This is a genomic window from Nonomuraea sp. B10E15 (genome assembly GCF_039871615.1).
Lineage (GTDB): Bacteria > Actinomycetota > Actinomycetes > Streptosporangiales > Streptosporangiaceae > Nonomuraea.
This window is the reverse complement of the sequence record NZ_JBDPMB010000031.1, coordinates 1-97,751: the sequence shown is the minus strand read 5'-3', so window position 1 is coordinate 97,751 and position 97,751 is coordinate 1. Positions and strand designations below refer to the sequence as shown.

Annotated in this window: 89 protein-coding genes, 2 pseudogenes and 1 riboswitch; of the genes and pseudogenes, 46 read left to right on the top strand and 45 right to left on the bottom strand. The window is 71.8% G+C overall.

The genetic code is table 11. The features are described 5' to 3' along the window. Together ABGB14_RS45620 and ABGB14_RS45615 are read left to right on the top strand one after the other, a co-directional pair. Positions 1–203, top strand: a pseudogene (locus ABGB14_RS45620) (hypothetical protein); the annotation flags it as partial. Between the two features lie 124 nt (positions 204–327). Further along, positions 328–1,080 (top strand): hypothetical protein, encoded by a 753-nt coding sequence (locus ABGB14_RS45615; RefSeq protein WP_347650143.1) that lies wholly within the window; start codon positions 328–330, stop codon positions 1,078–1,080. Between the two features lie 12 nt (positions 1,081–1,092). Here the strand turns inward: ABGB14_RS45615 and ABGB14_RS45610 are convergent, their stop codons facing one another. Further along, positions 1,093–3,246, bottom strand: a complete 2,154-nt coding sequence (locus ABGB14_RS45610) for an alpha-glucuronidase (RefSeq protein ID WP_347650142.1) — start codon at positions 3,244–3,246, stop codon at positions 1,093–1,095. A gap of 225 nt (positions 3,247–3,471) precedes the next feature. Here ABGB14_RS45610 and ABGB14_RS45605 point away from each other — a divergent pair, with 225 nt between their 5' ends. The 4 genes from ABGB14_RS45605 (at position 3,472) to ABGB14_RS45590 (ending at position 9,725) form a co-directional block, all read left to right on the top strand. Further along, the gene (locus ABGB14_RS45605; protein ID WP_347650141.1) at positions 3,472–6,249 is read left to right on the top strand and encodes a TIM barrel protein; all 2,778 of its coding nucleotides are present in this window, start codon (positions 3,472–3,474) and stop codon (positions 6,247–6,249) included. A gap of 128 nt (positions 6,250–6,377) precedes the next feature. Then, positions 6,378–7,223: a shikimate dehydrogenase gene (locus ABGB14_RS45600; protein WP_347650140.1), complete on the top strand. Its 846-nt coding sequence runs from the start codon at positions 6,378–6,380 to the stop codon at positions 7,221–7,223. A 12-nt stretch (positions 7,224–7,235) separates the two neighbouring features. After that, a complete protein-coding gene (locus ABGB14_RS45595; RefSeq protein ID WP_347650139.1) occupies positions 7,236–9,065 on the top strand; it encodes a TIM barrel protein in 1,830 nt (609 codons plus the stop codon). A 9-nt stretch (positions 9,066–9,074) separates the two neighbouring features. Further along, positions 9,075–9,725 (top strand): TetR/AcrR family transcriptional regulator, encoded by a 651-nt coding sequence (locus ABGB14_RS45590; RefSeq protein ID WP_347650138.1) that lies wholly within the window; start codon positions 9,075–9,077, stop codon positions 9,723–9,725. A 91-nt stretch (positions 9,726–9,816) separates the two neighbouring features. On the opposite strand, the gene ABGB14_RS45585 is transcribed toward ABGB14_RS45590, so the two are convergent. The 7 genes from ABGB14_RS45585 to ABGB14_RS45555 all read right to left on the bottom strand — a co-directional run bounded on the left by ABGB14_RS45585 (position 9,817) and on the right by ABGB14_RS45555 (position 19,891). Further along, positions 9,817–11,883, bottom strand: coding sequence for a PQQ-binding-like beta-propeller repeat protein (locus ABGB14_RS45585; RefSeq protein ID WP_347650137.1), 2,067 nt, complete (start codon positions 11,881–11,883; stop codon positions 9,817–9,819). A 225-nt stretch (positions 11,884–12,108) separates the two neighbouring features. Continuing rightward, positions 12,109–12,810 (bottom strand): ABC transporter ATP-binding protein, encoded by a 702-nt coding sequence (locus ABGB14_RS45580; RefSeq protein WP_347650136.1) that lies wholly within the window; start codon positions 12,808–12,810, stop codon positions 12,109–12,111. Next, positions 12,807–14,612, bottom strand: a complete 1,806-nt coding sequence (locus ABGB14_RS45575; RefSeq protein ID WP_347650135.1) for a branched-chain amino acid ABC transporter ATP-binding protein/permease — start codon at positions 14,610–14,612, stop codon at positions 12,807–12,809. Before ABGB14_RS45575 ends, ABGB14_RS45580 begins: the two co-directional genes overlap by 4 nt. Then, positions 14,609–15,478: a branched-chain amino acid ABC transporter permease gene (locus ABGB14_RS45570; RefSeq protein ID WP_347650134.1), complete on the bottom strand. Its 870-nt coding sequence runs from the start codon at positions 15,476–15,478 to the stop codon at positions 14,609–14,611. Before ABGB14_RS45570 ends, ABGB14_RS45575 begins: the two co-directional genes overlap by 4 nt. Before the next feature lies 1 nt (position 15,479). Next, positions 15,480–16,622 carry an ABC transporter substrate-binding protein gene (locus ABGB14_RS45565; protein ID WP_347650133.1) on the bottom strand — a complete coding sequence of 381 codons (1,143 nt, stop codon included), beginning with the start codon at positions 16,620–16,622 and terminating at the stop codon, positions 15,480–15,482. Between the two features lie 108 nt (positions 16,623–16,730). After that, on the bottom strand, positions 16,731–18,446 hold the full coding sequence (locus tag ABGB14_RS45560) for a thiamine pyrophosphate-binding protein (RefSeq protein WP_347650132.1): 1,716 nt from the start codon (positions 18,444–18,446) through the stop codon (positions 16,731–16,733). Continuing rightward, a complete protein-coding gene (locus ABGB14_RS45555) occupies positions 18,443–19,891 on the bottom strand; it encodes an aldehyde dehydrogenase family protein (protein ID WP_347650131.1) in 1,449 nt (482 codons plus the stop codon). The genes ABGB14_RS45560 and ABGB14_RS45555 overlap by 4 nt, the downstream gene beginning before the upstream one ends. Before the next feature lie 250 nt (positions 19,892–20,141). Here ABGB14_RS45555 and ABGB14_RS45550 point away from each other — a divergent pair, with 250 nt between their 5' ends. The 4 genes from ABGB14_RS45550 (at position 20,142) to ABGB14_RS45535 (ending at position 23,938) form a co-directional block, all read left to right on the top strand. Continuing rightward, complete coding sequence (locus ABGB14_RS45550; protein ID WP_347650130.1) at positions 20,142–20,873, top strand: IclR family transcriptional regulator; 732 nt, start codon at positions 20,142–20,144, stop codon at positions 20,871–20,873. A gap of 14 nt (positions 20,874–20,887) precedes the next feature. Then, positions 20,888–22,045 carry a CoA transferase gene (locus ABGB14_RS45545; protein WP_347650129.1) on the top strand — a complete coding sequence of 386 codons (1,158 nt, stop codon included), beginning with the start codon at positions 20,888–20,890 and terminating at the stop codon, positions 22,043–22,045. After that, on the top strand, positions 22,042–22,833 hold the full coding sequence (locus ABGB14_RS45540; RefSeq protein ID WP_347650128.1) for a citryl-CoA lyase: 792 nt from the start codon (positions 22,042–22,044) through the stop codon (positions 22,831–22,833). The genes ABGB14_RS45545 and ABGB14_RS45540 overlap by 4 nt, the downstream gene beginning before the upstream one ends. A 163-nt stretch (positions 22,834–22,996) precedes the next feature. After that, positions 22,997–23,938, top strand: coding sequence for a ThuA domain-containing protein (locus ABGB14_RS45535; RefSeq protein ID WP_347650127.1), 942 nt, complete (start codon positions 22,997–22,999; stop codon positions 23,936–23,938). 37 nt (positions 23,939–23,975) lie between these two features. Here the strand turns inward: ABGB14_RS45535 and ABGB14_RS45530 are convergent, their stop codons facing one another. Then, on the bottom strand, positions 23,976–24,476 hold the full coding sequence (locus ABGB14_RS45530; protein WP_347650126.1) for a luciferase family protein: 501 nt from the start codon (positions 24,474–24,476) through the stop codon (positions 23,976–23,978). A 61-nt stretch (positions 24,477–24,537) separates the two neighbouring features. Further along, a complete protein-coding gene (locus tag ABGB14_RS45525; RefSeq protein ID WP_347650125.1) occupies positions 24,538–25,110 on the bottom strand; it encodes a TetR family transcriptional regulator in 573 nt (190 codons plus the stop codon). Between the two features lie 105 nt (positions 25,111–25,215). Here ABGB14_RS45525 and ABGB14_RS45520 point away from each other — a divergent pair, with 105 nt between their 5' ends. After that, a complete protein-coding gene (locus ABGB14_RS45520) occupies positions 25,216–25,353 on the top strand; it encodes a hypothetical protein (protein WP_347650124.1) in 138 nt (45 codons plus the stop codon). Between the two features lie 136 nt (positions 25,354–25,489). Further along, complete coding sequence (locus ABGB14_RS45515) at positions 25,490–26,758, top strand: pectate lyase (protein ID WP_347650123.1); 1,269 nt, start codon at positions 25,490–25,492, stop codon at positions 26,756–26,758. Positions 26,759–26,873: 115 nt separating this feature from the next. On the opposite strand, the gene ABGB14_RS45510 is transcribed toward ABGB14_RS45515, so the two are convergent. Together ABGB14_RS45510 and ABGB14_RS45505 are read right to left on the bottom strand one after the other, a co-directional pair. Further along, on the bottom strand, positions 26,874–27,902 hold the full coding sequence (locus tag ABGB14_RS45510; protein ID WP_347650122.1) for a cobalamin B12-binding domain-containing protein: 1,029 nt from the start codon (positions 27,900–27,902) through the stop codon (positions 26,874–26,876). Beyond that, the gene (locus ABGB14_RS45505) at positions 27,899–29,209 is read right to left on the bottom strand and encodes a PP2C family protein-serine/threonine phosphatase (protein WP_347650121.1); all 1,311 of its coding nucleotides are present in this window, start codon (positions 29,207–29,209) and stop codon (positions 27,899–27,901) included. Before ABGB14_RS45505 ends, ABGB14_RS45510 begins: the two co-directional genes overlap by 4 nt. A 27-nt stretch (positions 29,210–29,236) precedes the next feature. Between ABGB14_RS45505 and ABGB14_RS45500 the strand changes: the two genes are divergently transcribed. Together ABGB14_RS45500 and ABGB14_RS45495 are read left to right on the top strand one after the other, a co-directional pair. Further along, complete coding sequence (locus tag ABGB14_RS45500) at positions 29,237–29,455, top strand: hypothetical protein (protein WP_347650120.1); 219 nt, start codon at positions 29,237–29,239, stop codon at positions 29,453–29,455. Between the two features lie 44 nt (positions 29,456–29,499). Then, complete coding sequence (locus tag ABGB14_RS45495; RefSeq protein ID WP_347650119.1) at positions 29,500–30,165, top strand: helix-turn-helix domain-containing protein; 666 nt, start codon at positions 29,500–29,502, stop codon at positions 30,163–30,165. Positions 30,166–30,240: 75 nt separating this feature from the next. Here the strand turns inward: ABGB14_RS45495 and ABGB14_RS45490 are convergent, their stop codons facing one another. The 14 genes from ABGB14_RS45490 to ABGB14_RS45425 all read right to left on the bottom strand — a co-directional run bounded on the left by ABGB14_RS45490 (position 30,241) and on the right by ABGB14_RS45425 (position 48,169). Next, positions 30,241–31,680, bottom strand: coding sequence for an FGGY-family carbohydrate kinase (locus tag ABGB14_RS45490; protein ID WP_347650118.1), 1,440 nt, complete (start codon positions 31,678–31,680; stop codon positions 30,241–30,243). Next, complete coding sequence (locus tag ABGB14_RS45485; protein WP_347650117.1) at positions 31,680–32,657, bottom strand: substrate-binding domain-containing protein; 978 nt, start codon at positions 32,655–32,657, stop codon at positions 31,680–31,682. The genes ABGB14_RS45490 and ABGB14_RS45485 overlap by 1 nt, the downstream gene beginning before the upstream one ends. Further along, the gene (locus ABGB14_RS45480; protein WP_347650116.1) at positions 32,654–33,712 is read right to left on the bottom strand and encodes an ABC transporter permease; all 1,059 of its coding nucleotides are present in this window, start codon (positions 33,710–33,712) and stop codon (positions 32,654–32,656) included. Before ABGB14_RS45480 ends, ABGB14_RS45485 begins: the two co-directional genes overlap by 4 nt. Beyond that, the gene (locus tag ABGB14_RS45475) at positions 33,709–35,217 is read right to left on the bottom strand and encodes a sugar ABC transporter ATP-binding protein (RefSeq protein ID WP_347650115.1); all 1,509 of its coding nucleotides are present in this window, start codon (positions 35,215–35,217) and stop codon (positions 33,709–33,711) included. The genes ABGB14_RS45480 and ABGB14_RS45475 overlap by 4 nt, the downstream gene beginning before the upstream one ends. After that, positions 35,214–37,616 (bottom strand): glycoside hydrolase family 172 protein, encoded by a 2,403-nt coding sequence (locus tag ABGB14_RS45470; RefSeq protein ID WP_347650114.1) that lies wholly within the window; start codon positions 37,614–37,616, stop codon positions 35,214–35,216. The genes ABGB14_RS45475 and ABGB14_RS45470 overlap by 4 nt, the downstream gene beginning before the upstream one ends. After that, the gene (locus ABGB14_RS45465; protein ID WP_347650113.1) at positions 37,606–39,021 is read right to left on the bottom strand and encodes an L-fucose/L-arabinose isomerase family protein; all 1,416 of its coding nucleotides are present in this window, start codon (positions 39,019–39,021) and stop codon (positions 37,606–37,608) included. Before ABGB14_RS45465 ends, ABGB14_RS45470 begins: the two co-directional genes overlap by 11 nt. Before the next feature lie 192 nt (positions 39,022–39,213). Continuing rightward, a complete protein-coding gene (locus ABGB14_RS45460; protein WP_347650112.1) occupies positions 39,214–40,215 on the bottom strand; it encodes a LacI family DNA-binding transcriptional regulator in 1,002 nt (333 codons plus the stop codon). A gap of 71 nt (positions 40,216–40,286) precedes the next feature. Continuing rightward, positions 40,287–41,366 (bottom strand): glycoside hydrolase family 172 protein, encoded by a 1,080-nt coding sequence (locus ABGB14_RS45455; protein WP_347650111.1) that lies wholly within the window; start codon positions 41,364–41,366, stop codon positions 40,287–40,289. Between the two features lie 13 nt (positions 41,367–41,379). Continuing rightward, positions 41,380–42,177 (bottom strand): carbohydrate ABC transporter permease, encoded by a 798-nt coding sequence (locus ABGB14_RS45450; RefSeq protein ID WP_347650110.1) that lies wholly within the window; start codon positions 42,175–42,177, stop codon positions 41,380–41,382. Next, the gene (locus ABGB14_RS45445; RefSeq protein WP_347650109.1) at positions 42,167–43,117 is read right to left on the bottom strand and encodes a sugar ABC transporter permease; all 951 of its coding nucleotides are present in this window, start codon (positions 43,115–43,117) and stop codon (positions 42,167–42,169) included. Before ABGB14_RS45445 ends, ABGB14_RS45450 begins: the two co-directional genes overlap by 11 nt. A gap of 64 nt (positions 43,118–43,181) precedes the next feature. Next, positions 43,182–44,531 carry a sugar ABC transporter substrate-binding protein gene (locus ABGB14_RS45440; protein ID WP_347650108.1) on the bottom strand — a complete coding sequence of 450 codons (1,350 nt, stop codon included), beginning with the start codon at positions 44,529–44,531 and terminating at the stop codon, positions 43,182–43,184. Between the two features lie 302 nt (positions 44,532–44,833). Beyond that, the gene (locus tag ABGB14_RS45435; RefSeq protein ID WP_347650107.1) at positions 44,834–45,703 is read right to left on the bottom strand and encodes a hydroxymethylglutaryl-CoA lyase; all 870 of its coding nucleotides are present in this window, start codon (positions 45,701–45,703) and stop codon (positions 44,834–44,836) included. A gap of 71 nt (positions 45,704–45,774) precedes the next feature. Next, positions 45,775–46,995 (bottom strand): CaiB/BaiF CoA-transferase family protein, encoded by a 1,221-nt coding sequence (locus ABGB14_RS45430; RefSeq protein WP_347650106.1) that lies wholly within the window; start codon positions 46,993–46,995, stop codon positions 45,775–45,777. A gap of 184 nt (positions 46,996–47,179) precedes the next feature. Beyond that, complete coding sequence (locus tag ABGB14_RS45425; protein ID WP_347650105.1) at positions 47,180–48,169, bottom strand: LacI family DNA-binding transcriptional regulator; 990 nt, start codon at positions 48,167–48,169, stop codon at positions 47,180–47,182. 284 nt (positions 48,170–48,453) lie between these two features. On the opposite strand from ABGB14_RS45425, the gene ABGB14_RS45420 reads away from it, so the two are divergent. Further along, entirely contained in the window at positions 48,454–50,121 is a 1,668-nt protein-coding gene (locus tag ABGB14_RS45420) for a hypothetical protein (protein WP_347650104.1), read from the top strand. Between the two features lie 19 nt (positions 50,122–50,140). Here ABGB14_RS45420 and ABGB14_RS45415 read toward each other — a convergent pair whose 3' ends face one another. Continuing rightward, a complete protein-coding gene (locus ABGB14_RS45415; protein ID WP_347650103.1) occupies positions 50,141–51,160 on the bottom strand; it encodes an aminotransferase class V-fold PLP-dependent enzyme in 1,020 nt (339 codons plus the stop codon). Positions 51,161–51,277: 117 nt separating this feature from the next. On the opposite strand from ABGB14_RS45415, the gene ABGB14_RS45410 reads away from it, so the two are divergent. The 8 genes from ABGB14_RS45410 to ABGB14_RS45375 all read left to right on the top strand — a co-directional run bounded on the left by ABGB14_RS45410 (position 51,278) and on the right by ABGB14_RS45375 (position 59,334). Continuing rightward, the gene (locus tag ABGB14_RS45410; RefSeq protein WP_347650102.1) at positions 51,278–52,012 is read left to right on the top strand and encodes a GntR family transcriptional regulator; all 735 of its coding nucleotides are present in this window, start codon (positions 51,278–51,280) and stop codon (positions 52,010–52,012) included. A 128-nt stretch (positions 52,013–52,140) separates the two neighbouring features. Beyond that, a complete protein-coding gene (solA, locus tag ABGB14_RS45405; protein ID WP_347650101.1) occupies positions 52,141–53,271 on the top strand; it encodes an N-methyl-L-tryptophan oxidase in 1,131 nt (376 codons plus the stop codon). Continuing rightward, the gene (locus ABGB14_RS45400) at positions 53,268–54,320 is read left to right on the top strand and encodes an ABC transporter substrate-binding protein (RefSeq protein ID WP_347650100.1); all 1,053 of its coding nucleotides are present in this window, start codon (positions 53,268–53,270) and stop codon (positions 54,318–54,320) included. Before solA ends, ABGB14_RS45400 begins: the two co-directional genes overlap by 4 nt. Next, a complete protein-coding gene (locus ABGB14_RS45395; RefSeq protein WP_347650099.1) occupies positions 54,317–55,360 on the top strand; it encodes an ABC transporter substrate-binding protein in 1,044 nt (347 codons plus the stop codon). Before ABGB14_RS45400 ends, ABGB14_RS45395 begins: the two co-directional genes overlap by 4 nt. Beyond that, positions 55,357–56,481: an ABC transporter ATP-binding protein gene (locus tag ABGB14_RS45390; protein WP_347650098.1), complete on the top strand. Its 1,125-nt coding sequence runs from the start codon at positions 55,357–55,359 to the stop codon at positions 56,479–56,481. The genes ABGB14_RS45395 and ABGB14_RS45390 overlap by 4 nt, the downstream gene beginning before the upstream one ends. Next, positions 56,478–57,377: an ABC transporter permease gene (locus ABGB14_RS45385; protein ID WP_347650097.1), complete on the top strand. Its 900-nt coding sequence runs from the start codon at positions 56,478–56,480 to the stop codon at positions 57,375–57,377. The genes ABGB14_RS45390 and ABGB14_RS45385 overlap by 4 nt, the downstream gene beginning before the upstream one ends. Further along, positions 57,374–58,180, top strand: a complete 807-nt coding sequence (locus tag ABGB14_RS45380) for an ABC transporter permease (RefSeq protein WP_347650096.1) — start codon at positions 57,374–57,376, stop codon at positions 58,178–58,180. The genes ABGB14_RS45385 and ABGB14_RS45380 overlap by 4 nt, the downstream gene beginning before the upstream one ends. Positions 58,181–58,191: 11 nt before the next feature. Then, entirely contained in the window at positions 58,192–59,334 is a 1,143-nt protein-coding gene (locus ABGB14_RS45375) for an FAD-binding oxidoreductase (protein WP_347650095.1), read from the top strand. A 105-nt stretch (positions 59,335–59,439) separates the two neighbouring features. Here ABGB14_RS45375 and ABGB14_RS45370 read toward each other — a convergent pair whose 3' ends face one another. After that, positions 59,440–60,324 carry an alpha/beta hydrolase gene (locus ABGB14_RS45370; protein WP_347650094.1) on the bottom strand — a complete coding sequence of 295 codons (885 nt, stop codon included), beginning with the start codon at positions 60,322–60,324 and terminating at the stop codon, positions 59,440–59,442. A gap of 392 nt (positions 60,325–60,716) precedes the next feature. On the opposite strand from ABGB14_RS45370, the gene ABGB14_RS45365 reads away from it, so the two are divergent. The 10 genes from ABGB14_RS45365 to ABGB14_RS45320 all read left to right on the top strand — a co-directional run bounded on the left by ABGB14_RS45365 (position 60,717) and on the right by ABGB14_RS45320 (position 72,004). Next, positions 60,717–61,475 (top strand): FadR/GntR family transcriptional regulator, encoded by a 759-nt coding sequence (locus ABGB14_RS45365; RefSeq protein WP_347650093.1) that lies wholly within the window; start codon positions 60,717–60,719, stop codon positions 61,473–61,475. Next, positions 61,472–62,935, top strand: coding sequence for an aldehyde dehydrogenase (locus ABGB14_RS45360; RefSeq protein ID WP_347650092.1), 1,464 nt, complete (start codon positions 61,472–61,474; stop codon positions 62,933–62,935). The genes ABGB14_RS45365 and ABGB14_RS45360 overlap by 4 nt, the downstream gene beginning before the upstream one ends. 54 nt (positions 62,936–62,989) lie before the next feature. Further along, positions 62,990–64,321, top strand: a complete 1,332-nt coding sequence (locus ABGB14_RS45355) for an MFS transporter (protein ID WP_347650091.1) — start codon at positions 62,990–62,992, stop codon at positions 64,319–64,321. A 34-nt stretch (positions 64,322–64,355) separates the two neighbouring features. Then, complete coding sequence (gene tcuA / locus ABGB14_RS45350; protein ID WP_347650090.1) at positions 64,356–65,849, top strand: FAD-dependent tricarballylate dehydrogenase TcuA; 1,494 nt, start codon at positions 64,356–64,358, stop codon at positions 65,847–65,849. Next, positions 65,846–66,721 (top strand): isocitrate lyase/PEP mutase family protein, encoded by an 876-nt coding sequence (locus ABGB14_RS45345; RefSeq protein ID WP_347650089.1) that lies wholly within the window; start codon positions 65,846–65,848, stop codon positions 66,719–66,721. The genes tcuA and ABGB14_RS45345 overlap by 4 nt, the downstream gene beginning before the upstream one ends. After that, complete coding sequence (locus ABGB14_RS45340) at positions 66,718–67,584, top strand: NAD(P)-dependent oxidoreductase (RefSeq protein WP_347650088.1); 867 nt, start codon at positions 66,718–66,720, stop codon at positions 67,582–67,584. The genes ABGB14_RS45345 and ABGB14_RS45340 overlap by 4 nt, the downstream gene beginning before the upstream one ends. Before the next feature lie 10 nt (positions 67,585–67,594). Beyond that, positions 67,595–68,395, top strand: coding sequence for an N-acyl homoserine lactonase family protein (locus ABGB14_RS45335; protein WP_347650087.1), 801 nt, complete (start codon positions 67,595–67,597; stop codon positions 68,393–68,395). A gap of 18 nt (positions 68,396–68,413) precedes the next feature. Next, complete coding sequence (locus tag ABGB14_RS45330) at positions 68,414–69,313, top strand: NAD(P)-dependent oxidoreductase (protein ID WP_347650086.1); 900 nt, start codon at positions 68,414–68,416, stop codon at positions 69,311–69,313. Further along, a complete protein-coding gene (locus ABGB14_RS45325) occupies positions 69,306–70,388 on the top strand; it encodes a PrpF domain-containing protein (protein ID WP_347650085.1) in 1,083 nt (360 codons plus the stop codon). The genes ABGB14_RS45330 and ABGB14_RS45325 overlap by 8 nt, the downstream gene beginning before the upstream one ends. Positions 70,389–70,465: 77 nt before the next feature. Further along, positions 70,466–72,004, top strand: coding sequence for an AMP-binding protein (locus ABGB14_RS45320; protein ID WP_347650084.1), 1,539 nt, complete (start codon positions 70,466–70,468; stop codon positions 72,002–72,004). Between the two features lie 120 nt (positions 72,005–72,124). On the opposite strand, the gene ABGB14_RS45315 is transcribed toward ABGB14_RS45320, so the two are convergent. The 4 genes from ABGB14_RS45315 to ABGB14_RS45300 are packed head-to-tail and all read right to left on the bottom strand — an operon-like array spanning position 72,125 to position 75,143. After that, positions 72,125–72,547 carry a DUF4440 domain-containing protein gene (locus ABGB14_RS45315; RefSeq protein WP_347650083.1) on the bottom strand — a complete coding sequence of 141 codons (423 nt, stop codon included), beginning with the start codon at positions 72,545–72,547 and terminating at the stop codon, positions 72,125–72,127. A gap of 15 nt (positions 72,548–72,562) precedes the next feature. Beyond that, a complete protein-coding gene (locus ABGB14_RS45310) occupies positions 72,563–73,825 on the bottom strand; it encodes a HAMP domain-containing sensor histidine kinase (protein WP_347650082.1) in 1,263 nt (420 codons plus the stop codon). After that, the gene (gene cseB, locus ABGB14_RS45305) at positions 73,822–74,529 is read right to left on the bottom strand and encodes a two-component system response regulator CseB (RefSeq protein ID WP_347650081.1); all 708 of its coding nucleotides are present in this window, start codon (positions 74,527–74,529) and stop codon (positions 73,822–73,824) included. Before cseB ends, ABGB14_RS45310 begins: the two co-directional genes overlap by 4 nt. Before the next feature lie 29 nt (positions 74,530–74,558). Continuing rightward, complete coding sequence (locus tag ABGB14_RS45300) at positions 74,559–75,143, bottom strand: hypothetical protein (protein ID WP_347650080.1); 585 nt, start codon at positions 75,141–75,143, stop codon at positions 74,559–74,561. A gap of 298 nt (positions 75,144–75,441) precedes the next feature. On the opposite strand from ABGB14_RS45300, the gene ABGB14_RS45295 reads away from it, so the two are divergent. Further along, entirely contained in the window at positions 75,442–76,692 is a 1,251-nt protein-coding gene (locus tag ABGB14_RS45295; protein ID WP_347650079.1) for a DUF418 domain-containing protein, read from the top strand. A 60-nt stretch (positions 76,693–76,752) separates the two neighbouring features. Here ABGB14_RS45295 and ABGB14_RS45290 read toward each other — a convergent pair whose 3' ends face one another. Together ABGB14_RS45290 and ABGB14_RS45285 are read right to left on the bottom strand one after the other, a co-directional pair. Beyond that, positions 76,753–77,979 (bottom strand): MFS transporter, encoded by a 1,227-nt coding sequence (locus ABGB14_RS45290; protein ID WP_347650078.1) that lies wholly within the window; start codon positions 77,977–77,979, stop codon positions 76,753–76,755. Between the two features lie 220 nt (positions 77,980–78,199). After that, entirely contained in the window at positions 78,200–79,279 is a 1,080-nt protein-coding gene (locus tag ABGB14_RS45285) for a serine hydrolase domain-containing protein (protein ID WP_347650077.1), read from the bottom strand. 143 nt (positions 79,280–79,422) lie between these two features. Between ABGB14_RS45285 and ABGB14_RS45280 the strand changes: the two genes are divergently transcribed. Then, positions 79,423–79,887: a helix-turn-helix transcriptional regulator gene (locus tag ABGB14_RS45280; protein WP_347650076.1), complete on the top strand. Its 465-nt coding sequence runs from the start codon at positions 79,423–79,425 to the stop codon at positions 79,885–79,887. A gap of 9 nt (positions 79,888–79,896) precedes the next feature. Here the strand turns inward: ABGB14_RS45280 and ABGB14_RS45275 are convergent, their stop codons facing one another. Beyond that, entirely contained in the window at positions 79,897–80,223 is a 327-nt protein-coding gene (locus ABGB14_RS45275) for an AzlD domain-containing protein (protein ID WP_347650075.1), read from the bottom strand. After that, positions 80,216–80,983 carry an AzlC family ABC transporter permease gene (locus ABGB14_RS45270; RefSeq protein ID WP_347650074.1) on the bottom strand — a complete coding sequence of 256 codons (768 nt, stop codon included), beginning with the start codon at positions 80,981–80,983 and terminating at the stop codon, positions 80,216–80,218. Before ABGB14_RS45270 ends, ABGB14_RS45275 begins: the two co-directional genes overlap by 8 nt. An 80-nt stretch (positions 80,984–81,063) precedes the next feature. On the opposite strand from ABGB14_RS45270, the gene ABGB14_RS45265 reads away from it, so the two are divergent. After that, positions 81,064–81,504 carry an Lrp/AsnC family transcriptional regulator gene (locus ABGB14_RS45265; RefSeq protein WP_347650073.1) on the top strand — a complete coding sequence of 147 codons (441 nt, stop codon included), beginning with the start codon at positions 81,064–81,066 and terminating at the stop codon, positions 81,502–81,504. A gap of 6 nt (positions 81,505–81,510) precedes the next feature. Here the strand turns inward: ABGB14_RS45265 and ABGB14_RS45260 are convergent, their stop codons facing one another. After that, a complete protein-coding gene (locus tag ABGB14_RS45260) occupies positions 81,511–82,113 on the bottom strand; it encodes a response regulator transcription factor (RefSeq protein ID WP_347650144.1) in 603 nt (200 codons plus the stop codon). Continuing rightward, positions 82,113–83,336: a histidine kinase gene (locus ABGB14_RS45255; protein WP_347650072.1), complete on the bottom strand. Its 1,224-nt coding sequence runs from the start codon at positions 83,334–83,336 to the stop codon at positions 82,113–82,115. Before ABGB14_RS45255 ends, ABGB14_RS45260 begins: the two co-directional genes overlap by 1 nt. A gap of 172 nt (positions 83,337–83,508) precedes the next feature. Here ABGB14_RS45255 and ABGB14_RS45250 point away from each other — a divergent pair, with 172 nt between their 5' ends. The 4 genes from ABGB14_RS45250 to ABGB14_RS45235 all read left to right on the top strand — a co-directional run bounded on the left by ABGB14_RS45250 (position 83,509) and on the right by ABGB14_RS45235 (position 87,145). Continuing rightward, the gene (locus tag ABGB14_RS45250; protein WP_347650071.1) at positions 83,509–84,144 is read left to right on the top strand and encodes a hypothetical protein; all 636 of its coding nucleotides are present in this window, start codon (positions 83,509–83,511) and stop codon (positions 84,142–84,144) included. A 143-nt stretch (positions 84,145–84,287) separates the two neighbouring features. Beyond that, on the top strand, positions 84,288–84,743 hold the full coding sequence (locus ABGB14_RS45245; protein WP_347650070.1) for a hypothetical protein: 456 nt from the start codon (positions 84,288–84,290) through the stop codon (positions 84,741–84,743). Between the two features lie 124 nt (positions 84,744–84,867). Beyond that, a complete protein-coding gene (locus ABGB14_RS45240; protein WP_347650069.1) occupies positions 84,868–86,283 on the top strand; it encodes an amino acid permease in 1,416 nt (471 codons plus the stop codon). A gap of 121 nt (positions 86,284–86,404) precedes the next feature. After that, the gene (locus tag ABGB14_RS45235) at positions 86,405–87,145 is read left to right on the top strand and encodes an isocitrate lyase/phosphoenolpyruvate mutase family protein (RefSeq protein WP_347650068.1); all 741 of its coding nucleotides are present in this window, start codon (positions 86,405–86,407) and stop codon (positions 87,143–87,145) included. 54 nt (positions 87,146–87,199) lie between these two features. On the opposite strand, the gene ABGB14_RS45230 is transcribed toward ABGB14_RS45235, so the two are convergent. Together ABGB14_RS45230 and ABGB14_RS45225 are read right to left on the bottom strand one after the other, a co-directional pair. Beyond that, complete coding sequence (locus tag ABGB14_RS45230) at positions 87,200–87,922, bottom strand: GH25 family lysozyme (protein WP_347650067.1); 723 nt, start codon at positions 87,920–87,922, stop codon at positions 87,200–87,202. Positions 87,923–87,935: 13 nt separating this feature from the next. After that, a riboswitch (cyclic di-AMP (ydaO/yuaA leader) is annotated at positions 87,936–88,079 on the bottom strand. Positions 88,080–88,347: 268 nt separating this feature from the next. Next, complete coding sequence (locus ABGB14_RS45225; protein WP_347650066.1) at positions 88,348–89,091, bottom strand: SDR family oxidoreductase; 744 nt, start codon at positions 89,089–89,091, stop codon at positions 88,348–88,350. Between the two features lie 58 nt (positions 89,092–89,149). Here ABGB14_RS45225 and ABGB14_RS45220 point away from each other — a divergent pair, with 58 nt between their 5' ends. Next, positions 89,150–89,623 carry an Rrf2 family transcriptional regulator gene (locus tag ABGB14_RS45220; protein WP_347650065.1) on the top strand — a complete coding sequence of 158 codons (474 nt, stop codon included), beginning with the start codon at positions 89,150–89,152 and terminating at the stop codon, positions 89,621–89,623. A 102-nt stretch (positions 89,624–89,725) separates the two neighbouring features. On the opposite strand, the gene ABGB14_RS45215 is transcribed toward ABGB14_RS45220, so the two are convergent. Further along, positions 89,726–90,568: an alpha/beta hydrolase gene (locus ABGB14_RS45215; protein ID WP_347650064.1), complete on the bottom strand. Its 843-nt coding sequence runs from the start codon at positions 90,566–90,568 to the stop codon at positions 89,726–89,728. Between the two features lie 83 nt (positions 90,569–90,651). On the opposite strand from ABGB14_RS45215, the gene ABGB14_RS45210 reads away from it, so the two are divergent. Beyond that, positions 90,652–91,386: a TetR/AcrR family transcriptional regulator C-terminal domain-containing protein gene (locus ABGB14_RS45210; protein WP_347650063.1), complete on the top strand. Its 735-nt coding sequence runs from the start codon at positions 90,652–90,654 to the stop codon at positions 91,384–91,386. Positions 91,387–91,460: 74 nt separating this feature from the next. On the opposite strand, the gene ABGB14_RS45205 is transcribed toward ABGB14_RS45210, so the two are convergent. Together ABGB14_RS45205 and ABGB14_RS45200 are read right to left on the bottom strand one after the other, a co-directional pair. Beyond that, on the bottom strand, positions 91,461–91,943 hold the full coding sequence (locus tag ABGB14_RS45205; protein ID WP_347650062.1) for a nitroreductase family deazaflavin-dependent oxidoreductase: 483 nt from the start codon (positions 91,941–91,943) through the stop codon (positions 91,461–91,463). A gap of 55 nt (positions 91,944–91,998) precedes the next feature. Next, a complete protein-coding gene (locus tag ABGB14_RS45200) occupies positions 91,999–92,598 on the bottom strand; it encodes a TetR/AcrR family transcriptional regulator (RefSeq protein WP_347650061.1) in 600 nt (199 codons plus the stop codon). Between the two features lie 65 nt (positions 92,599–92,663). On the opposite strand from ABGB14_RS45200, the gene ABGB14_RS45195 reads away from it, so the two are divergent. Beyond that, entirely contained in the window at positions 92,664–93,137 is a 474-nt protein-coding gene (locus tag ABGB14_RS45195) for a GNAT family N-acetyltransferase (RefSeq protein WP_347650060.1), read from the top strand. A 228-nt stretch (positions 93,138–93,365) separates the two neighbouring features. Here ABGB14_RS45195 and ABGB14_RS45190 read toward each other — a convergent pair whose 3' ends face one another. Beyond that, entirely contained in the window at positions 93,366–94,361 is a 996-nt protein-coding gene (locus tag ABGB14_RS45190) for a glycoside hydrolase family 11 protein (protein ID WP_347650059.1), read from the bottom strand. 410 nt (positions 94,362–94,771) lie between these two features. Here ABGB14_RS45190 and ABGB14_RS45185 point away from each other — a divergent pair, with 410 nt between their 5' ends. Then, on the top strand, positions 94,772–95,290 hold the full coding sequence (locus tag ABGB14_RS45185; RefSeq protein WP_347650058.1) for a DUF2690 domain-containing protein: 519 nt from the start codon (positions 94,772–94,774) through the stop codon (positions 95,288–95,290). A gap of 97 nt (positions 95,291–95,387) precedes the next feature. On the opposite strand, the gene ABGB14_RS45180 is transcribed toward ABGB14_RS45185, so the two are convergent. Then, positions 95,388–95,810, bottom strand: a complete 423-nt coding sequence (locus ABGB14_RS45180) for a VOC family protein (RefSeq protein WP_347650057.1) — start codon at positions 95,808–95,810, stop codon at positions 95,388–95,390. A 116-nt stretch (positions 95,811–95,926) separates the two neighbouring features. Between ABGB14_RS45180 and ABGB14_RS45175 the strand changes: the two genes are divergently transcribed. Both ABGB14_RS45175 and ABGB14_RS45170 read left to right on the top strand, forming a co-directional pair. Beyond that, entirely contained in the window at positions 95,927–96,922 is a 996-nt protein-coding gene (locus tag ABGB14_RS45175; protein WP_347650056.1) for a WYL domain-containing protein, read from the top strand. A 186-nt stretch (positions 96,923–97,108) separates the two neighbouring features. Then, a pseudogene (locus tag ABGB14_RS45170) lies at positions 97,109–97,751 on the top strand (DNA-directed RNA polymerase subunit beta); the annotation flags it as partial.

Genomic DNA, 97,751 nt, shown 5'->3' with positions numbered 1-97,751 from the left:
CCGCCCAGGGGCTGGGCATCCTGCTCGGCGGCCTCCTCGTCGAAGCGGCCGGACCGGAGCACGGCCTGGCGATCGCCGGCGCCGCCGGGCTGGTCGCGGGAGTGCCGGTGCTGCTGGCCTGGAACAGGGCCACCAAGGCGTCCCCCGGTCCACGTGATCACGATGCTCGCGTCGCTCCGGGGCCGAGGCAGCAGCCTCGTTGAGGCATCGCCGATCTACGCGCGTGCTCGTCGGATGCCCGTCGGCACGTGCTGGACGCATCACATGGCTCAATCGCCGGTCAACGCATCGCGAAAGCTCTGGAATCGTGATGTATACGATGCTGCTGTGGAATCCACGCGGAACGATCGTGACTCGGCCCCGTCTGCCTCATTCTCCATCGCAGGTGAGAGGGCTGTTCCCGGCAGGGAGCAAGGGCGGTTCGGCACGGGGCCGCTCTCGCGCGTCGCCGCGCTGGTCTACACCCTGCTGGTCGTCGAGCTGCTGTTCCTGGTCACCGCCGCGCCAGGGCTGGCGGCGCTCGTCCTGCTCGACCGCGACGCGAGCAACATCCCGCTGGCCGCGCTGTGCGCGCTGCCCGCCGGGCCGGCGCTGTCGGCCGCCCTCTACGCGCTGCGCCACCGCAGGTCCGACCTGACGGACCTGCGTCCCGCGGCGGCGTTCTGGCGCGGTTACCGGGGCAACGTCGCCGGGGTCATGAAGATCTGGGCGCCGTGGCTGGCGGGGCTGGCCGTCGTGGGGACGAACCTGGCGAACTTCGCCGCCGCGGGCGTCCCCGGCTGGTGGGCGGTGCTGCTCGTCGCCGTCGCCGTGGCGGCGGCGCTCTGGGCCGCCGCCGCGCTGGTCATCACCTCGCTGTTCGCGTTCCGGGCGGCCGACGTCGCCCGGCTGGCGTCGTACGCGCTCGTGCGGTTCCCCGGCGTCACCGTGAGCAACCTCTGCCTCCTCGTGGTGGCGGCCGGGCTCACGCTGGTCGCCACCGAGGCGGCGGTGACCCTCCTGGCCGTCGTCTTCGCGGCGGCGCTGCTGCGCAACAGCCGCCCGATGATCGACGAGATCAGGGAGAGGTTCACCGCCTGAGGCGCCGGCGCGTCACGGGATGCGCCGGCCCCGGGCGTCTGGCACCCCCGACTTGCGGAAGAAGTAGGCGTTGACCTGGTCGCGCCACTCCTCCGCGCAGCGGAGCTGCTCGCCGAGCAGCTCCGTCACCCGCGCGTGCAGCGCCGCGTCCCCCGGCTCCGCCCGCTCCCACAGCCGCCGGCTCCCGGCCACCTCCTCGACCCCGGCGAAATGGGTGTCGTAGATGTGCTGGATGACCGTGGTGCCGTCGTGCAGCACATGCCCGTACGGGACGTGGTGGAAGAACAGCAGCAGCTCGTCGGGGCAGGTGCCGGGCGACTCGTAGACGTCGGACCACGGCTGCGGATACTGGCCGGTGAACCCGGTGCCGGACGCGCGGGTGCGGTCGACCCCGACGCCGTCGCGGTCGGCGAAGTGGTACGTGCCCCACGGCGTGTACTCGTAGCCGTCCACGTCAGGGCCGTAGTGGTGCCCGGGACGGACCATGAACCCGACGCCCAGCGGCGCCGTGTAACGCTCGTAGGTGCGCCACGAGCCGTCCATCATCGCGTGCAGCGTGCGCCGCAGCGGACCGGGGTCGCCGCCCTGCGCCGGCGCGAACGTGAGGTCGATCCACTCGTCGAGGAGGGCGTCGGGCTCCAGCCGCGGGTCCCAGGCCAGGCGGCCGAAGGCGTACAGGTTGGCCTGCGCGAGCGGATGGCCCGTCCAGTAGAAGTCGTCGCCGACGTTGGAGACCGCGACCAGGCCGCCGCCGCCGCCCGACGCCCCGACCGCCACGTCCGCCACGCTGCGCCCGGCCCTGTCCCCGGCGGCGTCCCCGGCGGCGTCCCCGTCCTCGCCTGGGCCCCACGGCCTGAACCCGAGCACCTCCTTCCACATCGGCGCCAGGTAGCACACGTGCCGCTGCTGGCCGGTGTACTCCTGCGTCACCTGCAACTCCACCGCCAGCCGGGTGGACGGCATGGCCGCGATCACCGGCGACACCGGCTCGCGCGTCTGGAAGTCCATCGGGCCGTGCTTCACCTGCAGGATCGCGTTGTCCCTGAACCGCCCGTCGAGCGGCGCGAAATGATCGTGGGCGGCGCGGGCGCGATCGGTCGACCGGTCGCGCCAGTCCTGCCGGTGGTTGTAGACGAAGGCCCGCCAGTGCACGACCCCGCCGAACGGGGCCAGGGCGTCGGCGAGCACGTTCGCGCCGTCGGCGTGGCTGCGCCCGTACGCGAACGGCCCGGGCTGGCCTTCGGAGTCGGCCTTGACCACGTACCCGCCGAAGTCGGGGATGGCGGCGTACACGTGCTCGGTGGTGCGCGCCCACCACTCCCGCACCCGCTCGTCGAGCGGGTCGGCGGTGGGCAGCCCGCCGAGCCTCATCGGCGAGGCGAAGGTGACCGACAGGTGCACCCGGATCCCGTACGGGCGCACCTCGTCGGCGATGGCGGCCACGTCGCCGAGCCGGTCGGTCAGGAGGTGGGCCTCCGTGGCGTGCACGTTGACGTTGTTCACCGTGATGGCGTTCACGCCGGTCGCGGCCAGCAGCCGCGCGTAGGCCCGTACCCTGGCCAGGTCGCCGCGGGGGCCGCCGTCCCGCCAGAAGATCGACCCGCCGGAATAGCCGCGCTCGACCTGGCCCATCACCGGATGCACGTCGACGTTGTCCCAGTGGTCGAGCATGCGCCGGCGCGCCGCGGGCCGGTGCGGCTCTGCGGGGCGCTCGCCCGCGAACGCCTCCTCGCCCAGCCTGACCACGTGGAACAGCCCGTAGAGCAGGCCGGCCGGATCGCCGGCCAGCACCACGGTGACGCCGTCGCGGCGGGCGAGCAGGTAGCCCTCCTCGCCGATGGCGGACCCGCCCTGCCCAGCCAGGACTTCCCGCGCGGCTGCGAGCGCGCGGGCCACTGAGGGGCCCACTGAGGGGCCCACTGAGGGGCCCGCGGAGGTGACGGCCGGGGGAGCCGCGCTTGAGAGCGCGAGCACGAGGTCGGGGGAGCCCGCCGCGTCCTGCTCCAGGGAGCCGCCGTGCCGGGCGCAGGCGTGCCCGACCTCCGCGCGTACGGTGCCGGTGAGGAGCCCGTCGCCGAGCACGAGGACGCGGCGCGCGCCGACCGCGCGGAACGCGCCGGGGGGAAGCCACGCGGGATGGACGTCCGCCAGTTCGGGAATGCTCACGTGTTCCTCTGTCCGCTCAACGATGGGCTGATCCGTCCGCGAATCTACCGAAAACAGATCACCCGGCGCCGCCGGGACGTCGCCCTCGACACGCGGGAGGCCGAGCGAGGTCCCCGCCTGACCGGCGGATCCCGCGGCGCCGCCTCTTCCTTCGATGAGCGTCAAGGCATATAAGTAAGTATCTAGTTCGTTCGTTGATCGATGCGCCAGGAAGGTGAGAAGCCCATGCTCGCCACCGGCCAAGGCATGCCGCGCCCTCTCGGCCGCCGCTCCGCGAGCCCTTCACCGGCGCTCGCGACGGTCTGTCTCTCCGGCACCATCGAGGACAAGCTCGCGGCCGCCTCCGCGGCGGGCTTCAGCGGGATCGAGATCTGTGAGGGCGACCTCATCGTGTCGAACTGGTCGCCGGGCCGGATCCGGCAGGAGTGCGCCGACCTCGGCCTGACGATCCATCTCTACCAGCCGTTCCATGACTTCGAGGCAGCACCGCCCGCGACTTTCGAGGCGAATCTGCGGCGGGCGGAGCGGAAGTTCGACGTGCTGGAGCAACTCGGCGCCACCACGATGGCGATCTGCTCGACGACGTCCATGGCGGCCATCGACGACGACGACCGCGCCGCGCAGCAGCTCCACACGCTGGCGGGCAGGGCCGCCCGGCGTGGCCTGCGTATCGCCTACGAGGGCCTGGCGTGGGGCCGGTTCGTGAACACCGTCGACCACGCCTGGCAGATCGTCCGGCGAGCCGACCATCCCGCGCTCGGCTTATGCCTGGACAGTTTCCACGTGTTCGCCCGCGGTGAGGACCCCGCCACGATCCGGGCCGTGCCCGGGTCGAAGGTGTTCCACCTGCAGCTCGCCGACGCACCGCGGCTGAACATGGACGTGCTGGAGTGGAGTGAGCACCACCGTTTGTTCCCCGGGCAGGGCGCTTTCGATCTGGCCGGCTTCGTCGGCCATGTCCTGGCCACCGGATACGACGGCCCGCTCTCGGTCGAGGTGTCCAACGACGTCTGCCGGCAGGCGGATCCCCGGCACGTCGCCGTCGACGCGATGCGCTCGCTGCTCTCGCTGGAGGAGACGGTCGGAACGGCCGGCCCGGCGGCGGTTCGTGAGCGCGTTCGGCTGGCCGATCTGCCGCCGGCTCCGCACCTCGGCGGTCACGTGTTCACCGAACTCGCCGTGGATGAGGTCTCCGGCCCTGTCCTCGCGCGGGCGCTCACCGCGCTCGGATTCACCCATACCGGCCAGCATCGCTCCAAGCCGGTCCAGCTGTGGTCGCAGGGCACGATCCGGCTTCTGCTGAACTTCGCCCCGCAGCGGACGGTGCCGCCGGGCACTGCGGCCATCTGCGCGCTGGCCGTGGAGAGCGCCGACCCGGCCGGTTCGGTCCGGCGCGCTGAGCGGCTGCTTGCGCCCGTGCTGCCCCGCGTCCGCCGGAGGGAGGAGGCCGATCTCGACTCCGTGGCGGCCCCCGGCGGAACGGCCGTCTTCTTCTGCCGCACCGGCGGCGACGACAACTGGCTCGACGATTTCGCCCCCACCGGCCGCGTGGACCGCGGCGACGGTCTGTTGACCGGGACGGACCATGTCTCGCTCACCGAGTCGGTCGATGACTTCGACCAGACCGCGCTCTTCTATAGCGCTGTGCTCGGCCTCCAGGCGACGCAGACCACCACGCTGCCCGCGCCGTTCGGGCTGATGCACAGCCGGGCCGCGACCGACCCGGAGCAGCGCGTCCGGATCGGTCTCAACACCGCGCCGCTACGGCGGGGCGACTGGTCGCCGGCGGTGCCGGACCCGCAGCACATCGCCTTCGGCACCGACGACGCGATCGCCGGCGCGCAGGCGTTGCGGGCACTCGGCGCGCCGCTGCTGAGGATCCCCGACAACTACTACGACGACCTCGACGCCCGCCTGGCGCTGCCACCACGACTTCTTGCGGCGATGAGGCGGCATTCCCTGCTCTACGACCGCGATCAGCACGGCGAATACCTGCACTTCTACACCGAGATGCTCGGCGCGCGAATCTTCTTCGAAGTGGTGCAGCGCGTCGGTGGGTATTCCGGCTACGGCGCTCCGAACAACGCGGCGGTGCGCATGGCCGCCCACCGCAGGCGGCGGCTGACCAGTCTGAGGGAGCCGTCCGCCCCCGCCGGCGGTGACCACGCGCACGACTATTCGCTGGCGCATCTGACGGCGCTGAGCCTGTCTCCGCCCGACCTGGTGAGCGCCGCCGCTGACGCAGGCTATCGGTACGTGGGCCTGCGCATGACCAGGGTCACTCCGCACGAGCCGCACCATCCCCTCGCCACCGACCCGGCCCTGATGAGGGCGACCAAGGTCCGTCTCGCGGCCACGGGGGTCGAGGTGCTCGACATCGAGCTCGCCCGGATCCCGCCCGAGGCCGACCCCGCGGACTTGCTGCGCTTCCTGGAAGCCGGCGCCGAGCTCGGTGCCCGCCACGTCATCTGCCAGCTCCCGGACCCGGACTTCGCCCGCAAAGCCGACCGGTTCGCACGACTGTGCGAACTGGCCAGGCCGCTCGGCCTCACCATCGATCTCGAATTCCCGTCCTGGACCCAGACCGGCGACCTCACGCAGGCCGTACGCGTCCTGCGTGAGACCCGCCGGCCCAACGCGGGCATCCTGATCGACCTGATTCACTTCGCACGCTCCGGCTCCAGCGTGGCCGAGCTGCGTGATCTGCCATCCGAGTGGTTCCGTTTCGCCCACGTCTGCGATGCCCCGGCCGAGGCGCCGGACACCCAGGAGGAGGTCGTCCATGCCGCGCGCTTCGAGCGCCTGTTCCCCGGCGAGGGCGGCCTCGACGTGCACGGCATCCTCGGCGCCCTGCCGCCCGGGATCCCGTACGCCCTGGAGATCCCCCGGGCCACCCTCGTGGCCCAGGTGGGCGCCAAGGAGCATGCCCGCCTGGCGATCACCGCGGCGCGCCGTCACCTCGACGTGGCCGCCCGGCGGACGGGCCCCACAGAGGCGGCATAGACGATCAGCAAATATGGCAACGTAACTCACTAGTACGTACATTAGTGCTGCCGGGTTTGAGTCCTGGCTGTCTACGGGCCCGCGCCGGCGCTCACGCGTCTGTCGCACCTGCTGGAAAGGGAGACGTGATGGATTCGTTCCTGGTGGGGTTGATCGGCTCGGGCATCGGCCCCTCCTTGAGCCCGCCGCTGCACGAGCAGGAGGCCGTGCACCACGGTTTGCACTACGTCTACCGGCTGCTCGACATCGATCGCGTGGGTGGTGACCTGGGCGAGCTGGTCCGCACGGCGCGGCGGTTCGGCTACGACGGGCTCAACGTCACCCACCCCTGCAAGCAGGCCGTCATCCCGTTCCTGGATGAGCTGTCGCCGGACGCCCGCATGCTCGGCGCGGTCAACACCGTGGTGTTCGACGGCGATCGGGCCATCGGCCACAACACCGACTGGACGGGCTTCGCCGAGTCGTTCGCCCGCGGCCTGCCCGACGCGCCGACCAGCCGGATCGTGCAGCTCGGTGCCGGGGGAGCGGGGGCCGCGGTGGCGCACGCCATGCTCACCATGGGAGCCGACCGGATCACCGTCGTCGACGCCGACGTGGCGCGGGCTCGCGCCCTCGCTGGTGAGCTGGCCGCCCGGTATGGCGCCGGGCGCGCCCGCTTCGCGGCCCAGGCCGAGCTGCCGGAGCAGCTGGCGCGGGCGGAGGGACTGGTGCACGCGACCCCGACCGGCATGGCCCGCCATCCGGGCCTGCCGCTGCCTGCCGAGTTGCTCCACCCCCGGCTGTGGGTGGCCGACATCGTCTACCGGCCGCTGGAGACCGAGTTGCTCAAGCAGGCCAGGGCGCTCGGCTGCCGCACGCTGGACGGCGGCGGCATGGTCGTCTTCCAGGCCGTGCACGCGTTCAGGCTGTTCACCGGCAGGGAGCCGGACGCCGAGCGGATGCTCGCCCACCTGACCGACCTGATCGCCGTCTGAAGAGGAGAAAGCATGCGCAAGTCCATCGCCACCGTGTCCGTGAGCGGCACGCTGGCCGAGAAGCTGGAGGCCATCGCAGCCGCCGGGTTCGACGGGGTGGAGATCTTCGAGAATGACCTGCTGGCCAGTCCCCTGCCGCCGGAGGAGGTGCGGGCCAGGGCCGCCGACCTCGGCCTCGGCATCGACCTCTACCAGCCCTTCCGCGACTTCGAGGCGGTGGACGCCGGCACGCTGGCGCGCAACCTGCGCCGGGCCGAGCACAAGTTCCGGGTGATGGAGCGGCTCGGCGCGGACCTGCTGCTGGTCTGCTCGAACGTCTCGCCCGACGCGATCGCCGGGGACGAACAGGCGGCCGAGCAGCTCCGGCTGCTGGCCGAGCGGGCCGCCGGCCACGGCATCCGCATCGCCTACGAGGCGCTGGCCTGGGGCCGGCATGTCAGCGAGTACCTGCACGCCTGGCGCGTCGCGCGGTTGGCCGACCATCCCGGCCTTGGCGTGTGCCTGGACAGCTTCCACATCCTCTCGCGCGGTTCCGACCCCATCGGCATCGAGGCCATCCCCGGCGACAAGATCTTCTTCCTGCAGCTCGCCGATGCACCCCCGCCCGCCATGGACGTGCTGCAATGGAGCCGCCACTACCGCTGCTTCCCCGGGCAGGGCACCTTCGACCTGACCGGGCTGGTGGCCAGCGTGCTGCGCGCGGGCTACACCGGGCCGCTGTCGCTGGAGGTGTTCAACGACGTCTTCCGCCAGGCGTCGGCGGAGCGCACCGCGCTGGACGGCATGCGCTCGCTGATCGCCCTGGAGCAGAGCCTGCGCGGCGAGACGCATCCGGCCGCCCCCACGGGGTTCGCCTTCGCCGAGCTGTCCGGCACAGGGCCGGTGGGCAGGCTGCTGGGCGTGCTCGGCTTCGCGCGCACGGGCACGCACCCCACCAAGCCGGTCGAGCTGTGGGAGCAGGGTGGCGCGCGGCTGCTGCTCAGCGCCGCCACCACCGCCGCCACCACCACCACCACCGCCGCCACCACCGCCGCCGCCACCACCACCGCCACCACCACCGCCGCCGCCGCCACCACCACCGCCGCCACCGCCGCCACCGGCCCCGCGCTCATCGCCATCGGCCTCGACAGCCCCGATCCGGCCGGCGCGGCCGAGCACGCCGAGTCGCTGCTCTCGCCGGTGCTGCCCCGCGAGCGCGCCCCCGAGGAGGCCAAGCTGGAAGCGGTGGCCGCGCCGGACGGCACCGAGATCTTCTTCTGCGACCAGGCCTGGCTCGCCGACTTCGCCCCGGCCGGGGCGGTGCCGGGCCCGGTCACCGGCATCGACCACGTCGCGCTCGCCCAGCCGTGGCACCACTTCGACGAGGCACAGTCGTTCTACCGCAGCGTGCTGGGCCTGCGCCCGCAGGAGAGCCTGGAGGTGCCCGACCCGTACGGGATGTTGCGCAGCAAGGCCATGTCGGGGCCCGGCGGCGCCGTGCGCATGGTGATGAACATCGCCCAGGTGGGGGCCGACCACCTCCCGCGGCAACACGTCGCGCTGGCCTGCGACGACGTCGTGGCCGTCGCCCGGAGGCTGAGGAGCGAGCATCCCGGCCTGCTCCTGCCCATCCCGGGCAACTACTACGACGACCTGGAGGCGCGCCACGAGGCCGATCCCGAGCTGCGCCGCCTCGGCGTGCTGTACGACCGGGACGAGCACGGCGGCGAGTTCCTGCACCTGTACACCGTCACGGTGGGGCGGGTCTTCTTCGAGCTCGTGCAGCGCGCCGGCGGCTACCAGGGCTACGGCGCCGCCAACGCCCCCATCCGGCTCGCCATGCAACATGCGGCAGGTCACTAGGATGGGCTGGTGACCTCTCAGCCCGCCGCCCCCGAACGCCAGCGGGACCCTGACCGCACCAAGGCGGAGATCCTCGTGGTCGCGCAGCAGGAGTTCGCCCGCCACGGCTACGCGGGGGCGCGGGTCGATGAGATCGCCGCCCGCATGCGGACCACCAAGCGCATGATCTATTACTACTTCGGCAGCAAGGAACGGCTCTACATCGCCGTCCTGGAGAAGGCCTACGCCGAGGTGCGCGAGATGGAGCGGGCCATCGAGGTGGAGCACCTGGCTCCGCTGGAGGCCATCCGCACGCTGGCCGAGCTGACCTTCGACCACCACGACCTGCACCGCGAATTCATCAAGCTGGTGACGATCGAGAACATCCACCAGGCCGAGCACATCCGCAAGTCACCGGCGCTGGCCGGCCTGGGCACGCCCGTGCTCGACCTCATCGAGACGATTCTCGACGCGGGCACGGTGAGCGGCGACTTCGTCACCGACGCCGACGCCATCGACGTGCACATGCTGATCAGCTCGTTCTGCTTCTTCCGGGTGGCCAACCAGCACACCTTCGGAGCGCTGTTCGGGCGCGACATGACCGCGCCCGAACACCGTGGCCGGCTGCGGCGGATGGTGGGGGACGCGGTCGTGGCCTATCTGCGCGGCGCGGGCGCCTGATCCCGGCCGGCGGGCCCTGGCTCGTGATCGCCGGCCGTGACCCGCCGGTGCCCGCACGTTTCCCCGCTCCTGAGCCCCGACGTCGCGCCGATCAGCCCGTGACCTCGACCTTCCCGGTCGGGCGCGGGCTGTGGCAGTCGTTGAAGAAATACTCCCCCGGTTTCGTGAAGGTGTATTGGAACGACTCGCCCGGCCTGAGCCGTACATCGAACAGTCCCTCGAAGAACTGGGTGGCCCCGTGCACGTGCACGTTGTCCGGCGGGTTGACGAACGTCACCGTGGTCCCCGCCGGCACCCGCAGGTGGGTGGGCGCCATGGCGTTCACGGCCGTGGACTCGACCGCGCCCACCTGCCCGCCGGCGTAGACGCGGGCGAGCACGACCGTGTCGTTCACGACGGACCCGTCCACCGGCCCGCCTGAGACCGGCCGGCGCACCACGGGCGGGGGCGGCGCGGTGGCAGGGGACACCCGTCCGCCGAGCTTGAAAGCCCACAGGTGGTCGCCGCGCGGAGCGGAGTTGCCGTAGGGGATGCCCGTGCCGCCGGCGTAGACGGCGACGTACTGCTCGCCGTCCACCTCGTACGCGATGGGGCTGCTGCTGATGGCCGCGCCGGTCTGCCAGCGCCACAGCTCGCGGCCGTCGCGGGCGTCCAGGCAGAGCAGGTTGCCGTCGGGCTGGCCGATGAACAGCAGATCGGAGGCGGTGGTGAGGATGCCGTTGCCGTGCGCCAGCGAGTAGGGCAGGTTCTTCTTCCAGCGCACCCGGTTGGTGGAGGGGTCCACCGCCACGACGCCGCCGGTCATGTACTCGCCCGGCGGGCGCAGCCCGTTGGAGGACTCGGTGAGGGAGTGGGCGGCGGCCACGTACCCGAAGCCGGTGTAGACGAGCCCGGTGCTGTGGCTGTAGGACTGGTGGCTCCAGTCGGCGCCGCCGCCGTGGCCGGGGATGGTGAGGATCGGCTCGTCCCAGTGCGGCGTGTACAGCGCGCCGATGGTGTAGTTCGGCACCGCTCGGTGCGGGAGACCGGGCAGTTGCGTGCCCAGCGGCTGCCACACCGGCTTCAGCTCCGTCCAGCCGCCCTGGCGTGGGAAGGGCTGCGTCGGCCACGTCTTCTGCCGCGGCTCCTGCGGCACGGGCAACTCGTCGATGCCGAGAGGGGCGGAGCCGTCGGCCCGGTCGAGGATGTAGTACATGCCGGTCTTGCTGCCGTACACGACGAGCTTGCGCATCCGGCCGCGCACGCGGGCGTCCACCAGCACCGGCGCCATGACGTTGTCCATGTCCCAGATGTCGTGGTGGACGGACTGGAAGTGCCAGCGGTGGGCGCCGGTCTTCAGATCCATGGCCACGATCGAGTTGGCGAACAGGTTCTGCCCGCCGCGCTCGGAGCCGTCCTGCGACGACCTGCTGCCCCTGGCGTTGCCGAACGTCCAGTAGACCAGGCCGAGCTCGGCGTCGATCGCGCAGTGCATCCACGGTGTCGCGCCGCCGGCCTGCCAGGAGTCGCCCTCCCAGGTGCCGCCGCCGACCTCGCCTGGAGCCGCGGTGCCCCAGAAGTGCCAGACCAGGTCGCCGGTCCCGGCGTCGAAGGCGAGGGCCGCGCCGCGAGGCCCGTCGTTGGTGCCGCAGTAGAGCATGCCGTCGTGGTAGGTGACGGCCACCTTCTCCAGGTTGCCGTAGCCGTTGTGCTGCCGTTCCCAGAGAACCCGGCCGGTGCGCTGGTCGAGGGCGATCAGCCAGTTGCCGTTGGCGCAGGTGTACACCTTGCCGGCGCCGACCGCGACGCCACGGCGGGTGACCGCGCCGCGCGTCTGCTCGTACTTCCATATCGTCGCCCCGGTACGGCCGTCCACCGCGACGACGTTGCCCAGCGCCGATTCGATGTAGAGAACGCCGTCCACGGCCACCGTGGAGCTCTGGCTGTTGCCGGATGCCAGGCCGCCCTCGATGTTGTTCACCCACGCGGCGCGCAGCCGTCTGATGGTGCCACGGTGAAGGTCGCGCAGCCGGCTGTGGTTCTGATTGGCCAGGTTTCCGCCGATCTTCGGGAAATCCCGATCGGAGCGCTTGGTGGCTGCCGATGCCGGGGCCTGCCCGGCTCCCGCAAGGGCGACGGCGGCAACGGCGCCCGCGAGTAACTCTCTGCGACGAACCATGAGCATCCCCTAACGTTCCATTCTGTGGACTCTTGTATCCGTGTGATGCATAGATCGCGACACATTGCTCGTCAACGGACCATTTGAACCGTCTAGCGGACCTCGATTCTCGCGTGTCATGACGGTTTCAGCCCCGCCGGGCATCAGACGAGTCACGGACTCACCCCCGGGCGACCGTCAGGAGAAGAACTCCCCGTGCCGCGGGCGGCGAGCCGGAGCGGGCCGTCACAGGCCGAGATAGATGCGCCGGACCTGGGGGTCGTTTCTCAGCTCGGCGGAGGTGCCCGTTGCGGCGATCACGCCGTTCTCCATGACCAGGCAGGTGGTGGTGACATCGAAGGTGAGCTTGGCGTTCTGCTCGACGAGCAGGATGGCCAGGCCGTCGGCGTTGAGCCGCTTGAGCACGCCGGCGATCTCGGCGACGAGAATCGGCGACAACCCCATCGAGGGCTCGTCCAGGAGCATCACCTGGGGCCGGCACATCAGCGCCCGGCCCACCGCCAGCATCTGCTGCTGCCCGCCGGACAGCGCGCCCGCCAGCCGGTGGCGCATCTCGCCCAGCACCGGGAACAGCTCGTACACCTCGTCGACAGGGGTGCGTTTCCAGCTCTTGGTGTACGCGCCGAGCAGGAGGTTCTTCTCCACCGTGAGGCCTGGGAAGACGTGCCTGCCCTCGGGGACGTATCCGATGCCGTGCCTGACCAGCGTGTGCGCGGGCGCGCGCAGCAGGTCGTGGTCGCCGAAGCGGATGGCCCTGGCCTGACGCGGCGCCAGCCCCATGACGGCCTTGAGCGTGGAGGACTTGCCCGCGCCGTTGGCGCCGATGATGCCCAGCGACTGGCCGGCTTCGAGGGTGAAGGAGACCTCGTGGGTGGCGCGGACACCGCCGTAGTGCACTGACAGTTCCTCGACGGTGAGCGTGGTCATCGGGTCGCCTCCTCCACCGCGGCCTCCGCGGTCTCCTCGGTCGGTGCAGCCATCGAGTCACCGAGGTAGGCGGCCACCACGTCCGGGTGCACGGCCACCTCGGCGGGCGGCCCATCGGCGATGACCTTGCCGCTGGACAGCACCGTGACCTGGTCGCACAGGGACATGACCAGCCCCATGTGGTGCTCGATGATGATCACGGTGACGCCCGAGTCCCTGATGGAGCGCACGATCTCGGCGAGCTGCCGCACCTCCTCGCCGTTCAGCCCGGCGGCGGGCTCGTCGAGCAGGAGCAGGGTGGGGGACATGGCCATGGCGCGGGCCAGTTCGATGCGGCGCTGGATCCCGTACGGCAGTGAGCGCGGCTCGGCGTCGGCGACCTCGGTGAGCCCGAAGCGTTCGATGAGCTCCTCCGCCCTGCGGCGCAGCGTCCGTTCCTGGCCCAGCACCTTCCACGGCAGGATCGGGTAGCGCCAGATCCAGAAGGCGCGGGTGCGGTCAAGGGCGAGCAGCAGGTTCTCGCGCACGCTGAGATCCTCGAACAGGCGCAGGTTCTGGAACGTGCGCGCCACGCCGCGCTGCGAGAGCCGGTAAGGCGCCAGCCCCGTCACCCCGCGGCCGCGCAACTCCACCGACCCCTGCGTGGCCGTGTAGAAGCCACTGATCACATTGAACAGCGTCGTCTTGCCCGAGCCGTTCGGGCCGACGATTCCGCGGATCTGACCGGTGGGAACGGTGAGGGACACCGCATCGAGGGCGACCAGTCCCTTGAACCGCATCGTCACCTCCCGGACCTCCAGCGCGGCCTGCCCGTCGACGACGGACGCGGCGTCGTAGGGCAGGAACGGGCCCAGCTGAGCCCGCGAGGCGCCGGTGCGCCGGCGCACCAGGTGCCTGATCTGGCCGGGCAGGCCCGCCAGGCCCTTGGGAGCGAAGACCACCACGAGCACGACCACCAGGCCGTAGCCGAGCTGGGCGTAGCCGGAGGCGTCCAACAGGGCCTCTCTGATCAGGGAAAGCCCGATCGCGCCGACGACGCAGCCCAGGATGCTGCTCCGGCCGCCGATGATGACCATGGCGAGCAGCAGGAACATGTTGGCGATGTTGAAGGACTCGGGGGCGACGAAGCGGATGAGCCCGGCGTACAGGATGCCGGCCACGCCTCCGTACAGGCCGGACAGCACGAACGCGGTCATGCGCAGCAGCGGGATCTCCGCGCCCAGCGAGCCTGCGGCCAGGTCGTCGTCGCGCATCGCGCGCAGCCGGCGGCCCAGCGGCGAGCGGGTGACCAGCAGCGCGAAGGCCAGCGCGACCGCGAAGACGATCACCTCGACGTAGTAGAACAGGTAGCCGCTGGACAGGTCGATGCCGAACATGGGCGGCACCGGGATGTCGCTGATGCCCTCGGCGCGGCCCGCGATCGTGGAGTTGGTGACCCAGTTGGTGAAGGCCAGCGCGAGGCCGAGGGTGACGATGCCCAGGTAGTGCGACTGCATGCGCAGCGCCGGGATGCCGGTCAGCACGCCGAACACCACCGCGGTCAGCAGCGCCAGCACGGCCGCCGTCCAGAAGCCGAGCCCGGCCTCGGTGGTCAGGATGGCCACCGTGTAGGCGCCGACGCCGAAGAAGGCGACCTGGGCCAGATTGATCTGCCCGGCCACGCCCATCGTCAGGCCGAGCCCGATGGCCAGGATCGCGAAGATGATCGCGACGTCGGCGACGTGGATGGCGTAGCCGCCCAGGCCGTAGGGCAGCAGCCAGGCCGCGACCGCGGCGATGGCGATGAGCACCAGACGTTTCATGCGCGGTTCACCGTTGCCTCTCCGAAGATGCCGGTGGGGCGGATCATCACGATCACCGCGAACACCAGGAAGGTCACGAGTTCGGAGTACTCCTGGAAGTTGCCGGCGGCGAAGGCGTCGAGCAGGCCGAAGGCCAGGCCGCCGACGATCGCGCCCGGCATGCTGCCGAACCCGCCGAGCATGGCCGCGGCGAAGCCCTTGATGCCGAGCGTGCCGCCCATGGTCGGGTTGACGTACAGCAGGGGCCCGATGAGGCTGCCGGCCAGCGCGGCCAGGCCGGCGCCGATCCCGAAGGCCAGGGCGTTGCTGCGGCCGACGTGGATGCCGCACGCGGTGGCGGCCTGGTGGTCCATGGCGGCTGCCTGCATGGCCGCGCCGCGCTTGGTGCGCTGCAGGAACAGCGCCAGCAGCCCGGTCGCGGCGGCGGCGACGGCGATGACGAGCAGGCTGTAGGCGGGGATGCGGATGCCGCCCAGGTCGATCGGCCCCGTCGCGACCGGCGACGGCACGGCGTGCCCGGTCGCGCCCCAGACGAGCACCGCGCCCGCCTCCAGGACGGCGCCGAAGCCGATCGTGCCGATCAGCATCAGCGTGAAGTCCTTGTTCTCCAGCGGCCGCAGGAAGCGCTCGATCACCAAGCCGATCAGGCCGGTGACCGCGATCGCCACCACGACGGCCACGGCGAACGGCAGCTTGCTGGCCATGTAGAAGGTGGAGGCGGCGTACGCGCCGATCATCACGACGCTGCCGTGGGCGAAGTTGACCAGGCCCATGGTGCGGTAGACGATCGAGAAGCCCATCGCCACCAGCGCGTACACCGCCCCGAAGGTGATCCCGCCGATCAGGGTCTGAAGGAAGACCTGCACGTCAGCTCGCGGCCTCGGGCACGACCTTGCCGTCCTTGACCAGGCCGATCTTGGTCTCGTGGATGCCGACGCCGTTGGCGTCGTAGTTGTAGGTGCCGAGCAGCCCGGCGCGCTTGGCGCCGCGGATGGCGTCGGCCAGTTTCTGGCCGCCCTCGCCGCCCGTCTGCTTGAGGGCCTCGACGAGGATGGACGCGCCGTCGTAGGCCTTGGCCACGTGCATGCGGGCGTCCTCATGGTAGACGGACTTGTACTTGGCGGCGAACTCCTCGATCTGCGGGCTGGCCTCGTTGCTCAGGTAGGGGGAGCTGACGATGGTGCCTTCGGCGTTCTCCGAGCCGGCCGTGGTCGCGTACACGTCGGTGCCCACGGGGGCGCCGCCGGCGAAGACCGCCTTGATGCCGAGCTCGCGGGCCTGTTTGGCGATCAGCCCTGACTGGACCTCCTCGGCGCCGATGAACAGCACCTCCGGGTCCTGCTCGCGGATCTTGGCGAGGTTGGAGTTGAAGTCCTTCTGGTCGGGGGTGACGACCTCGTCGGCCAGCGGGGTGACGTTCCTGCTCTTGAGCGAGGCCAGGAACGCGTCATGCTCGCCGGCCCCGTACGCGCCGTTGTTGCTGATCAGCGCGATCTCCTTCATGCCCTTGTCGTCCACCAGGTGCTTGGCCAGCGTCTCGTCGAAGGTGACGCTGGTCGGCGCGTTGAGGAACAGGAACGGGCTGCCCAGCTCGGCGAGCTTGGGCGACTGGCCCGAGGTGATGTTGGGGATCTTGGCGTCCTTCAGGATGGGCGCCATGGCCAGGGTCACCGCGCTCTCGGTGGTGCCGAGCATGGCGATGTAGCCTTCGGCGGCGATCTTTCTGGCCACGTTCGTGCCCACGGTCGGGTCGCCCTGGCTGTCGAACAGGTCGAGCTGAATCTGCCGTCCGTTGACGCCCCCTGCCTTGTTGGCCTCGTCGATGGCGAGTTTGACGCCCTTGTGCTCCCACTGGCCGAGCGAGCTGAGCTGGCCGCTCTGCGCGTTGACGTTGGCGATCTTGATCGGGCCGGTGGCCGTGGCTGCGGTGTCGGCTTGCTGGCCGGGCGGGGCACAGGCGGCGACGGTGATCAGGGCCGCTGCTGCGATGGAGAATCTCGTGAAACGCACGGTTCACCTCGTCGGGGGGTAGGTGAGTCTCAATTCACGGACTAGTACGTTCGTTATAAGTGACAGGAACGGTTGAGGGAATCTCGAACTTACAACGGTTTCAGCCCTTCAGTCGGTGAAGAGACCCTGGTATATGTCCGTGATGTTCCAGTGGCCGGGCGTCGGAACCGGCTCGTTCACCATCGGCACATCGATCACGGCGGGTCGTCGGTTCGTGATGGCCTCGTGTAGCGCTGTGCCGAGATCGTCGGGCGTGGCCACCGTATGCCCGTCGGCCCCGCAGGCTCGGGCGAGTGCGGCGAAACCGGGGCTGTAGGGCCGCCCGGCGGGATCGACGAAGTCGCAGCCGTGGCTGCGGCCGAAGTGCGCCGACTGCAGGTCGGAGATCGTGCCGTGGGAGCGGTTGTTCATCACTACGAAGATCACCGGAGTGCCCTGCTCGACCGCCAGCGGCAGCGAGGGGAGCTGTGCGCTCATGCCGCCGTCGCCGACCAGCGCCACCACGACGGCCTCAGGCCGGGCCAGCTGCACGCCCACGGCGGCGGCCGGGCCGAAGCCCATGGTGGAGGCGCCGCCCGGGGTGATGAAGCGGCCCTCGGCGGGCAGCTCGTAGCACCGCGCCACGCCGTTCTTGTTCCAGCCCACGTCGGTGACCAGGAACGCGTCCGGCGGCAACGCGTCCCGCAGGTCCTTCAGGATGCGCTCGGGCCGCAGCGGGAAGTCCGCGCTCCCGCCGCGTTCCCGGCTGGCCGAGAACAGCTCCGATCGAGCCTGCTGGATCTGCTTGCGAAGCTCGGGCCTCGAACGTGCGGCGTGAGACGTGGCGGCATCGGCGATCGCCTCGACCGCGAGCCGGACGTCGGCGACCGCGCCGATGGCGGCGGGGTAGTTGCGGCCGATCTCGGCCGGGTCGATGTCGATCTGGATGAGCGTGCTGCCGGAGAGGTCCCATGTGAAGCGGGGATCCCAAGAGCTGGCGTCGGTCTCGGCGAAGCGGGTGGCGAGCGCCAGCACCACGTCCGCCTCGCGGGCGTAGGCGTTGGTGAGCTCCAGTCCCCAGAAGCCGGGCATACCGAGGAGCAGCGGGTGCGCGTCGGGCACGGTCCCCTTGGCCATGAGCGAGTGGACGATGGGAAGGTCCAAGTGCTCGGCCAGCCGGATCAGGGCCTCGGGCCTGTCGCGCAGCCCGCCGCCCACGTAGATCAGCGGCCGCTCCGCCGCGGCCAAGCGCGCGGCGATCAGCTCGGCCGTGTCCTGCGGCAGCCCGGGCCGCGCCGCGCGGCTGATCGGCGGATACGGTGCGGCGGGACGGGACAAGACGTCCATCGGCACGTTCACCAGCACGGCGCCCGGACGTCCCGCCGTGGCCGTCCAGAAGGCGCGCTCGACGAAGCGGCCGAGGTCCTGGGCCCGGTGCACGTTCCAGGCCCGCTTGACGAACGGCCGGAACACGCTCGCCTGGTCGGCGTCGGCGTGCAGGTTGATCTCCTGGTGGGGATGCCGGCCCTGGTAGTAGGACGGGATGTCGCCGGAGATCACCACCATCGGCACCGAGTCCAGCGCGGCCGTCATGACGCCGGTGGCCGCGTTGGTCAGGCCGGGCCCGACGTGGACCAGCAGGACTCCCGGCTTGCCGGAGGCCCGGGCGTAGCCGTCGGCGGCGTGCGCGGCGGCCTGCTCGTGGCGGCCGATGACGAAGCGGATGCGGCTGTCGGCCAGCGCGTCCAGAACGGCGATGTTCGTGTGGCCGCACGTGCCGAAGACGTACTCGACGCCGAGCTCCTCGAGTTGGGCGACGAGGGCGTGAGCGGCTGTGGTGGTCAACGGTCTCCCCAGATGGTCAGGCCTTTGAGCATGAGCGTCTTGGTCACGGTGAAGTCTTCGATCATCCAGCGCGGCGACTCGCGGCCGATGCCGGAGTCCTTCACCCCGCCGAACGGGACGTGGTCGAGCCGGAAGTTGGAGGAGCCGTTGACGACCAGGCCGCCGACCTCCAGCTCGCGCCAGGCGGTGATGACGCGGCGGACGTCGTGGGTGAACAGCCCGGCCTGCAACCCGTACGCGCTGCGGTTGCACGCCTCGATCACAGCGTCGAAGTCGTTGTAGGGCAGCACGGCGACCAGGGCGCCGAACACCTCCTCGCGAACCACCCGGGCCTCGGCGGGCGGTGCGACGACGACGGTCGGCGCCATCACGGCGCCGTCGCGCGTGCCGCCGGCCGTCACCCTGGCGCCCTGACCGGCGGCCTCAGCGGTCCAGCGGACCACCCGCTCGGCCGCGTCGTCGTCCACCATGGAGCCGACGTCGGTCGCCGGATCCAGGGGATCGCCCACGACCAGGCCTTTGACCTGCGCGGTCAGCTCCTGCGAGAACTCCTCGAAGCGGCTGTGGTGCACGTACACGCGCTGGACGGAGATGCAGCTCTGCCCGGAGTTGCTGTAGCCGGTCCGCGCGCAGGCGGACGCCGCCTCCGCGATGTCGGCGTCCTCGCAGACGATGGTGGCGGCGTTGCCGCCGAGTTCCAGCATCACCCGTTTCGGCCCGGCGGCGTGGGCGACGGCGTGGCCGGCCGTGACGCTGCCCGTGAAGCTCACGACGGCGATCTCCGGCGCGGCGCACAGCCGCGCGCCCAGCTCCCCGCCCCCGTGCAGGACCTGCACCGCCTCCACCGGCATGCCGGCCTCCAGCATCAGCTCGACCAGGGCGGTCGAAACCGCGGGGGCCTGCGGCGGCGGCTTGACGATCGTGGTGTTGCCGGCCGCGAAGGAGGCTGCGAGCTTGTGCGCGAGCAGGTTCGCGGGCGCGTTGAACGGCGTGATCGCCAGCACCGGGCCCGCGGGCGCCCGCTGGGTGATCGCGGTGTTGCCCACCCCGCGGCCCCAGCCCGCCACGGGCAGCACCTCGCCGCCGATCATCCTCGCCTCAGCCGCGGCGACGGACAGGGTGTCCGCGACACGCACGATTTCACCACGCCCGTCCTTGAGGGGTTTGCCCAGCTCCAACGCCAGCAGCCCTGCGAGGCGGTCCCCCTGCGCCGTGACCGCGGCCGCGGCGCGTTCCAGGACGCCGGCCCGGGTGGCGGGCGCCAGCCGCGCGACACGTCCGGCCGCTTGCCGCGCGTAGGCCAGGGCCGCGTCGACGTCGCCGGGTGGGGTGGTTCGTGCCCGGCTCACGACCTCCCGCAGGTAGGGGCCGACGCGGTCGGCGTGCTCTCCGCTGGTCAACCACTCCCCGGCGACTAAGCACCTGGCTTCGTTGATGGTGTTCATGGTCGACGACTCCCATCGATCCGCGCAGTGGTTCTCAAACTCCGCAGTGTGGATTGCCTCACGGTATGAGCATGCCGAAGGTTCTGGCAAGGGGGTCGGGTAATCCACTTGATGGTTCTTATGGACCGCTATGCGGACTGGGTGTTAGCGTACGGACCACATGAGAAGGTGAGCGGCAGATTCGCCTTCAACTCACAAGTGAGGATCCGTGCCTTCATCCATTCCTGCGGAGCCCGGGGAGAGCGGGGGCGTGCGCAGCGTCCAGCGCGCGTTCGACATCCTCTCCCTGCTCACCGAGGATCGCCGGACGCTGACGATCCGCGAGGTCGTCGACGAGACCGGACTGGCCAAGACCACGGCTCTGCGGCTGTTGCAGACGCTTGAGCACATGGGCCTGCTGTGGGCCACGCCCAAGGGCTACACGGCCGGGCCGGCGCTGTGGCGCTGGGCCCACCTGGCCCGATCGGCGTGGGAACTGCCGCCTGAGACCGTCCAGCTCATGCGTGAGCTGGGCATCCGGCATCGCGAGACCGTCAACCTCTACGTGCTGCGCGACACGCACCGCATCTGCATCGCCCAGCAGGAGAGCCCGCAGCCGCTGCGCCACGTGGTGCGGGTCGGCGACGAGCTGCCCCTGTGGGCGGGGGCCTCCTCCAAGATCCTGCTGAAGGACGCCTCGGAGCGGCTGCTCCAGCGGGTGGCCCGCTCCTCTCCCGACGGCGCGGCACACCTGGCCACGTTGCGGAGCTGGATCGACGAGGCGGCACACGCGGGGTACGCGGTGAGCCACGGCGAGCGCGAGCCCGGCCTGTCGGCGGTCGCGGTCCCGGTCACGGGCGGTTCGCGAGCGACCGTGGCGGCGCTGACGCTCAGCGGCCCCACCGTCCGCTTCACCGAAGAGCGTGTCGGGATATTCGCCGCAGATCTGCGCGAGGCCGCGAAGCGCATGTCGGAGCGCGGGTTCGACCATCCACTGACCTGACCTATGGAGCGTGAATGCAGCAGTTGCCACTGGACGGCGTCAAGGTCGTGGACCTGACCAACGTACTGGCCGGGCCGTACTGCAGTTACCAGCTGATGCTGTTCGGCGCGGAAGTGGTCAAGGTGGAGCTGCCCGGCGCAGGGGACCTCGCCCGGCGGCTCGGACCCGACCCGGAGCTCAATCGGGAGCAGATGGGGGCCTCCTTCCTCGCCCAGAACGCCGGCAAGAGGTCGGTCGAGCTCGACCTCAAGAGCCCGGCAGGGCGGGCCGCCTTCGAGTCGCTGGTGGCCGGGGCCGACGTCCTGCTGGAGAACTTCCGCGCCGACGTGCTGGCGAGGCTCGGCTACGGCTGGGACCGCCTGCGCGAACTCAACCATGGCCTGGTCTACTGCGCGATCTCCGGCTTCGGCCAGAGCGGACCGATGAGCGGGGCGCCCGCCTACGACCAGATCATCCAGGGGCTGTCCGGCATGATGAGCGTCACCGGCACGCCCGACACCGCGCCACTGCGGGTGGGTTTCCCCATCTGCGACACCATCGGCGGGCTGATGGCCGCGCTGGCGGTGTCCGCCGCGCTGGCCGGGCGCCACCGCACAGGGCAGGGCTGCTTCCTGGACCTGTCGATGCTGGAGGCGTCGATCTCGGCTATGGGCTGGACGGTGTCGAACTACCTCATCAGCGGCGTGGAGCCGGAGCCGATGGGCGACCAGAACGCCACCGCCGCCCCCTCGGGCACGTTCGAGACCGCCGACGGGCCGCTCAACATCGCCGCCAACCAGCAGCCTCAGTTCGAGACGCTGTGCCGGCTCGTCGGGCGGCCCGACCTGCCCGCCGATCCGCGCTTCGCCGAGCGGGAAGCGCGCAAGACCCACCGGCGGGAGCTCAACCGGGAGCTCAACCAGGCGCTACGGGCCAAGACCGCACTGGAATGGGAGGAGATCCTTTCCCGCGAGGGCGTGCCCGCCGCCCGAATCCTCACCGTCCCCCAAGCGCTCACACTCGACCAGGTGCGTCACCGGGGCTTTCTGACAGAGGTGCCGTTCGCCGGAGCGGACGAGCGGCGGGTCACGGTGACGGGGAACGGTGTCGTCGTCGACGGCGTCGCCCTGCGCCCGCGCGGGCCGGCCCCGCTGCTGGGCGAGCACAACGACGAGTTCGGGGCCGGGTCATGAGCGAGCCGGCCAGGACCGGGGAGGCCGCCCCCGCGGCAGGCCGCGCCCCCGAGACCGCGGTGGCCGACTGGTGGGCGACAGCGGTGTCGCGGATCGAGCCCGACGTCATCGAGCTGCGCGGGCGGCCGGTCCAGGATCTCATCGGGCGGATCGGCTTCGTCGAGATGATCTGGCTCATGCTCCGCGGCGAGCGCCCCGACCCGCGCAGGGCGGCGCTGCTGGAGGCGGCCCTGGTCTCCTCGGTCGACCACGGGCCGCACGCGCCGTCCATCGCCGTCGCCCGGATGGCCGTGACATGCGGGGTGGGGCTCAACAATGCCGTTGCCACAGGCGTCAACCTGCTCGGCGACGTGCACGGCGGCGCGGGCGAGCAGTGCGTGGCCTTGCTCGAGGAGGTGGTCGCCGACGGCGACGTGGCCGCCGTGGTCGCCCGCCGGCGCTCGCGGGACAAATACCTGCCGGGGTTCGGCCATCGTTTCCACACGCGCGATCCACGCCGGGATCCGCTCCTGGACCTGGTGTCCGAGGCCGTCACGGCTGGAGTGGTGCCGGGCGCACACCTGCGAGCCGCGATCGAGGTCGAGCGGCTGATCGCACCGGTGCCGATGAACATCGACGGCGCGACCGCCGTGGTCTACGCCGAACTGGGCTTCCCCGCGCCGCTGGCGCGCGGGCTCTTCGTGCTCAGCAGATCTGTCGGCATCCTGGCGCACGCCTGGGAGGAAGCCGGGCAGGGACGGCGCAACAAGGGGCCGATGCCGCCGTCCGTGCTGCCTACCTGGCTCTGAGCGTGGGAAGGGGAGACCCGCTGCGGTGGATCTCCCTTCCCGCGGTCCCGGCGCGCCTTGCCGGGTGTGCGCAAGAGCTTGTTCCCGCGAAGATCCGTGGTTACGCTCAAGCTCCCCCAGTGGACCTATCGATCCGCCTGGTGGATCGAAATGCGAGGTGTCCATGCGCAGCCGACTCTCCATCGCCACCGCCGCCGCAGCGGCGGCCGTCCTGCTCACCGCCACCGCCCCCAGCTCCGCCGCCTCTCCCGAAGGGGCGCGCAACCTCGGTGATCCCGACTACGGGGTCTGCCGGGGCACCGACCCCCGCTGCTATCACGACTGGGGCAACTTCGACCCCTCCGAGGGTTACAGGCTGCTCGTCTACAGCCGCACCGCCGGCCCGCGTCACGCCCACCTCGGCACCCCGCTCGCCCCTGGCATGAACCCGCCGCTCAACGACGACAACGTCGCCGTCAAGGCGATGGTCGAGCTGGGCCGGGAGAACGGCTTCACCGTCGACCACACCGAGGACGTCGCCCAGCTCGCCTCGGCCGGGCGGCTCCTGAACTACAACGCGGTGATGTTCCTCAGCACCACCCGCGACGCCCTCGACGACGCCGCCCAGACCGCGCTGCGCCAGTACGTCCGCGCGGGCGGCGGCTTCATCGGCGTGCACAACGCCTTCGGCACCGAGTACAACTGGCCCTGGTACGAGGGCCTGCTCGGCAACGCCAACTTCTACGACCACAGCGCCAACCAGCCTGGCACCGTGGTCACCGTGAACCGCCGCGACGCCTCCACCCAGGGGCTACCCCGCACCTGGGCCTTCTCCGACGAGTGGTACAACCTCGTCCCCGCGCCCACTCACGTCCGGGTGCTGGCCGAAGTGGACGAGAACACGCTGGCCCGCGGGGTACGCGGCAACCTCGGGCACCCCGGCCACGGCAGGCATCATCCCGTGAGCTGGTGTCAGTACTACGACGGCGGCAAGGCCTGGCTGACCACCCTCGGGCATGACGTCAAGGCGTGGACCGATGAGCCCATGGAGGGCGACCGGTATTTCGTCCAGCACCTGCTGGGAGGTGTCAAGTCCGTCCTCGGCATGGCTCCGTTCTGCCGCTGAGATCGGCGATCGGAACGCACGTCCCCTTCGCCTCCGGTCAGAGGATGTGGCCGGAGGCGAAGGCGTGGCTGCGGCGCACCAGCTCCCACACCGTCTCCAGCTCGTCGTCGTCGCGCGGGCCGTACACCATGATCAGAGTGGGCGGGCAGCGGCCCTCCAGCACCAGCGGGTGGAACTCGCCCCACCCTCGTGCCACGGCCTCGGCGGCGTCCCGCTCGGGCAGCAGCAGGTGCAGGCTCCCGTCGGACGCGCCGTGCAGGTGGGCGAACTCGGTGCTGCCGCGGACGAACGCCGGGCCGGGCCCGAGCGCGTGCTCCGGGTCCAGGTGCAGCGCGCGGGTCTCCGGCAGGGAGACGACGCTGGCGCCGGTGCGTACGTGGCCGAGCCCGGCCATCCGCCGCCACAACTCTTCCTGCAGCTGCACCGGCGCGATCTGGTCGAGCTGCTGGTGCGGGATCTCGGGAAAGGTGGCGGGACGGTCGCCGCACCGCTCCCGCAACGTGGATATCGCTGCTTCTTGACTGCTCGCACTGCTCACACTGAGTAATCATACATGTGCGATATGTAGCGACATAGGGGTGTGCGCCTCCGACTGACCGTCACGCCGTGATGTCTGATCCCGTCAGGTAGTGCTGCACCACCGGGCCGATCTCCCGCACCAAGGTCTCGGTGTCGGCCTCGGCCATCGGCGGGAGCCGCAGGACGTAGCGGGTGAGTGCCAGGCCCAGCAGCTGCGTGCTGATCAACCCCGCCCGGAGCGCCGCCCCCTCGGCCCCGGTCAGCCGGGCCACCTGCGAGGCGATCTGGCCGGCGAACACCTCCCGCATGCGCTCGGCGGCCATGGGGTTGGTGCTCGCGGAACGGAGCAGCAGGATCAGCACGTCGTCGGACAGGTCGCCCTCCCAGCGTGCCAGGAAGTGGCGCACGAGCAGCTCGCCGAGCCGGTCGAGCGGCGGGTCCTCGACCCGGTCGAGCCGCAGGTCGACGTCCACGGCGGCGCTGAACAGCCCGGCCTTGCTCCCGTAGTAGCGCATGACCATCGACGGGTCGACGCCCACCTGCGCGGCGACGGCCCTGATCGTCATGCCCTCGAAGCCCCGCTCGATGAGGAGTTTCCTGGCGGCCGAGAGGATGGAGGTCCGTGTGGCGGCCGATCGCTCGGTGAAAGCCATGACAACGATTGTAGGCCAACACTCGTACGCACTTTCCTGGGCACGGGTGGCGCCGGATCTCCGATGAAGCTCCTCCCGGATGATCGCCGATCGCCAGGAGGCCGCATGACGATTCCCGCGCCCGGCGCCACGGGCACGCCGGCCGCCCCGTTCGACCTCGCCCGCCGGCTGGCCGGGGCTCGGGATGAAACTTTCACCGCGGGAACCCGCAGGTCGGCGGGCATGCCTCCGAGGGCCGGTTGACGGTGGCCCCGGCGCGTGCGATCAAAGCTCGAACAGCGACGACCAGCCTTCGAGTAAGGCGGATCTCCCAACGAACTCGGCTATCCCGGCAGCGTCACACCCATTGGGAAAGCGCTTACCAAAGAGGAGGACGACCTTGACACGTGACCCTCGTTCCAGGCGATGGCGCCGGCTGCCGGCGACCCTCGCCGCCATGTTGACGGCCGTGCTGACGGCCGTGCTGACGGCCACGGTGGGCGCCATCGCCGTGGCGCCGCTCCCGGCGCAGGCGGCCAGCGTCGACACCAACGCGTGGTACGTGCTGGTCAACCGGCACAGCGGCAAGGCCCTCGACCTGTACGACTTCGCGACCAACGACGGCGCGCCGATCGTGCAGTGGGCCCGCAACGACGGCAACCAGCAGCAGTGGCAGTTCGTCAGCTCCGGCAGCGGCTACTACCGGCTCAAGTCCCGCCTCAGCGGCAAGGTGCTGGACGTCTACGAGTGGTCGACCGAGGGCGGCGCGCAGATCGTCCAGTGGGCCGACCTGAACGCCGCCAACCAGCAGTTCCGCCTGGCCGACTCCGACGGCGGCCACGTCCGGCTGATCAACCGCAACAGCGGCAAGGCGCTGGAGGTGTGGGAGTGGGGCACCGGTGACGGCGCCAGGATCTCCCAGTGGGACGACCTCGGCGGCGCCAACCAGCAGTGGCGGCTCGTCAAGATGGGCAGCGGCGGCGGAGGCGGCGACGGCAGCGGCGAGTGGCCCTCCGACACCGGCAGCGTGCACATCACCGAGACCCGTGACGTGGGCACGTTCTTCGACGGCGGCATGAAGCGCTACTACGGCATCGGCGACGGCGGACAGGGGGAGAGCCAGGACCCGATGTTCGTCGTGGACAACGGCGGCACCATCCAGAACGTCATCATCGACGCCCCGGCCGGCGACGGCATCCACTGCGAGGGCTCGTGCACGATCCGCAACGTGTGGTGGAACGACGTCGGTGAGGACGCCGCGACGTTCAGGTCGTCCAGCTCGTCGGCCACCTACCTGGTGGACGGCGGAGGCGCCAAGTCCGCCTCCGACAAGGTGTTCCAGCACAACGGCGCCGGCACGCTGACCATCAGGGACTTCCAGGTGCACAACGCGGGCAAGCTCTACCGCGCCTGCGGCAACTGCTCCAGCTCCTACCAGCGCCATGTGGTCATGGACGGCGTCACCGCCCGCTCGACCGACGTGCTGGCCGGCATCAACACGAACTGGGGCGACACGGCCCGCTTCAGCAGGATCACGGTGTACGGCGACGACACCACGATCTGCGAGAAGTACCGGGGCGTCCCGAAGGGCGACGAGCCGGAGAAGATCGGCGAGGGGGCGGATGGCGTGAACTGCCTCTACTCCTCCTCCGACATCACCTGGCGCTAGTCACCGCGGGGCCCCGAGCGAGCTCGGGGCCCCTCCCGCCTGCTTTCCTGCCGGCCCGCCCAGGACGACACGGACCGGCCAGGCGGCGGCCGCCGAACGTGCGGAGCTCCAGCGGTCACGCGCGCAGCACGTCACGTGCCCGCGCCAGCGTGGCGAGGGCACGCGGGAAACCGGTGAGGAGGCCGGCCAGCACGTCGACGGCGGAGGCCACCACCTGTGCCGGGATGCCGCGCGCCGTGTGGATGCCCGCCATCCACCTCAGGAACGAGGAGAAGAGTTCGGGATCGTCGACATACAGGGAGGCCCGCAGGTAGTCGACGATGCGGGCGATGTCCTCGGCGGTCTGCCCGACCTGCCGCTCGGTGTAGGCCGCCATCTCGGGCACGTGCCGGCCCAGCTCGTCCATGACGCCTCTCACGAGGGCGGGAGCCGACCGGTCCAGCCGCGTGTACTCGGGTCCGGCGAGGTGCGGCGGCCCGCCGGGGGCGGTCCTGCGCGGCAGCGGCCCGGCGGCCAGGAGATCCGCGGCGGCACGGGCGTCGGGCGCCCAGTCGTCGGCGCCCAGCAGCCGGGCGTAACGGCCGTCGTGGCCGAAGGCGGCTCCGCCCGCCAGCACGGGGGTGCCCGCCGCCTGGCAGGCGGTGATGGCCGCGTGCGCGGCGGGCAGCCGGATCGCGAGCGAGCTGGACAGCGCCGCCGCGTCCGGGTTCGTCCGGTGCAGGTGCGCGACCAGGTGGCGCGTGGCGATCTGCGCGCCCAGGTAGTCGACGTGCCAGCCGTTCACCCGCAGCACCTCGCTCAGCAACCGCGCGGGGAACGCGTGCCATTCGCCGTCGATGCACGCCACGGCGACCCGGCCCCTGCCCGGCGCCCGGCTCTGCCTCATGGCCGGGTGGTGGGCCAGGGCGTCGAGCACACGTTCGTTGACCGCGCTCGCGGTGTGCTCCTGGGCGACGGTGATGCGGTTGGCCGCCCACTCGTGGCCGACCCGGGCCTGCACGGCGGCGACGACGTCCATCAGCAGGGTCTCCACGGGGACGCCGGCGTCGATGGCGGCCGTCGCCGCGTCGATCGCGGCGTACTGGTCGCCCGCCATCGCCGCCGCCCACAACGTGTCGACGTGGTTCCCGATGCCGGCGTTCACGGGAGCCGCTCTCCTGCCGCGCCGGGTGGGACGTCGCGGCAGGCCGTGATGGCGACCACCGCCATGTCGTCGTGCTCGCCGCCGCCGACCCACTCCGATGCCAGCATCTCGACGCGTTCGGCCAGCGCCTCCGGAGGCATGCCGGCGCACTGCGCGAGCTGCTCGCACAGGCGTTCGTCGCCGAAGAACTCGTCGCCGAGCGGGCCGCCCCTGGCCTCGATGATGCCGTCGCTGTAGAGCAGGCACGTCTCGCCGGGCTCCAGCTCCACCGAGGCGGTGGCGCTGGTGATGTGCTCCAGCAGGCCGATCAGCGTGCCGACGGTCGTGACCGTCTCGACGCGGCCGTCGTTATGCAGGATCAGCGGTGGCGGATGCCCGGCGCTGGTCAGCCGCAACTCGACGCGGGTGCCGCGGCGCCTGAACGAGGCGAGGACGAGGGTGACGAAGCGGGTCGGGACGCCGTCGGCGATGAGGACGTCGTTCAGCAGCTCGAGCACGCGGTGGTGGTCGTCCGCCAGGGCCGACAGGGCCCGCAGGGTGTTGCGGATCCTGCCGGTGAGCACGGCGGCCTCCAGCCCTTTGCCGGACACGTCGCCGAGCACCACGAGCGACTCGCCCCCCGCGCCCGCGACGGGGTGCACGTCGTAGAAGTCGCCGCCGATCCGCTCCCCGGCGCCCGCGGGCCGGTATCGGGCCGCCACCTCCGCACCCTCCAGCCGCGGCGGGGGAGGTGGCAGCAGCTCGGCCATCAGGGTCTCGGTGATGGCCTCCTGCTCGGCGTACAGGCGGGCGACCGAGATCGCCGCACCCGCCCACGCGGTCAGCAGCCTCGCGAACACCGCCTCGTTGTCCGAGAAGCCGGCCTCCCGCTCGCGCCGCAGCAGCACCAGCGCGCCCGCGGGCAGGCCGCGGCCGGGCAGGGAGGCCAGCGCGACCGAGCCGATGTCCCCGGACCCGTCACTGAGTACCCAGCCGGGAGCGTCGGCCGGATCGATCCAGCGGGCGGGCACCGGCGGGAAACCTTGCAGCGCCTCGTCGAGGCCCGGGACCGCGCGTGGATCGATGGCCGCGCTCTCGCGGGCCACCCGGCCTCTCGCGTCGCAGCGCACGATCACGAACCTGCGGCGGGGCATCGGCAACACGACCAGCGCGGCGTCGGCGAGCCGCCGGGCGGCCAGGCGCGCCGTCGTCTCCAGGCAGCGGTCGAGGTTCAGGGAGGACAGCAGCTCCCCGGACGCCTCGACCATGTACGTCGTCCACTGGCGCTCGGCGTGCAGCGCCTCGGCGGTCCGCCGGCACCCGGTCATCCCGGCCAGCCCGGCGGGAAACGCGTCATGAGCCCGCGAGCGTCGTACCCCACCATCCAGATCGTGCCCCGTCCCCGACCGCTGTCCGAATCGTCACTCTACGGGCAGCAGGGCACGGGACCCTTCACGTCATATCCTTTCTTTCCGTATCTTTCACCTGCACCGGTGCAGGACGGCCCGCCGGAGGCGATCGAGCTCGTCGCGGCAACCATCGAGGGCGTGACGCTCGTCGAGATCAAGAACTGACCGGTGTCGTGGCGCGGCTCGCGCGGCGGAGCTAAGGTCGTGCCGTGAGGGATGAGGAGCAGGCAAACCTGGTCACGGGGGTCGGGGTGATCGACCGGGCGGTCGCCATCCTCGACACCGTCGAGCGCGCCCCGATGAGCGCCACCGAGCTGGCCCGCCACCTCGGCCTGTCCGTCCCGACCGCCCAGCGGCTGGCCGCGTCCATGGTCAAGCACGGGTTGTTGCGCCGTGACCCGCAGGGGCGCTACCACGTCGGGCGGCGCTTCACCTCCTCGGGCCTGATCACGGTCTCCGGCCCCGTGCTCGACGACCTGCGCGCGCGCACGGGGGAGACGGCGGCCATCTGGGTGCGGCGCGGCGATCACCGGCTCTGCGTGGCCAGCGCGGAGTCCGAGGCCGAGCTGCGTGCCTCCCTGCCCGTCGGCTCGCGCCTGCCGCTGGCCGGGCGCGGCTCGGCGGCGCGCATCCTGGAGGCCGGCGACCCGCCGGATCCCGCGCGTCCCGAGCGGCGCTGGCTCGAGAGCGTCTCCGAGCGCATGCTGGGGCTGAGCTCGGTCAGCGCGCCCGTACGGGTCAACGACGAGGTGGTGGCGGCTCTCTGCCTGTCCGCCCCGCTGTCGAGGGTCAGCCGGGAAGGGCCCGGCCACCAGTACGGCGACCTCGTCGTGGCCGCCGCCGAGCGCATCGAGAAGCTGATCGTGTCCGGCTGACGGCCCTGCACGAAGCCGGCCGTGTCCCGCTGAGGGGGTTCCTCGCGAAGCTCGTCGTGTCCGGCTGAGCGCCGCTCACGCGAGCGCGTGGGCGATGTGGCGCGTCGACCGGTAGAGGTCGCGGTAGAGGTGGCAGAGCCGGTCGTAGTCGGCGGCCGCGCCCGCGTCGGGCTCGACCGTGGCGACGGCCGGGTTCCAGCCCTCGCCGGCCACGCCGCACGCCCGGGCGGCCAGCATGGCGTCGCCGTACGCCGCGCCGACCGTGTGCGCGGGCAGCACCTGCGGCTGCTGCAGCACGTCCGACACGATCTGGGTCCACAACCCGCCCCGCGTGCCGCCGCCGACCGCCACGAGCCTCCTGCCCGCGCCGCCCGCGGCGCGCATGGCCTCCAGGTTGTGCCGCACGCCGAAGGCCGTGGCCTCCAGCGCCGCCCGGTAGAGGTGGCCGCGCCCGTGCCGCAGGGTCATCCCGATGAGCGTGCCGCGCGCGTCCGGGTCGAAGAGCGGCGTGCGCTCCCCGGCGAAGTACGGCAACATGAGCAGCCCCTCCGCGCCACGCCCGGCGGCCGCGGCCTCGGCGGTGAGCTCCTCGAACGACGCGCCGGTCAGGTCGCGCAACCATCCGGTGATCGCCCCCGAGGTGGCCATCCCCGCCGCCAGGTTGTACGTCCCCGGCGCGACCCCGGCGGTCCCCCACAGGTGCGGCGAGGCGGCCCGCGCGGCGAGCACCTCGACGATGAACATGGTGCTCCCGTACATCAGCATGACGTCACCCGGCGCGGTGACGCCCGCGCTGTGGGCCTCCGCCCAGGCGTCGATGGTGCCGGCGACGACCGGGATCCCGGCGGGCAGCCCGGTGCCGGCCGCGGCGGCGGGCGTGACCGTGCCGACGGTCTCGCCGCTCCACGCGAGCGCGGGCAGCTCCAGCCCGGGCGCGATGCCGGCGGCCCATTCGGCGATCCACGTGTGGGCGCGGGTGTCGTAGAGGGGCGTGCACTGGCTGGCCGAGTGGTGGTCGAGCACGTACGCGCCGGTCAGACGGTACGCCAGCCAGGAGTGCGCCATGAACACGCGCCGGGTGCGCTCCCACACGCCGGGTTCGTGGCCCCGCAGCCATTCCAGTTTCGGCCCGGCCGCCTGCGAGGTGAGCGGCGACCCGCACCTGTCCATGATCGCGGCTTCGCCGTACCGCTCGGTCTGGGCGGCGATCTCGGCGGTGGCGCGGGTGTCCACGCCGTAGAGGATGGCCGGGCGCAGCGGCGTGCCGTCGGCGTCGCAGGGCAGGACGCACGGTCCGATGCCGCTCAGCCCGAGCGCGGCGACGTCAGGACGGGCCAGCTCCCCGGCGATGGCCAGGAAGTCGGCCCACCAGACCTCGTCCGCGTCGTGCTCGAACCAGCCGGGCCGGGGCGTGGCGGTGCGGTGCTCGCGCACCGCCGTGGCCACCACCGTCCCGTCGGGCGCCACCAGCACGCCTTTGGAGCTCGCGGTGCCGATGTCGATGCCGAGGAACATCAGCCCTGCCCCGACAGGTCGTACTTCTTGTAGAGCTCGGCCGCGTTGTCCTTGGTGACCTGCGTCGTGCCGAGCACCTGCTTCTTGTCCACCTCCTGGCCGTGGAGGATCTTGTTGACGGTCTCGGCCGCCTCCTCCGCGCCCGTCGGGTAGATGAACGTGGCCGAGAGCTGGCCGAGCTGCACGGCGCGGATGCCGCCGTCGGGGATGGCCAGGCCGTCGATGCCGATGAACTTGATCTGCTCGGCCTTGCCCGCGGCCTGGGCCGCCAGGTAGGCGCCGAGCGCCATGGGGTCGTTGTGCCCGTACACGAGGTCGATCTTCTCGTGCTGGGCCAGCCACTGCTGCATGATCGGGGTGGCCTGTTCCTTCAGCCACTTGCCCTCGCGGTCGGCGATGATCTTGATCTTGGGGTTGGCCGCGATGGCCTCGCGGAAGCCCTTGTCGCGGTCGATCTGCGGCTGGTTGGACATGATGCCGCGCAGCTCGACGATGGTGCCGCCGTCGGGCAGCAGCTTGACCGCCTCCTCGCCCGCCTTCTTGCCGATGAGCACGTTGTCGCCGCCGATGAAGGCGGTGTAGCAGTCGGTGTTCACCGTGCGGTCGAGGATGATGACCGGGATCTTGGCCTGGCACGCCTGCTCCACTGCCGCCGTCAGCGGCGCGGGCTCGGTGGGGGAGACGATGAGCGCGTCGACCTTCTGCGTGATGAAGTTCTGGACCTGGGAGACCTGCGTGGCGCTCGACTGCTTGGCGTCGGCGATCGGCAGCAGCTCGATATCCGGATATTTCTTCATGAAGTGCTGCAGCTGCAGGTTGAGCTGCGCCCGGTACGGCTCGGCGTTGTTCGACTGCGAGTAGCCGACGACGAACGTCTTCTTCTCACCGCCGTCCGCCGACGTCGACGGGCCGGGCGCCTTCGACGCGCACGCCGCGGCGAGAACCGCGCACAGCGCGATGGTGATGGCCTTCTTCACGATCGAGACCCTCCTCGGAAGAACTTGAAGAGATCGGGACGCTGCAGGACCACCGCCACGACGACGATCAGCCCCTTGATGACGAGCTGCCAGTTGTCGCTGACCGCGTTGAGCCCCAGCACGTTGTCCAGCAGCGTCAGGATGAGGGCGCCGACGAACGTGCCCGCGATGGTCCCCCTGCCGCCCGCCAGCGACGCGCCGCCGATGACCGCGGCGGCGATGGCGTCCAGCTCGTACGACTGCCCGGCCTGCGGGTCGGCCGAGGCGCTGTAGGCGGCGTCGATGGGCCCCGCGAACCCGGCGAGCATGCCCGACAGCGTGAACACCGCGATCGTGATCGCCGTGACGTTGACCCCGGACAGGCGGGCCGCGGTGGGGTTGCCGCCGACCGCGTACACGTGCCGGCCGAACCGGGTCTTCGTCAGGATCAGGTGGAAGACCACGCAGACCACGATGAAGGCCAGCACCGGGTAGTAGATCCGGTCGAACAGGTTGTGCCCCGGAGTGCCGAACAGCTGGAACGCCTCCGCCTGCGGCGTCAGCTTCCCGTCGGGGCCGGCGATCTGGGTGCCGACGCTGACGTTGTCACTGACCTGCCGGTCCAGGCCGCGTACGACGGACAACATGGCCAGCGTCATGACGAACGACTGGATGCGCAGCCAGGCCGTGCCCGCGCCGTTCAGGAAGCCGAAGAACGCACCCACCACCATGCAGATCGGCACGATCTGCCACGGCTCCAGCGAATGCTTCGACAACATCATCGCCGCCGTCATCGAGGCGATGCCGAGCAGCGAGCCGACGGACAGGTCGATGCCGCCGGTCAGGATCACCAGCGTGACGCCGACGGCCAGGATGCCGCGCGAGGCGAAGGCGCCGACGGCGTTGGTGAGGTTCGTCTCGTTGAGAAAGATGTCGCCCTTCGTGGCGATGCCGACCGCGAGGATCAGGACCAGGCCGATGTAGGCCTGGGCCGCGCCGAGGGCGGAGAACGTGCGCCGCAGCCGGTTCTCGCCCGGTGGCTTCGCGGGCGTGGGCGGCGCGGTCTTGGTCGTCATGGGGTCGTCACCTTTTGTCGTGCCATGGCGGCTTCGAGAATCGCCTCCTGCGTGGGATTCTCCGTTCGGGAGAACTCCGCGGTGATCCGGCCCTCGCACAGCACGAGGATGCGGTCGCACATGGCGAGCAGCTCGGGCAACTCCGACGAGGCCACCAGCACGCCCTTGCCGCCGGCGGCCAGCGAGGACATCAGCGCGTGGATCTCCGCCTTGGCCCCCACGTCGATGCCGCGGGTGGGCTCGTCCATGAGGATCAGCGACGGCGAGGTCAGCAGCCACTTGGCCAGCACGACCTTCTGCTGGTTGCCGCCGGACAGGTTCCCGACGGTGAACCGGGTGCCGGGCGCCTTGACCCGCAGCTCGGTCACCTGCCGCTCGACGGCCGCCTGCTCGCGGCGGGCGTCCACCATGCCGAAGCGCAGGAACCGCCCGAGCGAGGGCAGGCCGGCGTTGAAGGCGATGCTGTTGCCCAGCACCAGGCTCTGCGCCTTGCGGTCCTCGGCGACGAGCGCGACGCCGCGCCGGATCGCGCCCTTCGGGCTTCGCGGGCGGTACGGCCGCCCGCCCAGGCTCATCGAGCCCGCGGCCGGCCGGTGCATCCCGAAGATCGTTTCCAGCAGCTCGCTGCGGCCCGCGCCCATCAGGCCGGCCACGCCGACGATCTCGCCCGCCCGTACGGACACGGAGACCTCGCGCAACGGGGTACGGCCGGTGCCGGGCTCGCCCGGCACCGACAACCCCTCGACCTTCAGCAGCTCCCCTCCGGTGCTTCCGCCGTCCGCCCGCGGGAACATCTCGCCCAGCGGCCGGCCGACCATCATCCGGATCAGCTCGTCCCGGTCCACGTCCGAGCGTTCGCCGACGTAGGTGCCGTCGCGCAGCACGACCACCCGGTCGGCGATCTCCTCCAGCTCCTCCAAGCGGTGCGAGATGTAGATGACGGCCACGCCGCGCCCGGTCAGGTCGCGGATGACCGTGTACAGCCGCCGCACCTCCGCGTCGGCCAGGGCCGAGGTCGGCTCGTCCATGACCAGGACGCGGACGTTCTGCGACAGCGCCTTGGCCACCTCGATGAGCTGGCGTTCGGCGATCTTGCACTGCTTGATGAGCCGGCGCGGCGACAGGTCGAGGCCGAGACCGCGCAGCAGCTCCGCGGTCCGCGCCTCCATGGCCTTCCTGTCGAGGATCGCGCGCTCCCTGCCGAGGAAGATGTTGTCCGCGACGGACAGCTCGGGCACGAGGTTGAGCTCCTGGTGGATCATCGCGATCCCGTGCCGGCGCGCGTCCTTGGGCGAGTGGATGCGCGCCGCCTGCCCGCCGATCTCGATCTCGCCCTCGTACTCCTTGAACACGCCGGCCAGGATGTTCATCAGCGTCGACTTTCCGGCGCCGTTCTCTCCGAGGAGGGCCACCACCTCGCCCTCCGCCACGGTGAGCGAGACCCCGTCGAGGGCCCGCACGCCGGGGAAGGACTTGCCGATGGCCCGCATCGTCAGAACGGTCACCGCAGACTCCACGCGGTGTAGGAGGCGGCCGACCAGGGCGTCTTCGGCGTGAGCCGGACCGTGATCTCGCCGCGGCCCCGGGTCGCGCTCGCCGGGATCTGGTAGGTGTCCTCCAGCCACCTGCGGCTCTCGTTGCCGAGCGGCTGCGTCCAGTCGGGCAGCCGGTGCCCGTTGACGGTGACCTCGGCGCGCTGCCCGGCGCGGCTCTGGTCACTCGTCCGCCGCAGCTCGACGCCCTTGTTGCCGCGGTCGATCCGCAGTCTGAAGGAGACCGGGCCCTCGGTGACGCGCTGGGTGGCCTTCAGCGTGTCGGCGTTCTCCAGATCACCCTCGAACGCGGACTCCAGCGTGGTGACCTCGCCCTGGCCGGTGTAGCGGTGGGCCCGCTCGCTGGCCGGGTCGCCGACCGTCAGGGCGTCGGTCTTCCTGGCGGCCGTCCTGCCGGAGCCGTACCAGTAGGCGGTGGAGGAGTAGACGCCCTCGACGTTGTTGGTCCAGCCGTGCTCGATGTCGAACGTGATCGAGCTGCCGAACGGCACCGCGTCGCCGATCATCAGCCGGTAGGCGCTGGTGCAGTCGCTCTCCTCCGGGCAGCCGGTGGCCGGGGCCAGGTGCACGGGATTGCCGTGGAAGGGCGTGTTGAAGGTCTCCCTGTTGAAGTACCAGCCCGCCTGGTAGAAGTCCTCGCTGCCGGTGCCGTGGATCTGCGGGGTGCGCGAGCCGTCCACGTGGACGCGCTCGTCGCCCTCCAGGTAGTTGCGGTTGGTCGGGCCGCGCATGGTGTGGCTGACCCCGACGAACTTGCCCTGGCCGGTGGCCTTGAGGAAGGGCCAGCTCTTGCCGGGGGTGGTGGCGCCGGCGTGCGACTGCGCCCCGAAATAACCGATATTTCGTGCCATGGGACGGTGGGCCGACGTGACCGACGCCTCACCCTCGATCGCCCGGCCGGTGCCGTTGTGGAGCTCGACCGTCGCGCCCTTCCCGTACGGCATCGGCCACCAGGCCGACATCGTGCTCGTCTCGGCATCGACGGCGTACATCAGCGACTTGACCGGCATCATCGCGTGCCCGCTGCCGAAGAACTCGCCGACCGGCGCGTCCACGGTGCGCCTGCCGTCGAAGGCGATCCGCAGCCGCAGCCCCTGCAGCACCTCCTGGGCCGCCCTGACCCTGGCGAGCTCGTCCTCCTCCATCGGGAAGGCGAAGGTCCGCTCGCCCTGCCAGGTCTGCGCGGCGATCGTGTAGCCGTGCGCCGCCTCGTCCGCCGCGTCGCCCACGTCCACGGTGTCGGTGCGCTCGCCGCCGCTGTCCACCCAGTACGTGAACTCGTTGTAGTCGAGGTCCGCCGACTGGAACACGTTCTTGATCGTGATCTGCGCCTTGCCCCTGGTCGCGCTCGCCGGCAGGTCGACGGACTCCTCGGCCCACATGCCCGAGGCGCCGACCTTGCTCGGCGGCCACTGGGCCACCTCCTGGCCGTCCACCAGCACCTTGGCGACCTGCTTGCCGATGGCGGGGTCGATGCGCCGGGTCAGCCGCACCCCGTCGTTCTCGGGGTCGATCTTGACGGTGAACTCGCTGGAGCCGTCCTTGCCGAACGCCCGGCCCTCGTCGGCCTCGGTCTCGGGCAGGACCTGCTCGGCCTGGGGCAGCCGGAGCCTGATCTGAGACAGCAGGCCGGAGCCCTGCGTGCGGGCGAGCCGTACCGACCTGCCGGGGGCGAGGTCGATCGCGGTGTCGTGGGTGCGCGCGCCCGGGAGCGCGGGCTTGGGGTCGCCGCCGGCCCTGAGCCGGTCGATCACGTCCTGCGCCTTGTCGGACGGGTCGAACGTGCGCACGCCCTCGGCGTCGGCGAACGTGCGGTAGGAGACGTGGTGGAAGAGCGGGTTGTGCTCGGTCGTGATGCGCATCGACTCCCGGTACGGCATCGGCACCTCGACGTAGACGCCGCCCGAGCTCTGGTCGGCGTTGCCCACGAGGGGATGGACGAAAGGCGCGCCGAGCTTGCCGTTCACCAGGTCCTGCAGGCTCGCCTCGACGACCTTGCGGCCGTCCAGCTCGATGGTGATCGTGCCCGTCTTCGTGACGTCGCCGCCGTCCCTGGTGAACCAGATGGCCTGCACCTCGCCGGCGCCGGTGTGCTCGGCGATCACGCAACCCTGGCCGGAGGTGTGCAGGCAGGAGTACGTGCCCTCGAACCCGTCGTTGTTGTCGGCCGTGCGGTCGAAGCTGGAGAACTGTTTGGTCTGCACGCCGGTCGTCAGCTCCGGCAGCCGGTCGAGCCGCCGGTAGACGTCCCACCCGACCAGGCCCTTGTCCGGCACCGGCTGCGCCTGCGCGGGTGCCGCCAACGCCCCGGCCGCCAGCACGGCCGCCAGCAGGATCGTGTTAAGCCGCATCGCCGAACCCCTCGAACTCGACACCCAGTTGTGCGCAGACCGCCCGCAGTTCGGCGACGTGGTCGCCGGGAACGGCGTGGATGTGGTTGGAGCCGAACCGCCCGAGGAACTCGGTGGCCGGCACGTGCAGCCTGGTGAACGCGTGCGGCCACTCGAACGTCGACTGCCTGGCCATGGCCTCGTTCGTGGCGTCGTCGTACAGCTCGAAGTCGCCGCGCATCACGTGCATGCGATAGGCGCCGTCCCTGCGGGTGAGCCGGGCGAACGTGGCGGCGCCGGGCGCGGCCAGGTGGTGCACGCTGGCGCCGCCGGCGGGGAAGAAGAACACCTCGGGGTAGAAGTGCGTCCTCGCCAGGTTCTCGGCGGGGTCGTCGGAGCGGGCGGCGTACCAGGTGGCGTGCTGGCCGGAGTTGCACAGGTCCCACACGTCCTTGTCGGCGTGGTAGTGCCGCACGTCGGCGAACAGGACCGGGTCGCCGCTCAGCAGCTTGAGGATCTGCATGCTCAGCGCGCCGTCCATGTCGGCCTCGGTCGCGCAGACGTGCGTCTCCTTCGGGCCCTCCCAGTCGTAGGGGTCGTTGAGGAAGGACTCGGCGATGTCCATCGTGCAGAAGTGGGTGGTCAGCTCGGGCTGGCCCTTGATGCCGGAGAAGTCCAGCTTCCACTCGTCGATGAGCTCGCGCATCGCGTAGTACGTACGGATCTGCCGTTCGAGCAGGTCAGGTGTGAGCTGCTTGCCGTCGTAGTGGACGTTGCCCTTGGTCTCCAGCCATTCGCGAGCCTCCTTCACCCGGGTCTGGGACGCGTTCTCGCTGCGGCGCACGATCTCCCACTGGTCGATCTCCTCGACGTCCACGCCGAAGGTGCGCATCCACTGGTCGGTGTTGGCGACGGCGGTGTACATGCCCATGGGCCGGCCGCCGATCCGGCCGAACGTCGATCCGCGCAGCCCTCGGACGGCCCGCGCGGCGCGCACCTCGGTCAGCACGCGGCTCTTCACGGCGAGGTCCTCGATGTCGCCCCAGGCCCGTGCGTGCACCCTGCCGATCTGGTCAAGACCGCCGCCGCCGGCCAGCATGCCGACCATGCCCGGCTGGGCGGGGTCGATGTTGGCCATCAGCAGCAGCGGCCCCGGAGTGGCCTCGGCGGCGAGCATGGTGAAATGCGGGAAGGCCCAGACCGCGTAATTGAAGATCGTCAGGTCGGGCCGCTGATCGGCGAGCCGGCGGGCCTGGGAGGTGGCCAGCTCGCTGGTCGACACGATCTCCGGAGCCACGATCACCTCGTGCCCCTCCTTGCGCAACGCCTCCGCCAGGGCGGTGGTGGCGGTGTCGATGTGATCCACAAGATCGCGGGCGACGAAGTCGCGCCCGTCCGAGATGCTCAGCACTCCGATACGTGCCACGGGTGGTTGACCTCCATGTTAAGAAATCGATTGCTCAGAAATCGATTTCCACCCAAGCTAGATCTCACCTCCTGGACCGTCAATGCCGCTTCACATCACAGAATGGCAACAGTGACCGCCTGGTAGCGCTACCGCGTACGAGCAGCGGAAAGGCCGGCGCGGGGCGGCGCCGGCCCGGGTGTGGCGGGGAGGTCAGCCGGCGCGGGGGCTGGAGCTCTCGCGGGGGTGCAGCTCCGTCTGCAGCACCATGCGGGCGGCTGGCCTGGCCGGGTTGTCGATGCGGTCGGCGAGCAGCTGCGCGGCCGCCCGCCCCAGTTCGTACGTCGGCTGCCGCACCGTGCTCAGCCCCGGGCGGAACAGCCGCGCCCAGGGGATGTCGTCGAAGCCGATCACCCCGACCTGGCCCGGGATGGCCACGCCGCGATCCACGAGGCACTCCACGGCCCCCACGGTCATCAGGTTGTTCGCCCCGAACACCGCGTCGATCTCGACCCCTTCGTCCAGGAGCGCCGCCATGGCCGAGTAGCCGCCCTCCTCGCGGAAGTCGGCGTGGCGGATCAGGGAACGGTCCGACGGCAGCCCGAAGGCCCGCAGCGCCCGCTGGTAGCCGCGCAGCCGCCGCATCGCCGTGGACATCCGGCGCGGGCCGGTGATGCAGGCGATGCGGCGGTAGCCCGACTCCAGCAGGTGCGCGGTGGCCATCTCCGCGCCCTTCTCGTTGTCCACCAGCACGGCGTCGACCTCGGTCTCGGCCAGCTCGCGGTCGATGGTCACCACGGCGGTGCCGGCGGCGACCAGGGCGCTGATGTCGGTGGAGTCGTCGGCGGGGGAGATGATCACGCCGGCCATGTTGTCGGCCAGCGCCACCGCGATGTACTCGGCCTCCCTGGCGCGGTTCTCGTCGGTGTTGCACAACACGACCGAGTAGCCGAACTGCCGCCCGCCGTCCTCCACCCCGCGCACGAGCGAGGTGAAGAACGGGTTGCCGACGTCGGAGATGAGCACCGCCCACAGCGTGGTCTGCCGGCGCCTGAGGTTGCGCGCGACGCCGTTGGGCCGGTAGCCCAGCTCCCTGACGGCCGCGTGGACGCGGGCCGCGAGCTCGGGGTTGACCGTGGAACGGCCGTTGAGCACGCGGGAGACCGTCGCGGCGGAGACCCCGGCGTGTCGCGCGACATCTTGGATTTTGAGCAACCTCGTCCCATCTCGTGGCAGGCCCGGCAGCTGAGCTACGGCAGTCTATCGCGGTGCCTGGAAATCGATTACTACCGGGGTGGGAACGGCAGCCGCTGCTCGACGGGCGCGATCCCGAACGGCTTGTGCGGCAGCGTCTGGTACCAGAACGCGACCGACGAGTAGTCGTCCGAGCGCTTGTTGGCGTGGCCGTGCTCGATCGTCACCCTGATCGACTCGGTGAACGTGATCGGGTCCTCGACGTGGAAGCGGTAGAGCGAGATCTCGCCGCTCCAGTTGTCGCCGCCGGGCATGGTGATGCCGTGGTACGGAGCGTGGTACGTCTGCGTGGGGCACCAGGCGGTGTTGAAGTAGTCCTCGGTGCCCGTGCCGTGCAACGACGGCGGGAACGGCTCCCCGTCGATGAAGATCATGTCGTCGCCCTCGCCGTACCAGTTCCAGTCGCTGGTCTCGCGCAGGTTGCGGATGTTGAGCACGCAGCCCACGTAGTGGCCGCGCCCTTCGGCGTCCAGCAGGACGTAGTTGCCGTCACCGGTGTCGTTGACGCCCTCGACCTGGAACTCGCGGTTGCTCTGCGCGCCCTGCTCGACCCCGTCCGTGGGCCGCTCGCAGCGCCACTGGGCGTGGAAGTAGCCGAGGTCGTCGGCGGCGGCGTCGAACACCTCGTAGTCGATGTAGTAGTAGAAGAAGACCGGCTCGGACGACAGCTCGCTGACCAGCTCCACCTTCGCCCGGCTGGCGAACGGCATGTGGAACCACGAGTTGAAGCCCTTGCCGTCCTGCGGGCTCATCTGCAGCGGCGCCGAGACGAAGTTCGCCGTCCTGGCGTGGCCCATGCCGAAGAAGTCGCCGAGCGGCACCAGCACGCTGGGATGCTCCTGGTCCTCCCACGTGATCTTCAACACCAGGCGGCGCAGGTAGTCGAGGTCCGCCGCGTCGGGCACGTCCTGCTGGGGCAGCGCCACGGTGCACCAGATGTGGTTGATCGAGCCGGGGCCCTCGATGTCGGCCAGGGTGACGGTGGTCCCCGCCTCGACCTTCAGCCGGTCGTCGTTGGCGCCCGTGCGGTCGTAGCTGGAGACGCGCCTGCGCCTGGACGCCCGCAGCCGGGGCAGGTCGCGCAGGCTGCTGCCGAAGTCGCCATAAGTCATGCTGGTTCGATCCTCACTTCAATCCGGAGGTCTTGATCGCCTCGACGAGCCGGCGCTGGCCGAGCACGAAAGCGACCAAGGTGGGCACGGCCGCGATCACCGTCGCGGCCAGGACATAGTTCCAGGCCGAGCCGTACTGGCCTTGGAGGGTGGAGATCCCGACCTGCACCACGCGCAGCTCCGGGTCTTGGACGGCGGTCAGCGGCCAGAGGAACGCGTTCCAGTTGGCCAGGAAGAACAGGACGGCGAGCGAGGCGAGCACCGGGCGGCTGAGCGGCACCACCACCTGCCACCAGCGCCGGAAATATCCGCACCCGTCGAGGTCTGCGGCCTCTTCCAGCTCGCGCGGAATCGTCAGGTAGTACTGGCGGAGCAGGAAGATCCCGAACGCGTGGAAGATCGCCGGCAGGATGAGCCCCGCGTACGTGTCCAGCAGCCCCAGCTCCCTGGCCACCAGGAACAGCGGCACGAGGATCACCGGCAGCGACACCAGCATCGTGGACACGATCATCGAGAAGATCACCTGCCGCCCGGGAAACCGCAGCCGGGCCAGCGCGTACGCCGCCATCGAGTGCAGCACGAGCGCGATCACCGTCACCGCGACGGAGACGATGGCGCTGTTGACCATGTATCGGCCGATCGGCACCTCGGTCAGCACGTAGAGCAGGTTGTCCAGGGTCAGCCTGCTCGGCAGCGTCACGTCGAACAGCTCGTCGGCCGGCCTCAGCACCGCCACCAGCAGCCACACCAGCGGGGCCACGGTGACCATGGCCAGCACGTATCCGACGATCGCGCGCAGCCTAACCGGCATCGAACCGGCCTCCCCTCGTGAGCCCGAACATGGTCCCCGTCGCCGTGATGAGGAACCCGACGACGACCGTGGTCAGGGCCGACGCGTAACCGTAGTTGTTGAAGGTGAAGGCCTGCTGGTAGATGTAGAAGACCACGCTCGACGTGCTGCCCGCGGGGCCGCCCTGGGTCAGCACATAGACCAGGTCGAAGGCCTGCAGCCCGGTCACCGACCCGACCACCGAGTTGACCAGCACGAAGAAGCTGGTGGGCCGGAGCAGCGGCCAGATCACGTGGCGAAACTTCTGCCACGCGGTGGCCCCGTCGATGCCGGCCGCCTCCTCGTACTCCTTCGGGATGTCCTTCAGCCCGCCGAGCAGGATCAGCATGTTGTAACCCATCAGGAACCAGATGCTGATCGCCACCAGCGACCCGAGCGCCAGCGACGGATCGCCGAGGAACGACGTGTCGCCCAGCCCCACGGGCCGCAGCAGCGTGGGCACCGCGCCCTGCTTGTCGACCAGCAGGAACTGCCAGGCGATGCCGACGACGACGAGGCTGATGACGTGCGGCAGGAAGAACATCGTCCGCACCAGCCCGACGCCGGGGAAGTGGTCGCGCACCAGCAGCGCGAGGCCGAGGCTGACGACGAAGCCGATCGGCACGAACGCCACCGTGTACGTCAGCGTGACCCTGACGCTCTGCCAGAGCTGGGCGTCCTCGGCCATCTGCCGGAAGTTGTCCAGGCCGACGTACGTGTAGCCGCCGAAGCCGTCCGCGCTGAACAGCGAGACACCGAGGGACAGGACCATGGGCAGCCCGACGAACATCACCAGGCCGAGCAGGTCGGGCGCCACGAAGGCGTACCCGGCGAGCGCCTCGCGCCTGCGCCGGTTCCACACCGGAGGCGCGGCGCCGGGCGGCCGCCGCACCGCCGTGCCGGCGTCGGCAACGGTCGCCATGTTCTATCGCCTCTCTCGGGTCAGGTGGTCGCCGGGCGTGCGCGCCCCGGGCCGGGGACGCCGGTCACAACATCGCCGCACCCTTGTAGCCCTTCAGGAAGGCGTCGATCTTCGCCGCGGCGTCGGCCGCCGCCTTGGCCGGATCCGCACCGCCGAGCTGGGCGGCCTGGATGGCGTCCGACACGGCCTTGTAGACCTCGGGGGTGTAGCGGGGCTCGCCTCTGGAACCGGGGACGACCTTCTCCAGGAAGACCTTCAGCGCGGGATCGTCGAAGGCGCCGGCCGACTTGGCCGCCTCCTGCACGGACGTCCGGGCCGGCAGGTTCGTCTTGACGACCGTGTTCCACTGGCGGCCGCGCTCGATGCCCTCGGCGTCCCTCGCGCCCAGGGCCCAGGTGATGAACCTGGCCGCGGCCTCGGGATTGGCTCCCTTGGCGTTGGCCACGAACGCCCAGCCGCCGACCGAGGTCGTGTAGGTGCCGCCTTCCGGCACGGGCAGCGGGAAGACGCCGTACTCGAAGTCCTTGTTGTTCTGAGCCAGCTGCGAGACCCCCCAGATGCCGGTCTGCTGCATGGCGACGAACCCGCTGCCGAGGTTGGCCGGGGTGTCGTTGCCGCCGTCGCCCTGCGGCTTGCGCGGGGACATCTTGCCGGTGACGCTGTCCTGCCAGAGCTTCAGCGCGCTGTGCACGGCGGGCGAGTCGAAGCCGGGCCCGCCGTTCTCCGGCACCGCCGAGCCGCCCGCCATCCACATGAACGGATACCAGGTGAAGTTCTGGTAGTAGCCGGGGATGGTCTCGAACAGCAGGCCGAACCGGTCCTTGGAGGACAGCTTGCCGGCCACCTCGAGCAGTTGCTCCCAGGTCTTCGGAAGGTCGCCCTCCGACAACTTCGCCTGCTCGAAGGCGTCGACGCTGTAGAAGACGGCCAGCGGCTCGCGCTCCATCGGCAGTCCGTAGATCTTCCCGTCGACCGTGCGGGTGTCGAGCACGCCGTCCGCGAAGTCGGCGATCTGGTCGGGCTTGAGGTGCGGCGTGAGGTCGGTCAGCACGCCGCCGTTGTGGTAGCGCAGGAAGTCGCCCGGGCTGAGCAGGAAGATGTCCGGCCCCTGCCCGGCGGAGAACGCGGTCTGCAGCGCCCGGCCGGCCAGATATTCCGACACGGGCAGGTAGTGGAGCTTGACCTTGACGTCGTTGTTGGAGTTCCATGTCGCGACGAGGTCGGTGAACCACTTGCTCTGGGCGTCGGACTGCGGATTGGGGCCGTAGAAGTTCCAGAAGGTCAGCTCTTTCGGGTTGCCGCCCTGGTCACCGCCCCCGCATGCCGACAGCAGCGGCGCCGCCATGGCCGAACCTAACATGACGGTCCCGCCGCGCAGCAGCGATCGGCGGGTCACCCTCGCGAAGGCCGACATATCGCATCCTCCTGGAGTTGAGTGCTCGGGGGGCGAGCAATCGATTTCCCAGAAAATGTAGAAGTCGGCATGCCGGGCGTCAAGAACCTCACGGCTTCGCTTGCCGGATACAGGAATCGATATCTCCGCGTGACCTGCGCGGACGCCGTCCGGCCGGCCGGTCACGTCATCTCGGCGGCCGCGAGCGGTTTCCGCCCGTTTCCCGGGCGTTCTCCCGGGTCCTGCTCGCCGCGGTCGCCGACCTCGAAAAGCCCCTTCTGGACGCCGGGCGAGCGGGACCCGCACTGACCAGGGCCCGCGTGTCACGCAAGCGGCGTGCCCCGCGCCAGGCACTCCTTGACCAGGGCCACCGCGTCGGCGAGTGCGCCCTCGCCGACGCCGGTGCGCACGCCGCGCGCATGCAGGTGCGCCACCAGGCGCTCGGTCGCGAGGTTGCCGTGCGCGCCCGGCGCGAACGGGCAACCCCCGTAGCCGCCGGCGGCGGCGTCGAAGCGGGTCACGCCCAGCTCCAGCGCGGCGTCGACGGTGTCGAGCGCCTGGCCGCGGGCGTCGTGGAGGTGCAGCCCGAACTCCACGTGCGGCAGGGCGGGCCGGATCGTGGCCAGCGTACGGGCGATCCGCTCGGGCTCGGTGGTGCCCAGCGTGTCCGCCAGGACGATGCGGGCCACTCCCATCCCGGCGAGGCCGTGGGCCACGGCGAGCAGTCTGGGCGGGGCGATCTCGCCGTCGAACGGGCAGGTGAACGCGGTGGAGACGCCGCCGGTGAAGGTGGCCTGCGGGTGGCCGGCCACCACGTCGCGGAAACCGGCGAGCACGTCCTCGACGCCGCGTCCCGCGTTGGCCAGGCTGTGTCCCTGCCCGGCCGACACGACCAGCACGATCTCGTCGGCTCCCGCCGCCACCGCACGGCTGACGCCCCGTGCGTTGAGCGCGAGCGCGCTGTAGCGTACGGAGCCGTCGCGGGGGAGTGCGGCGAACAACTCCTCCGCGCCCGCCATCTGCGGCACCCTGGCCGGGTTGACGAAGGAGGCGGCCTCGATCGCGCGCACTCCGGCGGCGGCCAGCGCGGCGGCGATGGCGACGCGGTCCGGCACCGGGACCACGACGGGCTCGTCCTGCAGCCCGTCCCTGAGCACGACGTCGTTGACCGTCACGTCGGCGGCGACGGGCATGTCAGGCCCTCCTTTCCGGCGTCACCGGCGACGGGCGGGTCGGTTCGCCCGCGCGCCGACGGCAGGGCATGTCAGATCACCTTCCTGGCGCGCAGCTCGCCGAGCCGGCCGGCCGAGTAGCCGAGCAGCTCGCCCAGGACCTGGTCGGTGTGCGCGCCCAGGTCGGGGCCGGCCCAGCGCACGTCGCCGGGCGCGCCGGGCACGCGCGGCACCACGCCGGGGAAGCGGATCTCCTCGGGCTCGCCGTCGACGGTGACCTTGAGCGGGCGGAGCATGTCACGGGCGCGGTAGTGCTCGTCGGCGGCGATGTCGGCGGCGTCGTAGATGGGCCCGGCGGGAACGCCGGCCCGGCTGAGCAGCTCGACCGCCTCGGCGGCGGTGTGGCGGGCGGTCCACGCGGAGATGGCCCCGTTGAGCTCGGGCTCGCGCGCGTCGCGGGCGGAGCCGTCGGCCAGCGTGGGGTCCGTGCCCAGGTCGGGGCGGCCCACCGCGGTCATGAGCCGGCCGAACACGCCGCTGGAGTTCCCCGCGATGATCACGGACCCGCCGCCGCTGGTGGGGTAGATGCCGCTGGGCACCACGCCGGGCAGGTTGCCTGCGGTGCGGCGGCGGATCACGTCGTACGCGTCGTAGTCGGGGACCAGCGACTCCATGGCCATGAACACCGACTCGTAGAGGGCCACGTCCGCGACCCGTGGCCCCTCGTGCGGCCGCCCCCGCGCCTTGGCCAGCAACAACATCAGCGCGCCGATCGCGCCGTACAGGCCGGCCAGGGCGTCGCCGACCGGCGCGGCGGGCCGGACGGGCTCGCGGTCGGGATGCCCGGTGACGTGCCGCAGGCCGCCGAACGCCTCGGCCACACCACCGAAACCCGCCCGATCCCGGTACGGTCCCGTCTGCCCGTAACCCGAGATGCGGACCAGCACGACGTCGGCGTTGGCGGCCGTCAGCTCGTCGGAGCCGAGCCTGAGACGCTCCAGCGTGCCGGGGCGGAAGTTCTCCACGACCACGTCGCAGTGGCGCACGAGGCCGAGCGCGATGTCGCGGCCCTCGCCGGTGCTCAGATCCACGGTGACGGAGCGTTTGTTGCGGGCGATGGTACGGAACATCATCGACGTCCCGCCCCTGCTGCGCCGCCAGCCGCGCAGTTCGTCCCCGGTGCCGGGCCGCTCGATCTTCACGACCTCGGCGCCGAAGTCCGCGAAGATCCGGGTGGCGAACGGCGCGGCGATGAAGCTGCCCAGTTCGAGGACCCGGATCCCGGCGAGCGGCGGTTGGTCTCCTTCGTCCACAACACTGCCTTTCTCAAATAATGAGTATTAATGCTCATTTAACGAGAATGAGAGCCTATTTGTGACGATAGAGGCCGATATTTGGACAAACAAGGGGAGCGTGCCCCATAAGGACGCCATGGCGGGGCGCTTAGGTGGGCCTAGGGGTGCACGGCGCCGGAGGCCGTGCGGGCCGGGCGCCGGGTCAGCGGGCGCTGCTCTGGCGGGGGCGCAACTCGGCGGGCAGGACGACCGTGGCGGGCCGGCCCGCCGGGGTGGCGATGCGGTCGACGAGCAGGCGGGCGGCCATGCGGCCGAGCTCGTACGTCGGCTGGGCCACCGTGGTGAGCGACGGGCGGACCAGGTCGGCCCACGGGATCTCGTCGAACCCGACCACGCCCATCTCCCCTGGCACCCGCACCTCGCGGTCGGCCAGGCAGCGCAGCGCGCCCACCGTCATGAGGTTGTTGGCCACGAACACCGCGTCGGGGCGCTCGGGGGAGGACAGCAGCGACGCCATGGCGTCGTAGCCGCCCTGCTCGCGGAAGTCGGTCCTGGCGACCAGCGGCTCCGCCGGCGGCTGCTGCGCGGACAGGGCGGTGGTGTAGCCGCGCAGGCGCAGGTCGGCGGTGCTCACACCCTCGGGCCCCGTGATGCACGCGATGCGCCGGTAGCCGGCGTCCAGCAGGTGCCGGGTGGCCGTGCGCGCGCCCGCCTCGTTGTCGACCACGACGGTGTCGACCTCGCCGCGCGGCAACTGGCGGTCGATGGCGACGACCGGGATGGGGGAGTCGAGCAGGCTCTTGGCCGCCTTCGCGCTGCCCGACGACGCGATGATCACCCCGGCCATCTGCTCGCTCAGCGCCGCCGCGACGTACGTCTCCTCCTTGGCCGGGTCTTCGTCGCTGTTGCACAACACGACGGAGTAGCCCGCCTGCTGGGCGACGTCCTCGACGCCGCGGACGGTGGCGGTGAAGAACGGGTTGCCGATGTCGGAGATGATCACGGCCCAGAGCGTGGTGCGGCTGCGCCGCAGGTTGCGGGCCACCGCGTTGGGGCGGTAGCCGAGCTCGCGGACCGCGGTGAGCACCCGCGCGACCATGGCGGGATCGACCGTCCTCGCGCCGTTGAGCACGCGCGAGACGGTGGCGGCGGACACGCCGGCCTCACGGGCGACATCGTAGATAGTGGGCATCGCACCAAGTTTCTACCATCGCGGGGCTGCGCGCTCCCGGGCCTTCGGCGTCCAACAGGGAAAACGCCAAGATCATCCTGTCACACTTCAAACTTTCTCGAAATATGCCCGCCTGCCGGACGGGGCCCCATCCGATCTCTGGCGCGCGAGGGGCTTGACGCCTGTCACGCACGCTTGTACGTTCGGCCGGAAATCGATTGCTCGCAGCTGTTCTCCGACACCTCCCACCCTCATCGGCCCCCACCGCCGCGCGCCCAGGGGATACCGCACCGCCAGGAGAAGCCATGTATTCGATCGTCCGACGAGGCCTGGGCGCAGGACTGGCCACCCTGCTCCTGGCAGCGACCGCCGTGGCCCAGGACAGCACCCCCGCGGCGGCCGAGGCGCCGCCACCCAGCTCGTTCTTCTCGACGGTGCAGATCGACTCCGGCGCCACGGTCGGGGCGCCCGCCGTCGGCGACAACCGCAACCACGGCGACCTGTGGCCGTCGTGCTGGTCCGACGACGACAACGTCTACACCGCGTACGGCGACGGCATCGGCTTCGGCGGCGCCATGAGCGACATCGGCGTGGCCAGGATCTCCGGCATGCCGGGCAACCTCACCGGCGCCCAGTTGCCGATCGGCGACGACGTCGGCCAGGTGTGGACCCCGGGACACACGCGCAAGCCGACCGGCATGGCCTGCGTGGACGGCACCCTCTACCTGGCCGTCCAGGACCTGGCCTTCGACTTCAACGACGCGCCCGCCGCCACCATCGCCAAGTCGACCGACCACGGCCGGACGTGGACGTGGGACAGGACGGGCGCGATGTTCCGCGACGGCCTGTTCACCACCATCATGTTCCTCGACTACGGCAAGGCGTACGCCGACGCGCCCGACGACCACGTCTACGCCTACGGGCTCGACCACAACTGGCGCGACTCGTTCAACGACCGGGTGCCCGATCCCGTGGACGTGTGGCTGGCCCGGGTGCCGAAGGACGCGGTGCAGGACCGCGGCGCCTGGGAGTTCGTCAGCGGCTTCACCGCTTCCGGCACGCCCACCTGGTCGGAAGAGATCGGTGACCGCGTCGCCGTGCTGCACGACGACCGGCACCTGTACCAGGACGTCTACACCGCGGGACGAGCCAGGAACCTCACCGTGATCAGCCAGGGCGGCGTGGTCTACAACAAGCCGCTCGACCGCTACCTGTACACGTCGTGGACGGAGTACACGTTCGAGTTCTACGAGTCGCCCACGCCCTGGGGCCCGTGGCGGCGCTTCACCGGCAAGGACTTCGGCGGCTACCCGTGGACGCGCACCAAGCACGGCGGCTACGCCACGACCATCCCGTCGAAGTACATCAGCGCCGACGGCAGGTCGATGTGGCTGCAGTCGAACGTCTGCCCGTGCGGCGGCGGCTACCCGGAGGGCGAGCACTGGGCGTACACCTTCTCGCTGCGCGGGATGCGCCTCGAACCGCACGTGGAGACCACCCCGGGCAACGCGCCCGACGCCGGCCGCAACCTCGCCAGGGAGCCGGGCACCGCGGGCGTCGAAAGGGTCGCGCACTTCGGCAACACCGCGTACTACAACGACGGCGACAGATCCCGCAGCGAGGACGACTGGAACGACGAGCGCAAGGGCGCCAGCTGGTGGGGATACACCTGGCCGCGCGAGTACACGATGGACAAGGTCGTCTTCACCAGCGGGCAGATGTTCGGCGACGGCGGCTGGTTCGGCGCCGGCCTCAGGGTGCAGGTGCGCAGGGACCACGCATGGACGGACGTGAGCGGGCTGCGGATCACCCCCGGATATCCGTACGACAGCACGGCGGGGCCCTTCCGCGCGTACGAGCTGGCTTTCGACGCGACCGGCGGTGACGGGGTGCGGATCATCGGCGCCCCTGGCGGCACCCGGACGTTCACCTCGATCGCCGAGCTGGAGGTCTACCACACGGGCGGCACGTGAACGCGGGCGCCGGCTCGGGTCAGGTGAGCGCGTCGAGGGCGCGGTCGACGTCGTCGGCGGTGGTGTAGACGTGGAAGCTGGCGCGTACCTTCCCGGCGCGTACGGCCGCGCGGATGCCGGCCGCCTCCAGCCGCTCGCCCGGGGCGTCCACGGAGACGATGGCCGTGTCGGCGGGCTCCAGGCCCAGCCCGGCCCTGAAGCGGTTGGCGAGCGCCACGTCGTGGTCGTGGACGCGCTGGACGCCGAGCTCGTTCAGCAGCTCGATGGCGGGGGCGGCGCCGACGTACGAGAACCAGGCGGGTGACAGGTCGAACGCGCGGGCGTCGGGGGCCAGGCGCAGCGGGGGGCCGTAGTAGGAGCCGCCCTCGCCGGCGTACCAGCCGGCGGCCAGGGGGCGCATGCGCTCGCGCAGGCGGGGCGACAGGTAGCCGAAGGCGGCGCCGCGCGGCGCCATCAGCCACTTGTACGCGGCGCAGGCCAGCGCGTCGATGCCGGAGACGTCCACCGGGAGCCAGCCGCAGGCCTGCGAGGCGTCGGCGATGACGAGCGCGTCGCAGGCCCTGGCGGCGGCCACGATGTCGGCGAGCGGCGCGACCTGGCCGGTGGCGGACTGGACGAGGCTGAAGGCGACGGCGCCGGTGGAGCCGTCGATCGCGTCGGCCAGCCGGTCGGCGGGGACGGTCTCCACCCGGGCGGCCACCGCCCAGGGGAACAGGTTGCTGGTGAACTCGATCTCGGGCACGACCACGCGCGCGCCCGGCGGCAGCGCCGTGGCGACCGTGGACATGATCTGGGAGACGGTGGAGCTGATCGACACGTCGGCCACGGGGGCGCCGATGAGGCGGGCGAACGCGGCGCGCGAGCGGGCGACGGAGGTGTCCCAGGGCGCCCAGTCGCTGCTGCCGTGCCGCCACTCGGTCAGCACGGCCTGGAGCTCGTCGGCGGCGCGCCGCGGCGGCACGCCGTAGGAGGCGGTGTTCAGCCAGCCCGGATCGGCGTCCCAGAGCTCGCCTGCCGTGGTGATGAGATCAGCGTCCATGGGGGCAGCGTAGACCGCCCGATCTGCCCAGAGTCGACCGCCTCACTGCGAGACAGCCCGATAAGTTATATCAAATCGCCTATTGACATAACTAAACGCTACAACGAGTATTTTGGCATGTCAGAACGTGACCTCCTGCTCCATGTGCAGATCCGCAGGGCGCTGGAGGCGCGTATCCGCAGCGGTCACTGGGGTCCGGGCACCCGGATCCCCACCGAGGTCGAGCTCTGCGAGGAGTTCGAGGTCTCGCGCATCACCGTGCAGCGGGCCCTTCGCGACCTCGCCGACGCCGGGCTCATCGTGCGCTTCCGCAAGCGCGGCAGCTTCGTCGCCCAGGCCGTCGGCCGGCACAACCTGCTCCGCTTCACCGGCCTGCTGATCCAGGGACCGGAGACGCACGGCGACCACAAGGTCGTCTCGGCGCAGGTGATGCCCGCGCAGTCGGCGCGGCTGCGGCTGCCCGGCGTGCCGGACGAGGAGGCGGTCGTCCAGATGGAGCGCCACAAGATGGACACGGCCGGCCAGGTGATCAACAGCGAGCTGCACGTGTTGCCGTTCCGGCTGGCGCCCGACCTGCTCGACCAGCCGCTGGAGCCCCTCACCACGCACGCCTACCTGCGCGACCGCGGGATCGAGCTGGTGCGGGCCAGGATGTACGTGGAGCCGTGCGTCCTCGGCGGCGCCGAGGCGGAGGCGTTCGGCCTGCCCGCGGGCACGCCCGCGTTCCGCTGGACGCGCGAGACCTGGACCAGGCGGGGAGAGATCGCGGAGATCGTGGAAATGATCGTCCCGCCCCGGTCCGAGCGGTTCTACGTGGAGACCGACCTGGGCGGCTCCTCCGACCACAGCTGAATCATCCCCTGACAGGACGGCACGACAGGACCGGCGCGACCCAACCGGCGCCGGGCCGGGTTCTCGCCATGCCGTGAACCCTCCAGAAAACCGTCATACCCCCCGAAACCCCCCGAAGGAGCGGAGCCATGACCTCAGTCGCCGTCGTCGGCACCGGCACCGTCGGCTCGATGGCCCTGTGGCGGCTGGCCGAGCGCGGCATCCACGCCGTCGGCTTCGACACCTACGCCCCCGGCCACGACCGCGGGGCCGCCGGAGGCGAGTCGCGCATCTTCCGTACGGCGTACAAGGAAGGCCCCCGCTACGTGCCGCTGCTGCGCGAGGCCCGCGCCCTGTGGGCCGAACTGGAGCGCGCAGCGGGACGCCGGCTGCTCACCCCGGTCGGCGGCGTCACGGCGGGCCCCCGCGAACATCCCAAGGTGCGCGCGGTGCTGGACGCCGCCCGCGCCCACGACCTGCCCGTCGAGGTCCTGACGGGCGAGGACGCGCGGCGGCGGGTGCCCGAGCACCCCCTGCGCGACGGAGAGGTCATGGTCGTCGACCACGACGCCGGCTACCTGCGTCCCGAACCCGCCGTCGGGGCCGCGGCCGCCGCCGCGGAGCGGGCGGGCGCGCGCGTCGCCCGCTACACGCCCGTACGCGAACTGCGCGAGGACGCCGCCGGCGTCACCGTCCTGGCCGAGGACGGCGAGCACCGCTTCACCCACGCGGTGCTCGCCCCCGGCCCGTGGGCGGCGGCGAGCGGCCTGCTGCCCGAACCGCTCGCCCGCGCCCTGACCGTCAGGGCCATCACCTCGACCTGGTTCCCGCGCCGGGACGAGAGCCTGTTCGACCCCGGCCGGTGCCCGATCGCCATCCGCGTCGGCGAGCCCGCCTACTCGTGTTTCCCCGCGGTGGACGGCGCGACCGTCAAGATCAACCTGCACGTGCCCTGGCAGGAGATCGCGTCACCCGCCGCGCTGGCCCGCAGCGTGCCCGTCGCCTACGTCAGGCAGGTCGCGCGCGCGGTCGCCGAGACGCTGCCGGGGCTGGACCCGGACCCGGTGCGGGTGGCGACGTACTGCGACGCCTTCACCCCCGACGGGCACGGCCTGCTCGGCGGGCCCGGCCGCACCGTGCTCGCCGCGGCGTTCAGCGGCCACGGTTTCAAGCTCGCACCCGTCCTCGGAGACATCATCGCCGACCTGGTCGAGACCGGCGCGACCGCGCGCGACATCGGCCACCTAGCCCCGAACCGCACCCTGCGGAGGTCGCCATGACACCCAGATCGCTGACCGCCGGGCTCCTCGCCGGAGCCCTCGCCCTCACCTCCTGCGGCCCGCCCACGCCGTCCGCCGCCCCCGGCACGCTGGTCATCGCCGGATACGGCGGGTCGTACGAGGAGGCGTTCAAGCAGTCGGTCATCCCCGGCTTCGAGAAGGCCTGCTCGTGCAAGGTCACCTACGTCGCCGGCAGCTCCACCGACACCGTCGCCAAGCTCAAGGCGCAGAAGGACGCGCCGCAGATCGACGTCGCGCTCATCGACGACGGCGTGCAGAACCAGGCGGTCGAGGCGGGCCTGCTCGCCAAGCTCGACCCGAAGACCGTCACGAACCTGCCCAAGGTGATCGACATCGCCCGCCTGCCCGGCGACGTCGGCGTCGGCTTCTCCCTGAACGCCACCGGCCTGGCCTACAACACCGACTACTACGCCAAGAACGGCCTGCCCGCTCCCGAACGGCTCGCCGACCTGGCGGACCCCAAGCTCAAGGGCAAGCTCGTCATGCCGTCCATCACCCAGACGTACGGCCTGGGCGCCCTGCTCATGGCGGCCAAGGTCGCCGGCGGCTCCGAGCAGGACATCGCCCCCGGCTTCGCGGGCGTGAAGAAGGTCGCCGCCAACGCCGTCACGTTCGACACCACCGCCGACGTGTCCAACTATTTCCTCCAGGGCCAGGCCGTCGCCACCGTGTGGGGCAACTCGCGGGTGCAGACGCTGGCCAAGAAGGGGTTCCCCATCAAGTTCGTCTACCCGGAGGAGGGCGCGCTGCCCCTGATCGCCACCGTCAACGTGGTGAACAAGGCGCCGCACCCCGACCTGGCGCAGAAGTTCGTCAACACGCTGCTCGACCCTTCGGCGCAGCAGGCCATGGCCGCCTCCAACTTCAACGGCCCGGCCGTCGAGGGCGTCACGCTCGCCCCCGCGCTCGCCGAGAAGGTCGTCGGCCAGGAACGCGCCGCGGACCTGCGCAAGCTCGACTGGGCCACGATCAACAAGAGCCGCTCCGCGTGGACGGACCGCTGGAACAAGGAGATCGAAACCTCATGACCAGGCTGCTCGCCGCGGCGCTGGCCCTCGTCGGGCTCGCGGCCTGCGCCCCGCCCACCCCCGCCGCCGCGCCCGGCAAGCTCGTCGTGGCCGGGTACGGAGGCTCGTACCAGGAGGCCTTCGAACAGGCCGTGCTGCCCGGCTTCGAGAAGTCCTGCGGCTGCCAGGTCACCTACGTCGCCGGCAGCTCCACCGACACCGTCGCCAAGCTCAAGGCGCAGAAGGACGCGCCGCAGATCGACGTGGCCCTCATCGACGACGGACCGCAGGCCCAGGCGGCCGAGGCCGGGCTGCTGGCCAGGCTCGACCCGGCCAAGGTCACCCGCCTGGACAAGGTGGAGAAGGTCGCCAGGCTCGCAGGAGACGTCGGGGTCGGCTTCGCGCTGACCGCGACCGGGCTCGCCTACAACCGCGACTGGTACGCGAAGAACGGCCTGCCCGCGCCCAAGCGCCTGGCCGACCTGGCCGACCCGAGGCTCAAGGGCAAGGTCGTGCTGCCGTCGATCAGCAACACGTACGGCGTGGGCGCGCTGATGCTGGCGGCCCGCGCGGACGGCGGTTCCGAGCGGGACATCGACCCGGGCTTCGCGGGCGTGAAGAAGGTGGCCGCCAACGCGTTCACGTTCGACACCACCGCCGACGTGTCCAACTACTTCCTCCAGGGGCAGGCCGTCGCCTCCGTCTGGGGCGGATCGCGCGTGGAGACGCTGGCGGACAAGGACTTCCCGATCGCGTTCGTCTACCCCGAGGCCGGCGCCATCCCGCTGCTGGCCACCGCGAACGTGGTCGACGGGGCGCCGCACCCCGACCTGGCGCAGCAGTTCGTCAACGCCCTGCTGCAGCCCGGCATCCAGCGCGAGCTGGCCGCCGAGGGCTACGACGGGCCGACGGTCACCGACGCCGGGCTCGACCCGGCGGTGGCCGGGCGGGTGGTCGGCCCGGAGCAGGCGGCCGAGATGAAGCCGCTGGACTGGACCGTCGTCAACGGCGCGCGGTCCGCGTGGACGGACCGGTGGACGAAGGAGGTCGAACGGTCGTGAGGACCCGCACCACCCGGCAGGAGGCTGAACGGCCAGTGAGCACGAGCACCACCGAGACGCCCGCGGGCACGGCCGCACGGCGCGGGCGCCTGCGCCTGGACGGCGTGCGCAAGGTGCTGGGCGGCAAGGAGGTCGTCTCCGCGGTGGACCTGGAGACGGAGCCGGGCGAGTTCCTGACCCTGCTCGGGCCCTCGGGCTGCGGCAAGACCACCACGCTCAACATGGTGGCCGGGCATCTCGGCGCCGACGGCGGCGTGATCGAGGTGGACGGCACGGACGTCACCGGCACCCCGCCGCACCGCCGCTCGATGGGCATGGTCTTCCAGTCGTACGCGCTGTTCCCGCACATGACGATCGCCGACAACGTGGCGTTCGGCCTGCGCATGCGGAAGGTGCCGGCGGCCGAGCGCCGGCGCCAGGTCGAGGAGGTGCTGGAGATGGTCGGCCTGGACGGCATGGCCGGCCGGCACCCGCGCCAGCTGTCCGGCGGCCAGCAGCAGCGCGCCGCGCTGGCCAGGGCCCTCGTCATCCAGCCCGACCTGCTGCTGCTCGACGAGCCGTTCTCCAACCTCGACGCGCAGCTGCGGGTGCGGCTGCGCGAGGAGGTCGTCGCGCTGCAGCGGCGCATCGGCACCACCACCATCCTCGTCACCCACGACCAGGAGGAGGCGCTGGCGGTCTCCGACCGGATCGCGGTCATGGCCGACGGCGTCATCCACCAGCTCGACCGGCCGCGGGAGATCTACCTGAGGCCGGCCACGGACTTCGTGGCGCAGTTCATCGGCGAGGTCAACGCCCTCGACGGCACCGCCACGGGCGCCGGCGTCTGCGAGGTCGCGGGCGCGAGGGTCGGCGCCACCCCCGTGGGCGACCCTCCGGCCCAGGGCGCCGGCGTGCGCGTCTACGTACGGCCCGAGGTCGTGCGGATCCGGGCGGACGGCGACGGGCTCAGGGGCACCGTGCGGGAGACCCGGTTCCTCGGCTCGCGCATCCGGTGCGTCGTCGCCACCGGTGCGGGCGAGGTGACGGCGGCGCTGCCGTTCGACGCGGAGGTGCCCGCGGCAGGGGAGGAGGTGACCTGCGCATGGCGGCCGTCGGACGCCTCGATGGCGGCCCGATGACCGGGCCAGGGAACGGGCCCGGGAACGGGCCAGGGTATGGGCCGGCGAGCGGGCGGGGGAGCCGCCCCCGCTGGCGTACGGGCCTGCTGCTCGCGCTGCCCGCCGTCGTCATCTTCGCGCTGCTGTTCGTGGCGCCGCTGTTCACGCTGGTGGCCAACAGCTTCAGGACGCAGACCGGCGCGTTCACCTTCGGCAACTACGCACGGTTCCTCGGCGACCCGTTCTACCGGGACGTGTTGTGGAACACCCTCAAGGTCGCCGCCATGACCACGGCCGGCTGCCTGGTCATCGGCTACCCGTTCGCCCTCTACATGCGCGGCCGCTCCCCGCGGGTGCGCAACTGGCTGGCGTTGCTGCTGCTGTCGCCGCTGCTGATCAGCATGGTCATCCGCGCGTACGGCTGGCTCGTGGTGCTGGGGCCGAACGGCCCCGTCGCGGCCGTGCTGACGTGGCTCGGGCTCACCCCGCCGCAGCTGCTCTACAACGACACGGCCGTGCTCATCGGCATGGTCCACGTGATGCTGGCGTACATGGTGCTGCCGCTGATGGGCAGCCTCGACCGGATCGACCCGACGCTCGTGCCCGCCGCCAAAGGGCTGGGCGCGCCCGGCTGGACCTGCTTCTGGCGGATCACGCTGCCGCTGTCCGCTCCCGGCATGCTGGCCGGAGCCATGATCGTGTTCAGCCTGACCGCGTCCAGCTTCGTCACCCCCGCGATCCTCGGTGGCCCGAAGGTGAAGCTCATGCCGTACTTCGTCTACACGCAGGCCACGACCACGCTCGACTGGCCGTACGCGGCCGCGATCGGGTTCGTCCTGGTCGTCGTGACGACCGGGCTGCTGCTCGGCTACTCCCGGCTGCTGCGCAGGGGCCACGGGGAGGCGGTGTTCGGATGACCCGGCTCACCCGCGTGCTCGGCACCGGCTTCGCCGTCCTCGTCGGGCTGTTCCTGATCGCCCCCGTCGCGGTCACCGTGGCCTCCTCGCTCACGACCACGTCGTACGTGACGTTCCCGCCGCAGGGGATCACGCTGCGCTGGTACGCGGAGGTGTTCGGCAAGCCGGAGTTCCTGTCGTCGTTCGCGCTCAGCGCCGGGGTGGCCCTGGCCGCGGCGGCGATCTCCGCGGTGGTGGGTCTGGCCGGCGGGCTGGCCATCCACCGCCACCGTTTCCCCGGGCGCGGCGCGCTGGAGGCGGTGTTGTCCAGCGCGTTCGCGGTGCCCACGATCGTGCTCGGCATCGGCCTGCTGCAGTGGTTCGCGCAGATGGGGCTGGCCTCCAGCCCGTTCACGCTGCTGCTGGCCCACCTGGTGCTGACGGTGCCGTACGCGGTGCGGCTCGTCCTCGCCGGGCTCGCCGGACTGGACCGCTCGGCGGAGAAGGCCGCCGCGGGGCTGGGCGCGCCGCCGTTCCTGGTGTTCTGGCACGTGACGCTGCCCGCCGTGCGCGGCGCGCTCATCGGCGGCGCGTTCTTCGCCTTCATCACCTCCTTCGACGACCTCACCGTGGCGCTGTTCGTGGTCACCACCGACCTGCAGACGCTGCCCGTACGGATCTTCAACTACATGCAGTACGACTACGACCCGACGGTCACCGCCATCGGCACGCTGATGGTGCTGTTCGCCGTGGTCGCGGTCGTCGTCATCGAACGTTTCGTCGGCGTGGCCAGGCTGTTCGGCGCCGACACCGACCACAAGTGAGAGGAGCCACTGTGCGAGTCGTCGTCATCGGTGCGGGGGTGGTCGGTGCCGCGGTCGCGGCCGGTCTGACCCGGCGCGGCGCGCAGGTCACCGTCCTGGAGGCCCGGACCCCGGGCTCCGGTACGACGTCCACCTCGGTCGCGTGGATCAACGCCAACAACAAGACGCCGAAGGAGTACTTCGACCTCAACCACGCCGCCGTCTGGGCGCACCACCAGCTGCCCGGCGACTGGCACTTCCCCACGGGCAACCTCGAGTGCGCGGCCACCGACGAGCACAAGGGCCTGCTGGAGGAGCGCGTGGCGCGGCTGCTGGCCCTGGGCTACCCGGTCGAGCGGGTGACCGCCCGGCGGGCGCGGGCGCTGGAGCCCGACCTGGTGCCGCCGCCCGGCGGCGCCGAGTACGTGTTCTTCCCCGGCGAGGCGTACGTGCTGCCGCTGCGGCTGCTCGGCCGGCTGCTCGGCGAGGCCCGCGACCGTGGCGCGGTGGTCGAGTGCGGGGCCGAGGTCACGGCCGTCGAGACGGCACCGGCGGGCGCCAAGGTGACGCTGGCCGACGGGCGCACGTTCGCCGGCGACGTGGTGGTCACGTGCGCGGGCCGCTGGACGCAGCGGGTGGCCGCGCTGGCCGGGGCGGACGTGCCCATGCTGGATCCCGCCGTGTCCGGGACGGTCACCAACGGGTTCCTGGTCACCACGTCGCCGGTGCCTGCCCGGCTGTCCCGGGTGCTCACCACCGGCGGGCTCAACCTGCGCCCCGACGGCGGGGGCCGGCTGCTGCTGCAGGCGCTGCAGCTGGACGGGCTGGCCGACCCGGCGCTCCCGGTGCCGGGCGAGGTCGTCGACGAGATGCTCGGCCTGCTGCCGAAGGTGCTGCGCGCGACCGAGGGGGCCACGGCGGAGCGGGCGGTCGTCGGCCAGCGGGCGATGCCGGGTGACGGGCTCACCGTGGCCGGCTTCGCCGACGCCGGCCGGCGCGTCTACACGGTGGCCACGCACAGCGGGGTGACGCTGGCGCCGCTGCTGATGGAGGAGGTGGCGGGCGAGCTGTTCGGGGAGGAGTCCGCGCTGCTGTCGCCGTTCCGTCCCGGCCGCTTCGCCGACGGCGCCGTACGTCCCGCCCCGGCCCCGGCCCGCCGCCCCGGCCAGCAGTGACCGGGACCTCGGCCCTGTCCAGGGCCTTGGGCAGGGCCGGTTCGGGACCCTGTTCGGGGCCGGTTCAGGGCCCCGGACAGGCCGGTTCGGGGCGGGACGCGGAGGTCACGTGACCGGGAGCCGGGCCGTCCAGTCCGTCACCCGCCGCAGGAACGTCGTCGCGGTCGGCAGGTGAGCGTCGCCCGGGGACAGCACCACGGCGTGGAACGCGTGCGGCATGCCGTCGTAGACGTCGAGCGCCGTGTCGACGCCGGCGGCGCAGGCGGCCTCGGCGAAGCGCCGGGAGTCGTCGAGGAGCACCTCGTCGCCGCCCGCGACGATGAGGAGGGGCGGCAGGCCGCGCAGATCGCCGTGGAGAGGCGACTGCGGCCCCCGGTCGGGGCGCGCGCCCGCGAGATACTGCTCGCCGATGGGGCCCATGATGTCCGGGTCGATGAGGTCGCGGCCCTTGTTGGCGCGGATGGACGGGCTCGAAACCGTGAAGTCGGTGACGGGGGAGACCGCCACGGCGCCCCCGGGCAGAGGCTCGCCGGCCTCGGCGAGCACCAGGAGCGCCGACAGCAGCAGCGTCCCGCCGGCCGACTCGCCGGCGAGCAGGATCCGCTCGGCGGGCACCTCCTGGGCGAGCAGGCTCCGGTGGACGGCCACCACGTCCTCGACGGCCGCGGGGTAGGGGTGGGCCGGCGCGAGCCGGTAGTCGACCGCCAGGGCGGGACGGCCCGTCGCCTGGGAGAGACGGTAGGCCATGATCTGCTCCATGGCCGGGTTGCTGTGGGAGAAGCCCCCGCCGTGCACGTAGATCGTGACGCCCGCCTCGAGCTTCGCGCCGGGTGCGGTGACCCACACGCCGGGGACGCCGCCGGTCCGCGGCAGGACGGGGGTCATGTCGGCGTCGGCGTCGAGCGTGGGCGGGTCGGTGAACAACGTGCCGAGGTGGGAGCGTACGGCGGCTTTGGCTTCGGGCGTGATGGAGACGTGTGCGAGCTGCACGAAGGGGTTCCTTCGATCAAGGTGTGGACGAGCACGGGTGAGCACGGCGTGGCGGTGGCGTCGGTGCCTCGGGCACGCGGGGATGAGCCGGGGGAGGCTCATGCGGGTCCGTACCAGGGCGCTGGGCGCCGTCATGGGCACGGAGGCGTCACGCGGGGCGCGAGAAGATCAGATGAGGCCCGTGAACATAGAGATCAACCCCCGGGTGTCAGGTGCCGCCCACCCGCCGCCGTCCACCTGGCGGCGTCACACGACACGTCGAGCATTACATCCGTGCCGCCGTGCGGTGTCAAGCACCGCCTGCGTCCTCACACTGGAATATTGGGGCTTGTGGGGTGGAGTGTCCTGTTCTACGGTGTCGTCTGTCGACAGACGACAGATTGGCAGGTTCGATGTCCCCCCCACGTGACCGCAAGGGATTGCCGGAAGGCTTCGACAGCTCGGTGTTCCAATCTCGCCGGTTCGCCGACGAGGTCGCCACGATCATCCGGCAGCTCATCCTGTCCGGCCAGTTCGAGCCGGGAGAGCGGCTGAACGAGCTCAACCTCGCCGAGACGCTGTCGATCAGCAGATCGCCGATCAGGGAGGCGTTGCAGGCGCTGGCCGCCGAAGGCCTCGTGCGCGCCGTGCCCGGCCGGGGCATGTTCGTCGCGGCTTTCGACGCCGTCGCCATCGACCAGCTGGCAGAAGTGCGCCAGGCGCTGGAATGCAAGGCCGCCAGGCTGGCCGCCGAGCGCGCCGACGACGACCTGCTCGACGCGCTCGGCCGGCTGCTGGCCAGCACCAAGGCGGCCCTGGCCGACCCCGATCACCCGTACCCACGCGATCTGGACTTCCACCAGCAGGTTCTCGACATGAGCGGCAACCTGAAGCTGGTGGAGACGGCCAGGAGCGTGTCGAGGCAGTTCCAGCTCGCCCGGGCCCGATCGGGCGAGTCCCCGCCCCGCGCCAAGGCCGCCTTCGAGGAGCACTACCGCATCTACGAGGCGATACGCGCACGCGATCCGGAGGAGGCCGACGCGGCCATGCACGCCCACCTGGAGGCGTCACGGCAGAACGTCAGGCAGTTGTTCGAGGGGATGGCCGGCGATCTGCGAGACGCCGGCGCCCGCCGGCTGAACCTGGGGCGGCAGGAGGGGGGCCCGCCGTGAAACGCGCCCGTATGATCATCGATGGCCGCGCGGAGGACGGCGCCGACCGCTTCGCGTCGATCAATCCCTGCACCGGCCGGGAGTGGGCGACCGTGCCCGCCGCGACCCCCGGCGACGTCGGCCGCGCCGTCGACGCCGCCCGCGGAGCCTTCCACGAGACCTGGCGCACCACGCCGGGCGTGCGGCGCGCCCAGCTCATGACCGCCCTGGCCGACCTGCTGGAGGCGCATGGCGACGCCCTGGCCACGATGGAGAGCAGCGACAACGGCAAGGTCATCCGCGAGACCCGCAACCAGATGACCTTCGCCGCGCGCAACCTGCGCTTCTTCGCCGGCTACGCCGACAAGATCTACGGCAGGACCGTGCCGCTGGACCACCCCGGCATGTTCGACTTCACCCGCCGCCGTCCCTACGGCGTCGCCGGGATTGTCACCGCCTGGAACTCGCCGATCGCCTTGCTGGCCAACAAGCTGCCCGCCGCGCTCGCCACGGGCAACACCGTCGTGGTCAAGCCGTCGGAGCACGCGTCGGTGACGACCTGCGAGCTGGGCCTGCTGGCCGCCGAGGCCGGTTTCCCGCCCGGCGTGGTCAACGTCGTCACGGGCGACGGGGCGGTGGGCGACGCGCTGACCGCCCATCCCGGCATCGACAAGATCAGCTTCACCGGAGGGAGCGCGACGGGCGCGCGCGTGGCCGAGGCCGCGGCCCGCCGCCTGATCCCGCTCACGCTCGAACTCGGCGGCAAGTCACCCAACATCGTCTTCGACGACGCCGACCTCGACCGCGCGATCGTCGGCGCCGTCGCGGGGATCTTCGCCGCGGCCGGGCAGACGTGCATCGCCGGCTCGCGCCTGCTGGTGCACCGCCCCATCTACGAGCAGGTGAGCGAGGCCATCGTCGCGCGCGCCCGCGCGATCCGCCTGGGCGACCCGCTCGACCCGGAGACCGAGATGGGCCCGGTGGCCAACCGCCCCCAGTTCGACCGGATCCTCGCTCTCATCGAGGCCGGCCGCGACGACGGCGCCACCCTGCTCACCGGCGGCCACGCCGCGGAAGGGCCGGGCCGAGGCCTGTTCATCCAGCCGACCGTCTTCGGCGACGTCTCGCCGGACATGCGCGTCGCCGCGGAGGAGATCTTCGGCCCGGTGCTGTCCATCATCCCCTTCGACGACGAGGACGAGGCCGTCCGCATCGCCAACGCCACCGACTACGGTCTCGCCGCCGGCGTCTGGACCCGCGACCTGGACCGAGCGCACCGCGTCGCCGACCGCCTGGAAGCCGGCTCGATCTGGGTCAACACCTACCGTTCCACCGCCGCCCAGGCCCCGTTCGGCGGCGTCAAGCGCAGCGGCTACGGGCGCGAGCGCGGCGAGGAGGCGCTCGCCGAGTACACCTACGTGCAGAACGTGATGATCGACTACTCGGGCTCCGCCAGGGACCCGTTCTCCATCCGCACCTGACCACCCCCTCCCAACGCTGCGACACCCTCCATCACTCCCTCACGGAGGTGACCCATGTCCGGACAGAGCCGGCGCGTCGCGCTGGCGACCCTGGTCGGGACCACAGTCGAGTGGTACGACTTCTTCATTTACGGAACTTCCGCCGCCCTGGTTCTGAACAAGCTGTTCTTCCCCGAGTTCTCGCCCACCGCGGGCACCCTGCTGGCTTTCGCCACGTTCGCCACCGGCTGGCTGGCCCGGCCGATCGGCGGTGTGCTGGCCGGTCACTTCGGCGACAAGCTCAGCAGGAAGACGATGCTCGTCGTCACCGTCGTCGGCATGGGCGTGGCCACGATGCTCATCGGCGTCCTGCCGACGTACGCGAGCATCGGTGTCGCCGCGCCCGCACTGCTGGTGGCGCTCCGCGTGTTCCAGGGGCTGGCCGTCGGCGGAGAGTACGGCGGAGCCGTCGTCATGGCCGTGGAGCACGCCCCCGAAGGGCGCCGCGGTCTGGCGGCGAGCTGGCCGCAGATGGGGGTGACTGCCGGGCTCGTGCTCGGCACGGCCGTCTTCTACGCCTTCCTCACCGCCATGCCGGAGGCGAGCTTCCAGGCCTGGGGCTGGCGCGTGCCGTTCCTGCTCAGCTTCGTGCTCGTCCTGGTCGGACTCGTGATCAGGATGCGGATCGTGGAGAGCCCCGCCTTCGAGAACGCCAAGCAGACGCAGGCCGTCGTGCGCCTGCCGCTGGCCGAGGTCGTCAGGCGCCATCCCGGCAGGGTCGTGCTGCTCATCGCCGCACACATCGCGCCCAACACCTACTTCTACACCTTCGCCACCTTCATCCTCGCCTACGCCACGACCACGCTCGGGTTCTCCAGCAGCACCGTGCTGGTCGCGGTCAGCGTCGCCGCGCTGATCGAGACGTTCACGCTGCCGGCGTTCGCGCACCTCTCCGACCGGGTCGGCAGGCGGCCGGTGTACATCGGCGGCCTGGCCTTCCTCGCGGCGTGCACGTTCCCCTTCTTCTGGCTGGCCGGCCAGGGATCGGGGCCGCTGCTGTTCGCCGGCATCGCCGTCTGCATGGCCGTCGGGCACGCCGCGGTGTACGGCACGCAGGCCAGCTTCTTCTCCGAGCTGTTCCCGACCTCGGTCCGCTACACGGGCCTCTCCCTCGGCTACCAGGTGGCCGGCGCGCTGTTCGGCGGGCCGTTGCCCTTGATCGCGACCGCGCTCGTCGGGGTCGGCGACGGCGGTCCCTGGTACTTCGCCGGGTACATGGCGTTCACCGCCGTGATCAGCGCGGTGGCCGCGTACCTGGCGCCCGAGACCTCGCGCCTGCGCATCGCCGACGCGCGGCCGGCCACGGCGGCCGGCGAGGGCGACTCCGCGTACGCGCCGAGCCGCTGAGACTCACCCCTGACGAAAGGAAGATCCCTTGTCCATGACGGAGACCGACGTCGTCGTTGTCGGCGCGGGCAACGCGGGGCTGGTGGCGGCGCTGGCCGCGCACGAGGCCGGCGCCCGCGTGATCGTGCTGGAGGCGGCCGGGGAGGACGAACGCGGCGGCAACAGCCGCTTCTCCGGCGGCATCTTCCGCGCCGCCCACGACGGCCTGGAGTCGATACGCCCGCTGCTGACCGAGTCGGACGAGAAGGTGCTGTCCAAGGTGTCCGTCGCGCCGTACAGCAGGCAGCGCTACGCGGGCGACTGGCTGGCCACCTCCATGGGCCGCCCGCCGCGCGAACTGGTCGACACCGTGGTCGACGGGTCCTTCGAGACGCTCGAATGGATGCGGCGGCAGGGCGTGGAATGGGAACTCACCGCCAACAAGCTCTTCGACCTGGACAACCTGGACGGCGTCTACGCGCTGCCGCCCGGCGGCGCCATCCGCGCCAAGGGCGAGGGGGTCGGCCTGATGGAGCGGCTGTTCGCCGCCGTCGAGCGGGCCGGCATCGAGATCCGGTACGACGCGCCCGCCGCCGGTCTGATCACCAGTGGCGCGACCGTCGACGGCGTGCTCGTGCGCCGGCAGAACGGCTTCGACGAGGTTCGCGGGGCGGTCGTGCTGGCCAGCGGCGGGTTCGAGGCCAACCCCGAAATGCGGCTGCGTTACCTCGGCCCCGGCTGGGACCTGGTGAAGGTACGCGGTACCCGGTTCAACATGGGCACGATGCTCGCCCAGGCGCTGCACGCCGGAGCCCAGCCGGCCGGCCACTGGGGCGGCTGCCACGCCAGCCCGCAGGACGCCGCGCACCCGCCCGTGGGCGACCTGCGCATGACCGACAAGCTGAGCCGCTACTCCTACCCGTACGCGCTCCTGGTCAACGGGGAGGGCCGGCGCTTCGTCGACGAGGGCGAGACCGAGGTCTGGCTGACCTACGCCAAGACCGGCAGCGCGATCATGCGGCAGACCGGCGGCGTCGCCTACCAGGTCTTCGACCAGAAGACCGTCCACCTGCTCGAACCCCGCTACCGCACCGGAACGCCCGTCGAGGCCGGCACGCTCGCGGAGCTGGCCGGGCGGCTCGGCGTGCCGGCGAACGCGCTGGCCGAGACGGTCTCGACGTTCAACCGTGCCGTCTCGGCCGACGCCGGGTCCCGGTTCGATCCGATGCGGCTGGACGGTGTCTCGGCGGAGCCGGCCGGGCAGCCGCCCAAGTCGAACTGGGCCCAGACGCTGGACGAACCGCCTTTCGTGGCCTACGCGGTCACCTGCGGCATCACCTTCACCTACGGCGGGCTGAAGATCGACACGCAGGCGCGCGTCGTGGACACGACGGGACGGCCGATGCCCGGCCTGTACGCCACGGGGGAGATCGCCGGCGACTTCTTCTACCACAACTACGCCGCGGGCTCGGGGCTCGTGCGCGGCGCGGTGTTCGGCAGGATCGCCGGGGGGAACGCGGCGGCGCGGGCCGCCGGTGGTACCGGGTGAGCGCCCTTCGCGCGCTGCTCGGCTCAGGACGGCTGCTCGTCGTGCCCGGCGCCGCCAACGCCCTGACCGCGCGGGTGATCGAGGACTGCGGTTTCGAGAGCGTCTACGTCACCGGCGCGGGGCTGGCCAACAGCCATCTGGCGGTCCCCGACATCGGGCTGCTGACCTTCAGCGAACTGCTCGCACACGTGGCGGCGATCCGCGAGGCGGTGAGCGTGCCGCTCATCGTCGACGCCGACACGGGCTTCGGCAACCCGATCAACGTCCGCCGCACCGTCCGCGACCTGGAACGGGCCGGCGCAGGCGCGATCCAGATCGAGGATCAGAGTTTCCCCAAACGGTGCGGCCACTTCGCCGGCAAGAGCGTCGTCCCCGCCGGGGAGATGATCGCCAAGATCCGGGCCGCGGTGGACGCCAGGCGCGACGACGGCACCCTGATCGTCGCGCGCACCGACGCGCGCGCCGTGGCCGGGATAGAGGAGGCCTGCGCCAGGGCCAACGACTACCGCGCGGCGGGCGCCGACGTGGTGTTCGTCGAGGCGCCGCGCTCGGAAGCGGAGGTGGAGCAGGTCGCGGCCAAGGTGCGCGGGCCGCAGGTCATCAACCTGGTGCACGGCGGTGTCACGCCCATGCTGCCCGAGCGGCGGCTGCGCGAGCTGGGGTTCGCGATCGCGCTGCACGCCAACCTGCCGCTGCTGGCCGGGCTGAAGGGCATCCAGGACGCGCTGCACACGCTGCGCGCGGGAACCGCTCCCGGCGAGTCGCAGCTCGCCAGCTGGGCCGAGCGGCAGCGGCTGGTCAGACGGCCGGAGTTCGAGGTGCTCGAGGCCCGGTACGCCACCTCGTCCCCGTCGGAGGAAGGAACGTCATGAGCACCAGACTCGGTTTCGTCGGCCTCGGCGTCATGGGCGGGCCCATGTGCCGCAACCTCGTGCGCCGCGCGGGCGTCCCGGTGACCGCGTTCGATCTTGACGCGAAGGCGCTGGACGCCGCAGGGGCGGACAGGGCGGGCTCGGCCGCGGAGGTGGCCGAGCGCAGCGACCTCGTCTTCCTGTCGCTGCCCGGCGGACCCCAGGTGGAGGCCGTCGTCCTGAACGAGCTGCTGCCGCGCGCGCGGGCGGGACAGACCATCGTGGACCTGAGCACCTCGCCCGTCGAACTGGCGCAGCGCCTCGCGGCGCGGCTGGCCGAGGCGGACGTCGACTTCCTCGACGCGCCCGTCGCCCGCACCCGGCAGGCGGCCGTCGACGGCACGCTGAGCATCACCGTGGGCGCGCCCGACGCCGCCGCGTTCGCCCGCGTCGAACCGTACCTGCGCCACCTGGCGACCGAGGTGCGGCACTGCGGCCCGCCCGGCGCGGGCGCCCTGGTCAAGCTGGTGAACAACCTGGTCGTCTTCGAGACCGTCGTGGCGCTGGCCGAGGCCGTCACGCTGGCCAGGCGCACGGGGCTGGTGGACGACGCCACGCTCTTCGACGCGCTCGCGGCCGGCTCGGCGGCGAGCTTCGCCCTGGACAACCACGGCCGCAAGGCGCTGCAGCCGGACACCCACCCGCGCGGCGCCTTCCCCGCCGCCTACATGCGCAAGGACATCGGGTACGCCCTCGACCTGGCCGAGCGTGCGGGCCTGCGACTGCCCGCCGGGCGGCTCGCGCACGATCTGCTCGGCACCGCCTGCGCGCGAGGGCATGCCGAGGAGTACCACACCGTCGTCGTCAAAGTGATCGACCAGTGAGGTGAAGACCATGACAGCCCCGGCGCACGAGGTCTACGCGGTCAAGTTCGGCCAGCATCCCGGCGGCAAACGAGCGCAGTACTTCCACGGCTCCGCCGCCGAGCCGCTGGAGAAGCCCACCCAGCTCGACTACTTCGTCTGGCTGATCAGGTCGCCCGGCCAGGACCCGAGCCGCGACATCGTGGTCGACGCGGGGTTCACCGCGGAGACGGCGGCGCGCCGCGGCCGCGAGCACTGGCAGGCCCCGTCGCGGGCGCTGGAAGGGCTCGGCGCCGACTGCTCGGCCGTGCCGTACGTGATCCTTTCCCACTTCCACTACGACCACGTCGGCGACGTGGAAGCGTTCACCGGAGCCAAGTTCGTCGTTCAGGCCAGGGAAATGGCCTTCTGGACCGGCAGGCACGCCGCCCGCCACGAGTTCCGCAGGCTCGTCGAGCGCGCCGACATCGAGCGGCTGGCCGGATACGCGCTCGACGGCCGGGTGTTGTTCGTGGACGGAGAGCACGACGTGGTGCCCGGTGTGCGCGTGCACCACGTCGGCGGGCACACCGCCGGGCTGCAGATCGTCAGCGTGGCCACCGCGCGCGGCACCGTCGTGCTGGCCGCCGACGCCTCGCACCTGTACGCCAACGTCGAGGACGACGCGCCTTTCGGCGTCCTGACCGACCTGCCCGCGATGTACGACACCTTCGACCGCATGCGCGCCCTGGCCGCCGCTCCCGAGCTCATCGTGCCCGGGCACGATCCCGAGGTGCTGGCCAGGTTCGACCCGGTCGACGGCTTCGAGGGCCGGGCCGTCCGCATCGCATGACCCTGGGGAGGAACACCGATGGCTGACAACATGTGGGAGCCCGTGTGCGTCGTGGGGCTGGGCGCGATGGGCGGCGCCGTGGCGGCCCGCCTGGCCGCCGCCGGTCGCGAGGTCGTCGGCTACGACCTGGACGAGGTGGCCGTGCGCCGGGCGGCAGAGGCGGGCGTGACCGTCTCTGCCGGCCCGGCAGAGGCGGTCACGGGCGCGCGCACCGTCATCACCAGCCTGCCCGACGCGGCGGCGGTGCGCGCCGCGTGGTGCGGGCCCGGCGGACTCGTGCGGCATGCGGCGCCCGGTACGTTCGCCGTCGAGCTGAGCACGATCGACCCCGGCACGATGCGCGAGATCGCCGTCCCGGCGCGCGCGGCTGGGCTGCGCGTGGTCGACTGCGCGGTCAGCGGCGGGCCGGAGGAGGCGGCCGCGGGCGCGCTGGCGCTGATCGCCGGGGCCTGGGAGGCGGACCTGCGTGACCTCGAACCGCTGCTGGGCCGGATCGGCACGTCCGTCGCGCACACCGGTGACGTCGGGACGGGCAAGGTGGTCAAGCTCGTCAACAACCTGATGTCGATGGCCAACGTGCTCGTCGCGGCCGAGGCCTTCCAGATCGGCGTGGCCGCGGGCGTCGAACCGGAGCGGCTCTTCGACGTGTTGTCGCGGAGCGGGGGACGCTCGCACCATTTCACCAAGAGGTTCCCATGGGCCATCGCCGGCGACTTCCGCCCGCGCTTCACCGTCGCGCTCGGCGAAAAGGACCTCGGGCTCGGGCTCGACCTGGCCCGCTCGGTCGGCGTGCCCGCTCCCGCGGCATCCGTCGCGCGCTCGATGTACGCGATGGCCGTCGCTGAGGGGCTGGCCGGCCAGGACATCGTCGCGCTGAACCGGCTGTACCAGCGGTGGGCGGAGCGAGCGCATGAGTGAGCCGATTCCCGCCGTGCTGATGCGCGGCGGCACGAGCAAGGGCCTGTTCCTGCACGCCCGCGACCTGCCGCCGGCGGGCCCCGCCCGCGACGCCCTCATCCTCGACCTCATGGGCAGCCCCGACCCGATGCAGATCGACGGGCTCGGCGGCACGCACTCCAGCACCAGCAAGGTCGTCGTGGTCGAGCCGGGGGGCGACGGCGACGACGTGTGGTACTGGTTCGCCCAGGTCGGGGTGGACCGGCCGATCGTGGACTGGTCGGGCAACTGCGGCAACCTCACCTCGGCCGTCGGGCCGTTCGCCGTGGACGAAGGACTGGTGACGGCCGTCGAACCGGTGACGCGGGTGCGGCTGCGCAACGGCAACACCGGCGTGCGCATCCTGGCCGAGGTGCCGGTGCGCGACGGCAGGGCGCGCGCCGCCGGGACGCACCACATCCCGGGCGTCAGGCGGCCCGGCGCCCCGATCGTCACCCGCTACCTCGGCCTCGGGCCCTGCTATCCCGCGTCGGGGCCCGTGTCGCTGCTGGACGGCGAGGACGGGCCCGTCGAGGTGACCATCCTGGACGTCACCCACCCGTACGTGTTCGCCCGCGCCGAAGACCTGCGAGTGGACCTCGGCGCAGCGCCGCCCGCCGCGCTCGGCGCGGACGGCGCCCTGCTGGCCAGGCTGGAACGACTGCGCGGCGCGGCGGCGGTGGCGCTGGGCCGCGCCGCGCAGCCGGACGAGGCGGCCAGGGACTCGCCGATCGTGCCGCGCATCGCGCTCGTCGGCGAACCCCTGGACGACGGTCACCACGTCGCCGCGCTCGGCGTGTCCATGGGCAGGATCCACCACGCGCTGCCGATGACGGCCGCGCTGTGCCTGGGCGCCGCCGTGCGCCTGCCCGGCACCGTCCCGTCGGGGGTGGCGCGCGGTGTGAGCGACGCAACGGTCCGCGTCAGGCATCCGCGCGGTGTCGTCGAGGTGCTGGCCGACGTCGATCCCGCGGCGTCGCCGCCCGTGCGGTCGGTGGGCGCGGTCAGGACCGCCCGCCGTCTCATGGAGGGGCGGGTGCACCCGGGCGGCGACTGATCGCGGCGACGCGGGTTCCCGTCCGGGCTGAGCGGGTACGCGTACCTCCTCCCGTGAGAAAGGCCTGGGGTACGGCGATGATCGAGAAACTGGCCGAGCTGGGCGAATTCGGCGCGCAGGCCGCCGTCGCCCTCACCCGCAACGGGTTGCTGCGACCGACCCATCCGGCCGCGCTCGCCCGCGTGGTGGAGGCGTACCGGCATTTCCACGTGACCCCGGCCGCCGGGCTGGCGATGGCGGCGGCGCGCTGGCCGGACCGGCAGGCCGTGGTGGACGAGGACGGCGCGCTCACGTTCGCCGAGCTGGACGGGCGCGCCGCCGCGCTGGCCGCCGGCCTGCACCACCGGCTCGGCGTGGAGCCGGGAACGACGGTGGCGGTCATGTGGCCCAACCACCGCGGGTTCGCGGAGGCGGTCGCGGCCGTGTCCCGGCTGGGCGCGGACCTGCTGCTGCTCAACACGGGGCTGGCCGGGCCGGCCCTGCGCGACGTGCTGCGCCGCGAACAGGCCGACGTGCTCGTCGCCGCGCCCGGCCTGCCGCCGGTGGACTTCGCGGGGCGGCGGGCCGGCGACCTGGACGAGCTCATGCGCTCCGCCGCCCCGCCCCCTCCGGTGCCGCGGCGGCCGGGACGGCTGGTGCTGCTCACCTCGGGCACGACCGGCCTGCCCAAGGGCGCGCCCCGGCGGCTGTCGGTGGCAGGGCTGGCCGAGCCGTTCGTCGCGATGCTGGCCACCGTGCCGGTGCGCGGCGGCGAGCCGATGCTCATCGCGCCGCCGCTGTTCCACGGGCTCGGCATCCTCTGGTACGCGGTCGCGCTCGTGCTCGGATGCCCCGTCGTCCTGATGCGCCGCTTCGACCCCGACGCCGTGCTCGACGCCCTGGAGCGGCACCGGGCCGGCGCGCTGGTGGCCGTGCCGGCCATGCTGTCGCGGCTGCTGGCCCGCGAGCCCCGTGACCTGCCCGGCCTGCGGGTGGTGGTCTCCGGCGGTGCCGCGCTCCGGCCCGACCTGGCCACCGCGTTCATGGACGCCTACGGCGACGTGCTCTACAACCTGTACGGCTCCACCGAGGCCGGCTGGGCCGCCCTCGCCACGCCCGAGGACTTGCGGGAGGCCCCTGACACGATCGGCCGCCCGCCGCGCGGCGCCACCGTGCGGATCGCGGGACCGGACGGGGAGGAGCTGCCGGCGGGCGAGACGGGGCGGGTTCTGGTCGGCGGCGGGCTGGCGTTCGGCGCGCGGGCGGGCGAGCTGATGGGCACCGGCGACCTGGGCCACCGGGACGGGGGAGGGCTGCTGTTCATCGACGGCCGCGACGACGACATGATCGTCTCCGGCGGTGAGAACGTCTTCCCGCAGGAGGTGGAGAACCTCCTGGCCCGCCTGCCGGGCGTCGCCGACGTGGCCGTGCTGGGCGTGCCCGACGAGGAGTACGGCCGGCGCCTGGCGGCATATGTGGTCACCGAGGAGGGCGTCACGCTGTCGGCCGACGAGCTCAAGAGCGCGGTGAAGGCGGAACTGGCGGGTTTCAAGATGCCCCGCGACGTCGTGTTCGTGCCGTCGGTCCCGCGCAACCCGACCGGCAAGGTCGACCGCTCCCGGCTCACCGGCCGCTGAGCCCGCCGCAGGGCTCACCGGCCGCTGGGCGGGCAGTGGGGGCTCACCGGCCGCGGGGCCCGGGGGCCCGCCGAGGCCCGCCGGGCGCCCGGGCCCGCGCCTGCCTGCGCGCCCGGCGGGTCAGGCGCTCTCGGGGAACGAGGCCGTCCCGTGAGGGTTGTCGATGACGTAGCGCCACTGGCCGTCGGGGCCGCGCCGGACGACGTCGGTGGCGGTGCCGGACATGTCGATCCGGCTGCCGTCCCCGGCGGTGCCCCGCATCGACCAGTCAACGATGAGCAGGGCGATGCCGCCGGCGACGTACACGTGCCGGGGGCGCGCCTCGATCGGCAGGCCGAAGCTTCGCAGGTGCTGGTTGGCGGCCAGGCGCCCGGCACCGGTGACGGGATGGCCGGGGACCGGCACGAGGACGGCGTCGTCTTCGTAGACGTGGTCGAGGGCCTGAGCGTCACGGGCGTTCATGGCCGCCACGAAGCGGGCGGCGGCGCTGCCGGGGTCGCCTGCGAGCACCACGCGAGGCCGGGAAGTGTCATGAGCGTTCATGACAAAATGATCATATCACGGATGGGGGTCGCCTGCGTCGGCGAGGGCGAGGTCGAGCGTGGCCAGCGCGCCGCCTTCCGGCGGGTTGGCGAAGGTGAGGCGGGCGCCCAGCACGCCGGCCTGGCCGGCGGCGATGGTCAGGCCCAGGCCGTGACCCGCGGTCGTCCGGTCGCCGCCCTTGCGGAAACGCGCCGGCCCGTCGCGCAGCAGATGGCCGGGGAATCCGGGGCCGCGGTCGTGGACGGTGACGCGGGCTCCGTCGACCACCACGGTGATCGGCGGCCGGCCGTGGAGGGCGGCGTTGGTGAGCAGGTTGGCCAGGATGCGCTCCAGGCGGCGCGGGTCGGTGGCCACGACGGCGCCGGCGCGGACCACGACCCGCGCGTCCGGGGCGAGCGCCGCCGCGCGGTGCGTGGTGAACTCCCCGAGGGCGACGTCGGACAGGGCGGGGCGTTCCGTGGCGGTGTCCAGGCGGGCCACCTCCAGCACGTCCTCGACGAGGGCGCGCAGGACCTGGGTGCGCTCCCGCACGATGTCGGTCATCCTGCCGGGCGGCAGGAGCTCGGCGGCGGTGGTGAGGCCGGTGAGCGGGGTGCGCAGCTCGTGGGCGATGTCGGCGGTGACCCGGCGTTCGGCTTCGAGGCGGGCCCGCAGGGCGCCGGCCATCGCGTCGACGGCGTGGGCGAGCTCGGTGGCCTCGTCGTGGGAGCGGCCGCCGATCGCCGCGCCCACCCGGACGGTGGGGTCGCCGGCGCTGACGTGGCGGGCGGCGGTCGCCGCCCGGCGCAGCCGGTCCGACAGGCGCGCGCCGATGGCGATCCCGGCCAGGGTGCCGCCGGCGACGACCGCGGCCGAGCCCAGCAGCAGGACCCGGTCGAGCGCAACCAGGTCATCGAGGCTGTGCCGGTAGTCGGAGCGCAACGACAGCACGTGGTCGCCGGTGCCGGCCGCCGCCCAGACGAAGGTGCCCTCGGAGGTCTGGCGCAGCGCGGTGGCGACCTGCCCGTCCCGTGCCGCCGCGCGCAGATCAGCCGGCACGGCCGGGTCGTCCAGCCGGCTGCCGAAGGCCGGCTGGCTGCCGCGGTGATATTCGCGCAGCAGCAGCTGGATGCGTTCGGCCTGCAGGCGGTGGGCGTCGTCGGCCTGCTTGCGGGCGTAGGCGAGATGGACGATGAGGCTCAGCGCCACCGCCACGACGACGCTGACCGCGGCGACCGTGGCACTGATCTTCCAGCGCAGGCTCATCCGCCGTGCCCCCGTGGCCCGCCGCAGCCTCACTCGCCCTCCGCGCGCAGCTTGTAGCCGAAGCCGCGCACCGTCTCGATGCGTTCGCCGCCGATCTTGTTGCGCAGCCGCTGCACGTGGATGTCGGCCAGCCGGGAGTCGCCGCCGTAGGCGTAGTCCCAGACGCTTGCCAGCAGCACGTCCCTGCTGAGCACCGTGCCGGGCGACTCGGCGAAGCGCAGCAGCAGCCGCATCTCGGTCGGGGTGAGAGCCACCGGCCTGCCGCCGCGCAGCACCCGCATGCCGTCGACGTCGATCTCCACGTCGCCGAAGCGCAGCGGGCGGGCGCGCCGCCCGGCCGGAGCGCCGGCCTGAGCGGTGCGAGCGCTGCGGCGCAGCACCGCGCGAATGCGGGCCAGCAGCACCGAGCCGTCGAAGGGCTTGGTCACGTAGTCGTCGGCGCCCGCCTCCAGCCCGACCACCACGTCGACGGCGTCGTCCCGGGCCGACAGCATGATCACCGGGACGAGGCTCTCCTCGCGGATGCGCCGGCACAGGCTCACTCCGTTCATGCCCGGCAGCATCACGTCCAGCAGCACCACGTCGGGGGTGCGGGCGCGGAAGGACTCCAGGCCGGCCATCCCGTCGGCGGCGGTCGTGACCGTCAGGCCGTCGCGTTCGAGGGTCAGCTGGGTCACTTCCCTGATCACCTCGTCGTCCTCGACGAACAACACGTGCGGGGTCTCGGTGGCGTCCATGAAATCTCTGTTCAGCCTTTCGGGTCGTCTCACGCGCCGTCGAGGACGAGCGTGCGGCCGCTCCAGCGCAGCGGCGTCGTCCGCGTCGCGGTCGGGCAGGAGGCGGCGTCGCCCGGCCGGTATTCCGGCCGCACCAGGACCAGGGCCGCGTCGCGGACCTCGACGCGGCTGCCCGCGCCCTCGTGGGCGTAGACCCGCTCACCCGGCTGATCTCCGGCGAGCCGGTAGACATAGGTGCCACGGGTGCCCTCGTATCCGCAACTCCGGCCCGGGCAGGTGTAGACGGTGACGGCCACCAGGCGGACGTGCCCCCGGTCGCCGGACAGGGAGATCTCCTCGGAGTAGACGGGGAACTTGCCGTGCTCGCACCGCCTGATCGCGGACGTGCTCCTGGTGCCCAGCCGTGGATCCTCCCGCAGCACCTGCAGGCCGTCGAGGTCGGACGGCGTGCCGGCAGCCGTCTGCGCCGGCGCGGGCGAGGCCCGCTCATGACTGGCCCGCCCCTCCACCCGCACCCGCGGATCGATCCCGCAGCCGGCCACGGCGGCCGATCCGGCCAGGGCGAGAGCGCACAGCAAGGCCCCCGCGACGGCGGACGGTTTTCTCAGCGACATGCCGCAGATAATACCTGCCGCGCATTGTTACAAGACCTATGGATTACCGCTGGCATTTCGATGTGAAAGCTGAAAGGAATCGACGGCGTCCGCCTTTACGGTGGTCGGCGTGGAGCTTCGCGTTCCGTCCCGGGCACTGCGTCAGGGCCGGTGATGCGGCCGGAGACCATGCGGCCGATAACACGCGAGCCCCGTCGAAGAAATTCCGTGACGCATTCAGAGAAGACATCGAAACGTTCGCCCGGAGAAAGCCGGACCATGTCCCCGCCCTGGAGGCCGACCTGAAATGAACCATCCCGTGGACGTTCCCCATGACGCCCCGCCGGCGAACCGGCCCCGGCCCCCGCGGGGGCGGCTGCTGGGGCTGGACGCCGTGCGGGCGCTGGCCATCGTCGGCATGGTCTACATGCACGTCAGCCCGACCGGATGGCTGGCCCCGGCCCCCATGCCGGAGAAACCGGCGGTGCTCGACTGGGTCGAGCACGCCGTCTCCGGCCGGTCGATGAGCCTGTTCGTGCTGATGGCCGGCATCTCGGTGGCGCTGATGACCGGTGGGCCCGCGCCCCTGGACGGCGAGCGGCTGACGACGGCCAGGAGACGGCTCGCGATCCGCGCGGCCATGCTGTTGCTGATCAGCCTGTGCGTGGACCAGCTGTCCGGCATGAACCTGTCGATCCTCGAGTTCTACGCCGTGTGGCTGCTGCTGCTGATACCGCTGGTACGGCTGCGCCCGGGCACGCTCATGGCCGCCGCCGGCGCCCTCGGGGCCGCGCTGCCCGTCTTCTGCTTCGTCGTGCTCAACTACGGCCGCACCTGGGCCATCTCCCCGATGAACCCGGCCGGCGCCGAGCCGGCCTTCGGCCTGACGCTGCTGCTGAGCCCGCAGGACTGGCTGGCCAAACTTCACCAGCTGCTGATGGGCGGCGGTTTCCAGACGCCGTACGCGATCCCGCTGCTGCTGGCCGGACTGGCCATCGGCCGGCTCGATCTGCGCAGCCCGGCCGTGCGCGCCAAGATGGCCGGCTGGGGCGCCCTGCTGGTGGCCGTCAGCTGGCTGGTGTCGTGGGTGGCGCTCGTCCCGCTGGGCGCCGAGCGGGCGCTGGCGGCGATGATGGAGTCCGCCGGCGGGCCGATGCTGCAGCCGTGGGCGTCGGTGCTGACCCTGCCGCCGCACCAGCTGTACGCGCTGAGCATCCCGATGGCGCCGATGATGACCGGGGTCGCGCTGCTGCTGCTGGCCGGGCTCCTCACCCTGCTGGAGCGGCCCGGCTGGCAGGTGGCCCTGCGGCCGCTGACCGCCGCCGGGAGCCTGGCGCTGACCTGGTACGCCGCTCACCAGGTCTTCATCGAGCGGGTGGCGGGCGATCCGCCCTACGCCTTCACCCTGTTCGCCGGCATGGCGGTCTTCGCCTTCGCCGTCTCGCCGCTGTGGTTGCGGTGGATGCGGCGCGGGCCGCTGGAATGGCTGGTCCACCGGGTCATCGTCATGGTCGTGCCGGACCGTCCGGTACCGGACCGCGCGGGGGCCAGGCACAAGGCCGGCTGGTAGGCCGCGCGCGGTCGAGCCGAGGGGGACCCGCGCGAACCCTTCCCGGCTCGGCCGCCCGGCTCACCGGCCCCGGCGCCTGGCCAGCAGCAGGACGCACGCGATGGCGCCGAGCAGCACGGTGGCCAGTCCCGAGGCGCCGAGCGTCGCCCGCGGGCCCAGCGCCGTCGTGACCGGTCCGCCCAGCGCCGTGCCGAGCGGCGATGCGGTGAGCAGCGCCGCGCTGCGGGCGGCGAGCATCGCGGCCAGGTGCTCCGGCGGCGACTTCGCCTGCATGAGCGTCACCGACAGCGCCACGAACGGCCCGTAGACCGCGCCGCCGACCCCGAAACACGCGACGGTCACGGCCACCGGCACGTCGAAGGCGAACGGCAGCAGCAGGAGCCCCCAGCCGAGCACGATGGCGACCGTCACGGGCCACAGCGGCAGCCGCCGCAGCGTGCCGGCCGCGAGCCCGCCGAGCACCGCGCCGGCGCCGAACACCATCCAGTAGAGGCCGAGCAGCGTGCCGGGCGCGCGCAGGTCGTGGGTCACGTGGAGTGGCAGGGCCACCTCGACCGGGCCGTACAGCAGGTTGAAGAACCAGGTGAGCGTCAGCAGCCCGAGCAGCTCGGGACGGGACCGCAACAACGCGAGCCCGCCGCGGGCGGCCGTCCGGTCGACGGGGGAGACGGGCCCCGACTCCGGCAGCCGGGTGCGCAGGACGATCACGGCGAGGAAGACGTAGGTGAGAGCGTCCAGGCCGAGCACGAGCGCGGAGCCGACGTACGTCACCAGCACACCCGCGAGCGCGGGGCCGGCGATCGTGGCGGCGAAGTTGAGCGAGCTGACGAGGGTGTTGGCGGCGAGCCGCCGCTCGCCCGGCAGCAATTCGGCCAGCAGGGTGTACTTGCCCGCGCTGCCCCACGCGTGCAGCAGGGACGAGCCCGCGAGCAGCACGACGTACAGCGGAAGGCTGAGCAGCCCCGCGAACCAGGCGAGCGGCACCGCGCCGAGGAACACGCCGCGCACCACGTTGTCGGCGAGCAGTATCCGCCTGGCTGGCACCCGGCGCATGCGGCGGCCGAGCACCAGCGCGCCGGCGACGCCCGGCATCGTGTACGCGGCCACCGCGCCGCCGACCCACAACCCGGCGCTCGCCTGCGGCGCGAGCTCGACGGCCAGCCACGCCACCGCCACGAAGCTCATCCCGTCCCCCAGGTACGAGACCGCGAAGCCGAGGATCAGCCGCCGGAACACCCGGTTGGCGAGCACCGGCCGGTAGGCGGTGGGGACGAGACGCCGGAGCACGGCAGGGACCTCGGAACGCGGCATCATGCACGGCGGATCGGCTCGGCGCGGCGGCGGTCGGGGTCCTCGTGCGGAAGAAAGGCCGTGTGAACGGTGATGCTCATGATGGTCACGTTAGGCGCGGGCGGGGAGCGGCGCTTCTCGATTCCTGCTGGGCCGGTCGCGAAGGGAGGCCCACGCGAGCCGCTGGATGAGGGCGACGCGTCCGGGGACGGGGCTTTCAGCGCGCGGCGGAGCGGGCGCGGTCCAGCAGGTCCAGCGTCAGGTCCGGCTCCAGGTCCTCGAGGTTCCACCGGGAGTCCCGGTAGGCGTGGTTGCTGACCCAGAACGCCATCACGCCGTCGTCCAACGACCTGGCGTACGTCGCCAGCGACCAGGAGTTGCCGCCGTCGTGCCAGGCGATCGGGCCGTCGCCGGTGTCGAGCACGCTCCAGCCGTACGCGTACGACTCCTCCGAATCCGGCATCGGCGCGTACGGGGTGAAGAGCTTCTCCTTGGCGCTGTCCGTCAGGACGGCGTCGCCGGTCAGGGCGCGGTGCCAGCGGAACATGTCACGGGCGGTGGACAGGATGCCGCCGTTGCCGCGCAGGTTCCAGTACGGTCCGTCGGCCGCCCACGGATGGTCGTAGGGCCGGCCCCTGCTGGCGCCCCGGGCGTCGTACTCCACGGCCACCTGGTCGCGGTCCCATCGGGGCAGCACGTATCCGGTGCTGGTCATGCCGGCGGGGGCGAACAGGTGCTCGGCCAGGAACTCCTCGTAGCCCATGCCGGAGACCTTCTCGATGATCGCGGCGAGCATGCTGTAGCCGAGGTTGGAGTAGTGGAACCGCTCGCCCGGGGCCGACAGCGGGTCGGAGGCCAGCGCCCCGGCCAGCATGTTCTCTCGCGACAGCACGTCATAGTCGTCGCCGAGCGACTCGGGCAGGCCCGCCGTGTGGGTCAGCAGGTGATGCACCGTGATCTGGCGTTTGCCGGGCGGGACCGGGCCGAGATGGGCGCTGATCGGGTCGCTGGTGCGCAGCCTGCCCATCGTCTCGAGCTTCAGGATCGCGGCCGCCGTGAACTGCTTGGTGATCGACATGACGTCGTACACCGTGTCGCAGGTCGCGGGGGTCCCGGCGGCGCGGTCGGCCAGGCCGAAGCCCTGGCAGTGGACGATCCGGTCGCCGCGCGCCGTGACGACCGTGCCGCCGGGCCCTTCGGGCAGCGTGCGGGCCAGGTAGGCGGCCAGGGGTTCGCCGGCGGCGGGGGAGCACGCGGCCATCGCCAGCACGAGCATCAGCAGCACACCGGTGCGCATGTGACCTCCAGGAGTCGGGAGGCACCAGTTGACCTGCGCCGCCGGACCTGCTCAACATGTCCGGGCGTCCGGGTTCGTACGGGACACCGTACGTCCAGGTCAGCGCGCAGGGCACCATCAGGAGATCGACACAGGAGCGAACCATGACCACCACCCCGCCCCCGCCCCCGGCCACCGGCGAGACCGCGTTCATGCACGAGCTCCGGCGTCTCAAGGCCTGGTCGGGCCTCAGCTTCCGGGAGCTGGCGCGCCGCGCGTCCGCCGCCGGTGACGCGCTGCCCTCCTCCACCGCCTCCACGATGCTCGGCAGGAACCGGCTGCCGCGCCACGAGGTCCTCGTGGCGTTCGTCCGGGCCTGCGGCCTCGACGAGGAGCAGGTGCGGGCGTGGGCGGACGCCCGCGCCGGGATCGCCGCCGGCACACCCGAGCCCGCACCGGCCTCCGCGCCTGCGCCGGCACCGGAGGCCGTGCCGGTGCGGCGCACGCGGGCCTGGAGGCGGCGGGTTCTGGCGGGAGCGGCGGCACTGGGCGTGATTCTGGCCGGAGGGGCGGCGCTGACGCTCGGAAGTGAGTCGGTCGAGACGTACGAGACGACCGTCGTACGCTGACCCCGGCCGTCAGAAGGCGTTGACGAGGACGACGTACACGGTGGTGCCGAGGCCGACGCTCAGGATCGTGCGGCGGCCGAAGGCGAGGTGGACGCCGGCGGTGACGGCGACGGCGAGCAGCGCGTGGAGCGCCGCCCGTGGTTCGGCGGCGATGGTGCCGTGCAGGGTGGTGACGGCGAGGATCGCGAGGATCCCCACCGGCATCCACACCGACAGCTGCCGCACCGTCGCCGACGTGCGGAGCGCGCGCAGCGCCGCGAAAGGCATGGCGCGCAGGGCGAAGGTGATGCCGAACACGATCGCGAGGACGGCCAGCAGGTAGGGCGTGCTAGGCACCGGCGGCCTCCCCGACGGTCTTCCCGGCGCTCCCTCCAGCGGCCCGGCGGGTGGCGAGCAGGTGGCGGGCCAGCAGCAGGACGAGGAACACCAGCAGCGCGGTGAGCAGGGCGACGCCCGGAGTCAGCACGAGCGCGGCCGCGACGCTCGCCACGGCGAGCAGTACGGACGGGATCTCGCGGCGCGAGCGGACCGCGTCCAGGGCGAGCGCCGTGAACAGGGCGACGAGGGCGAACTCCAGGCCTTTGACCGGGCCGGGCAGCGCCGTGCTGAGAGCGACGCCGGCCAGGCCGCCGCCGACCCAGTAGGCCTCGCAGGCGATCTGCATCGCCAGCAGCCGGGGCGCCGAGCGTTCGGCCTCGGGCAGGGCGGCGTTGACCGCGTACGCCTCGTCGATCATTGCGTAGACGGCGTACGCCTTGGCGAGCGGGTGCCTGACCACGTGCAGCGGGAAGGAGAAGGCGTAGAACACGTGACGGAAGTTGACCACCAGGACGGTCAGGGCGATCGCGCCCAGCGGCGTGACCGTCGCCGCCATCCCCACCACCAGCAGCTCCACGGAGCCGGCGAACGCGGACAGCGACAGGGCCGGGGCCAGCCACCAGGGCAGGCCGGCCTGGACGACCAGCAGGCCGAGCGCGATCCCCAGCGGGAGGATCCCCAGCCCGGCGGAGAACGAGTCGCGCACCCCGGCGGCGATCTGCTGCCGCCGGGTGGCTGGGAGTGACGTGGTGACCTGCGAGGGAACGTGTTGTCGCACCTCTCCATGGTCTCGCAGATCGCCCGCCATGTGGTTGCCGATGTTGCCCGCCGAGCCCGCTCTGGTGCAATGTTCTCACTGTGGATGCGATAGATCGAGCAATTATCACCGAGCTGGAGCGCGAGGGGCGGCTGACGAACGTCGAGCTGGCCCACCGGGTCGGGCTCACCACGGGGCCGTGCCTGAGACGCGTCCAGCGGCTGGAGGCCGACGGCGTCATCCGCGGCTACCGGGCCGTCATCGACCCCGCCGCCGTGGGGAGGTCCTTCGAGGTGCTGATCGACCTCACCCTCGACTCGCAGGACGCGGGGACCGTCGAGCGCTTCGAGCGCACCCTGGCGCAGGCCGGGGAGGTCGTCGAGCTGCGCCGCCTCTTCGGCACCCCCGACTACTTCATGCGCGTGGCCGTCGCCGACCTGGCCGCCTACGAGACCTTCCTCAGCCAGTACGTCATGACGATCCCCGGCGTGAGGGGTGTCACGTCGAACTTCACGATGAAGAACATCAAGTCGGCCCCGTGACGGCCGCTAGATCCAGCCCTCCTCCCAGGCGCGGTGGGCGGCCGCGTGGCGGGAGGTGACGCCGAGCTTGGCCATGGCTCCCGACAGGTAGTTGCGCACGGTCCCCGGCGCGAGGTGGACCTGGGCGGCGATCTCCTTGACGGAGGCGCCCGAGCGGGAGGCGCGCAGCACCTCCAGCTCGCGGCCGGTGAGCGGGCAGTCGTCCTCGGTCAGCGCGGAGGCGGCGATGTCGGGGTCGACGTAGCGGCGCCCGGCCGCCACATCGCGGATGATCTCGGCCAGCCGGGCCGCCGGCGTCGTCTTGGGCACGAACCCGCTCACCCCCGCCGACAGGGCCCGGCGCAGCACGCCGGGGCGGGCGTGCCTCGTGACCAGGATGATCTTGGTGGGGAGTTCGGCCAGGATCTCCCCGGCCGCGCGCAGCCCGTCGGCCGGGGGCATCTCCAGGTCGAGCACGGCGATGTCGGGCCGGTGCTCGCGCGCGAGGCGCACCGCGTCGGTCGAGGTGGCCGCCTCGGCGGCCACCTCGAGGTCCTCCTCCAGGCTCAGCAGCGCCGCGAGCGCGCCCCTGATGAGGTCCTCGTCGTCGGCGATCACCAGCCGGATCATCACGCCTCCGAGTCTCGCGTACGTGGCGTGCGGCCGTCCACCGGCAGCGTGGCCGTCACGGTGAACCGGTCGCCGGCGTGTTCCCAGGTCAGCTCGCCCCCGGCCGCGGCGAGCCGCTCGGCCAGGGCGGTCAGGCCCGTGCCGGAGCCGGCCGGTCGGCGGGCGCCGTCGTTGGCGACGCGCAGCCGGGCCAGGCCGCCGGCGACCCGGTAGCCGACCTCGGCGTGCCGTGCCCGGCTGTGGCGCAGCACGTTGGTGGTGGCCTCCCGCATCACCAGGCCCAGCAGGTGGCGGGCGGTCTCCGGCAGGCCCGCCGGGCCGGAGGGGTCCGAAGGGTCGGCGGGGTCGACGGGGTCGGCGTGCGTCGTGGCGTCGATCCCGGCCGCGGCGAGCACCCCGGTGGCGTTGGCGATCTCGGCCTCCAGGGTGGTGCGGCGGTAGCCCTGCACGACGGCGCGGGTGTCGCGCAGCGCGTCGGCGGCCAGCCGGCGTACCTCCTGCATCTCCGCGGCGGCCCGGGCCGGGTCCGCCGCCGCCAGCCGCGCGGCCAGCTCGCTCTTGAGCGCGATCACCTGCAGGTGGTGGCCCTGGATGTCGTGCAGGTCGGCGGCGAAGCGCAGCCGCTCGTCCTTGACCGCCAGCTCCGCGGACAGGCGGCGGGCCTGGTTCAGCCGATCGGCGACGTCCCAGGACCACAACATGCCGAGGGTGACCCAGCCGGTCAGGGCGACCAGCCCGGCAGGGAGGGCGGCGGCGAAGAGCGGATCGTCGCCCAGGGCCAGCGCGACGCCGCCGCCCGCGACGCCGGCCGCGCCCGCCGCGGCGGCGACCAGCGCCCATCGGCGCCCGGCCGGCAGGTACGTCGCGGCGATCGAGACCATCGTCGCCGGCGCGAAGGACCAGGCCCCGTACCCGCGGGCGGCCAGCAGCACCCCGCCGAGCACGGTCGCGCCCGCGCAGCCCGCGGCCAGCCACACCGCGGGCACGCGGCCCGGTGACCCGCCGGGATCGCCGCTCAGGCGGCGGCCGAACAGGACCGCGGCGGCCACGGCGGTGACGGCCAGCCCGCCCGCGGCGGGCGGCCTGGCCGCCGCGGGCACACCCGGATCCAGGATCCACGGCCCGCTGCTGAAGATCAGGAGGGAGCCGGTGAGGAGGATCAGGGTCCACCACGTGAAGCGGCGGAAGCTCCGCAGCCCCGTATCGGCCGGCAGGTCGCGCACGCGGCCATTCTCGCAGCAGTGCGGGTCCCGGCCGCCGCATGACAGATGTCATCAGACCGGGTGACACATCGAGGCCTGCACGTGCGGTTCCGGCCCTGTCGCGGGCGATCCCGCTCGGCCAGGCTGAACGTGGGACGGATACCCCGCCCCCCTATCAGGAAGGAACCGCGTCATGGCGAACTCGCACCTCACGGACGAGACGGCGGCACGGAGCGCCGGGCATGAGGAGCCCGACACGGACCGCAGGACTCGCACGCACTGGGCTCGTTTCCTGGCGAACCGCTGGCCCACGGCGCTCGCCCTGGCCATGACCGCCCTGCCGTCGAGTGGCGGGGGTGAGGGCACGGGTGCGGGCGCTGTGGGCGTCTTCGCGCAGGTGCTGCCCCTGCTGCCGCTGCTGTACCTGGTCGTCGCCAAGCTGGGAAGGCGTGCGCTCACGTGGCCGCTGCTCGGCGCGGGGGTCGTCTCCGTCGTCGGGCTGCGGATGCTGGACGTGGTCGCGATCTCCACCGTCTACGTGTCGATCGCCCTGGTCGTGCTGGTGTGGGGCGCGCTCGACGGCCACCTGCGACGGACCGGCGAGTTCCGGCTGCAGGCGCTGGGCTGGGCGGTGTTCACGGCGCTCGCGCTGACCGGGCTGGTCGCCGACCCCGACCTGGGCCGCTACGTGATCGCGGCCGGCTGGTTGCTGCACGGCGTGTGGGACTTCGTCCACCTGTGGCGGAACAGGACCGTGGCGCGTTCGTTCGCCGAGTGGTGCGGCGTCGTGGACGTCGTGGTCGCCGTGCAGCTGGTCGTCCTGGTGTGACGGGACCTCATGCGGGGGCGGCGCCGCTTCCGGCGGGTATCCACTGCAACTGCGCGCAGGAATGCCCGGCGGCGCTGGAACATCGCGGACTGGTGATCGACGATGGAGGGCCGTAAGCACCCCATCAACGGAAGGCCGATGTCATGCGTTCACGCTTATGGGCCGGGCTCGCCGTCACTGCCATCGCGGTGCTGCTCACGGCGCAGCCCGCGGCGGCCCAGGCGACGGTGGAATTCTCCGCCGACTCCGGCGACCAGTGCCGCTACGGCGTCACCGAGGGCACGCTGGAGTGGGTCGAAGGGCCCGTCATCCGGCCCACGGTCCGGGTCAAGGGCACCGTGTCGGACAGCGCCGGCTCGTCGATCTGCGCCCCCGACGAGATGCACTCCCGCGCCACCTACACCGCCTACAACGGCGCCACCGTCGTCGACTCCGGGGAGGCGAAGGCGGACGACGAGACCGCGGAGGTCTCGATCGGCCTGTCCGACCCGACCGGAGTCACCTCCATCGACCGCGTGGTCGTGCAGGTGTGCCGCTACAGCAACTCCCCGTTCGGCACCAGCTACTGCGGCAGGGCGGCGGAGTACAAGATGCCCTGAGCCGTGAAAAGGGCGGCATCCCCTGCCGGATGCCGCCCCCGCGCTCTTGCCCAGCGCGTGAGCTTACTTGACGCCGCAGGTGGGAAGGCGGATCGACGGGGAACACGATCGCTTGGGGGGCGTCATGGTCACGTCGCGAGGCGTCTTCAGGCGCAAGCCGGTGGAGCAGATCGCCACCGAGCACGAGGGGGAGCTCGCCAGAACGCTGGGGTTGTGGCAGCTCACGGCCATCGGCGTGGGCGGCATCATCGGCGCGGGCATCTTCGCGCTGGCCGGCGCGGTCGCCAACGAGACCGCGGGACCCGCCGTGCTGGTGTCGTTCCTCATCGCGGGCGTCGCCAGCGCCGCCGCCGCGATGTCGTACGCCGAGTTCGCCGGAATGATCCCGAAGGCCGGGTCCGCCTACACCTACGGGTACGCCGTGCTGGGGGAGATCGTCGGCTGGTTCATCGGCTGGGACCTGCTGCTGGAGTACACCGCGATCGTCGCGGTCGTCGCCATCGGCATCTCCGGCTACTTCGGCTTCCTCGTGCAGCAGCTGGGGTTCGAGCTGCCCCCCTGGATGCTCGGCGCTCCCGGCACCGGGGAGGGGCGGGTCGTGGACCTGTTCGCGGTGCTGCTCTGCCTGTTCATCGCCTTCCTGCTGAACCTCGGCATCCGCAGCGCCGCCCGGTTCGAGACGTTCGTGGTGGGGGTGAAGGTCGCCGTCGTGCTGCTCGTCATCGTGGTCGGCTTCTTCCACATCAACACCGCCAACTACCACCCCTTCTTCCCGTACGGGATCGGCGGGGCCATCACCGGGGCCGCCACCGTGTTCTTCGCCGTGTTCGGCTACGACGCGATGAGCACCGCGGCCGAGGAGTCACGCGACGCGCGGCGGCACATGCCCAAGGCGATCATCTACTCCCTCATCATCGCCATGGTGCTGTACGTGCTGGCCACGCTCGTGCTGACCGGCATGCAGAACTACCGGGAGATCGACCCCGAGAGCGGCTTCTCCTCGGCGTTCGCCTCGGTCGGCCTCTCCGGGCTGGCGTCCGTGATCGCGGTGGGAGCCATCATCGGCATCCTCACCGTGATGTTCACGTTCATGCTCGGCGTCACCCGCGTGTGGTTCTCGATGAGCCGCGACGGGCTGCTGCCGCAGTGGTTCGCCAAGGTGCACCCGGTACGGCGGGTGCCCTCGCGCGTCACCTGGATCGTGGGCGCCGCCTCCGCGGTGATCGCCGGGTTCCTGCCGATCCGGGAGGCCGCCGAGCTGACGAACATCGGCATCCTGCTGGCGTTCGTGGTCGTGTGCCTGGCCGTGATCGTGCTCCGCTACCGGCAGCCCGGGCTGCACCGCGAGTTCCGCACCCCCGGGATGCCGGTCGTGCCCGCCGTCGGGGTGGTCTTCTCGATCTGGCTGATCACGTTCCTGGACCCGGTGACGTGGCTGCGCTTCGCCGTCTGGTTCCTGATCGGGCTGGTCATCTACTTCGCCTACAGCCGCAGGCACTCCGCCCTGGAACGGTCGCCGGCCGGGACGGGCGAGCGCTGACGCGCCGTCGAGCCGTCCGGCTGGTGTCCTGCTGTGTCGGCGATCACACCGTGAAGGTGTCACGAAGCGAAGGTCGCAGGCGTCAAGAGAGGGACATGACCCTCACAGGCAAGGAATGACCATGCCGAAGACCCGCACGGCTCTCCTGCGCGACCTGCACAAGCCCGGCGACCCGCTGATCCTGCCCAACGTGTGGGACGCGGGCAGCGCCACCGTCGTGGCCGAGGCCGGCTATCCCGCCCTGGCGACCGCCAGCGCGTCCATCGCCGCCCTGCTGGGACGCGACGACCACGAGGGCGCACCCGTCGGCGAGATGTTCGACATCGCCGCCAGGATCATCAGGGCCGTGGACGTGCCGGTGAGCGTCGACGCGGAAGCCGGCTACGGCCTGCCGCCCGGCGAGCTCGTCGAGCGGCTGACCGCCATCGGCGCGGCCGGATTCAACATCGAGGACACCGACCACCGGGCCGGGGGACTGGTCGACGCCGACGCGCAGGCCGCGCGCATCGCCGCCCTCCGCGAGGCGGGCCCCGACCTGGTGATCAACGCGCGGGTCGACGTGTTCCTGACCGGCTCCACCTCGACCGAGGAGGTCGCCGAGCGCGGGCGCCGTTACCTTGAGGCCGGCGCCGACTGCGTCTACCCCATGATGGCCCCGTCGGAAGAGGTGGTCGGCGACCTCGTCAAGGCCGTCCCCGGGCCGGTCAACGTCGCCTGCATGCCCGGCATGGACCTGGGCAGGCTGGCCTCCCTCGGCGTCGCCCGCGTGTCCTTCGGCCCGCTGACGTACCTGACCGCGCTGGAGGCGCTCAAGACGATGGCGGCTCGCATCCGCGCGGGTCAGGACCCGTACGGGGCCTGACCCGCGGCGGGCGGGCGGGAGCCTCCGCGGAGGTTCCCGCCCGCCCGGACCCGGTCAGGCGGACGTGCGGCCCAGGGCGCGCAGCTCGTCGGGGGAGAGCGCCGAGACGTTCTGGTCGATGGGGGAGTCGGAGTACTGGTGGATGGTCCAGGTCTTCCAGTCGGCGGGCGGCGTCACCGTGCCCTTCGGCTTGCTGTAGTGGGCCACCCACAGCGGGTACTCGGCCAGGCCCTTGCCGTAGGTGTCGGCGAAGTTCCAGCCGCTGTAGAACATCGGGGTGACCCCGGTCTCGGCCTTCACGTGCGACAGCCACGCCTTGGCCCAGGCGTTGACCTCCTCGACGGACTTGCCGTCGGTGGTCTCCAGGTCCAGCACCAGCAGGTCGCCGGGCTTGGAGGGCTGGGAGTTCACCATGGACAGGAAGTGCTCGGCCTCGGCGATGGGGTCGTTGCCGGGGTGTGCGTAGTGGTACGCCCCGCGCACGATGCCCTTCTTGCCCAGCTCGCTCCAGTGCCTGGCGAAGGCGGCGTCGCGGAAGTCGGTGCCCTCGGTGGCCTTGATGATGCCGAACTGCGCGGGGCTGGCGGCCCAGTCGTGCAGCGGCTGGTGGTTGGACACGTCCTGGCCGTAGGTGAGCGTGCGCTGCTCGGCCGCCTGGGCCGAGCCCGGCTCGACGGGCGACGCGTGCGCGGGCAGGTTCGCGCCCGCGATGGCGGTGGTCCCGGCCAGCAGGGCGCCGGCGGCGGACAGGGTGAGACGTCGCGTGAGTTCGCGCATGGGGGGGATCGACTCCTTGCTTCCATGTGCCTACCGGGTTAGCTGACGGGTTCGGGCTTGGAAGTGCCCTACGCGCGCAGCCCTCGGCTGGCGTGCGATTCACCCCGGAAAGGTGGGTCCCCGGCTCCGCGCTGTGCGGATTCGGCCTGTCAACGTCGCGGCAAACGGTTCGGCAAGCGTTCGCCTGTGCCGTATGCCGTAATCCCAAGAAGGTATATAACGCCCCATAAACGCTGCAAGTGGTACAAATCCCCAGGCAATGTCGTTTGCCATAGTAAAGCCCTGGATCGCCGCTCTCGCAGGCGTTCCAGGGCTTTGGCAAAGTTTTTCCGGCACCGTACGCGGGTCCCGCCGGAACGGGGCCCGTGATACTCCTGTGACGTGAGCGGGCGGGCGTACCGCCTTCCGGCGCCGGGGCTCTCCGCCTACCGTTGCCCGGCGAGCCAGTCGTCGAACGTGGTCGGCGCGATGCGCGCGCCCTCGCCGGGCAGCAGCACGTCGCCCGCCATCGCCGGGCCGAAGATTCCCGACCACGTCGGCACGAGCCGCACCGTACGGCCCCGCGCCTCGTGGGTGCGCCGGGCCATGTCCACCAGGTCCTGCGGCTCGGGGCCCGCGACGTCGGCGTACCGCCCCCGAGGCTCCCCGGTCGCGAGCTCGGCGAGGACGCCGGCCACCTCGGCGGGCGCGATCGGCTGCACGAGCAGCGGCGCGATCGTGGCGACGCCGTCCTGCTCCGTCCAGCCCGCCACCATTTCGGCGAAGTCGTGGAACTGCGTGACCGGCACGATCGTCCACGGCACCGGCCCGGCGGCCACGAGGCGCTCCTGCTCCCGCTTGCCGGCGTAGTGGGCGTTGCCCTCGACGCGATGGATCCCGACGATCGACAGCAGGACGTGGTGGCGCACCCCCGCCCGCTCCTCGGCGGCCAGCAGGTTGCGCGTGGTGGCGCCGAAGAACGCCACCGTCTCCTCCGGGCCGGCCGCCGGCGCGTTGATGGCGTCGACGACCGCCTCCGCACCGGCCAGGGCGTCGTCGAGCCCGACGCCGGTCGCCAGGTCCACGCCGAGCGAACGGCTGATGCGCACGACCTCGTGGCCGTCGCGTTCAAGGGCCGCGACGGTGAGCGCCCCGATGTTCCCGGTCGCGCCGGCGACTGCGATCCGCATGATGATCCCTTCAATCATGGACTAAACAGATCCATAATAGCTGCGATAGAATCGGAGCGTGAAGCTGCCCGTGAGCACCGAGTGGGTTCTGCACTGCGCGACCACGCTGGCCCAGCTCGAGCCGGGCGCCAGCGCGTCGGCGGCGCAGCTCGCGCTCCACTACGACCTCCCGGCGGCCTACCTCACCAAGCAGCTCAAGGAGCTGGTCAAGGCCGGGCTGCTGGCCGCGTCCACCGGCCCGAGGGGAGGCTTCCGGCTGGCGCGGCCCGCCGCCGAGATCACGCTGCTGCAGATCGTCGAGGCCGTCGACGGCCGGTCCACGCCGTACGAGTGCCGCGAGATCCGTCAGCAGGGACGCGGCGCGCTGCCCCCGGAGGAGTGTGAGCGCATCTGCGTCCTCGCCGAGAAGATGGCCGACGCCCACCGGGCATGGCGGGCCAGCCTCGGCGACGTCACCCTCGCCGACATCCTCGCCGAGCTGCCGGAGTGGGCGCCGGCCCGCACCCGGCAGCGCCTGTCGGGCGCCACGTAGCCGGAGGCCGGATCGCGGGCTCGCCGCGCATCGGGCGGAACAGCCGGCCGTTTCCCGGCATGTCCTGTTACGCGACGGCGCCGATCGGGTCCGGCGTGCCGATCAAGCGGCGCGGTCCCAGAATTCGGCGAGCAGGCCGTTCAGCGTCTCCGGCGCGTCCGCCTGGGGGCAGTGGCCGGCGCCGGAGACCGCCGTGTGACGGCCGCCGATGCGTTCCGCGGTGATGCGGGCGCAGGCCATGAGCGGGACGCCCCCGCGCTCTCGGTACAGCTCGGGCTCGCTCTCCCACGTCCCTGAGACCACCAGCTTGGGGAACGCGGCCACCCGCAGCGCGGCGAGCGGGATCCCGGCCTCCCAGCACACCCGTTCGCGCAGCGCGGTGCCTGCGGCACGCAGCCGCCGCTCGCTCGCCTCCAGCGGCGCGCCGCCGGTCGAGCCGACGGAGGCCTGCAGCCACTGCTCCGGCGTCATCTCGGGAAGCTCGGCGTAGGCCGTGCGGTTGGCGCGCAGGGCGTCCGCCACGGCCGGGTCGTCGGCCGCGGCCTGATAACAGCCGGGCTCTACCAGGGTGAGCGAGCGCACCGCGTCGGGGCGGCGGGCGGCCGCGATCATGGCACCCACCCCGCCGTACGAGTGGCCGACGAGGTGTGCGCCGTCGCCGAGCAGCTCGGCGATGTCGTCGGCGTCGGCCAGGTAGTCGCTGGGGAACCTCTCACCGGCATCCGGGCTGCGGCCGTACCCGCGCCGGTCCATGAGCAGCAGGCGGAAGCGGCCGGCCAGCGGCGCCTGGGCGGCGAAGCCGTAGTCGGGATCATCGCCCCAGCTGGTGGAGCCGTGCACGAAGAGCACGGGCGGCGCGCCGTGCGGGCCCAGCTCGGTCACGTGCACGCTGCCCCGCAGTGGCCCGTTCGCACGGAACAACGGCGTGGCGGTGGGAGGGGACATGTCACTCCTATACAGCGTTCAATCTCTTAAACACTGTATAAGGGCGCTGAACGATGAACGTCAACCCGGGGTACGGTGATCCCGTGTCCTCCGCAGACTTCTCCGACGGGTCCGTGTGGCTGCGTCCTCAACGGCCGCCGCGCGACCGCCGGCTCACCCGGGACCAGATCGTTGACGCCGCCGTGACCGTGCTCGACTCCGACGGGCACCGCGGCCTGTCGATGCGCCGGATCGCCGCCGACCTCGGGGTGACCGCCGGGTCGCTCTACTGGTACGTGCGCACCAAGGGCGACCTGCTCGAACTGGCGCTGGACCGCGTTCTGGGAGAGGTGTGCGCCGTGCCCGAGGAGCCGGACTGGCGGCGGGCGCTGGCCACCCTGGCCCGCCACAACCGCGACATGCTGCTGCGGCACCGGTGGGCGCTGTCGGAGCTGACCCTCCGGCCGAACCTGGGGCCGAACGCGCTGGCGCTGGCCGAAAGACGGTTGCGCCTGCTGGCCCGTGCCGGGTTCGCCGACGCGGACCTGGACGCGGCGATGGCGACCGTCAACGACCACGTGGTCGGGTCGGCCATCGCCGAGATCGCCTGGCGCGACACACTGGCGCGCATGAGCGAGGCCGGAACCGGCTGGGACGAGCGGGCCGCGGGATTCGTCCGCGAGATCACCGATCGCCACCCGCTGCTGGCCGGCAGGATGGCCGCCACCAGCGAGATCGACGTGGAGCGCGAGAGCGAGCGGCGGTTCGAGTTCGCCCTGGAGTGCCTGCTCGACGGCCTGGCCGCCCGCCGCGCCGCCGGCAAGGGGACCGCCGGGTAGCGGGACGCGGGCCGCCCAGGTGCTGCTCCGGCACCTGGGCCATCCCTCGGTTCGCCAGGTCGAGGGGGTCGCGGTCACGCGCCAGGGGCGTGCGGGGTGAAGCGGACGAACGGTATGTGCCGCCCCACCTCCCGGTAATCCGCCACGCTGCCGTCGACCGCGAAGCCCATGATCTTGCAGAGCTGGCGGGCGGCGGCGGGGTGGCGGGGCGCGTACGCGGCCATGATCTCCGCGCCCTGCTCGTCCGGGATCGGCGCGGCGGTGGCCCGCAGGGCGCGTCCCCCCACGTGCAGGGTCACCTCGGGATCGGCCAGGACGTTGCGGTACCAGTCGGCGCGCCGCCCGAACCCGGAGGCCGCCACATAGCCCCGCTCGTCGCGCTGGACGACCTCGATCACGGCCTGGCGAGGCCGGCCGGAGACGCGGCCGGTGTGGGTGAGCAGCATGATCCGCTGCCCCAGCAGCCGGCCCAGGCCGACCCGGTACAACGCGATGGGAAGGCGCCACAACCTGCGGCGCAGCCCGGTCGGCGGCGCGGGCTTGTTGACGATCTCCATGTCCGGTCCTTTCGAGGTCGGGCGTGTGCGGCGGAAAGGGAGCCCTTCGCCGCGCTCACGAGGGGTCAGGCGTCGCCAGCAGGTCCTCCACCGCGGACAGTGCCGCGCCGACGGGAAGGTCGCCGTCGATCATGTAGTGCAACATCAGCCCGTCGATCGCCGCGACGACCAGCGTGGCGACGCCGTCCCGGCGGTCCGTCGTCCAGCCGGGGCGCGCCCCGCGCAGACGGTCGGCGATCAGCGCGCGGGCCTGGCGCAGCTCGTCGCGGAGCACCACGCCGAGCGCGGGATCGCGGGTGGCGCCCGCGATCAGCTCGGCTGCCAGCCGGGTCGTCTGGTCGTCGCCGGTCGCCTGGGGCAGCAGGCGCCGCACGGTCGCCAGGGCCGCGCGCTCGTCCGCGGCCTCCAGCAGCTCGGTGACGAGCGGGCCGAGGATGAGTTCTGTGGCCTGCCGGAAGATCGCCGTGTGGAGCCCGGCCAGCCCGCCGAAGTGATAGTGGATCAGGCCGGGATTGGTGCCGGCCCGCTGGGCCACGGCACGGGTCGTGACGCCCTGCCAGCCGTCGTCCCGCAGCACCGCGATGCCGGCCGCCACGAGTTGCTCGCGGCGGCGATCCCCGCGCGGCGAATTTGGTCGGTCGGCCAAGTTGGTCATACGGCCAAACTAGCAGAAGGGCCCGGGAACGGAAAGCGCGACCAGCCCCGCCTAGGGTGGAGATCATGATTGCCATTCGGAGCGCCTCGCCCGGGGACGTGGCGGCGATCGCCGAGCTGATGGCCCGCCGCCGGGAAACGTACGAGCAGTACCAGCCGGTCTTCTGGCGGCGCGCGGCCGACGCGCAGGCCCGCCACGCCGCCTTCCTCGCCACGCTGGTGGAAGACTCCAAGGCCATCTGCCGGGTGGCCGAACGAGAAGGCCGCTTCGCCGGATTCGCCATCGCCTCGCTCGTGCCCCCGCCACCGGTGTACGACCCGGGCGGGCCTGCGTGCACGCTCGACGACTATGCCGTGGCGGACGACGGTGACTGGGCCACGATCGGCACCGACCTGCTGCGCGCGGTCACGGAGGAGGCCAGGCGGCGCGGGGCGGTCCAGGTCGTGGTGGTGTGCGGCCACGCGGATGAGGCCAAGCGCGAGGCGCTCCGCCTGGCCGGGCTGTCCATCGCGGCCGAATGGTGGACCGCCCCGCTGTGACCGCGGCCCCGGCGTCAGGAGCACCCAGGTCGCGCCCGGCGTCGAGCTGACCCCGGCCGGCTCGTCGTGCGGGTGCCGACGGCGACGGCCAGGCGAATGCTCGCCTCGGACGCCGCGCACCTCTGCCAGGAGCCTCCAGGAGGAGCTGAGCCGCACGGCCCCATGACCCCGGATGACCGTGGCGCGGCGTCCGGGTTCATGGGGTGCCGCGCCACGGTCAGGGGTGGCTCAGCCCGCGCTGCAGGAGACGGACGGCCAGGTGTGGTTGCCGTTGTGCTGGATCGTCACGCCCCAGTTGTTGCCGTTGCCGTTGGGTCTGGCGTTCAGCACCTGGGAGCTGGGATAGCTGGCGCTGATGTTCCACGTGGCGATGATCTTCGCCGGAGACGGCACGTTCATCGTCACGGTCCAGTTGCTCGAACCGCTGACCGACACGGAGAGGTTGTACCGGTCGCTCCACTGCTGGCCCGCCGACAGCGTCGCCGTGCAACCGCCCGGGTTGCCGGGGTTGCCGGGGTTGCCGGGGTCGGGGTTGCCGCCGCCGGAGCCGATCGTGATGTTGGAGTTTCCGCTGCTCTGGTAGCCCTCGGTGGCGAGGATCATGTAGTCGTGGCTGCCCATGTTCATGCCGTTACGGGCCCACGCGTCGAAGTGGTTGCCCGAGGTGATGCTGCCGCCGGTCCTCCTCTGCTGCCGGACGCTCCAATACTGGTCGAACGTCCTGGTGCCCTCGATGGAGGGGGCGTTGTAGCGCGTCGTCTTGTAGATGTCGTACGTGCCGCCGTCGCTGGTGACCGTGCCCCGGTATTCGCCCGTGGGCCGGTAGCTGCCCCAGTTGTCGACGACGTAGTACTCCACGAGCGGGTTCCTCGTCCACCCGTAGAGCGTCAGGTAGGCGTTGCCCGACGGGTTGAAGCTGCCCGAATAGCTCACGGTCCTGCGTCCGCCGGTGCTCCAGCCCTTGCCGGCGACGAAGTTCCCGGTGTTCCTCCATGAGGTGCTGTAGTTGCCGCCGGAGCCCAGCTCCATGGAGACCGTTCCGTTGCTGTCGGTCCAGAACGAGTAGAAGTAGCCGTTGTTGGTGCCGGTCTGGTTGGAGGTGATGGCCGCGTTGGCGACGGACGGCAACATCGCGGTGACCACGGCGAGCACCACGGCTCCTGCCCGGGCGGCGAACAACCTGGCGCGGCCGCGTCTGCGGCGGGGGGTGGGGGCGTCGTTCATGTGCGTGCTTCCTCCTCGTGAGGGCTCGCTGGGGGCGGGCAGCGACAGTGTTCGTCCGACCCTGGCGGGCTGTCAACGACGCCCGTTCGAACGTGGGTTTTCGGCCGGTAGGCGGTGTCTTTGCCGGGCATCTTGCCTGGTCGGCGGGCATGGCCGGCGAGTCGCGCCGAGCCAGGCTTATGAAACTTTCAATATCTATCCGAAACATTCGGTGCGCACGATGACGGGCCGGCCGGCGCCGGATCGAGCTCTGCCCGGGCTTTCCTGGTTGCCCGAATCCGGTCTGTGTGCACTTCGACGCAGACGCGCGGGCGGGTCCGGCGCAGAGTGGTCCTCGCAAGCCAGGACGTCCGAACGGCGGAACACCGGGCCGGGCGCCGCAGTCTGACAAGCAGGCCCGCCGCCGAACCATGAGCGACAGCACGATCACCTCGACCACCAGCAGGACGATGGCCGTCCTCGGAACGATCGCCGCCCTGGCCGGCGGTGTCCTGACCACCGGCCCCATGACCGGCACGGCCCAGGCCGCGCCGGTCGCGGGGGCCGCGGCGCAGGCGAGCGCTCACCCGTACGACGGGAAGGACCCCTACCGGAGCGGATGCGCCAGGACCAAGGTGAACACCGGGAAGAAGGCCTCGCTGAAGAACGAGGTCGGTGACCGGCTGGGCACGATCCGGCTCTACTACTCCCGCCACTGCGGCACCAACTGGGGAGAGGTCTCGGTCTCCGAGAGCGGCACCGGCACCATCACCGTCTTCACCAGCTCCAAGAGCAGATCCTTCACCTACCGGGCAGGCAACGGCGGCCACCACTGGGGCAACATGGTCCACGCTCCCAGCGGCGTCTGCGCCAAGGCCACGGGCAGCGTGACGTTCGGGATCGGCCGCGCCGGCAAGGGCAGCGGCACCACGGGGAGGGCGTGCGGCTGATCCGACGCGTTCCGGATGCGGGCCGGCCGGCCTGGCCCCGGCACCATGGCGATGTGGTGCCGGGGCCAGGCCCATGCCCGCGCGCCAAGCCTCGCGATCACCCGTTGCCGCCGCCCGCGACGTCGACGACCCAGACGACGCCGAAGCGGTCCCTGAGCATCCCGTAGAGCGCGGACCACTGCGCGGGCGCCAGCGGCTGCACGATGTCGGCTCCGGCGGAGAGCTTCTCCCAGTACGCGGAGATCTCCTGCGTGGTCTCGCCGCGAAGGGAGAGGAAGAAGGCGTTCTCGCCCTGGTTCCACGGCATGTGCGCGGGCACGTCGTACGCCATCACGTGAAAGCCGTCGCCGGCGAGCACCTGGCCCCACGTCACCTGGTCCGCGTCGGCGGGATCCCGCACGTTTCCGGCGTCCTTGTACGTGATGACCGCGAGGTCGCCCCCGAACACGGACTGGTAGAACTCGAGCGCCGCGCGGGCCTCGCCCCGGAAGTTCAGGTGGGTCACGGACTTGACGGCCATGTCTCGGCTCCTAGCCTCTTGGATTGTCGTTCTCCGAACGCCGTTGTCCGGCGCGAGAGTCACCGTCGCAGCGGTAGCGGCCAGGGTGTGGCCGCTACCCGGGGCATCATGGAATCATGCCGAAGACCTCAGCCCGGCTGCTGTCGTTGCTCTCGCTGCTCCAGGCGCGCCGGGACTGGCCGGGGGCGCTGCTGGCCGAGCGGCTCGACGTCAGCCCGCGCACCGTGCGCCGCGACGTCGACCGCCTGCGCGAGCTGGGTTATCCCATCGTGGCGTTCAAGGGACCCGACGGCGGTTACCGGCTCGACGCGGGCGCGGAGCTGCCTCCGCTGCTGTTCGACGACGAGCAGGCCGTCGCTCTGGCCATCGCGCTCCAGATGGCGGCCACCACCGGCGCCGGTATCGAGGAAGCCGCGGCACGCGCGCTGAACACGGTCCGGCAGGTCATGCCCGCACGGCTGCGCCGCCGGATCGACACCTTCCAGGTCACGGCCGTCGAGCGGCCCGCGGTCCGGCCCGGCGCGCAGGTCGGCGGCGGCGTGCTCATGGCGCTCAGCGCCGCCGTCCACGGCCGCGAGGTGCTGCGCTTCGACTACGCTCCCGTGGCCTCGCCGGGGGTGGACGGCGAGGGCATGGGCGATCCGCCGCGCCGGGTGCAGCCCCATCATCTCGTCACCTGGGGCGGGCGGTGGTACCTGGTCGCGTGGGATCTCGACCGGGACGACTGGCGTACTTTCCGCGCCGACCGGATCACCCCGCGCACCCCTGCGGGGCCCCGCTTCACCCCGCGCGAGCTGCCCGGAGGTGACGTGGCCGCCTTCGTGGCCGGCAGGTTCCTGGGCTCCGGGGGCGCCGGGGGCTGGCCCTGCCGCGGCGAGGTGATCCTCGGGGCGCCCGCCGCCGACGTGTCCCGATACACCCGCGACGGGGTCGTCGAGGAGCTCGGCCCGGACCGTTGCCGGCTGGTCCTGGGCTCGTGGTCATGGACCGGTCTGGCCGCCGCCATCGGCAGGTTCGACACCGCCATCGAGGTCGTCGGCCCCGCCGAGCTCAAGGACGCCTTCGCGCACCTGGCCCGCCGCTACGCCACCGCCGCGACCGCGAGAAGTTGACGAGATCGACCCGGCTGTGACATTCTGAAGGCGGCAGCGAGGTTGACACTAATATTAAGTGTAGACATTCGTTTCTCTTCTGCGTTATGCTGCTTCCCTTGCGCTGCCCTCTGACGGCCCGGCTTCTGCCGGGCGCTTTGCGTGCGCGCAGTTCGATTCCATCCGTGCCTTCCGGAAGGACTTCTGTTGGCAGCCTCGCGCAACGCCTCCGCCATACCCGCCGGTCCCCGTCGCGTGTCATTTTCGCGCATCCAGGAGCCTCTCGAAGTTCCTGACCTTCTCGCTCCGCAGACCGAGTCGTTCGACTGGCTGCTCGGCAACGAGAAGTGGAAGGCCCGGGTGGAGGCGGCCGGCCAGGCCGGGCGCAGGGACGTCCCGACCCAGTCGGGTCTCGAAGAGATCCTCGAGGAGATCAGTCCGATCGAGGACTTCTCGGGGACGATGTCCTTGTCGTTCCGCGACCACCGGTTCGAGCCGCCGAAATACTCGGTGGACGAGTGCAAAGACAAGGACATGACCTTCTCCGCCCCGATGTTCGTGACGGCGGAGTTCATCAACAACACCACCGGTGAGATCAAGAGCCAGACGGTGTTCATGGGCGACTTCCCGCTCATGACGCCGAAGGGCACGTTCATCATCAACGGCACCGAGCGTGTCGTCACCTCACAGCTGACCCGTTCGCCCGGCGTCTATTTCGAGCGCAACGTCGACAAGACGTCCGACAAGGATCTGTACGGCTGCAAGGTCATCCCGTCCCGGGGTGCCTGGCTGGAGTTCGAGATCGACAAGCGCGACAGCGTCGGTGTGCGCATCGACCGCAAGCGCAAGC

Excerpts from the sequence above, each read along its gene's own strand:
- ABGB14_RS45545 (WP_347650129.1), top strand. The coding sequence starts at position 20,888 with ATGCAGCAGTTGCCACTGGACGGCGTCAAGGTCGTGGACCTGACCAAC.
- ABGB14_RS45180 (WP_347650057.1), bottom strand. The coding sequence starts at position 95,810 with ATGGCCGTCAAGTCCGTGACCCACCTGAACTTCCGGGGCGAGGCCCGC.
- ABGB14_RS45525 (WP_347650125.1), bottom strand. The coding sequence starts at position 25,110 with ATGGCTTTCACCGAGCGATCGGCCGCCACACGGACCTCCATCCTCTCG.
- ABGB14_RS45330 (WP_347650086.1), top strand. The coding sequence starts at position 68,414 with ATGGCTGACAACATGTGGGAGCCCGTGTGCGTCGTGGGGCTGGGCGCG.
- ABGB14_RS45470 (WP_347650114.1), bottom strand. The coding sequence starts at position 37,616 with ATGCGGCTTAACACGATCCTGCTGGCGGCCGTGCTGGCGGCCGGGGCG.
- ABGB14_RS45540 (WP_347650128.1), top strand. The coding sequence starts at position 22,042 with ATGAGCGAGCCGGCCAGGACCGGGGAGGCCGCCCCCGCGGCAGGCCGC.
- ABGB14_RS45260 (WP_347650144.1), bottom strand. The coding sequence starts at position 82,113 with ATGATCCGGCTGGTGATCGCCGACGACGAGGACCTCATCAGGGGCGCG.
- ABGB14_RS45410 (WP_347650102.1), top strand. The coding sequence starts at position 51,278 with ATGTCAGAACGTGACCTCCTGCTCCATGTGCAGATCCGCAGGGCGCTG.
- ABGB14_RS45380 (WP_347650096.1), top strand. The coding sequence starts at position 57,374 with ATGACCCGGCTCACCCGCGTGCTCGGCACCGGCTTCGCCGTCCTCGTC.
- solA (WP_347650101.1), top strand. The coding sequence starts at position 52,141 with ATGACCTCAGTCGCCGTCGTCGGCACCGGCACCGTCGGCTCGATGGCC.
- ABGB14_RS45580 (WP_347650136.1), bottom strand. The coding sequence starts at position 12,810 with ATGACCACGCTCACCGTCGAGGAACTGTCAGTGCACTACGGCGGTGTC.
- ABGB14_RS45315 (WP_347650083.1), bottom strand. The coding sequence starts at position 72,547 with ATGAACGCTCATGACACTTCCCGGCCTCGCGTGGTGCTCGCAGGCGAC.
- ABGB14_RS45340 (WP_347650088.1), top strand. The coding sequence starts at position 66,718 with ATGAGCACCAGACTCGGTTTCGTCGGCCTCGGCGTCATGGGCGGGCCC.
- ABGB14_RS45225 (WP_347650066.1), bottom strand. The coding sequence starts at position 89,091 with ATGCGGATCGCAGTCGCCGGCGCGACCGGGAACATCGGGGCGCTCACC.
- ABGB14_RS45235 (WP_347650068.1), top strand. The coding sequence starts at position 86,405 with ATGCCGAAGACCCGCACGGCTCTCCTGCGCGACCTGCACAAGCCCGGC.
- ABGB14_RS45320 (WP_347650084.1), top strand. The coding sequence starts at position 70,466 with ATGATCGAGAAACTGGCCGAGCTGGGCGAATTCGGCGCGCAGGCCGCC.
- ABGB14_RS45355 (WP_347650091.1), top strand. The coding sequence starts at position 62,990 with ATGTCCGGACAGAGCCGGCGCGTCGCGCTGGCGACCCTGGTCGGGACC.
- ABGB14_RS45595 (WP_347650139.1), top strand. The coding sequence starts at position 7,236 with ATGCGCAAGTCCATCGCCACCGTGTCCGTGAGCGGCACGCTGGCCGAG.
- ABGB14_RS45480 (WP_347650116.1), bottom strand. The coding sequence starts at position 33,712 with ATGACGACCAAGACCGCGCCGCCCACGCCCGCGAAGCCACCGGGCGAG.
- ABGB14_RS45500 (WP_347650120.1), top strand. The coding sequence starts at position 29,237 with ATGAGCCCGCGAGCGTCGTACCCCACCATCCAGATCGTGCCCCGTCCC.
- ABGB14_RS45445 (WP_347650109.1), bottom strand. The coding sequence starts at position 43,117 with ATGGCGACCGTTGCCGACGCCGGCACGGCGGTGCGGCGGCCGCCCGGC.
- ABGB14_RS45400 (WP_347650100.1), top strand. The coding sequence starts at position 53,268 with ATGACACCCAGATCGCTGACCGCCGGGCTCCTCGCCGGAGCCCTCGCC.
- ABGB14_RS45395 (WP_347650099.1), top strand. The coding sequence starts at position 54,317 with ATGACCAGGCTGCTCGCCGCGGCGCTGGCCCTCGTCGGGCTCGCGGCC.
- ABGB14_RS45420 (WP_347650104.1), top strand. The coding sequence starts at position 48,454 with ATGTATTCGATCGTCCGACGAGGCCTGGGCGCAGGACTGGCCACCCTG.
- ABGB14_RS45230 (WP_347650067.1), bottom strand. The coding sequence starts at position 87,922 with ATGCGCGAACTCACGCGACGTCTCACCCTGTCCGCCGCCGGCGCCCTG.
- ABGB14_RS45250 (WP_347650071.1), top strand. The coding sequence starts at position 83,509 with ATGGCGAACTCGCACCTCACGGACGAGACGGCGGCACGGAGCGCCGGG.
- ABGB14_RS45425 (WP_347650105.1), bottom strand. The coding sequence starts at position 48,169 with ATGCCCACTATCTACGATGTCGCCCGTGAGGCCGGCGTGTCCGCCGCC.
- ABGB14_RS45335 (WP_347650087.1), top strand. The coding sequence starts at position 67,595 with ATGACAGCCCCGGCGCACGAGGTCTACGCGGTCAAGTTCGGCCAGCAT.
- ABGB14_RS45245 (WP_347650070.1), top strand. The coding sequence starts at position 84,288 with ATGCGTTCACGCTTATGGGCCGGGCTCGCCGTCACTGCCATCGCGGTG.
- ABGB14_RS45325 (WP_347650085.1), top strand. The coding sequence starts at position 69,306 with ATGAGTGAGCCGATTCCCGCCGTGCTGATGCGCGGCGGCACGAGCAAG.
- ABGB14_RS45435 (WP_347650107.1), bottom strand. The coding sequence starts at position 45,703 with ATGCCCGTCGCCGCCGACGTGACGGTCAACGACGTCGTGCTCAGGGAC.
- ABGB14_RS45585 (WP_347650137.1), bottom strand. The coding sequence starts at position 11,883 with ATGGTTCGTCGCAGAGAGTTACTCGCGGGCGCCGTTGCCGCCGTCGCC.
- ABGB14_RS45455 (WP_347650111.1), bottom strand. The coding sequence starts at position 41,366 with ATGACTTATGGCGACTTCGGCAGCAGCCTGCGCGACCTGCCCCGGCTG.
- ABGB14_RS45535 (WP_347650127.1), top strand. The coding sequence starts at position 22,997 with ATGCGCAGCCGACTCTCCATCGCCACCGCCGCCGCAGCGGCGGCCGTC.
- ABGB14_RS45215 (WP_347650064.1), bottom strand. The coding sequence starts at position 90,568 with ATGTCCCCTCCCACCGCCACGCCGTTGTTCCGTGCGAACGGGCCACTG.
- ABGB14_RS45385 (WP_347650097.1), top strand. The coding sequence starts at position 56,478 with ATGACCGGGCCAGGGAACGGGCCCGGGAACGGGCCAGGGTATGGGCCG.
- ABGB14_RS45195 (WP_347650060.1), top strand. The coding sequence starts at position 92,664 with ATGATTGCCATTCGGAGCGCCTCGCCCGGGGACGTGGCGGCGATCGCC.
- ABGB14_RS45280 (WP_347650076.1), top strand. The coding sequence starts at position 79,423 with ATGACCACCACCCCGCCCCCGCCCCCGGCCACCGGCGAGACCGCGTTC.
- ABGB14_RS45300 (WP_347650080.1), bottom strand. The coding sequence starts at position 75,143 with ATGTCGCTGAGAAAACCGTCCGCCGTCGCGGGGGCCTTGCTGTGCGCT.
- ABGB14_RS45555 (WP_347650131.1), bottom strand. The coding sequence starts at position 19,891 with ATGAACACCATCAACGAAGCCAGGTGCTTAGTCGCCGGGGAGTGGTTG.
- tcuA (WP_347650090.1), top strand. The coding sequence starts at position 64,356 with ATGACGGAGACCGACGTCGTCGTTGTCGGCGCGGGCAACGCGGGGCTG.
- ABGB14_RS45505 (WP_347650121.1), bottom strand. The coding sequence starts at position 29,209 with ATGACCGGGTGCCGGCGGACCGCCGAGGCGCTGCACGCCGAGCGCCAG.
- ABGB14_RS45175 (WP_347650056.1), top strand. The coding sequence starts at position 95,927 with ATGCCGAAGACCTCAGCCCGGCTGCTGTCGTTGCTCTCGCTGCTCCAG.
- ABGB14_RS45285 (WP_347650077.1), bottom strand. The coding sequence starts at position 79,279 with ATGCGCACCGGTGTGCTGCTGATGCTCGTGCTGGCGATGGCCGCGTGC.
- ABGB14_RS45240 (WP_347650069.1), top strand. The coding sequence starts at position 84,868 with ATGGTCACGTCGCGAGGCGTCTTCAGGCGCAAGCCGGTGGAGCAGATC.
- ABGB14_RS45490 (WP_347650118.1), bottom strand. The coding sequence starts at position 31,680 with ATGTTCCTCGGCATCGACATCGGCACCGCGAGCTCCAAAGGCGTGCTG.
- ABGB14_RS45440 (WP_347650108.1), bottom strand. The coding sequence starts at position 44,531 with ATGTCGGCCTTCGCGAGGGTGACCCGCCGATCGCTGCTGCGCGGCGGG.
- ABGB14_RS45450 (WP_347650110.1), bottom strand. The coding sequence starts at position 42,177 with ATGCCGGTTAGGCTGCGCGCGATCGTCGGATACGTGCTGGCCATGGTC.
- ABGB14_RS45520 (WP_347650124.1), top strand. The coding sequence starts at position 25,216 with ATGACGATTCCCGCGCCCGGCGCCACGGGCACGCCGGCCGCCCCGTTC.
- ABGB14_RS45200 (WP_347650061.1), bottom strand. The coding sequence starts at position 92,598 with ATGACCAACTTGGCCGACCGACCAAATTCGCCGCGCGGGGATCGCCGC.
- ABGB14_RS45185 (WP_347650058.1), top strand. The coding sequence starts at position 94,772 with ATGAGCGACAGCACGATCACCTCGACCACCAGCAGGACGATGGCCGTC.
- ABGB14_RS45205 (WP_347650062.1), bottom strand. The coding sequence starts at position 91,943 with ATGGAGATCGTCAACAAGCCCGCGCCGCCGACCGGGCTGCGCCGCAGG.
- ABGB14_RS45415 (WP_347650103.1), bottom strand. The coding sequence starts at position 51,160 with ATGGACGCTGATCTCATCACCACGGCAGGCGAGCTCTGGGACGCCGAT.
- ABGB14_RS45575 (WP_347650135.1), bottom strand. The coding sequence starts at position 14,612 with ATGAAACGTCTGGTGCTCATCGCCATCGCCGCGGTCGCGGCCTGGCTG.
- ABGB14_RS45605 (WP_347650141.1), top strand. The coding sequence starts at position 3,472 with ATGCTCGCCACCGGCCAAGGCATGCCGCGCCCTCTCGGCCGCCGCTCC.
- ABGB14_RS45365 (WP_347650093.1), top strand. The coding sequence starts at position 60,717 with ATGTCCCCCCCACGTGACCGCAAGGGATTGCCGGAAGGCTTCGACAGC.
- ABGB14_RS45190 (WP_347650059.1), bottom strand. The coding sequence starts at position 94,361 with ATGAACGACGCCCCCACCCCCCGCCGCAGACGCGGCCGCGCCAGGTTG.
- ABGB14_RS45600 (WP_347650140.1), top strand. The coding sequence starts at position 6,378 with ATGGATTCGTTCCTGGTGGGGTTGATCGGCTCGGGCATCGGCCCCTCC.
- cseB (WP_347650081.1), bottom strand. The coding sequence starts at position 74,529 with ATGGACGCCACCGAGACCCCGCACGTGTTGTTCGTCGAGGACGACGAG.